The organism is Mesorhizobium sp. L103C131B0 (assembly GCF_000502275.1).
In the GTDB taxonomy this organism is placed as follows: Bacteria; Pseudomonadota; Alphaproteobacteria; order Rhizobiales; family Rhizobiaceae; genus Mesorhizobium.
This window is the reverse complement of sequence record NZ_AYXC01000016.1, coordinates 167082-264488: the sequence shown is the minus strand read 5'-3', so window position 1 is coordinate 264488 and position 97407 is coordinate 167082. Positions and strand designations below refer to the sequence as shown.

At 63.7% G+C, this 97407-nt stretch carries 83 protein-coding genes, 1 tRNA gene and 3 pseudogenes (1 of these 87 cut by a window edge); 50 read left to right on the top strand and 37 right to left on the bottom strand.

Annotated features, from left to right (window positions below):
• From X730_RS141680 to X730_RS141725, 10 genes are all read left to right on the top strand, one after another.
• A partial coding sequence (locus X730_RS141680) for an energy transducer TonB (RefSeq protein WP_023827122.1) occupies positions 1-696 on the top strand: 696 nt, incomplete at its 5' end.
• A gap of 171 nt (positions 697-867) precedes the next feature.
• Positions 868-1962, top strand: a complete 1095-nt coding sequence (locus X730_RS141685) for a transporter substrate-binding protein (RefSeq protein ID WP_023732923.1) — start codon at positions 868-870, stop codon at positions 1960-1962.
• On the top strand, positions 1959-2558 hold the full coding sequence (locus tag X730_RS141690) for an ANTAR domain-containing protein (protein ID WP_023715884.1): 600 nt from the start codon (positions 1959-1961) through the stop codon (positions 2556-2558). The genes X730_RS141685 and X730_RS141690 overlap by 4 nt, the downstream gene beginning before the upstream one ends.
• Positions 2536-3438 (top strand): ABC transporter permease, encoded by a 903-nt coding sequence (locus X730_RS141695; protein WP_023693235.1) that lies wholly within the window; start codon positions 2536-2538, stop codon positions 3436-3438. Before X730_RS141690 ends, X730_RS141695 begins: the two co-directional genes overlap by 23 nt.
• A gap of 13 nt (positions 3439-3451) precedes the next feature.
• Complete coding sequence (locus tag X730_RS141700) at positions 3452-4372, top strand: ABC transporter permease (RefSeq protein ID WP_023698726.1); 921 nt, start codon at positions 3452-3454, stop codon at positions 4370-4372.
• A 28-nt stretch (positions 4373-4400) separates the two neighbouring features.
• The gene (locus tag X730_RS141705) at positions 4401-6044 is read left to right on the top strand and encodes an ABC transporter substrate-binding protein (RefSeq protein WP_023681456.1); all 1644 of its coding nucleotides are present in this window, start codon (positions 4401-4403) and stop codon (positions 6042-6044) included.
• Positions 6034-6978 (top strand): acetamidase/formamidase family protein, encoded by a 945-nt coding sequence (locus X730_RS141710; protein WP_023747348.1) that lies wholly within the window; start codon positions 6034-6036, stop codon positions 6976-6978. The genes X730_RS141705 and X730_RS141710 overlap by 11 nt, the downstream gene beginning before the upstream one ends.
• 187 nt (positions 6979-7165) lie before the next feature.
• Positions 7166-8947, top strand: coding sequence for an ABC transporter ATP-binding protein (locus tag X730_RS141715; protein ID WP_023698727.1), 1782 nt, complete (start codon positions 7166-7168; stop codon positions 8945-8947).
• A 128-nt stretch (positions 8948-9075) separates the two neighbouring features.
• Entirely contained in the window at positions 9076-10026 is a 951-nt protein-coding gene (locus X730_RS141720) for a hypothetical protein (protein WP_031197190.1), read from the top strand.
• Between the two features lie 52 nt (positions 10027-10078).
• Positions 10079-11293 carry a hypothetical protein gene (locus X730_RS141725; protein ID WP_023827120.1) on the top strand — a complete coding sequence of 405 codons (1215 nt, stop codon included), beginning with the start codon at positions 10079-10081 and terminating at the stop codon, positions 11291-11293.
• 47 nt (positions 11294-11340) lie between these two features.
• On the opposite strand, the gene X730_RS141730 is transcribed toward X730_RS141725, so the two are convergent.
• The 3 genes from X730_RS141730 to X730_RS141740 form a co-directional block, all read right to left on the bottom strand.
• Complete coding sequence (locus tag X730_RS141730) at positions 11341-14727, bottom strand: acyl-[ACP]--phospholipid O-acyltransferase (RefSeq protein ID WP_032910236.1); 3387 nt, start codon at positions 14725-14727, stop codon at positions 11341-11343.
• 130 nt (positions 14728-14857) lie between these two features.
• Positions 14858-15145 (bottom strand): YiaA/YiaB family inner membrane protein, encoded by a 288-nt coding sequence (locus X730_RS141735; protein WP_023668598.1) that lies wholly within the window; start codon positions 15143-15145, stop codon positions 14858-14860.
• A 110-nt stretch (positions 15146-15255) separates the two neighbouring features.
• Positions 15256-15942: a PspA/IM30 family protein gene (locus tag X730_RS141740; RefSeq protein ID WP_023827118.1), complete on the bottom strand. Its 687-nt coding sequence runs from the start codon at positions 15940-15942 to the stop codon at positions 15256-15258.
• Between the two features lie 107 nt (positions 15943-16049).
• On the opposite strand from X730_RS141740, the gene X730_RS141745 reads away from it, so the two are divergent.
• Together X730_RS141745 and X730_RS141750 are read left to right on the top strand one after the other, a co-directional pair.
• A complete protein-coding gene (locus X730_RS141745) occupies positions 16050-16658 on the top strand; it encodes a TetR/AcrR family transcriptional regulator (RefSeq protein ID WP_023827117.1) in 609 nt (202 codons plus the stop codon).
• 102 nt (positions 16659-16760) lie between these two features.
• Positions 16761-18722 (top strand): acyltransferase family protein, encoded by a 1962-nt coding sequence (locus tag X730_RS141750; protein WP_081726890.1) that lies wholly within the window; start codon positions 16761-16763, stop codon positions 18720-18722.
• Positions 18723-18769: 47 nt separating this feature from the next.
• Here X730_RS141750 and X730_RS141755 read toward each other — a convergent pair.
• Positions 18770-18845: transfer RNA gene (locus X730_RS141755), tRNA-Ala, on the bottom strand.
• Positions 18846-18993: 148 nt separating this feature from the next.
• Between X730_RS141755 and X730_RS141760 the strand changes: the two genes are divergently transcribed.
• Entirely contained in the window at positions 18994-19284 is a 291-nt protein-coding gene (locus X730_RS141760) for a YggT family protein (protein WP_023668602.1), read from the top strand.
• Positions 19285-19297: 13 nt separating this feature from the next.
• Positions 19298-19609, top strand: a complete 312-nt coding sequence (locus X730_RS141765) for a DUF167 family protein (RefSeq protein ID WP_023827116.1) — start codon at positions 19298-19300, stop codon at positions 19607-19609.
• Between the two features lie 116 nt (positions 19610-19725).
• Here X730_RS141765 and X730_RS141770 read toward each other — a convergent pair whose 3' ends face one another.
• The 3 genes from X730_RS141770 to X730_RS141780 are packed head-to-tail and all read right to left on the bottom strand — an operon-like array spanning position 19726 to position 22496.
• Positions 19726-20607 (bottom strand): MurR/RpiR family transcriptional regulator, encoded by an 882-nt coding sequence (locus X730_RS141770; RefSeq protein ID WP_023704979.1) that lies wholly within the window; start codon positions 20605-20607, stop codon positions 19726-19728.
• Positions 20608-20655: 48 nt separating this feature from the next.
• Positions 20656-21723 carry a sn-glycerol-3-phosphate ABC transporter ATP-binding protein UgpC gene (ugpC, locus tag X730_RS141775; protein ID WP_023824321.1) on the bottom strand — a complete coding sequence of 356 codons (1068 nt, stop codon included), beginning with the start codon at positions 21721-21723 and terminating at the stop codon, positions 20656-20658.
• 2 nt (positions 21724-21725) lie between these two features.
• Positions 21726-22496 carry an SDR family oxidoreductase gene (locus tag X730_RS141780; RefSeq protein ID WP_023688835.1) on the bottom strand — a complete coding sequence of 257 codons (771 nt, stop codon included), beginning with the start codon at positions 22494-22496 and terminating at the stop codon, positions 21726-21728.
• Positions 22497-22674: 178 nt separating this feature from the next.
• Here X730_RS141780 and X730_RS141785 point away from each other — a divergent pair, with 178 nt between their 5' ends.
• The 4 genes from X730_RS141785 (at position 22675) to X730_RS141800 (ending at position 27430) form a co-directional block, all read left to right on the top strand.
• A complete protein-coding gene (locus X730_RS141785; protein WP_023736814.1) occupies positions 22675-23907 on the top strand; it encodes a sugar ABC transporter substrate-binding protein in 1233 nt (410 codons plus the stop codon).
• 331 nt (positions 23908-24238) lie between these two features.
• On the top strand, positions 24239-25108 hold the full coding sequence (locus X730_RS141790; RefSeq protein WP_023681441.1) for a sugar ABC transporter permease: 870 nt from the start codon (positions 24239-24241) through the stop codon (positions 25106-25108).
• Positions 25105-25929 carry a carbohydrate ABC transporter permease gene (locus X730_RS141795; RefSeq protein WP_023668609.1) on the top strand — a complete coding sequence of 275 codons (825 nt, stop codon included), beginning with the start codon at positions 25105-25107 and terminating at the stop codon, positions 25927-25929. Before X730_RS141790 ends, X730_RS141795 begins: the two co-directional genes overlap by 4 nt.
• Positions 25930-25954: 25 nt before the next feature.
• On the top strand, positions 25955-27430 hold the full coding sequence (locus X730_RS141800; protein ID WP_023827115.1) for a M81 family metallopeptidase: 1476 nt from the start codon (positions 25955-25957) through the stop codon (positions 27428-27430).
• A 159-nt stretch (positions 27431-27589) separates the two neighbouring features.
• On the opposite strand, the pseudogene X730_RS01000000164725 reads toward X730_RS141800, so the two are convergent.
• From X730_RS01000000164725 to X730_RS141825, 6 genes and pseudogenes are all read right to left on the bottom strand, one after another.
• Positions 27590-29645: pseudogene (locus tag X730_RS01000000164725) on the bottom strand (M3 family metallopeptidase).
• Between the two features lie 89 nt (positions 29646-29734).
• Complete coding sequence (locus tag X730_RS141805) at positions 29735-30148, bottom strand: hypothetical protein (protein ID WP_023668612.1); 414 nt, start codon at positions 30146-30148, stop codon at positions 29735-29737.
• A gap of 67 nt (positions 30149-30215) precedes the next feature.
• On the bottom strand, positions 30216-30860 hold the full coding sequence (locus X730_RS141810) for a carbonic anhydrase (protein WP_023668613.1): 645 nt from the start codon (positions 30858-30860) through the stop codon (positions 30216-30218).
• A 149-nt stretch (positions 30861-31009) separates the two neighbouring features.
• Positions 31010-31774 carry a DUF429 domain-containing protein gene (locus tag X730_RS141815; RefSeq protein ID WP_023827114.1) on the bottom strand — a complete coding sequence of 255 codons (765 nt, stop codon included), beginning with the start codon at positions 31772-31774 and terminating at the stop codon, positions 31010-31012.
• Positions 31771-32655 carry a pyridoxal kinase PdxY gene (gene pdxY, locus X730_RS141820; RefSeq protein WP_023668615.1) on the bottom strand — a complete coding sequence of 295 codons (885 nt, stop codon included), beginning with the start codon at positions 32653-32655 and terminating at the stop codon, positions 31771-31773. Before pdxY ends, X730_RS141815 begins: the two co-directional genes overlap by 4 nt.
• A 133-nt stretch (positions 32656-32788) precedes the next feature.
• Positions 32789-33040 (bottom strand): hypothetical protein, encoded by a 252-nt coding sequence (locus X730_RS141825; RefSeq protein ID WP_023668616.1) that lies wholly within the window; start codon positions 33038-33040, stop codon positions 32789-32791.
• A 163-nt stretch (positions 33041-33203) separates the two neighbouring features.
• Here X730_RS141825 and X730_RS141830 point away from each other — a divergent pair, with 163 nt between their 5' ends.
• The 7 genes and pseudogenes from X730_RS141830 (at position 33204) to ppa (ending at position 38226) form a co-directional block, all read left to right on the top strand.
• Positions 33204-33836, top strand: coding sequence for a LemA family protein (locus X730_RS141830; protein WP_023681434.1), 633 nt, complete (start codon positions 33204-33206; stop codon positions 33834-33836).
• A gap of 239 nt (positions 33837-34075) precedes the next feature.
• Positions 34076-34846 (top strand): YgcG family protein, encoded by a 771-nt coding sequence (locus X730_RS141835; protein WP_196813610.1) that lies wholly within the window; start codon positions 34076-34078, stop codon positions 34844-34846.
• Between the two features lie 49 nt (positions 34847-34895).
• Positions 34896-35351 (top strand): annotated as a pseudogene (locus X730_RS141840) (TPM domain-containing protein); the annotation flags it as partial.
• A gap of 35 nt (positions 35352-35386) precedes the next feature.
• Positions 35387-36250 carry a YgcG family protein gene (locus X730_RS141845; protein WP_023827113.1) on the top strand — a complete coding sequence of 288 codons (864 nt, stop codon included), beginning with the start codon at positions 35387-35389 and terminating at the stop codon, positions 36248-36250.
• 6 nt (positions 36251-36256) lie between these two features.
• On the top strand, positions 36257-36895 hold the full coding sequence (locus X730_RS141850) for a TPM domain-containing protein (protein ID WP_023700186.1): 639 nt from the start codon (positions 36257-36259) through the stop codon (positions 36893-36895).
• Positions 36896-37063: 168 nt separating this feature from the next.
• Positions 37064-37570 (top strand): GNAT family N-acetyltransferase, encoded by a 507-nt coding sequence (locus X730_RS141855; RefSeq protein ID WP_023668622.1) that lies wholly within the window; start codon positions 37064-37066, stop codon positions 37568-37570.
• Between the two features lie 122 nt (positions 37571-37692).
• Positions 37693-38226, top strand: coding sequence for an inorganic diphosphatase (gene ppa / locus X730_RS141860; RefSeq protein WP_023668623.1), 534 nt, complete (start codon positions 37693-37695; stop codon positions 38224-38226).
• Positions 38227-38445: 219 nt separating this feature from the next.
• On the opposite strand, the gene X730_RS141865 is transcribed toward ppa, so the two are convergent.
• Together X730_RS141865 and X730_RS141870 are read right to left on the bottom strand one after the other, a co-directional pair.
• Positions 38446-39042: a hypothetical protein gene (locus X730_RS141865; RefSeq protein ID WP_023700187.1), complete on the bottom strand. Its 597-nt coding sequence runs from the start codon at positions 39040-39042 to the stop codon at positions 38446-38448.
• Between the two features lie 255 nt (positions 39043-39297).
• Positions 39298-39915, bottom strand: a complete 618-nt coding sequence (locus X730_RS141870; protein WP_023668625.1) for a TetR/AcrR family transcriptional regulator — start codon at positions 39913-39915, stop codon at positions 39298-39300.
• Between the two features lie 73 nt (positions 39916-39988).
• Between X730_RS141870 and X730_RS141875 the strand changes: the two genes are divergently transcribed.
• The gene (locus X730_RS141875; RefSeq protein ID WP_027050546.1) at positions 39989-41272 is read left to right on the top strand and encodes an MFS transporter; all 1284 of its coding nucleotides are present in this window, start codon (positions 39989-39991) and stop codon (positions 41270-41272) included.
• Between the two features lie 263 nt (positions 41273-41535).
• The gene (locus X730_RS141880) at positions 41536-43110 is read left to right on the top strand and encodes an alkaline phosphatase (protein WP_023700189.1); all 1575 of its coding nucleotides are present in this window, start codon (positions 41536-41538) and stop codon (positions 43108-43110) included.
• A gap of 47 nt (positions 43111-43157) precedes the next feature.
• On the opposite strand, the gene X730_RS141885 is transcribed toward X730_RS141880, so the two are convergent.
• Entirely contained in the window at positions 43158-43436 is a 279-nt protein-coding gene (locus tag X730_RS141885; RefSeq protein WP_023753187.1) for a hypothetical protein, read from the bottom strand.
• Between the two features lie 197 nt (positions 43437-43633).
• On the opposite strand from X730_RS141885, the gene typA reads away from it, so the two are divergent.
• A complete protein-coding gene (typA, locus tag X730_RS141890; RefSeq protein ID WP_023827112.1) occupies positions 43634-45463 on the top strand; it encodes a translational GTPase TypA in 1830 nt (609 codons plus the stop codon).
• Positions 45464-45518: 55 nt separating this feature from the next.
• Here the strand turns inward: typA and X730_RS141895 are convergent, their stop codons facing one another.
• Both X730_RS141895 and X730_RS141900 read right to left on the bottom strand, forming a co-directional pair.
• Complete coding sequence (locus tag X730_RS141895; RefSeq protein WP_023700190.1) at positions 45519-46148, bottom strand: DUF1062 domain-containing protein; 630 nt, start codon at positions 46146-46148, stop codon at positions 45519-45521.
• 339 nt (positions 46149-46487) lie between these two features.
• Complete coding sequence (locus X730_RS141900; RefSeq protein ID WP_023827111.1) at positions 46488-47522, bottom strand: L-idonate 5-dehydrogenase; 1035 nt, start codon at positions 47520-47522, stop codon at positions 46488-46490.
• A gap of 141 nt (positions 47523-47663) precedes the next feature.
• On the opposite strand from X730_RS141900, the gene X730_RS141905 reads away from it, so the two are divergent.
• Positions 47664-48278, top strand: coding sequence for a LysE family translocator (locus X730_RS141905; RefSeq protein WP_023712044.1), 615 nt, complete (start codon positions 47664-47666; stop codon positions 48276-48278).
• Between the two features lie 530 nt (positions 48279-48808).
• Here the strand turns inward: X730_RS141905 and X730_RS141910 are convergent.
• Both X730_RS141910 and X730_RS141915 read right to left on the bottom strand, forming a co-directional pair.
• Positions 48809-49759: a hypothetical protein gene (locus X730_RS141910; RefSeq protein WP_155922497.1), complete on the bottom strand. Its 951-nt coding sequence runs from the start codon at positions 49757-49759 to the stop codon at positions 48809-48811.
• A 7-nt stretch (positions 49760-49766) separates the two neighbouring features.
• Positions 49767-50330, bottom strand: coding sequence for a peroxidase-related enzyme (locus X730_RS141915; RefSeq protein WP_023681420.1), 564 nt, complete (start codon positions 50328-50330; stop codon positions 49767-49769).
• Between the two features lie 131 nt (positions 50331-50461).
• Here X730_RS141915 and X730_RS141920 point away from each other — a divergent pair, with 131 nt between their 5' ends.
• Together X730_RS141920 and X730_RS141925 are read left to right on the top strand one after the other, a co-directional pair.
• A complete protein-coding gene (locus X730_RS141920) occupies positions 50462-55252 on the top strand; it encodes an NAD-glutamate dehydrogenase (protein ID WP_023827110.1) in 4791 nt (1596 codons plus the stop codon).
• Positions 55253-55527: 275 nt separating this feature from the next.
• Positions 55528-56907, top strand: coding sequence for an MFS transporter (locus X730_RS141925; protein ID WP_023750353.1), 1380 nt, complete (start codon positions 55528-55530; stop codon positions 56905-56907).
• Between the two features lie 44 nt (positions 56908-56951).
• Here X730_RS141925 and purH read toward each other — a convergent pair whose 3' ends face one another.
• The 3 genes from purH to X730_RS141940 form a co-directional block, all read right to left on the bottom strand.
• Complete coding sequence (gene purH, locus X730_RS141930) at positions 56952-58568, bottom strand: bifunctional phosphoribosylaminoimidazolecarboxamide formyltransferase/IMP cyclohydrolase (RefSeq protein ID WP_023752666.1); 1617 nt, start codon at positions 58566-58568, stop codon at positions 56952-56954.
• A 106-nt stretch (positions 58569-58674) separates the two neighbouring features.
• Entirely contained in the window at positions 58675-60399 is a 1725-nt protein-coding gene (locus tag X730_RS141935; protein ID WP_023693200.1) for a heparinase II/III family protein, read from the bottom strand.
• 217 nt (positions 60400-60616) lie between these two features.
• Positions 60617-61456 carry an AraC family transcriptional regulator gene (locus X730_RS141940; RefSeq protein ID WP_023693199.1) on the bottom strand — a complete coding sequence of 280 codons (840 nt, stop codon included), beginning with the start codon at positions 61454-61456 and terminating at the stop codon, positions 60617-60619.
• 93 nt (positions 61457-61549) lie between these two features.
• Here X730_RS141940 and X730_RS141945 point away from each other — a divergent pair, with 93 nt between their 5' ends.
• Positions 61550-62482, top strand: coding sequence for a phytanoyl-CoA dioxygenase family protein (locus X730_RS141945; protein WP_023827109.1), 933 nt, complete (start codon positions 61550-61552; stop codon positions 62480-62482).
• A 19-nt stretch (positions 62483-62501) separates the two neighbouring features.
• Here the strand turns inward: X730_RS141945 and X730_RS141950 are convergent, their stop codons facing one another.
• Positions 62502-63887 (bottom strand): RsmB/NOP family class I SAM-dependent RNA methyltransferase, encoded by a 1386-nt coding sequence (locus X730_RS141950; protein ID WP_023827108.1) that lies wholly within the window; start codon positions 63885-63887, stop codon positions 62502-62504.
• Entirely contained in the window at positions 63878-64903 is a 1026-nt protein-coding gene (gene htpX / locus X730_RS141955; protein WP_023827107.1) for a zinc metalloprotease HtpX, read from the bottom strand. The genes X730_RS141950 and htpX overlap by 10 nt, the downstream gene beginning before the upstream one ends.
• Before the next feature lie 105 nt (positions 64904-65008).
• Here htpX and X730_RS141960 point away from each other — a divergent pair, with 105 nt between their 5' ends.
• Positions 65009-65215, top strand: a complete 207-nt coding sequence (locus tag X730_RS141960; RefSeq protein WP_023827106.1) for a DUF1674 domain-containing protein — start codon at positions 65009-65011, stop codon at positions 65213-65215.
• A gap of 159 nt (positions 65216-65374) precedes the next feature.
• On the opposite strand, the gene X730_RS141965 is transcribed toward X730_RS141960, so the two are convergent.
• Complete coding sequence (locus X730_RS141965; protein WP_023827105.1) at positions 65375-66040, bottom strand: HAD-IA family hydrolase; 666 nt, start codon at positions 66038-66040, stop codon at positions 65375-65377.
• Positions 66041-66220: 180 nt separating this feature from the next.
• Here X730_RS141965 and X730_RS141970 point away from each other — a divergent pair, with 180 nt between their 5' ends.
• Both X730_RS141970 and X730_RS141975 read left to right on the top strand, forming a co-directional pair.
• A complete protein-coding gene (locus tag X730_RS141970) occupies positions 66221-67090 on the top strand; it encodes a transglutaminase family protein (RefSeq protein ID WP_023827104.1) in 870 nt (289 codons plus the stop codon).
• Positions 67091-67477: 387 nt separating this feature from the next.
• The gene (locus tag X730_RS141975) at positions 67478-68746 is read left to right on the top strand and encodes a cyclopropane-fatty-acyl-phospholipid synthase family protein (RefSeq protein ID WP_023747329.1); all 1269 of its coding nucleotides are present in this window, start codon (positions 67478-67480) and stop codon (positions 68744-68746) included.
• A gap of 66 nt (positions 68747-68812) precedes the next feature.
• Here the strand turns inward: X730_RS141975 and X730_RS141980 are convergent, their stop codons facing one another.
• On the bottom strand, positions 68813-69550 hold the full coding sequence (locus X730_RS141980; RefSeq protein ID WP_023827103.1) for an MOSC domain-containing protein: 738 nt from the start codon (positions 69548-69550) through the stop codon (positions 68813-68815).
• 9 nt (positions 69551-69559) lie between these two features.
• Positions 69560-71515, bottom strand: coding sequence for an acetate--CoA ligase (gene acs / locus X730_RS141985; protein WP_023827102.1), 1956 nt, complete (start codon positions 71513-71515; stop codon positions 69560-69562).
• Between the two features lie 305 nt (positions 71516-71820).
• Here acs and X730_RS141990 point away from each other — a divergent pair, with 305 nt between their 5' ends.
• Entirely contained in the window at positions 71821-72093 is a 273-nt protein-coding gene (locus tag X730_RS141990) for an usg protein (protein ID WP_023668649.1), read from the top strand.
• A gap of 60 nt (positions 72094-72153) precedes the next feature.
• Here the strand turns inward: X730_RS141990 and X730_RS141995 are convergent, their stop codons facing one another.
• Together X730_RS141995 and X730_RS01000000164720 are read right to left on the bottom strand one after the other, a co-directional pair.
• Positions 72154-73188 carry an aldo/keto reductase gene (locus X730_RS141995; protein WP_023688867.1) on the bottom strand — a complete coding sequence of 345 codons (1035 nt, stop codon included), beginning with the start codon at positions 73186-73188 and terminating at the stop codon, positions 72154-72156.
• Between the two features lie 43 nt (positions 73189-73231).
• A pseudogene (locus tag X730_RS01000000164720) lies at positions 73232-74375 on the bottom strand (MFS transporter).
• 123 nt (positions 74376-74498) lie between these two features.
• Here X730_RS01000000164720 and X730_RS142000 point away from each other — a divergent pair.
• Complete coding sequence (locus X730_RS142000) at positions 74499-75407, top strand: LysR family transcriptional regulator (protein ID WP_023827101.1); 909 nt, start codon at positions 74499-74501, stop codon at positions 75405-75407.
• Between the two features lie 51 nt (positions 75408-75458).
• On the opposite strand, the gene X730_RS142005 is transcribed toward X730_RS142000, so the two are convergent.
• From X730_RS142005 to X730_RS142020, 4 genes are all read right to left on the bottom strand, one after another.
• Positions 75459-76508, bottom strand: a complete 1050-nt coding sequence (locus tag X730_RS142005; protein WP_023827100.1) for an aldo/keto reductase — start codon at positions 76506-76508, stop codon at positions 75459-75461.
• Between the two features lie 132 nt (positions 76509-76640).
• Positions 76641-77042, bottom strand: coding sequence for a type II toxin-antitoxin system VapC family toxin (locus X730_RS142010; RefSeq protein WP_023827099.1), 402 nt, complete (start codon positions 77040-77042; stop codon positions 76641-76643).
• The gene (locus tag X730_RS142015; RefSeq protein WP_023684084.1) at positions 77042-77296 is read right to left on the bottom strand and encodes a type II toxin-antitoxin system Phd/YefM family antitoxin; all 255 of its coding nucleotides are present in this window, start codon (positions 77294-77296) and stop codon (positions 77042-77044) included. The genes X730_RS142010 and X730_RS142015 overlap by 1 nt, the downstream gene beginning before the upstream one ends.
• Positions 77297-77386: 90 nt before the next feature.
• Positions 77387-78049 (bottom strand): YggS family pyridoxal phosphate-dependent enzyme, encoded by a 663-nt coding sequence (locus X730_RS142020; RefSeq protein WP_023827098.1) that lies wholly within the window; start codon positions 78047-78049, stop codon positions 77387-77389.
• Between the two features lie 148 nt (positions 78050-78197).
• Here X730_RS142020 and leuS point away from each other — a divergent pair, with 148 nt between their 5' ends.
• Both leuS and lptE read left to right on the top strand, forming a co-directional pair.
• Positions 78198-80825 carry a leucine--tRNA ligase gene (gene leuS, locus X730_RS142025; RefSeq protein ID WP_023827097.1) on the top strand — a complete coding sequence of 876 codons (2628 nt, stop codon included), beginning with the start codon at positions 78198-78200 and terminating at the stop codon, positions 80823-80825.
• Positions 80812-81408, top strand: coding sequence for an LPS assembly lipoprotein LptE (gene lptE, locus X730_RS142030; protein ID WP_023698237.1), 597 nt, complete (start codon positions 80812-80814; stop codon positions 81406-81408). The genes leuS and lptE overlap by 14 nt, the downstream gene beginning before the upstream one ends.
• Positions 81409-81491: 83 nt before the next feature.
• Here lptE and fsa read toward each other — a convergent pair whose 3' ends face one another.
• A complete protein-coding gene (gene fsa, locus X730_RS142035; RefSeq protein WP_023688874.1) occupies positions 81492-82148 on the bottom strand; it encodes a fructose-6-phosphate aldolase in 657 nt (218 codons plus the stop codon).
• Between the two features lie 90 nt (positions 82149-82238).
• Between fsa and X730_RS142040 the strand changes: the two genes are divergently transcribed.
• The 4 genes from X730_RS142040 (at position 82239) to X730_RS142055 (ending at position 88580) form a co-directional block, all read left to right on the top strand.
• On the top strand, positions 82239-84422 hold the full coding sequence (locus X730_RS142040; protein ID WP_023827096.1) for a primosomal protein N': 2184 nt from the start codon (positions 82239-82241) through the stop codon (positions 84420-84422).
• Positions 84423-84702: 280 nt separating this feature from the next.
• Positions 84703-86907: a TonB-dependent receptor gene (locus X730_RS142045; protein ID WP_023827095.1), complete on the top strand. Its 2205-nt coding sequence runs from the start codon at positions 84703-84705 to the stop codon at positions 86905-86907.
• A 15-nt stretch (positions 86908-86922) separates the two neighbouring features.
• Positions 86923-87297, top strand: a complete 375-nt coding sequence (locus X730_RS142050) for a hypothetical protein (RefSeq protein WP_155922495.1) — start codon at positions 86923-86925, stop codon at positions 87295-87297.
• The gene (locus X730_RS142055; protein WP_023827094.1) at positions 87294-88580 is read left to right on the top strand and encodes a RhtX/FptX family siderophore transporter; all 1287 of its coding nucleotides are present in this window, start codon (positions 87294-87296) and stop codon (positions 88578-88580) included. The genes X730_RS142050 and X730_RS142055 overlap by 4 nt, the downstream gene beginning before the upstream one ends.
• Before the next feature lie 11 nt (positions 88581-88591).
• On the opposite strand, the gene X730_RS142060 is transcribed toward X730_RS142055, so the two are convergent.
• Positions 88592-89758 carry an MFS transporter gene (locus X730_RS142060; RefSeq protein ID WP_031197182.1) on the bottom strand — a complete coding sequence of 389 codons (1167 nt, stop codon included), beginning with the start codon at positions 89756-89758 and terminating at the stop codon, positions 88592-88594.
• A 121-nt stretch (positions 89759-89879) separates the two neighbouring features.
• Here X730_RS142060 and X730_RS1000000167670 point away from each other — a divergent pair, with 121 nt between their 5' ends.
• From X730_RS1000000167670 to X730_RS142075, 6 genes are all read left to right on the top strand, one after another.
• Complete coding sequence (locus X730_RS1000000167670; protein ID WP_196814839.1) at positions 89880-90947, top strand: IucA/IucC family protein; 1068 nt, start codon at positions 89880-89882, stop codon at positions 90945-90947.
• Positions 90947-91675 (top strand): IucA/IucC family C-terminal-domain containing protein, encoded by a 729-nt coding sequence (locus X730_RS1000000167665; RefSeq protein ID WP_155922493.1) that lies wholly within the window; start codon positions 90947-90949, stop codon positions 91673-91675. The genes X730_RS1000000167670 and X730_RS1000000167665 overlap by 1 nt, the downstream gene beginning before the upstream one ends.
• Complete coding sequence (locus X730_RS0134320) at positions 91672-92736, top strand: GNAT family N-acetyltransferase (RefSeq protein ID WP_023835221.1); 1065 nt, start codon at positions 91672-91674, stop codon at positions 92734-92736. Before X730_RS1000000167665 ends, X730_RS0134320 begins: the two co-directional genes overlap by 4 nt.
• Positions 92733-94553, top strand: coding sequence for an IucA/IucC family siderophore biosynthesis protein (locus X730_RS142065; protein WP_050588147.1), 1821 nt, complete (start codon positions 92733-92735; stop codon positions 94551-94553). Before X730_RS0134320 ends, X730_RS142065 begins: the two co-directional genes overlap by 4 nt.
• Positions 94550-95884, top strand: a complete 1335-nt coding sequence (locus X730_RS142070; RefSeq protein WP_023827091.1) for a SidA/IucD/PvdA family monooxygenase — start codon at positions 94550-94552, stop codon at positions 95882-95884. The genes X730_RS142065 and X730_RS142070 overlap by 4 nt, the downstream gene beginning before the upstream one ends.
• Positions 95885-95994: 110 nt before the next feature.
• The gene (locus tag X730_RS142075) at positions 95995-96690 is read left to right on the top strand and encodes an aspartate/glutamate racemase family protein (protein ID WP_023712022.1); all 696 of its coding nucleotides are present in this window, start codon (positions 95995-95997) and stop codon (positions 96688-96690) included.
• A 16-nt stretch (positions 96691-96706) separates the two neighbouring features.
• Here the strand turns inward: X730_RS142075 and X730_RS142080 are convergent, their stop codons facing one another.
• The gene (locus X730_RS142080) at positions 96707-96895 is read right to left on the bottom strand and encodes a hypothetical protein (protein WP_023668668.1); all 189 of its coding nucleotides are present in this window, start codon (positions 96893-96895) and stop codon (positions 96707-96709) included.
• Between the two features lie 138 nt (positions 96896-97033).
• Here X730_RS142080 and X730_RS142085 point away from each other — a divergent pair, with 138 nt between their 5' ends.
• Positions 97034-97407 carry the 5' portion of a DUF4345 family protein gene (locus X730_RS142085; protein ID WP_023712021.1) on the top strand. Its footprint extends 22 nt past the window's final position, so 374 of the gene's 396 nt are visible here — the first part of the coding sequence; the start codon lies at positions 97034-97036; its stop codon lies off the right edge, out of view.

Genomic DNA, 97407 nt, shown 5'->3' with positions numbered 1-97407 from the left:
GTTGCCGAACTGAAGCCCGTCGTAGAGCCCGAGCCCGGTCAGCCGGAGCCGGTCACCGAGAAGACGGAAGCGGTTCAACCCGCCGCTCCGATCGAGACGGCAGCGGCCGAGCAGCCCGATCAATCGCCGCCGCTGGATGAGGTGGTGCCCGACATCGTCCCGACCATAGCGCCGGATGTGGTCATTCCGCTGCAGACCAGGCCGGTGGAGACCAAGCCGACGGAGGACAAGCCGGTGGAGGACAAGCCGATCGAGAAGGCGAAGAAGGCTGCCGAAAAACCCAAGCCGAAAGCAAAGAAAGAGAAGAAGGAAAAGGCCGCGCCGGCGAAAGCGGTCGTGACCGCCAGTGTCGATCAAAAGGCAGCGGCGAAGGCGTCGGCGCCGAAGGCTTCGCAATCGAGTGGATCATCAGTCAATGCAAGCAAATGGAACTCCCAGCTGATCGGATGGATCAATCGGCACAAGCGCTACCCGAGCGCGGCAAGGTCGCGGCGCGCCGTGGGTACCGCAAATGTGACCTTCGTCGTCAGCGCTTCGGGCAAGGTGACCTCCGTCCGGCTGACACGATCTTCGGGGGACGCCGATCTCGATCGCGCCGCGCTCGGCATTCTGCAGGGTGCGACGGTGCCCGCGCCACCGCCTGAGAAGGCCGGTACGGCTGTCGTGGCGCCTTTGATGTTCACGCTGCGGAACTAGAAGCAGCCGGACAAGGCCGATCCCATGACCACGTACTTTCCCGCTTGACTGACCCGCCGGACCGAATACGCTAGCGCAAAATACCGGCCTTGGTCGCCGGGCGGCAAATATGCCTCGCATGCCTCGCCCTCCGGCGCTGGCTGCGGGGCATTGTCATTTCTGAGGATCGGTTTGAAACGGCGTATCGAGATCGGCATCCTGTATTCCCGCTCGGGCAGCTACCAGCTGGTCTCCGATGCGTGCCGGATGGGCGCCATGCGCGCCATCGCCGACATCAATGCCGATCGGAGCTATGGCATCGAAGTGGTTCCGGTCGAGCGCGATCCGCAAAGTAATGCCGATCGCTACGCGACTTTATGCGAGGACATTTTCAGGACCAGCAGCGCGCGCCATGTCGTCGGTTGCGTCACCTCGTGGAGCCGCAAGGAAACCATCCCAGTGCTGGAGAAGGCCGGCGGCATGCTCTGGTATGCCTGCCCCTATGAAGGGTTCGAGGCCAACGAGCATGTCGTCTACATGCACGCCTGCCCCAACCAGCATCTGGTTCCGCTGATGGCGCATGTCGTGCCGCGTTTCGGCGCCAACGGCTTCCTGCTCGGCTCGAACTACATTTGGGGCTGGGAGATGAACCGCGTGGCGCGCGACCTGATCGCGGATGCCGGCGGCAAAGTGCTGGGCGAGCGCTATCTGCGCATCGGCGAGACCGACGTGTCGCGGCTGATCGCCGAGGTCCGGGCGACGCGGCCGAGCTTCATCCTCAACAATCTGATCGGCACCTCATCCTACGCCTTCCTGGCGGCTTACCGCGAGCTGGGCGATGAGGATGCGGCATTCAGGCCGGAAAACTGCCCCGTCATCTCCTGCAACCTCACCGAAGGCGAGTTGCCGGCGATCGGCGAGACAGGGAAAGGGCATCTGTCGGTCGGGCCCTATTTCGCGCCCCGGCCGGCTGCCTTCGCTTCGTCCTTCGAGGCCTCCGCCTATGCCTCGGTGCAGGTGATGGCCGACGTGCTGTCGCGCGACACTGATGCCGGCCCGGCGGAATTTTCCAAAGCCTTCGCCGAGCGACGCTTCTCCACCCGGCTCGGGCCGATCGCCATCGACGCCCACTCCCAGCACGCGACGCTGCCGGTGATCATCGGCCGGATCGCCGATGGCTTCTTCGAGGTCGTCAGCCAGGAGGATGAGGTCGCGCCGGATCCCTATCTGTCGCGCTACGACCCCGCCAAGACATTCGGCCGTCCGCGCCTGAGGGTGGTGTCATGACCCGGACGCGCATCCCCAATCTCGGCGGCGCGCGGGCTTTCATCCTGCATCGCCCGCATCCGACGGTGCAGGCCATCACCAGGCAATTGTCGGCCATCGGCCTGGCTACGATCGACTGCTGGCCGGAATTGCCGCCGGAAGCTCTCGCGGCCGATTTCGTTTTCTTCGATGCCGATCTCGGCTTTGACGAGCAATTCCCGTGGAAGCCGGGCGAGGCGCCGATGCCGCTGGTGGCGCTGATCGGTTCCGAGGCGCCGGGGCGTATCGAATGGGCGCTGTCGCACAAGGCCGATGCGCAGCTGCTGAAGCCGGTCGGCAATGCCGGTGTGTACAGCGCATTGCTGATCGCAAGGCAGAGCTTCGAGGCACGCAAGCATTTAGCCGGCGAGATAGCGTCGCTGCGCCAGCGCGTCGCCGAGCGCCAGACCATTGTGCGCGCGGTGACGGCGCTGTCGAAAGGCAGCGATGACGAGCGTGCCTATGCACAACTGCGATCGCTGGCGATGAGCTGGCAGATCAGCGTCGAGGATGCCGCGCGCAGGATCGTGGCAATGACGGATGAGGAAGGCGGCGATGACCAGTCCCATCGCGCCTGATCTCCCGGTACGCATGCCGGCAAAACCGCGCGCCGGCGTCTGGCGTCGGCTGGTCAAACGCCGCCTGGCGCTGCTCGGGCTGGTCATCGTCGCCATTGTTGTCGCCGGCGCTGTGCTGGCGCCCCGGCTGACCGGCTACGATCCCAACGAGCAGATGTTCGACGGCCTGACCATCGAGGGCTCGCCGCTGCCGCCCAGCGCCCAGTATTGGCTCGGCACCGACCTGCTCGGACGTGACCTCTTGACCCGCATCCTCTACGGCGCCCGCACCTCGCTGATCATCGGCATCGTCGCCAATGGCGTGGCGCTTTTGATCGGCACTTTGGTGGGCGTCACCGCAGGCTATTTCCGCGGCTGGATCGGCAGTGCGCTGATGCGCTTCACCGATCTGATGATGGCGTTCCCGGCGCTGCTGCTCGCCATCTGCCTGGCGGCAGTGTTTCAGCCGAGTCTGTGGATCGTCGCCATGGTCATCGCGCTGGTCAACTGGGTGCAGACGGCGCGTGTCATCTACACCGAGACCTCATCGCTGGCCGAGCGCGAGTTCATCGATGCCGAGCGCAGCATCGGGGCGAGTGCGCCGCGCATCCTATTTCGCCACATCCTGCCGCATCTGCTGCCGACCATCATCGTCTGGGGCACGCTCGGCATCTCGACCACGGTTCTGCTCGAGGCGACGCTTTCCTTCCTCGGCATCGGTGTGCAGCCGCCGACCGCGTCGTGGGGCAACATCATTTTCGAGAACCAGACCTATTTCCAGGCCGCGCCCTGGCTGGTGTTCTTCCCCGGCGCCGCAATCCTCGCGTTGGCGCTGGCCTTCAATCTGATCGGCGACGCGTTGCGCGACATCCTCGATCCGACGCAAAGGGGCCGGGAATAATGGGGGGCCGGTCATGATCGCCTATCTCGGCCGCCGGCTGATCCAGTCGCTGCTCATCCTGCTTGGCGTCTCGCTGATCACTTTTGCGCTGCTCTACCTCTTGCCGGCCGACCCGGTGCGGCAGATCGCCGGCCGCAGTGCCACGCCGCAGACGGTGGAAAACATCCGCCAGCAACTCGGCCTCGACCAGCCTTTCGTGGTCCAGTACTGGCACTATCTGACGAAGCTACTCAGCGGCGATCTCGGCCGCTCCTACATCCAGCGCTCGGAGGTCACCGAACTCATCGTCTCGCGGCTGCCGGCCAGCCTGCTTTTGATGGTCGGCGCCATCCTTTGCGAATTGCTGATCGGGCTCTCGATGGGCCTGATCGCGGCCGTCAAGCGCGGCACCGCCACCGACCAGACGCTGATGGTCGCCTCCTTCGTCGGCGTCTCGGCGCCGCAATTCGTGGTTGGCCTGTTGCTGCTCTACGTCTTTGCCGTGCGGCTAAGCTGGTTTCCGATCGGCGGCTACGGCACATGGCGCCATCTGGTGCTGCCGTCGTTGACCATGGGCGTACTCGGCGCCGGCTGGTATGCGCGCATGATGCGCTCGTCGATGATAGACGTCCTGCGCCAGGATTATGTCCGCACGGCGCGGGCCAAGGGCCTGGCGCGCAGCGCCATCATATTCCGCCACGCACTGCCGAATGCCATCCTGCCGGTCATCGCCATGATCGGCATCGACATCGGCATCTTCATGGGCGGCATCGTCGTCGTCGAAAGCGTGTTCGGCTGGCCCGGCATCGGTCAGCTGGCGTGGCAGGCGATCCAGCGCGTCGACATTCCGATCATCATGGGCGTCACGCTGGTGTCGGCCTTCGCCATCGTGCTCGGCAATCTGCTCGCCGACATCATCGCGCCGTTCATCGATCCCCGCATCAAGCTCAGATGAAAATGAAACAGAGAAAGGGAACACAACAATGAAAAAGTTTCTCGCATCCACAGTCGCGGCATCCGCCTTGGCCCTCATGCTCGGCATGACAAGCGTCCGCGCCGAAGACACGGTCGATCCCAACGCCAAGCAAGGCGGCGCCATCACCATCACCTACAAGGACGATGTTGCGACCCTCGATCCGGCGATCGGCTATGACTGGCAGAACTGGTCGATGATCAAGAGCCTGTTCGATGGGCTGATGGATTACGAGCCGGGCACCACCAATTTGAAGCCCGACCTCGCCGAAAGCTACGAGATTTCGCCCGACGGCCAGACCTTCACCTTCAAGCTGCGCCATGGCGTGAAATTCCACAATGGCCGCGAGATGACGGCCGACGACGTGAAATATTCGCTTGACCGCGTCACCAATCCGAAGACGCAGAGCCCCGGCGCTGGCTTCTTCGGCTCGATCAAGGGCTATGACGATGTCGCCGCCGGCAAGGCCGAAGGCCTTTCCGGCGTCACCGTCGTCGATCCCTACACGGTGAAGTTCGAGCTGACCCGGCCCGACGCCACCTTCCTGCATGTCATGGCCATCAATTTCGCCCATGTCGTGCCGAAGGAAGAGGTCGAGAAATATGGCGCCGATTTCGGCAAGCATCCGGTGGGCACCGGCGCCTTCAAGCTCGCCGAGTGGACACTCGGCCAACGCATCGTCTTCGAGCGCAATGCGGATTACTGGCACAAGGGCCTGCCGCATCTCGACAAGATCACCTTCGAGATCGGCCAGGAACCGATCGTGGCGCTGCTGCGCTTGCAGAAGGGCGAGATCGATGTGCCCGGCGACGGCATTCCGCCGGCAAAATTCCAGGAGGTGATGGCCGATCCCGAGCAGAAGGCGCGCGTCGTCGAAGGCGGTCAGCTGCACACCGGCTACGTCACCATGAACACTACCATGGCGCCGTTCGACAATGTGAAGGTGCGTCAGGCCGTCAACATGGCGCTCAACAAGGCGCGCATCATCCAGATTATCAACGGCCGCGCCGTGCCGGCCAACCAGCCGCTGCCGCCGTCGATGCCGGGCTACGACAAGGAATACAAAGGTTATCCCTATGACGTAGCCAAGGCCAAGGCGCTGCTGGCCGAGGCCGGTCATCCCGATGGTTTCGACACGCAGCTGTTCGCCATGAACACCGATCCCAACCCGCGCATTGCCCAGGCGATCCAGCAGGACCTGGCGGCCATCGGCATCAAGGCCAGCATCCAGTCGCTGGCGCAGGCCAATGTCATCGCCGCCGGCGGTGACAAGGCCGGCGCGCCGATGATCTGGTCGGGCGGCATGGCCTGGATCGCCGACTTCCCCGATCCGTCGAATTTCTACGGCCCGATCCTCGGCTGCGCCGGCGCGGTGCCGGGCGGCTGGAACTGGTCGTGGTACTGCAATAAGGACCTCGACGCCAAGGCGGCCGAGGCGGATTCTGTGGTCGACCCGGCAAAGGCCGGCGAACGCGACAAGATGTGGAGCGCCATCTACGACAAGGTGATGGAAGACGCGCCCTGGGCGCCGGTCTTCAACGAACAGCGCTTCACCATGAAATCCGCCCGAATGGGCGGCGCCGACAACCTCTATGTCGACCCGGTCCATATCCCGATCAACTATGACAATGTGTACGTAAAAGATGTGCAATAGCTGCGACTACACCATCCATGGGCGCCATCACCATTTCGGCTGGGACAATTCCTTTATCCCGGCCGAGCGGGTGGCGCCCGGCGCGACCATCGAGTTCCAGTGCCTCGATGCCGCCGGCGGCCAGCTGAACGCCGACAGCACGGTCGCCGAAATCGTCAAGCTCGACTTCGCCGGGGTCAACCCGGTGACCGGGCCGATCTTCGTCGAGGGCGCCGAGCCGGGTGACGCGCTCAAGGTGACGATCGAGATGTTCAAACCGTCCGGCTTCGGTTGGACGGCGAACATTCCCGGTTTCGGCCTGCTCGCCGACGACTTCACGGAACCGGCGCTGAACATCTGGAAATACGATGCAGCCGCGCTCGAACCGGCGCTGTTCGGGAAAAACGCGCGCGTGCCACTGAAGCCGTTCGCCGGCACCATCGGCAATGCGCCGGCTGAGATGGGGCTTCACTCGGTGGTGCCGCCACGGCGGGTCGGCGGCAATCTCGACATCCGCGATCTCGCTGCCGGCACGACGCTCTATCTGCCGGTTGAGGTGGCCGGCGCGCTGTTCTCGGTCGGCGATACGCACGCCGCACAAGGCGATGGCGAGGTCTGCGGCACGGCGATCGAGAGCCCGATGGACGTCGTGCTCAAGCTCGACCTTGTCAAGGACGCCAGGCTGAAGACGCCGCGCTTCACCACGCCGGGCCCGGTGACGCGCCATCTCGACGCCAAGGGTTACGAGGTGACGACGGGGATTGGGCCGGATCTGATGGCGGGCGCGAAGGAGGCGGTGGCGCAGATGGTCGATCTGCTCGCTGGGCGTTACCAGATCGATCCGGTCGAGGCCTATATGCTGGCCTCGGTGTGCGGGGACCTGCGCATCAGCGAGATCGTCGACATGCCGAACTGGGTGGTGTCGTTCTATTTTCCGCGTTGCGTGTTTGAATGACGGTACGTCGGCGCCGCACCCCCACCCCGCTGCTTCGCAGCGACCCTCCCCACAAGGGGGAGGGTAAAGCGCTGCCACCCTACCCCCCCCTTGTGGGGAGGTCGGACCGGAGGTCCGGGTGGGGGGCAGCGCCAAGGTTTGTGCGAATGGTGCGACGGAACCAATCCGTCGCAGGGCTCCACCCACAATGACCCTCGCCGACACCCCCGTCCTCTCCATCGCCAACCTCTCCGTCAGCGTGCGCGGCGAGGACGGCGAGCGCAATGTAGTCTCCAACCTGTCGCTGACGCTGGCGCGCGGTGAGACGCTTTGCATTGCCGGCGAATCCGGCTCCGGCAAGTCGATGACCGCGCTGGCGATCATGCAGCTTTTGCCGCAGCCGGCGGCGCGCATATCGTCAGGCATGATCCGTCTTCGGGATGGGAATCGGGGCGACACCGACCTAGCAACCCTCGACGAACGCCAGATGCGGCGCATTCGCGGCGACCGCATCGCCATGATCTTCCAGGAGCCGATGACCTCGCTCAATCCGGTGCTGTCGATCGGCCGGCAACTGACCGAATCCATCGAAGCGCATACCAGCCTGTCGTCGGCGCAAGCCCGCCAGCGCGCGATCGAGGCGTTGAAGGCGGTGCGCATTTCGGAGGCGGAAAGCCGGCTAAAGCAGTTTCCGCACGAACTCTCCGGCGGCATGCGCCAGCGGGTGATGATCGCCATGGCGCTGGCGCTCGAGCCCGACGTGCTGATCGCCGATGAGCCGACGACGGCGCTCGACGTCACCGTGCAAGGCGAAGTGCTGGAGCTGTTGCGCGACCTGCAGCGCCAGCATGGCACCAGCGTCATCCTGATCACCCACGATATGGGCGTGGTTGCCGAAATGGCCGACCGGGTCATCGTCATGCGCGACGGCCGCATGGTCGAAGAAGGCACGACATCGGATATTTTTGCCCGCCCGCAGGCCGACTATACGCGCGAACTGCTGGCTGCCGTGCCGCGCATCGGCAGTGGTGTCGGTCGACAGAAATCCAGGGATGCGATTGACGTCTTGAAACCGGCCAATGTCGCCGAGGTCAACGACCTGCATGTCCGCTTCGATCTGCGTGGCGGCATCTTTGGCCGGGTCACCCGCCGCGTCCACGCCGTCGAGGGCGTCAGCTTCTCGATCGCGCCCAACGAAACGCTTGCTCTGGTCGGCGAATCCGGCTGCGGCAAGTCGACGACCGCCAAGGCGCTGGCCGGACTGGCGCCGTATAGCGGCGACATCGTCATTGGCGGGCGCAATCTCTCCGGTCTTGGCCGCGACGAGCGCAAGGCGGTGCGCCGTGACGTCCAGATGATTTTCCAGGATCCCTTCGCTTCGCTCGATCCGCGCATGCGCGTCGGCGAGCTCGTCGCCGAGCCGCTGGTGATCCATGGCATCGCCTCCAAGGACGAGCGCCGCGAACGGGTGGGGGCGCTGTTCGAGCGCGTCGGCCTGTCGGCCGACCAGATGGAGCTTTACCCGCACGAATTCTCCGGTGGCCAGCGCCAGCGCGTCTGCATCGCCCGAGCGCTGGCGCTACGACCAAAACTGATCATCGCTGACGAAAGCGTCTCCGCGCTCGACGTCTCGGTGCAGGCGCGTGTGCTCGATTTGCTGAAGGAATTGCAGCGCGAATTCGGCGTCGCCTATCTCTTCATCTCGCACGACATGGCGGTGGTCGAGAACATTTCCGACCGCGTTGCCGTCATGTATCTCGGCCAGATCGTCGAGATGGGCACGCGCGACCAGGTGTTTTCCAACCCGCGCCATCCCTACACCAGGCGGCTGATCGACGCCGTGCCGGTGCCCGATCCGGCGCAGCGCAGAACGCGCTTCGCGCGCCTCGACCAGGAAATCCCGAGCGCCACCCGCAGGATCGGGGAGGCGCCGCTGAAGCTGGCGCTGAACGATGTCGGCGGCGGCCATCTGGTTGCTGCGGAAAGCTGAGCCCGCACTGGCTGGCAGCTGTTCTTTTACTTTGTTGAGTACAACCAAGAACTGCCGTCTCGGGTTTACCGCGTCTTAGGTGGACGGCGGCCACTATACGGTCGGAGTTCTTGCCAAGGGGAAAAATAGTGCTCAAGGCGGTTCTGCAGCTGCTGCCGGGTCGGTTCATGGATGTGCGCATGCGCGTATCCGCCGACTACGAGACGCGCGTCGTGGAGCGGCCCGGGCGCTGGATGAAGGCTGCCGAACTGGAGCAGCTGAGCAGCGATCTGCGGCTGGTAGCGTCCAAGACACTGAAGTTCGGCAGCCTGACCTATGGCGTGTTTTCCGGCGACCGCAGCCGGCTGGAACATTCCATCATCACCATTGTCTACCGGCGCAGCGACCGGCAGCCGATCGCCTTCAACTCGCTGGCGCTGATGGAGATATCGCTCGCCGGCAAGCCCTATGAAGTCTTGCACCTCGGTCTGGTCATGATCGATCCCGACGAGCGCAGCCGCGGGCTGAGCTGGATCCTCTACGGCCTGACCTGCTTCCTGATGTTTTTGCGCAATCAACTGCGGCCGATCTGGATTTCCAATGTCACCCAGGTACCCGCTGTCGTCGGCATGGTCGCGGAGGCGTTCAGCAATGTGTTCCCAGGACCGCATGCCGGCGCGCGCCGCTCGCTTACCCATGTGCTTCTGGCGCGGCAGATCATGGCGCGCCATCGCCATGTCTTCGGTGTCGGCCCCGAAGCTGGTTTCGACGAAGAGCGCTTCGTCATCACCAACGCCTATACGGGCGGCTCGGACGATCTGAAGAAGACCTTCGACGAGGCGGCCAAGCACCGCGTCGAGACCTTTAACGAGTTCTGCCGCAAGGAACTCGACTACACGCGCGGCGATGATGTGCTGCAGATCGGACAGATGAGCTTTCAGTCGGCGCGCACCTATCTCGCCGACGCGGTTCCGCGCGGCTCGCTTGCCGCCCTTGCGGTAGCAGGTGCGGCGGCCACGCTGCAGCGGCTGGTTTTGCCGGTGGTACACTGGGCCGATAGCACCCGCCAATGGAATGTGCTGAGACCATGGACACGCTGATGGCTTCATTCGTGGCGTCTCGGTTTATCCGCAAGCTGATGGCAGCCGGCCGATGATGAACCTCGACGGCACGCTCGTCGCCGACACCATCACCTCGCTAGCGGCGCTGGTTGGCCTGCTTGTCGTGATATCGATCATAGGCGGGCGCGACACGGGCGATCCGCTGTCGCGGCGCTTTCTATTCGGCCTCAAGGTGCTGGCAGTGCTGCTTGCCTGCCGCATCCTCGACTGGACCACGGGTCTTGCCTTTTTCCGGTTCGTCACCATCACGGCGGCGGGTCTGCTGCCGCTGGCCGCACTGCTGCTGACCGAAGGCCTGCTGCGCCGGCACGCGCCGTTCGGTCTCAAATTGTTCGCCGCCGGCGGTGCCCTGCTGTTCTTCCTTCTGGCGCCGATCCCGGCACGTTTCGCTGAACCATGGCGAATGGCGGTACTACTTGCCTTCCAGTTCGGAGGTTTTCTCGCCATCGGCTGGCTGGTGATGACGCGCGATCGCGACAGCCTGTCGGCGGCCGAAAACCGCACGGTCGAGCGCATGGCGCTGTCGCTGCTGTTGATCATTCCGTTCATGGTCACCGACTACCGGCCCGGCCTGTTCGAAGTGCCGGTTCGGCTTGGCGGCATCGCCATCCTGTTCCTGTGCTGGCTGACGATCGGCCTTGGACGCGCCAGCCTCGGCCATCGCGACACGATCGGCGCCTTTACCGTGATTACGCTGAGCTCGGTTTTCGCCGGGCTGGCGCTGGGCGGCATCGACGATCTCGGCTGGCGCGGCAGTGTGCAGGGCGTGGTGATCGTGCTGTCGGCGACGCTGCTGGCAGTCATCTACAATGACAGCGTCAGCCTCACCGCGGAGAAGCGCCGCGACTCGTTGCTGAAGCACATGGCCGAGGGTGATCTCACCGACTCGGCGCGCTTCCTGCGCGGCCTGCAGAGCCATATCCTTGTCGACGGCGCGCTGATCCTGCCGGCAGGGGACCTCGGCGACTTCGACCTGAAGGTGCTGGCCCGTGCACTGGAGCAGGAGCCCGTGCGCTCGCTCGCCGATACGCAGCCGGGGGCGCCAGTCGACCAGGATATACGCGAGCAGCTGGCATGGCTGTTCGAGAAATTTGAGGCGACCCATGTGCTGCTGGCGACGCTCGAGCCGTTGACCGTGGTGGCGCTCAACATGCCGGCGCTGGCATCGTCGCCGGGCGTGGAAATGGAGCTGCGGGCAGTCCAGCGCATGGCGATGCTGATCTCGCAGCGGCATGCGAAGGGTTGATCATCTGAACGGGCCGGCTCTTGCGTCGGCCCGTTGCCGTAGCCGGGTCAGGCGGCCTTGGTCTTCAAGGCCTCTTCGTCGCGCACCATTTTTGTCACGGCGGCGAAGTCGAGCTTGCCGGAGCCAAGGACCGGTACCTTTGAGACCACCCGCACTTCGGCCGGGACCATCAGGTCCATGGCGCCGTTGGCCTTGGCGTAGGCGAGGAATTCCGCTCGTGTGGCGCCGGATGCCTCAGTGATGAGGATCAGCTTTTCGCCCTTGCGCGCGTCGGGCACCGTGGCGACCGCCGACAGCGAGCCCTTCCACAATTCGCCGGCCAGCGCTTCGACAGCGGCGAGCGAGATCATCTCGCCGCCGATCTTGGCGAAGCGCTTGGCGCGGCCGCGAATGGTGATGAAGCCGCCTTCGTCGATAGCGACGACGTCGCCCGTATCATGCCAGCCGTCCTCCAGCGGTTCGAGCACGCCGGGCTTCTCGGCCCGGAGATAACCGGCCATGACATTGGGGCCGCGCACGAACAGCCGGCCGCCTTCGTCGACGCCGGGGACCGGATCGAGGCGGTATTCCATGCCGGGCATGATCTTGCCGACGGTTCCGGAGCGATTGTACATCGGCGTGTTGATGGAGATCACCGGCGCCGTCTCGGTGACGCCGTAGCCCTCGAGGATGCGTAGGCCGAACTTCTCCATATAGGTCATGCGCGTCGCTGTCTTGACCGGCTCTGCGCCGGCAAAACAATAGCGTATCGAGCGGAAGTCGTAGGGGTGCGCGGTGCGGGCATAGCCGGAGAGGAAGGTGTCGGTGCCGAAGATGATCGTCGCGTTCGAGCCGTAGATCAGTTCCGGCACGAGGCGGTAGTGCAGCGGCGAGGGGTAGAAATAGACCGGCACGCCGGAGATCAACGGCAGCACCGTGCCCGCGGTCATGCCGAAGGAGTGGAAGATCGGCAGCACGTTGAACACCTTGTCGCCCGAATGGAAGTCGATACGCGACGCCGCCTGGGCGGCGTTGGCCAGGATGTTGCGGTGGGTCAGAACGACGCCCTTCGGCGTGCCTTCCGAACCCGAGGTGAACAGGATCACCGCCGCATCGCCGGGCTTGCGTTTCGCGCGTGGCGTCGACTTGCGCAGCAAGCCGAGCAGCTTATCCTTGAGACTGATGGTCTTTCTGAGATCGTCGAGCCACACGATGTCGACCGAGCGACCGAGTTCCTCGACTACAGCGCCGAGCTTTGCCTGTTCGACGAACGCGCGGGACGTCAGCACGGTGCGGACTTCGGCGGCCTTGCAGGCGGACAGAATATTGGCAGCACCTGCGGTGAAGTTCATCATCGCCGGAACCTTGCCGGCGGACATGACGCCGAGCAGCGTCGCGCAAGAGCCGTTGGCGTTGGGCAGCATGATGCCCAGCGTCTGCTGGTCGGCATAAAGGGTCTGGAACTTCTCACCAAGCACGGCGGCAGCCGTGAGCAGCTTGCTGTAGCTGAGAGAACCGGTGACCGGATCCTGAACTGCGAGCTGTTTCATGCCGCGTTCGTTCGCCGTCTCGATGATCTTTTCCAGTACGGTCTTGTCGATGTCCTGGGTGCGGAAAACGAGATCCGACATCACCTGGTAGAGCGCGGAACCCGCCGCGGCGCGGCGCTTGCGGCCCTTCAGCTCCTGCGGCACCTCGAGCTTGACCGGTTCCAGAATAGTCACCTTGACCTTCGGGAACAGGCGGCGGCGCACATGCTGCGAGCTCAGCCGCGAGAAGTAGGTCTTCTCCAGCCCGTCGATGCGCACCGGCACAACCATCGAGCCGGTCTTGTCGGCAACCATGGCGGCGCCGTCATAGACTTTCATCAGGCCGCCGGTCACGGTGATGCGTCCCTCCGGGAAGATCACCAGCGGGTCGCCGCCCTGCACGATCTTGATCAGCGTGCGGGTCGACATCGGCTTGGCCGGGTTGAGCGGCAAGGCGCGGGCAAGTTTCATGAACGGCTTCATCCACCAAGCCTGGGCAATGGTGTAGTCGATGGCGAAGACCGGTTCCTCATCGGTCAGCGTCAAGGCGAGCGGACCGTCGAGGAAGCTGACATGGTTGAGCGCCAGGATCGGCGCCTTGCCGGCCGCCTTGAGGTTTTCCATGCCCTCGACTTCGAGGCGCAGGAAAGCGCGGAACAGGATGGAGACGAAGTCACGGAAGGGGTTCGTCGGCAAATATTTCAGCATCAGCCAGGCGGCAATCGCATTGGCCGCGACGAGGCCGAACAGGATGCCGCCGGTCGAGACCTTCGTCTGGATCAGGGCCATGATGATGCCGCCGCCAGTCATGAAACCGGCATTGACGATACTGACGGCGGCGACGACCCGGGCGCGCCGCGCTTCGGGCGACCAGGCCTGCACGGCGGCGAAGGTCGGCACCACCAGGAAAGCGGCTGAAATGGCCATGCCGGCGAGGTCGATGGCGACGCGGATCGTGTTTGGGCCGGCGAAGAATGCGCCAAGGGTTTCCGCCTGGGGCGACGGCGTCATGCCGGAGATGGTCCAGGCGAGATGCAGGCCGAACAGGGCGAGCAGCGCCGTGCCGACCGGTGCCGGCAACAGCACGATGCGGCCCTGCGACATCCAGGCGGCGATGGCCGAACCGATGGCGATCGAGACGGCGAACACGGCGAGGTAGACGGTGACGGCCATTTCGTTGCCGCCGAGCGAATCCTTGATCAGGACCGGCAGGAGCGAGAGCACGATGGCGCCGATCAGCCAGAACCACGACGTCATCAGGCCGGCGCGCCAGATGCGCGTGTCGGTGCGCAATTCGGCGACCTGGCGCCAGGTCGAGCGGAAGATGTTCTTGTCGATGACAAGGTCGGGCGCCGCCGAACCGGTGGACGGGATGTAGCGGCTGACGAGCCAGCAACCGACGGCGAGCGCCATCATGATCGGTCCGAACACCGCGACGCCGATGCCATCGGCGGAAACGACGCCGCCGGCTATGGTGCCGCCGAGAATCGCGGCAAACGTGGCTGACTCGATCCAGGCGTTGGCCTTGGGCAGTTCCTTGCGTTCGAGGTGATCGGGCAGGATTCCGTATTTGATCGGTCCGAACAGCGCCGAGATAACGCCGAACATCAACAGCGCCGTCATCAGCACGGGAATGGACGACAGGGCGATGCCGACGACGGAGACACCCGCCGCGGCGATCTCGGCGAATTTCAGACGCTTGGCTATGAGAGCCTTGTCGAAGCGGTCGGCGAGCTCGCCGCCGAGCGCCGACAGGAGCAGGAAGGGGGCCATGAAGACGGCGCCCGCCAAGGTGACCAGTGATGCCGCCTGGTCCGCCGCCAGCGTGAACAGAATAAGGAACACCAGCGTGTTCTTGAGGAAATTATCGTTGAAGGCGGACAGGAACTGCGTCCAGAACAAGGGCGCAAAGCGCCTGGACGTCATCAGATGAGCTGTCGGTCGGTTGATCGGGGCGATTTCCATAGCGGCGACTTCCATTGGGCATGACCGATTAAAATCCTGGCTGGATTGATCAGCGGTCTTGCGCGTTGAGCCTTGTTTAGCGGGAACCCGGTTACACTTCGTTACTGCGGCTGACTTCCATCAGCAACTTCTCGGTCTTGGCGTCTTCCAGCCGGTTGATGAAGCGGCTTGCCTCTTCCGAGTCGCGCAGCGTCTTGGTGATGGTGATCGAGGTGTGCACGAGCATGATGGCGGCCATCGCATAAAACCCCTTGGCGGCGAAGCTCGCCTCCATGAAGTAGATGCCGCCGGCCATCATCGTGGCGGCAACGGCGAAACTGGCCATGGTGAAGGTCTTCCAGGCGCTTGAGTCCTTGGGGGAATAGGTGTTCGGGGTCATCGATATGGTCCTTTCGTTTCAAGGTTAGGTTGGTTGGGCGTGGGTCTGTTTCAGGCTGGATACAATCAGGCCGGATACAATCAGACTGGATACAATCAGGCCGGGTACGATCAGGCCGGCTTGGTCATGGTCTTCGTGAGCCGTTCGAGCACGGCGTCGGCGCTGCTTCTCAGCGGCGCGCCGCAGCCGGCGGCCGCAAGCTTCTCTGAGACCGCGGCAGGATCGCCCGACTGTTCCATCTCGGCCATGGCGGCCGCGGTGGCGTCGATCTGCTTTTGCCTGGTGCGCAGGCGCAGCAGCGTCTCCTCGGCGTCCCTGAGCGCCGACAGGCTGGAGCCGGGCGCGCTTTCTCGCAGGCGCTGGGTCGAGTCGACCGCGGCAACGATGCGCTGGCCGCGCTGCAATTCGCGCAGGCGCATTTCGGAGACGCGGATAATCCGCTTGAGACGCTCGATCTCGGTGCCGAAGCTTTTCTGCGCCTCGGCGGAGGCGTCGCGTTCGGCTTCCAGCATGGCGATGGTTTCGGCGGCTTCGCGGGCCAGTTCATTCTGTCCCTGCTCGATCGCGGCGATCGTGCGCTTCTCCAAATCGTCGATGCGGAGGACAAGCTTCTTGAACTGCGCGAGTTCCTGTTCGTTCTGGGCGATGGCAATTGCAACCGCCCGGCGGGCGGCCGCGATAGCGTCGGCGCAATCGCGGATCTGCTGGCGCAGGATTATCAGCGCGTTGCGGTCGACGACCGCCTCGGTGGCTTCGTAGCTTCGGCCGCGAACGAGAGCAAAAAACTGTTTCAACATTTCCGTTTCTCCTCTATGAACATTGTTCACGAGGCAAAGTAGCACATTGTGAACGGCGTTCAAGGAGAAAATGAACAGTGTTCATGATTGCGCATAAGAGAAGGTTAATGGCCGCAAAACGGGACGCCAAACGCGAGGACCTCAAAGGCAGGCTGATTGAGGCCGCGCAAGCGCGCATCCAGTCCTCGGGGCTCGCCGGTCTGCGTGCGCGCGACATCACGGCCGATGCCGGCTGCGCGCTGGGCGCGCTCTACACCGCCTTCGCCGACCTGGACGAGCTCATCCTGCACGTCAATTCGATCACACTGGCCAGGCTGGGGGCGGCCCTGCAGCAAGAGGCGACCGGCGTCGCCGAGCCTAGGGCAAGGCTGAAGGCGCTGGCCAAGGCCTATCTCGGCTTCGCCCGCGACAACCGCATGGCGTGGAAGGCGCTGTTCGAGCACCGTATGGCGCCAGGCGTGGCGGTGCCCGAATGGCATCTGGCCGAACATGCGGTGCTGGTCCAGCATCTGGTTGAGCCGCTGGCCCAGCTGCTCCCGGCGGCGGCAACGCCGGAGCTTTTGGCCTGCGCGCGCACGCTGTTCTCCGCCGTGCATGGGATCGTCGCCATCTCGCTCGAAGACCGTTTCATTGGCCTGGCGTCCACCGACCTCGAAAGTGAGCTGCTGGGTTTCGTCGACACGCTGGTGAGCGGACTGGAGACGGAAAGGGAATGAACTGCTGCGATCGGCTCTTGCCTCACGGCACTCTGCCCTTATGAAGATCGTGGCGCGGACTGCCGGTTGATCCAGGCCGGCTGAGACTGTTGGGGATATCCGGTGACAATCGATCAGAACCGTCGGTTTCGACCCGAAATACAGGGGCTGCGCGGCTTGGCGGTCGCGCTTGTCGTGGTCTATCACATATGGCCGGATGTGCTGCCTGGCGGATATGTCGGCGTCGACGTCTTTTTCGTCATCTCTGGCTATCTGATCACGGGCCTGCTGGCGCAGATGGCGCTGCGCGGCGGCCGGATTTCACTGATCGAATTCTACTCGCGACGGGTGCGACGGTTGTTGCCGGCAGCAACCCTGGTGCTGCTGGTGGCATTGCTGGGCACGCTGCTTTTCATCTCAAAGGCGCGCTGGGAGGAAATGGGCAACCAGATCGTGGCGAGCGCTCTTTATGTCGAGAACTGGCGGCTGGCCTCGATTGCGGTCAGCTATCTCGAGGCCGACACCTTGCCGAGCCCGGTGCAACACTACTGGTCGCTTTCCATCGAAGAGCAGTTCTACATCGCCTGGCCGTTGGTGATGATCGGCGTGATCTGGCTGGCGCGCCGCCGTGACCTTCCGCTGAGGGCCTGCTTGATCGGGGCGTTGTCGCTCATTTTCGCGGCATCACTTGTTGCCTCTGTCGTTTTGACGGCGACGGATCCGGCCCAGGCCTATTTCGTCAGCCATACCCGCCTGTGGGAATTGGCGCTGGGTGGTCTGCTGGTGCTGACCGAACACCAGTTTCGACTGGCGGCACTCACTAGACAGTGGCTGGCGATCGCCGGCATCCTGGGCATCGTTGCGTCCGCCTTGCTGTTTTCCGCTGCAACTCCATTTCCCGGCGTCAGTGCGTTGTTGCCGACCTTGGCCACAGTGCTGGTCATCCTGGCTGGCGAGGTTGAAGTCGGCCGGTTTCGTGGGCTCGATTCGTTGCCACTTCGTTTCATCGGCGATCGCTCCTACTCGGTCTATCTATGGCATTGGCCGCTGATCACCATCTCCCAGGCGCAGGGTCATTCGCTGACCCTTGCCGGCGGTTTCGGCCTGATTGCGGCGACCCTGCTTCTATCGGATCTGTCCTATCGATATGTTGAGCAGCGCTACCGGCAAGCTCGGGGCGGCGCCTGGTGGAAGCCGCTGGGATACGGCACCGCGGCGGTTCTCACATGCGTGGCCGCATCCGGCAGCCTGCTGCTCTTTCTGAAGACCGAACGCATCGACACCGCGCTGATCGGCACGCCTTCCTACCCTGGGCCCGCCGCTCTCGTCTCCGGCGCCGTGGTCCCGGACGGTGTGAACCTTCTGCCGCCGCTGGCCCGGCTGAGGCGGGACGTGCCGGTCGTGTATGCAAGGAAGTGCCACCAGGAGGAAAGCTCGGAGCCCAAACGATGCTCTCTAGGCGATCCCACGGGTGCGAAAACAATGGTTCTGGTGGGAGATTCTCATGCAGCCCAGTGGGTGCCGGCACTGGACAAGATCGCAAAGGACCGCAACTTCAAACTGGTTACCTTTACAAAATCCGCCTGCCCATTCACCCGCGTGGCCATCACGGCGGATGGCAAACCCAACGTCTTATGCGCGCAGTGGCACGAAAAGGTGCTGGCCGAGATCCTAAAGCTGAAACCGGATCTGATCTTCACCAGCCAGTCCAATTACGGAGCGGTTCAGCAAGACGTGATGATCGAGGGGCTGCGAAGTCTCTGGGGCGGGCTGACGGACGCCGGCTCGCAAATCGTTGCCATCCGCAACACGCCCTATATGAAATTCGACCCGGGCGAATGCCTGAGTTCGACCCCAACGAAATGCGTCACCAAACTGAGCGATATTGAGCGGAGCAACGTGTTGGCGCTGGCCGCGGAAGGACAGAAAAATGTGCGCGCCATCGATATGCTCGATGCCATTTGCGGGCCGCAACTATGCCCGGCAGTTGTCGGCAACATCATCGTCTGGCGGGACAGTCATCATCTGACCGCCAGCTACTCGCTTGCCCTGGCGCCCTATCTCGCAGCGAAGGCGGGGCTTTGACGAGACGTCTCGGAAGTTAGATGTGTCGACAGGCAGGAAAATTCCGCTGGTGGAGCTGAGGAGGATCGAACTCCTGACCTCGTCATTGCGAACGACGCGCTCTCCCAGCTGAGCTACAGCCCCGTCCAGCGGATGGCGCATTTATCGAAGGCTGCGGTTTCCTGTCAAGGCGGGGTTTTGCCGAATTCCCTTGTGCCCGGTGCTTGCAGGCGACCGGCCCTTGCCGGTTTCGCGCGCAATGGCTACATGTCGGCAACAATCGGAGACCGGCATGCTCGCCCTCATTCAAACAATCGTCATGGCGCTGGACCTGTACTGGTGGGTCATCATCGCCTCGGCGATCTTTTCCTGGCTCTATGCGTTCAACGTCGTCAACTCGCGCAATCAGTTTGTCGGCAGCATCGGCAACATGCTCTACCGGCTGACCGAGCCGGCGCTGCGGCCGATCCGTCGGTTCATGCCCGACCTCGGCGGCGTCGACATTTCGCCGATCATCCTGCTTCTGCTCCTGTTCTTTCTCAGGCAGCTCATTCTCACCACGATAGCGCCGCTGGTCCTGTGAACCTGACGATGGCATGAGCGCGCCATTCCGCTTGCGCGCTGACGGCATCGACCTGTTTATCCGGCTGACGCCGAAGTCTTCCGTGGACAGGCTCGGAGGCGCCGAAACATCGGCCGACGGGCGCAGCCATTTGAAGGCGCGCGTGCGCGCCGTGCCGGAGAATGGCGCGGCCAATGCGGCGCTGGAACGGCTGGTGGCCAAGGCGCTGGGCGTTCCGGCATCGGTCGTGTCGGTCATTGCAGGCGGCACGGCGCGGCTGAAGACCGTGCGTGTCGGGGGTGATCCGGCGGTGCTGGCGCAGCGTATCGGGGCGCTCAGCGGCTGATCGAAGATCCAGCGTTGCGGCATGCAGCCCCTTGATCTGTCGGCGGAACAGCGCCCCCTCTGTCCTGCCGGACATCTCCCCCACGAGGGGGGAGATTGGCAGTTTCCGCCCCACTCTCAATCCCCCAGCGGCAACTTCGGATCGTCGACCTTCAGCGTGTTCACGCTCTGCTTGATGCGGCGCAGGTTTTCGAGAACCCTGGGTCCGCGCGTTTCGGCCACGGAGGTGACGATCATGTCGATGATCGACAGCAGAGCATAGCGCGACGAGGTCGGCTTGTAGATGTTGCCGTCCTCCAGCGACTGGAACTGGATGACGGTATCGGCGGCCTTGGCGAGCGCTGATTCCGGCGGGGTTACGGCGATGGTGGTGGCGCCATATTGCTGGGCGACCTGCACGGCGTCGATCACCGAGCGCGCATAGCCGGACACCGAGAACGCGATCAGCGTCGTCTCCGATGTGGCGACCGCGGCATACATGCGCTGCAATTGCCCGTCGATCTGCGCCAGCACCGGCACGCCGAGCCGAAACAGCCGGTTCTGCATCTCGGTCGCCATCATCGAGGAAATGCCGCCGGAGCCGATGCACAGCACATTGCCCGAACTGACGATGCGCGCGGCCACGCCCACCAGCGTCTTCATGTCGAGGTTTTCGCTGGCGCGCTGGATGGCGGCGATTGCCGCTTCGGTGATGGCCGACGCAATGCGCTGCTCGCGCGCGTCGCGGTTCAGCGGTTCGGGCGACAGATACTGGCCGCCAATGGCGATCGCCTGCGCCAGGTAGAATTTGAAATCGCGCAGACCCTCGCAGCCGAGATTGCGGCAGAAACGGGTGACCGTCGGCTCGCTGACGCCGACGCGCGCGGCAATTTCCGAGATTGCCGCCTTGGAGGCAAAGTCGAGATCGGTGAGCACGAGACCGGCCAGGCGGCGGTCCGATTTGGTGCCGTCCTGCGACATCAGCTGCAGGCGCGTGATGATGTCGGCCGGCGTTTTCATTTCTGGGTTGTCGTCTTCATCGTGGTATTTTCGTTTTCATGCCGGCGCTCATAGCGGCAGGCCTGTCGCCGTGTCGAACAGATGGATGTTGCCCGGCGCTACCGAGACCGGCAGCAGTTCACCCGGCTTGACCTGGATCCGGTCGCGGAACACGGCGCGCACCGTGTCGGCACCGATCGCACCATAGACATGGGTTTCCGAGCCGGTCGGCTCGACGACATCGACCTTGATCGCCAGGGCGTCGACAGCCTCGCCGATGACGAAGTGTTCGGGCCGTATGCCGGCCTCGACCGTGCTGCCAGCCGGCACCGTCTTGCTGCCGAGCGCCAGTCGCCCTCCGCCGGCCGATTCGAACCAGCTTTTCTCGGGCGTCGTCTTCAGGGCGCCGGAGACAAAACTCATCGACGGCGAGCCGATAAAGGAGGCGACGAATTTGTTGGCGGGACGGTCGTAGAGCTCCAGCGGTGCGCCGACCTGCTGGATCTTGCCGCGGTCCATCACCACGATGCGGTCGGCCATGGTCATGGCCTCGATCTGGTCGTGGGTGACATAGACGATGGTCGATTTCAGCCGCTGGTGCAGCGCCTTGATCTCGGTGCGCATCTGCACGCGCAATTGCGCGTCGAGATTGCTGAGCGGCTCGTCGAACAGGAACACCGAGGGTTCGCGCACGATGGCGCGGCCCATGGCGACGCGCTGGCGCTGGCCGCCCGACAGTTCCCGGGGATAGCGGTCGAGATAGGAGAACAGGTTGAGGACGCCGGAGGCCTTTTTCACCTTGGCGTCGATTGCCGTGCGGCTTTCGCCGCGGATCTTTGGGCCAAAGCCGATATTGTCGGCCGCTTTCAGGTGCGGAAACAGCGCATAGGACTGGAAGACCATCGCGATGTTACGCTGCTGTGGCGGCAAATCGTTGGCGCGCACGCCGCCGATCAAGAGGTCGCCTGCGGTGATCGGCTCCAGCCCGGCCAGCATGCGCAGCAAGGTCGACTTGCCGCAGCCGGAAGGGCCGACCAGCACGACGAACTCGCCGCTCTTGATGTCGAGGCTGATGTTTTCGAGGATCTTGTGGCGTCCGAAAGATTTCGACAGGTCGCGGAACTCGACATCGGTCATGGTCAGGCTCCCAATATGTCGTCGATGAAGGGCAGGAAGCCGGCGGTCAGTCCGGCGTCGACCGGCACCACCGCGCCGGTTATCCCCGATGCGCGATCCGAAACAAGGAAGGCCACCGCTTCGGCCACTTCCGTGGCGTCGACGATGCGGCCGAGCGGATAGAGCCGCTTGAGCTTGCCGAGAACATCCGGGTTCTTGGCCAGCCGATGGTCCCATGCGGCGGTGCGGATCGAGCCGGGGCAGACGACATTGGCGCGCAGCCCGTTGCGGCCGAGTTCCACAGCGACCGCTTTGGCATAGGCATTGATGCCGGCCTTGGCCGCGGCATAGGCCGGGTTGCCGAAGTGGGCGATGGCGTTGACGGAAGAGATGAAGACGACGCTGCCCGAACCGCGCGCGGCCATTGCCTTGATCAGCGGATCGGCGAACAGCATCACCCCGGTCAGATTGAGGTCGAGTTCATGCGTGATCTTGTCGGGGGTCAGCGCTGCAAGAGTCTCGGCGCGCGTCCAGCCGGCATTGTTGATCAGGATGTCGGGCACGCCGTCTTTCTCGAGGATCGCCGTGATCGCGGCATCGGTGGAGATCCGGTCGAGAAGGTCGAAGACGTGGCGCGACGCCAGATGCGGACTGCCGAGCTGGTCTTGCGACTGGTCGCAGCCGACGACGCGCGCGCCTCGTTCGGCCAGCAGCGCCACAATAGCCGAGCCGAGCCCGCCGCCGGCGCCGGTCACCAGCACGGTCTTGCCTGCGAATTCGGCCGTTGAAACCACGCTGCGCGCCTCCCTGGGATCTACGATAATCGGAAAACGCTATTTTAAGAAATGTAATTAAGCAACAGGATAATCCGCTTGCACAGCGCGAAATCATGGATAATGTAGGAAAGTCACATAAAGCCGTGGCCGCCTCAAAGCCGCAAGAGTGCAGACGCAATCAAATGGGAGAGATCGAATGAAGCTTGCAAAATGGACTGTCGGCGTGATGGCCGGAATGAGCCTGCTCGCCCTAGCCGCGCAGGCAGATGCCGGCGAGGTGCGCGTAACCGTCGCCGAATACAGCGCCAAGACCGGCCCGTATTTCGAAGCGGTGAAAAAGGAATTCGAGGCAGCCAACCCGGGTATCACCGTCAAGTTCGAAGTTGTGCCGTGGGACGTGCTGCTGCAGAAGCTGACCACCGACATCACGGCCGGTACCAATGCCGACCTGTCGATCATCGGCACCCGCTGGCTGATCGATTTCGTCCAGCAGGATGTCGCCGAGCCGCTCGACGCCTACATCAAGCCAGACTTCAAGGACCGCTTCATCGACACCTTCCTGTCGCCGTCGATCATGGAGGGCAAGACCTATGGCCTGCCGATCGCGGCCTCGGCGCGCGCCATGTACTACAACAAGGAATTGTTCGAGAAGGCCGGAATCGCCAACCCGCCGGCAACCTGGACCGAGTTGCAGGAGGATGCGCGCAAGATCAAGGCACTGGGCACCGGCACGTTCGGCTTCGGCCTGCAGGGCAAGGAGATCGAGACCGACGTCTATTATTATTATGCGATGTGGTCGCAAGGCACCGAGATTCTCAACAAGGATGGCACGTCGGGCCTCGGCACGCCGGGCGCGCTCGAAGCCGCCAAGCTCTACAAGTCGATGATCGACGAAGGCCTGACGGAACCCGGCGTCACCTCCAACAACCGCGAGGACGTCCAGAACCTGTTCAAGCAGGGCAAGGTCGGCATGATGATCACCGCGCCCTTCCTGTCCAACCAGATCAAGGACGAGGCGCCGAACCTGAAATACGGCGTGGCCGCTATCCCCGCCGGACCGACCGGCGCGCGCGGCACGTACGGCGTCACCGATTCCATCATCATGTTCAAGAATTCCAAGAACAAGGATGAGGCCTGGAAGCTGCTCGACTTCCTGTTCACCACCGAACAGCGCGCCAAGTTCACGCAAGGGGAAGGCTTCCTGCCGGTGAACAAGGAAGAGGCCAAGATGGACTATTACGTCAACAATGCCGATCTGGCAGCGTTCACCGCGCTGCTGCCCGACGCCCGCTTTGCGCCGGTCATCCCCGGCTGGGAAGAAGTCGCCCAGATCACCTCGGATGCCATGCAGAAGATCTATCTCGGCGGCGACCCCGAGGCAGGCTTGAAGGAAGCGGCTGCCAAGGCCAACGCCGTGATCAAGAAATAGGGCGTATCTCCCTGCGCCCGGCGCGCCCCTGAGATCGGGGCGCGCCACACTTTCCTCTCCCTCCGGAGGGGGAGAGGTGGCTCGGCGAAGCCGAGACGGAGTGGGGGAACCACCTGGCAACCGCCGCGAACGGACATAGGAAGGGCAATAGGGGCAAACATCACCTCGCCTTGCGCCCCAAGGGTCGACCCCCCGAGCTTCGCTCGACACCTCTCCCCTGATCGACGGGGGAGAGGAAAGGCATTCTTCTGAAGCGCTGCTAAAGACCGATATGCAAGATTGATCCGAGCTGGCGTGCCAGCGCCACAGAACCACGGTACAAAACCGGCCGATGCAAAATCGCTTCTTGCCCTATCTGCTGACCTTGCCCAGCCTGTTGCTGGCGGCGGTAGTCATCTTCTGGCCGGTCTGGGACCTGATCCAGATCTCGACGCATGACGTCAGCCGCTTCGGCCAGCTACGCGACTTCAACGATTTCGCCAATTATTCAGCCTTCCTCGCCGATCCCGATTTCCTGGCGGCACTCTGGCGCACCGGCCTGTGGACGTTGCTGGTGGTCGGCGGCGCGCTGCTGTTGTCGGTGCCGGTGGCGATGATCCTCAACACCGATTTCTACGGCCGCGGCATTGCCCGCGTCATCATCATGCTGCCCTGGGCGGTGTCGCTGACGATGACGGCGGTGGTCTGGCGCTGGGCGCTCAACGGTGAAAGCGGCATGCTGAACTCGGCGCTGATCGGGCTCGGCCTGATCCATGAAAACATCCAGTGGCTGGCGCGCGCCGAGACGGCATTCCCGATGCAGGTGCTGATCGGCATATTGGTGACGGTACCGTTCACCACGACCATCTTCCTCGGCGGCCTGTCGTCGATCCCCGACGACCTCTACGAGGCGGCGGCCCTGGAGGGGGCGACGCCGCTGCAGCAGTTCCGCGAGATCACCTTTCCGCTGCTGAAGCCGTTCATCAACATCGCCATCGTGCTCAACACCATCTACGTCTTCAATTCCTTCCCGATCATCTGGGTGATGACGCAGGGCGGGCCGGCCAACTCGACCGACATATTGGTCACCCATCTCTACAAGCTGGCCTTCCGCATCGGCAAGCTGGGCGAAGCATCGGCGGTGTCGCTGCTGATGTTCGCCATCCTTTTGATCTTCACCATGATCTATGTGCGGCTTGCCATGCGGGAGCAGCGCACATGACGCCCAAGCTGAAGCGTACGATCATCGCCTGGCTGCTGCTTTCGCCGCTGCTCGTGGTGACGATCTTCCCCTTCGCGGTAATGTTTTTGACCGCGGTCAAGCCGCGGCAGGAGGTGCTGTCGCCGACCTGGTGGCCAAGCGAATTCCACTGGTCGAATTTTGCCGACATGTGGGTGGCGACCGGCTTTGGCCAGGCGCTGGCCAATTCGCTCTATGTCTCTGTTATCGCCACCGTCGGCGCCATCCTGATCTCGGTGCCGGCCGCCTATGCCATGTCGCGGTTTCGCTTTGCCGGCTATGGCGCCTTCCGCCAGTTCCTGCTGATCTCGCAGATGATCTCGCCGATCGTGCTGGTGCTCGGCCTGTTCCGGCTGATGGCGGCCTGGGGTCTGATCGAATCCACGACCGCGCTCGGCGTCATCTACATGGCTTTCAACGTCGCCTTCACCGTGTGGATGCTGCAAAGCTATTTCGACACCATCCCGCGCGATCTCGAGGAAGCAGCGTGGATGGAAGGCGCCGGCCGATGGCTGACCTTGCGAAAAGTGTTTCTGCCGCTTTGCCTGCCGGCAATAGCGGTGACCGCCATCTTCACCTTCATCAACGCATGGAATGAGTTCGTCGTTGCGCTCACAATGCTGCGCAGCCAGGAAAGTTACACGCTGCCTATCCAGGTGTTCTCGCTGGTCGCCGGCCGCTACACGATCGAATGGCACCATGTAATGGCGGCGACGCTGCTGGCGACGCTGCCGGTGGCAATCCTGTTCATCTGGCTGCAGCGCTATCTCGTCCGCGGGCTGGCGCTCGGGGCGGTCAAATAACGGCGCCATTCACAACGGAGCTTTCATGCGCATCTTCACCGCCTCGCTGGCGACCGAAACCAACACCTTCTCGCCGGTGCCGACCGACCGGGCGTCGTTCGAGATGGCGTTCTATGCCGGGCCGGGCAAGCATCCAGACACGCCGACCTTGTGCTCCTCGCCGATGGTCGCGCTGCGCCGGCGTGCGGCTGCCGAAGGGCTGACCGTCATCGAAGGCACCGCCACCTGGGCGGAGCCGGGCGGGCTGGTGCAGCGGCAGACCTATGAGTCGTTGCGCGACGAGATTCTCGGCCAGTTGAAGGCAGCCTTGCCGGTCGACGCCGTCATCCTCGGCCTGCACGGCGCCATGGTGGCGCAAGGCTATGACGATTGCGAAGGCGATCTGCTGGAACGGGTTCGCGCAATCGTCGGGCCCGACGTGGTGATCGCGGTCGAGCTCGACCCGCACAGTCATCTGACCCCAAAGCGCGTCGCGGCATGCAATGTCATGGCCTATTTCCTCGAATTCCCGCACACCGACTTCTATGAGCGCGGCGAACATGTCGTCGAGCTTGGATTGGCGGCGGCGCGCGACGAGATCAAGCCGGTGATCTCGACGTTCGACTGCCGCATGATCCAGGTGCTGCCGACCAGCCGCGAGCCGATGCGCTCCTTCGTCGACCGCATCAAGGCGCTGCACGGCAAGGACGGCGTGCTGTCGGTCTCGGTCATCCATGGCTTCATGGCCGCGGACGTGCCGGAAATGGGCACGCGCATCCTGGTCGTCACTGACAATGACAAGGCCAAGGGCGATGCGCTGGCGGAGAGGCTAGGGCACGAGCTTTACGCCATCCGCGAAAGGACGGCGATGACGATGCTGAACACCGAGGACGGCATCGCGCGGGCACTGGCCGTGCGCAAGGAAAATCCCGGCAAGCCGGTTGTGATTGCCGACATCTGGGACAATCCCGGCGGTGGCGTCGCCGGCGACGGTACGGTCGTGCTGCGCGCCATGCTGGAACAGGGCGTGGACAATTTTGGCGTGGCGACGATCTGGGACCCGATCGCTGTCACCTTTTGCCAGGCGGCAGGCGAAGGCGCCGTCATCGACCTGCGCTTCGGCGGCAAGGCCGGGCCGCTGGCCGGCGAACCGATCGATGCGCGCGTCAAGGTGTTGAAAGCCGTCCCCGAGGGCTGGCAGAGCTTCGGGCCGAGCCGGGTGACGCTCGGACCGACGGCGCTGGTGCGGCTCGAAGGCACCGAAATCGACATCATCCTCAACACCAACCGCACGCAGACCTTCGAGCCGGATGTCTTCTCCAACATCGGTGTCGATCCGTTGTCGAAGGACATATTGCTGATCAAGTCGACCAACCATTTCTACGCCGGCTTTGAACCGATCGCGGCGGAGATCATCTATGTCTCGGCGCCGAGCTCGTATCCGAGCAATCCGGCGGTGACGGATTACAGGAAGCTGACGCGGCCGGTGTGGCCACGGGTGGCGGATCCTTGGGCAGTATAGGCTCACCTTCTCCCCTTGTGGGAGAAGGTGTCGCCGCAGGCGACGGATGAGGGGTGTTCCAGCGGAGTGAGGCGTCGGCGTTCCCTGGAACACCCCTCATCCGTCTCGGCGCTTCGCGCCGATCCACCTTCTCCCACAGGGGGAGAAGGGAAAGCCGCGCTACACCAATCCCCGCTTCACCATCATCGCTTCCGGCGAAGGCATCTTGCCGCGGAACGCCGTGTACAGCTCCTCCGGATCCTTCGACCCGCCAGCGGCATAGATATTCTTCCGAAGCCGTTCCGCCAGCGCCGGGTTGAAGGGATCGCCGGTCTCCTCGAAGGCGGCGAAGGCGTCGGCGTCGAGCACTTCCGACCACATGTAGGAATAGTAGCCGGCTGAATAACCGTCGCCGGAGAAGATATGGCCGAAATGCGGGGTGCGATGACGCATGGCGATGGTGTCGGGCATATCAAGCTTTTCCAGCGTTTCGGCTTCGAAACGCAGCGGTTCCGCCGGCGCATCCGGCCGCGCGTGATACGCCATGTCGATCAGCGCCGACGCTGTGAACTCGACCGTGGCGAAACCGGCGCCGAACGTGCGGGCGGCCAGCATCTTGTCGAGCAGCGACTTCGGCATCGGCTTGCCGGTCTTAACATGCAGCGCATGCTTTTCCAGCACTGCGGGCACCGTCAGCCAGTGCTCGTAAAGCTGCGAAGGCAGTTCGACGAAATCGCGGGAAACCGAGGTGCCCGCCACCGACGGCCAGGTGACGTCGGTCAGCATGCCGTGCAAAGCATGGCCGAACTCGTGGAACAGGGTCTTGGCCTCATCGACCGACAACAGCGCCGCTTCCCCCGCCGGTCGGCTTGGCGAAGTTCATGATGTTGTAGATCACCGGCTTGGAGCCATCCCCAAGCTTGTAGCCAGACTTCAGCGCGCTCATCCAGGCGCCAGAACGCTTCGAGGATCGGGCGAAATAGTCGGCGAGGAACAGGCCGCGCTCGCTGCCATCGGCGTTCTTCACCACGAAGACGCGCGCGTCGGGATGCCAGGCGGCGATGCCCTTCTTCTCCTCGAAAGTGATGCCGAACAGTTTTGTGGCGACGTCGAAGCAGGCGTCGATGACCCGGTCGAGTTGCAGATAGGGTTTCAGTTCCGCCTCGTCGAAGTCGAATTTTTCGGCGCGCAATTTCTCCTGGTAGAAGCGCCAGTCCCAGGCGGCGAATTTTTCGTTGCTGCCTGCCTTGGTCGCAAGCCGCTCCAGCTCCTTCTGGTCGGCGGCGGCCTTCTCCAGCGCTTTCTCCCAGACCGGGTCGAGGAGGTCGTGCACAGCCTTCGGCGTCTTGGCCATGGTGTCGTCGAGTTTCAGCGCGGCGAACGAGGCATAGCCGAGCAGCCTGGCCTTTTCGGCGCGCAGTTTCAGCATGTCGCGCACCACTGCGGTGTTGTCGCTGGCGCCGCCATTCTGGCCGCGCATGGTGAAGGCGCGGAAAGCGGTCTCGCGCAGATCGCGGCGTTCAGAAAAGGTCGTGAACGGCTCATAGATTGAGCGCGACAAAGTGACGGCGTAGCGGCCCTTCTGGCCGCGCGTCTCGGCGGCTTCGGCCATCGAACTCTTCACGAAGTCCGGAAGGCCGGCAAGATCAGCCTCGTCGAGGAACAGCGCCCAGTCGCGCTCGTCGGCCAGCACGTTCTGGCCGAAAGTGGTGCCGAGCGAGGACAGCTCCTCGCTGATGTTGGCCAGCCGCTTCTTGCCGTCGGCGTCGAGTTTTGCGCCCGATCGCACAAAGCCTTTCCAGGTCTTCTCCAGCACCCGCAGCGTCTCGACGTCGAGTTTTAGCGTCTCCCGGCGCTGGTAGAGGTCGTCGATGCGGGCAAACAGTTTCTCGTTCATCGAGATCGCCGAGAAATGCCGCGACATCTTCGGCGAGATCTCACGCTCCAGCGCCTGGATCGCATCGTTGGTGTGGGCGCCGGCCCGGCACCCGAAGATCGACGAGACATGGTCGAGCGGCTCACCGGCGAGTTCGAGGGCTGCCAGCGTATTCTCGATGGTCGGCGCATCCTTGTTGCCGGCGATCGCATCGATTTCGGCCTCATGTGCCTTCAGCGCCGCGTCGAACACCGAGGAGAAATCGTCGTCGCCGATGCTGGCAAAATCCGGCAGGCCGAGCGGCCCTTGCCATTTGGTCAGCGGATGGGCGGCGAGATCGACGGTTTTCGTGGACGGCATGGGGGATCTTTCGATGATTGGCGGAGCTTGCTGGACCGATGTAGGGCGATGACTGGCGCGGCGCAACAGCGCGGCCGTTCAAGCCCGCGTCAGAAGCCGTCGCAATTTTCCGCGATCGCCGCTTGCGAACTGGCGGTGATGCGGTTGCCGGTGACGGCGAACGTTTCCTGCATCAGCATGTCATTGTTGGGGAAATCATAGCAGGCGATGACAGTGGTGACGCCGGCCTCGCTCTTTTCGACGCGATGCCGGATTGCGGCGCCGGCGACCGCGCCCTTCCATTCGTCGATCGACGCGATGAACTCCTGCTTCGACTGCACGACGCCGAGATCGTCGAGCTTGATGCGGACATCGTCGGCGAGCAGGTCCGACAATTCGGTGCGATCGGCGACCAGCAGCGCCGAATACCAGCGGTCGATAATGGCGCCGTCATCGGAGCGGGCAGGGACGAGCGAAATCAGCAGTGCCGCTACGGCGAAAGCGATCGCACGCCAAACCCGCATTCTTCCCTCCTCTTATTTGACCATGCCCTTATCCGAAAACCGGTTCCCACTTTTCGGGATCATGGGTCTACGTCAAATCCGGCCGCTCGAAGTCGCCAGTGTCCTTGTTCATCACCCAGAGCTCGCCTGTCGAGATGTCGAACCAGGCGCCATGCAGCGACAGCCGCCCCTTGCCTTCGAGGATGGAGACGCAAGGGAAGGTCCTGAGATTGGCGATCGAATAGCGGATGGAAATCCGCTCGAGCGCCGTCTGCCGTTCGGTTGTCGTCATGAACGTGCTGGACGAAACGGTTTCGGCCGCCGGCGCGATCAGGCTCATCCATTTGCCGATGAAGTCGCCGGGCGACAGCGGCGCCGAATTGGTGTCGAGCGCGGCGCGGATGCCGCCGCAGCGGCCATGGCCCATCACTACGATGTTTTTCACCTTCAGGCTCTGCACGGCGAATTCGAGCGCGGCCGAGGTCGAGTGGAACTCGCCGTCCGGCGCATAGGGCGGCACCAGATTGCCGACATTGCGCAGGACGAACAGTTCGCCCGGACCGGCGTCGAAGATCGCCTCGGGGGCAGAGCGGGAATCGCAGCAGGCAACGATCATGGTTTCGGGCGCCTGCCCTTCGCGGGCGAGCTCGCGATAGCGTCCGCTCTCGGTGAGATAGCGGCCATTCATGAAGTTGCGGTAGCCGGTCCAAAGATGTTCGGGGAGATGGGGCATGGGCTAGGGATGAAGCCTTTCGGGGTTAGCGACGGCAGCTCATTTCAAGTTAGAAAGGCTCTAACGGCAAATGCCCGTCGCGGGCAATGCCGAATTGCGGATGGCTTCGTCGCAAATCGCCATGCCGCACGCATGGCTCGCCGCTTGCCTCACGCCCAGATCGCCAGGGGAATGCCCAAACGGTCGGCAAGCGGCGGGTCGGGAAACGGCTTTGCCTCGCCGCCGGCAATGCGTCCGGCAATCAGCATCATCGCTGCGGCGTCGAGGAAATCGTCGGCGGCAGCACCGCGTGGCGGCGGCTGGTCGAGGAAAGCTCTGGTATAGCCGTGCCGGCACAGCAGCGCCTTGCGTTCTTCCATCCCGGCCGGATTGACGGCGCCCTTGATCTTCTTCGGCAGTGTCATCGGTTTTTCGCCGTTCAGCCGGCAGAAGGCCACTTCGGGATGCGATTCGAAGACGCGGCGGCGCAGTTGCGGACGTGCGATCAGCAGCGCGTCGATCTCGCGTATCTTGGCAAAGATGCCGAAGGCCTGGATCGAGACGCCGCGTGGCGGATCGGAGGTCGCCTTGGCCACCTCGCTGGCGCGCCGATGTGCCTCATACCAGGCCTCGACCGTGGTGAAGCCGCTGGTGTCGGCGTAGAGGGCCGGGCGGGACGGGATAGAGAAGACGCTGGATTGCCGTGCTCCGAGCATTGGCCGTACCAAGGTCTCCGGCCCGCGCCCGCCTCTTTGCGAGACGTCCGGCAGGCCGATCGGCATGTCGACGACCACTGTCGTATCGGCGGGCAAGGCGTCGAGCAGGGTCGCAAAGCTGGGAAAGACGCGGACTGACGGCGCGGCATCCAGATCGCGGCGGACGGCGATCCAGCCGGCCTTGCAGCCGTCGACGCCGACGACCACGGTCGAGGTCACGCCCGGCGGTCCCGCCCCGGATGCGTGAGGTGGCGCAGTTGCACCATCGCCATCGGATGCGACAGGCTCTGGGCATCGGTTTCAAGCTGCAACTCGTCGCCGCCACGCTTGGCGGTTCGCGCCAGGATTTCGTAGACGGCGGCGGTGGTCGATTGCAGCGCCTTGATCGGCGGCTGCCCCGACAGGATGCGGGCGAGGTAGACGGCCGCAGTCAGGTCACCGAGGCCATTCGGCGGCTTGTCGATGAGGCGGTGTTCGGCCAGCAGCGCCTGGGTGCCGTCAAGCAGCAGATTGCCGGTGCCGCCGGTCATCATCGACTGTGCCGACGTCACCAGCATTGTTGACGGTCCGGCATGGAGGGCGGCCGAGATCACCGATTTCAGATCGGGCAAAGGCGCGCCGGCCATCCACTCCAGCTCATAGCGGTTGGGGGTGGCGATGTCGGCGATCGGCATCAGCCGGTCGCGCATCGCGGCGGCCGTCGGCTCGGGCACATAGAGCCCGCCGGAATCGCCCATCACCGGATCGCATATATAAATCGCGTCCGGCGTCTTGGCCTTGACCGCCGCAACCAGCGAGGCGACGGCCTCGGCCTGGCCGGCCTCGCCAAGATAGCCCGACAGCACCGCGCCGACTTCACCCAGCCAGGGCGCGCGCTCGAGATCGGCCATCAGCGCCTTGAACTGGTCGAGCGGCGGCACGATGCGCGTGGCGCGGCCATGGCCCGGATGCCAGGGCAAGATGACCGTCGGTACCGCCCACACGGGAAAGCCCAGCGTCTCCAGCGCAAACACGGCGGCGCGGTTGCCGACCGAGCCGCGGGCGACATGGCTGGAAATGACGATGACCGCGCGCGGCGCGTCGGCTTTTTCGCTGTTCATGGAAAATCCTAGATACGGATAATTTTTCGTTGAATCGTCATCCTGATCTATCTTTTTGGTTGGAGCATGATCTCCGGACAAAACGGTTCCCGCTTGTCCGAGAAAACCGGTTCCCACTTTTCAGGATCATGCTCTAGCTGCCCCGGGAGACGTGGTACACGAGCCAGATCAAAAGGCCGAGGGCGACGATGAGCCCAAGTGCGCGACCGATGCGGGTGCCCCAGACCTCGATCGGATCGGATCGGTCGGCCTCCGCTGCGGTAACATGATCGCGCGCGCCTTTCGCTGCCCGTGACACCAGCGATGCGCCGCCAAGGCCGCCCTCGTTCGCCACGCGCTCGATAATGCGGCGCGATTCGCTGTCATCGTCGTGGCGTTCCGCCATGATCCTGTCCTGTTTGCCGGCAACCATACCGTGTTCGCGCGATCAATCACAGGGCCTCGCCGGCGCATGAATGCGCGCCAGGAATGCGCGCCAGCGGCAGACATTTTCTTGAGCGCGGATTGTGCTAATGCTTCGCATGCAACTTCTGTCGAGGGACCTCACCATGTTTGCCCAGCGCCTTGCCTTCCCTTTTCGCAGTCTGCCGGCCGTGCTGATGATGGCCGTCGTGCTGCCTCTGCTCGCCGGCTGCGGCTTCAACACCATCCCGACGGCGGAGGAAAACGCTAAGGCGGCATGGAGCGAGGTGCTGAACCAGTATCAGCGTCGGTCCGACCTCATTCCCAATTTGGTCGAGACGGTGAAGGGCTATGCCTCGCATGAAAAGGACACGCTCGATGCGGTGGTCGAGGCGCGCGCCAAGGCGACGCAGATCACGGTGACGCCGGAAACGCTGAAGGACCCCGAAGCGCTCAAGAAGTTCCAGGATGCGCAATCAGGGCTGACCAGCGCGCTATCGCGGCTGATCGCGGTGTCGGAGGCCTATCCCGACCTCAAGGCCAACCAGAATTTCCTGGCGCTGCAGGCGCAACTCGAAGGCACCGAGAACCGTATCGCCGTGGCGCGGCGCGACTACATCCTGGCGGTCAAGGATTACAATCTGACGCTGAGGACCTTTCCGTCGGTGCTATGGGCAACCTTCTGGTTCCGCAGCAACGAGCCCTTCGCCAACTTCACCGTCGAAGAAGACAAGATGCAGCCGCCGAAGGTCGATTTCGGCACGAAGCAGGGCGGGTGATGACGTCTGGGTGAGCTTGGCCTTTGCCAGCCTTGCGTTCCTTCACACCCCCCTCTGTCCTGCCGGACATCTCCCCCTCAAGGGGGGAGATCAGCTGTCTTCTGTCCTTGCGCCAAATATCAGCATTGCCGGCTGAGCGTCGGCAGCGAGATTGCCAATCTCCCCCCTCGAGGGGGAGATGTCCGGCAGGACAGAGGGGGACGCGAAGGAACGCCAACCTTGGTGTTCTTCTCGCCTTTCTGGCCGTCTTCCTGCCCCTCACCGCCTTCGCCGCCGACCTCCCCGCGCTGACCGGCCGCGTCGTCGATAACGCCGGGATCATCGATGCAGGCACCAAAGCCGCGCTCACCCAGAAACTCGCCGACTTCGAGACAAAAGGCTCCGACCAGATCGTCGTCGCCACCATCCCCAGCCTCGACGGCGAGGAGATCGAGCCTTACGCCAACCGGCTGTTTCGCTTCTGGAAGCTTGGCCAGGCCAAGGAAAATAACGGCGTGCTGCTGCTGGTGGCGCCGAACGACCGCAAGATGCGCATCGAGGTCGGCTATGGGCTGGAAGGCACGCTGACCGATTTGCACACCAAGCTGATCATCGAAAACGACATGGTGCCGGCGTTCCGCGCCGGCGATTTCTCCGGGGGCATTTCCAAGGCCGTCGACGACATGGTGATGGTGCTGGAAGGCAATCCGGAGGAATTGGAGGCGCGCGGCGAGCGCAACCAGAAGCCGCCCATCAATACCGACAATCTGTTCTTCGGCGTCTTCATCAGCATCTGGGCAATCATCTTCTTCGGCAGCATGGCCGCCTCCATCCTGCCGCCGATCTTCGGCCAAAAACTCGGTCCCGGCCGCTATCGCTGGCTCGGCATGACATTCGAGCCGGGCCGGCGGTCGTCCAGCGGCGGCTGGTCTTCGGGCGGGGGCGGCTGGTCGTCGGGTTCAAGCGGTGGTGGCGGCTTTTCCGGCGGCGGCGGTTCGTCCGGCGGCGGCGGCTCCTCGGGAAGCTGGTGACGAGATGACAACACGCATCGCCAATCCCTGGCATGGCCGCTTCGCCACGATGACCGGCGCTGCCTTGCTGGTCTTGCTCGTCAGCTTCGCGGCGCTGGCGGCGGAACTGCCCGCCCTCACCGGTCGTGTCGTCGACAATGCAGGCATCATCGATGCCGCGACCGAGGCGGCGCTCACCCAAAGACTGGCCGATTTCGAGACCAAAGGCTCCGACCAGATCGTCGTCGCGACGGTTCCCAGCCTCGACGGCGAGGAGATCGAGCCTTACGCCACCCGGCTGTTCAACGCCTGGAAGCTCGGCCAGAAGGCCAAGAACAATGGCGTGCTTCTGCTGGTGGCCGTGAACGACCGCAAGATGCGCATCGAGGTCGGCTACGGGCTGGAAGCCACGCTCACCAACCAGCACGCCACACGGATCATTGAAGGCATGGTGCCGGCCTTCCGCGCCGGGGATTTCTCCGGCGGTATTTCCAAAGCGGTCGACGACATGATCATGGTGATTGAGGACAGTCATGGTGGTTGAGGGGAACTGGTGACGGCATGACAGTACGCGTCTTCAATCCGCCAAGACCTGGCCGCGCAGCCGCGACGATCGGCATCGCCCTGTTGACGATGCTCACCATGCTGTTTGTAGCCTTGGCGGCAGACCTGCCGGCACTCACCGGGCGGGTGGTCGACAATGCCGGTATTATCGACGCCGCGACCAAGGCGGCACTGACGCAGAAGCTCGCGGATTTCGAGACCAAAGGCTCCGACCAGATCGTCGTCGCCACGATCAACAGCCTCGACGGCGAGGAGATCGAACCCTACGCCAACCGGCTGTTCCGCTTCTGGAAACTCGGGCAGGCCGGCGAAAACAACGGCGTGCTTCTGCTGGTGGCCAAGAACGACCACAAGATGCGCATCGAGGTCGGCTACGGGCTGGAAGGCACGCTGACCGACCTGCACACCAAACTGATCATCGAAAACGACATGGTGCCGGCGTTCCGCGCCGGTGATTTCTCCGGCGGCATTTCCAAGGCCGTCGACGACATGGTCATGGTGCTGGAAGGCAACCCGGAAGAGCTGGAGGCGCGCGGCAAGCGCAACCCGGCCGACCGCAGCACGCCCATCGATCCCGTCGTCGCGGTCTTCCTGATCCTGTGGGCGGCGATGTTCTTCGGCGGCCTGGCGATGGCCTTCCTGCCGCCGATCTTCGGCACCAAGCTGTCGCCGGGCGTGTATAAATGGCTGGGCATGACCTTTCGCTACGGCCAGGGGCCGAGCGGATCGTCCTCGGGCTCCAGCAGCTGGACAACAAGTTCGTCGTCGGGCAGCAGCTGGTCTTCGGGCTCAAGCAGCGGCGGCGGGTTTTCAGGCGGCGGCGGTTCGTCTGGCGGTGGCGGGTCTTCAGGGAGCTGGTGAGAGAAGATGGCAACACGACCGATCAGCCCACAGGACCATGAGCGCATCGCCACCGCGATCCGCGCGGCCGAGGCCAAAACCGACGGCGAGATCTACTGCGTCGTTGCGCATGCCAGCGACGGCTATTTCTTTCCCGCCGCCTTCATGGCGACATCAGGCATGCTGATTGCCAGCCTCGCCGTCGCTTATGGGCTGGAAGCCTGGTGGCTGTCGATCCGGCTGCCGCATTTCGTCATTGTCCAACTGCTGGCACTGGCCTCGGTGTTGGTGCTTTTGTGGGCGCTGCCGGGCTTGCGCATCCATCTGGTGCCGCGCCGGCAGCGTTATCAGGCGGCACATGACAATGCGCTCAGGCAGTTCCTCGCCCGCAATGTCCACCGCACCACGGCGCGCACCGGCGTGTTGGTCTTCGTGTCGATCGCCGAGCGTTATGCCGAAGTGGTCGCCGATTCGGGCATCGACAGCAAGGTCGGCCAGCATGTCTGGGACGGCGTGGTGCGCGATCTCCTGCAGCATGCCGGTGACGACCGGCTCGCCGACGGCTTCGTCAAGGCGATCGGGCAGGTCGGCGCGGTGCTGGCCGAGCATTTCCCGGTGACGTCGGGCGATGCCAATGAACTGGACGATCATCTCGTCGAGATCTGAAAAGCCAGCACGCGCTACCCGGACGGACGCCTGACCGCGCCGGCTGGGTGCGTTTTCCAGGCAGGCTTTGCCCATTGTCAGCAGTGTCGCGATCGGCTGTGAGAAAGCGGTCGGCGGGCTGACCTCGACTCTTGCAAATGGCCGATGCGGGTTTATGGTTAACAAATCATGAATACGCTGAGCATCGACATCAGGAAAGCCGAACCGCGCGACGCCGGCGCCATTGCGGACGTGCACCAGCAGGCTTGGGAGGGCGCCTATTCCGGCATCATCCCGCATCGCTCGCTGACCTCGATGATCAACCGCCGCGGCGCCGACTGGTGGGCCAACGCCATCCGCCGCGCCGCCACCGTTCTGGTGGTCGAGATCGGCGGCACCATCGCCGGCTATGCCACGATCGGCAAGAACCGCGCCCGCGAGCTGAAGCAACAGGGCGAAATCTACGAACTTTACCTGCGTCCGGAATATCAGGGCATCGGGCTCGGCAGCCGGCTGTTCAAGGCGGCGCGGGCGCGGCTTGCCGACCACGGGCTGAAGGGAATGGTGGTGTGGGCGCTGGAAGACAACCAGAACGCACTTTCCTTCTATGCCGGCGCGGGTGGCCGTGACGTCGCCGAAGGCGTCGAGATTTTCGAGCAGAGGGCGCTCAAGAAGGTCGCCTTCGTCTGGGAATGACCGGCCTCGGTTACAAATCATCATAAACCGTGCGCTTCCGTTAGCGCTTCGCACCAATCGCCGCATTGCACCATGCCGCGCCGCCCGCTATCGATCTTGGAGATCGAGAGAGGGATTTAAGCATGCGTATCGAAGCCATTGCCATCGGAAAGAACCCGCCCGAGGACATCAACGTCATCATCGAGGTGCCGATCGGTGGCGAGCCGATCAAGTACGAGATGGACAAGGAGGCCGGCACGCTGTTCGTCGACCGTTTCCTGCATACGTCGATGCGCTACCCCGGCAATTACGGTTTCGTGCCGCACACGCTGTCGGGCGACGGCGACCCGATCGACGTGCTGGTCTGCAACACGCGCGCGCTGGTGCCGGGCTGCGTCATCAATGTGCGACCGATCGGCGTGCTGGTGATGGAAGACAATGCCGGCCAGGACGAGAAGGTCATTGCCGTGCCGTCGCCGAAGCTGACGCTGCGCTACGAAAACGTCACCGAATACACGCAGCTGCCCGAGATCACCCGCGACCAGGTCCAGCACTTCTTCGAGCACTACAAGGATCTCGAGCCCGGCAAATGGGTCAAGATCGAAGGCTGGCACGATTCCAAATACGCCAAGAAGATGATCGTCGACGCGATCGCACGGGCGAAGGCGGCAAAGTAGCGCCGAGAGAGGCCTGCGTCTCGTTCAAGTAAGCGGCAAACGCCAGCGCGAGGCACCCCCCTCTGGCCTGCCGGCCATCTCCCCCTCAAGGGGGGAGTCGCAACGGCTTTCGTCAATTTTCAGCGCCGAAAGAAAAGCGCCGCCAGCGAAGCTGCCAATCTCCCCCCTTGAGGGGGAGATGCCCGGCAGGGCAGAGGGGGGTGCCTTGCACCCACGTGACTAGTTATCCACCCGACCAAACGCCGGCACGTTGCCGATGACGGTGTGCTTGTCCTTGCCACAGGCGAAACTCTTCGCCTTTTCGTCGGCCAACTTGCGCGCCTGGTCATTGGCCTGCGGGTTGCCGGTGGCCAGCACGAGGCCGATGGTGCAGCCGTCGCGGGCTTCCATCTGGGCGACCTTGGCGACGAGCAGCACTTCGGTCGGCTTGTTCTCGTCCTCGGGATTGCTGATCGAGCGGCGGTGGATGACGGCAAAGGGAACGGCAACGTCGCCCTTGGTCTCGATGCGCCACTCGACCTTGGCGCCGGACGAGTTGAAGCCGGAAAAGCTCTCCCAGACCGAGGTCATGTCGCCGCCGGGCGGAAATCCGTAGAACAGCGATTCACGGGCGTCGTCATAGGCGATCAGCACGGGATAGCCACGATAGCCGGAGCAGGCGAGTTCGGCCCATTCGCCGTCGCCTTCCTGCGCCTGCGCATAGGTGACGCAGTCCTTTTGCGAGTCGAGGTCGGTGTAGACGCTGGATATTCCGTCGGCATGGGCGGTTTGGGATAGGGCGGCGAGGGCGAATGGAACAAGCAGCAGGGTTCGCATGCGGACGTCTCCCGTGAAGTTCGCCCCAGCCTATCGCCAAATCTGCGGCCGGCCTAGCGTGCCAATCTCAACGTTGGCGCCGCCCAAATCGCCCTGCCGGGCAATTCTCCCCCTGAACGGGAGAAAGTGGCCGGCTGCGCCGCTGGCGACAACCTTGCAACGCTGGCAATTGGCGAAATCGTGATGAGAGCGTTCCTCGCCCCATTTCCGGGAAAGGATGCCGGCAGGTGAGGGGCGGCGCCAACGTTCGAAATGTTATTTCTTCAAGCTCGCCTCGATCAGCAGGTCGGCGTTGTGGGCGACCGCTGCCGCCGGGCCTCCGAGGCCGAAGAGCTGGCCACTGATATAGGCGCCTTCGATCAACAGCAGCAGGCCGTCGCCGAGCGTGTCAGGGTCTTTAGCGCCCATCGCTGCGGCCATCGCGCGCAGGCGGTGGCGCAACTCCTGCTTGTTGGCCTCGCTGACGACGCGCGCCGGATGGCCATGTTCGGGATATTCCACCGCCGCGTTGGTCATGCCGCAGCCGCGATAGTCCGGCCTTTGCGTGCGCTTGCCGACGCGAGTCAGGAAAGCCCTGAGCTGTGCCCGCGGGTCGCCGGGATGGGCAGCCACGGCTTCGTCGAAACGCTCCCAATACTCACGGTCATATTGCCTGAGATAGGAAGCGGCGAGCTCGTCCTTGGAGGGAAAGCTGCGGTAGAGGCTGGGCTTGGTGACGCCGGCGCGCTTGACGATCTCGTCGACGCCGATCGCCCGGATGCCGCGGCGGTAGAACAGGTCGTACGCCACGTCGAGGATTTTCTTGGCAGCCTTGGGCGGTGCGGCTGCATGACCGTCCTTGATGGTCAGTTCAATATTTTTGTCCGTTGGCATGGTATGACTCGATTGACGTGTTACCGATCGGTACGTATACATGTCCTCACCCTGCAACGTACCGGTCAGTAACATGATAGCTCAATCCCGTCCCTTTGGCCAGCGCTACGCTTTCGTCGTGGTTGGCGTCATCTTCCTCTGCTTGTTGATCGCGGCCGGGCTTCGTTCCGCACCCTCGGTGATGATGCTGCCGTTGGATAAAAGCTTCGGCTGGGGGCGCGATACGGTTTCGATTGCCGCCGCGATCGGCATCTTCCTTTACGGCCTGACCGGGCCGTTTGCCGCCGCATTGATGGAGCGTATCGGCTTGCGCCGCACGCTGCTTGCCTCGCTTGTGATCATGTCGGGCTCGACCGCGCTCAGCCTGCTGATGACCGAGCCATGGCATCTGTTCCTCACCTGGGGCGTGTTTTCAGGTATCGGCTCCGGCGCGGTCGCCACCGTGCTCGGCGCCACCATCGTCAACCGCTGGTTCAAGACCAATCGCGGCTTGGTGATGGGGCTGATGTCGGCCTCCAGCGCCACCGGCCTCTTGGTGTTCCTGCCGCTGCTGGCATCGCTCGCCCAGTCGGGCGGCTGGCAGCCCGTCGCTACCGCCGTCTCGATCGCCACCGCCTGTCTTCTGCCGCTGGTCTGGCTGTTGGTTCCGGAGCGTCCCGCTTCGATCGGCATGGTGCGCTATGGCGCCGGGACCGATGACGTGCCGCCGGTATCGCCGGCATCGCAAGGCAATTTCCTGGCGCATACGCTGAACACGCTACGCCGCGCTGCCGGCACCCGCGTCTTCTGGTATCTGTTCGCCACCTTCTTCATCTGCGGCTTCACCACCAACGGGCTGGTCGGCACGCATCTGATCTCTTTCTGCGGCGACATGGGCATCCCCGAGGTACAGGCCGCGGGCCTGCTGTCGCTAATGGGCATTTTCGACCTGATCGGGACGACGCTCTCGGGCTGGCTCACCGACCGTTTCGACCCGCGCAAGCTGCTCGGCGTCTACTACGGCATTCGCGGCCTGGCGCTGATCTATCTGCCCTATTCCGGCTTCTCGGCGACCAGCCTGATCATCTTCGCCGTGCTCTACGGTCTCGACTGGATCGCCACCGTGCCGCCGACGCTCAGGCTCGCCAACGAGGCCTTCGGTGACCGCAGCGGCCCGATCGTGTTCGGCTGGATCGTAGCCGGCCACCAGGTCGGCGCCGCCACCGCCGCCGCCTTCGGCGGCACCATGCGCGAACTGCAGGGCAATTACGAACTGGCTTTCCTGATCGCCGGCATGACGGCGATCGTGGCTGCGTGTCTGTCGCTGCTGATCAATACGAGCAGGCCGGCTTTCGATCCGGAGCCGCAAGCGGCGTAAGGCGCGGTACTAATCTCCCCCCTCAGGGGGGAGATGGCCGCGAAGCGGCCAGAGGGGGTCCGTGCGACCGGACTCAGCCTCTTGCGCATAGGAGGTCGGCGCTCCAAGCGAGGCGACCCCCTTCTGTCGCCTTCGGCGACATCTCCCCCCTCAAGGGCGGAGATCACCTGTCGGTTGTTATCAAAGTTTCATCTTCCCGAGATGTGGCTGAAACATTGAAGCTGGAGCTTGCTGGCACCGTTCGAAGCCATCAGGAGACAGCCATGAACAAGATCTCGTTGACCCGCCGCGCTTTCGTCACCTCTGCCAGCGCCGCCGGTCTGCTCGGCGCATCGGGGCTCGCTTTGCCCTATTATTCGCGCGCCAGCCAGCGCCCGGCCTTCACCCATGGCGTCCAGTCCGGCGATGTCGATGCCTCGAGCGGCATGGTGTGGACGCGCACCGACCGGCCTTCGCGCGTCATGTTCGAAGTGTCGTCGACGGAAAACTTCGCCAATGCGACGCGGCTGGCGCCGCTCGATACCTCGCCGGCCAGCGACTTCACGGTCAAGCGCCTGCTTACCGACCTCGCCTCCGACCAGGATATCTTCTACCGGATGACTGCCGCCGACCTGTCGGATATCAACGCCGTTTCCGAACCGATCGTCGGCCGTTTCCGCACAGCACCCGCCTCGAAGCGCGACATAAAATTCGCCTGGTCGGGCGACACGGCCGGCCAGGGCTGGGGAATCGATGAGACCGGCATGAAAACCTACGCCACCATCGCCAGGCACACGCCGGATTTCTTCCTGCATTCCGGCGACACCATCTATGCCGATGGCGCCATGAAGGACGAGGTAGACCTGCCTGGCGGCGGCAAGTGGAAAAACGTCGTCCTGATCGACGGCAAGCGCAAGGTGGCCGAGACGCTGGATGAGTACCGCGACCAGTGGAAATACAACATGATGGACAAAAACGTTCTGGCCTTGAGCGCCATCTGCCCGACCTTCTACCAGTGGGACGATCACGAGGTGCTGAACAACTGGTCGGATTCGAAGAATCTCGGCGCCGACAGCCGCTACACCGAAAAATCCATCCATGTGCTCGCGGCGCGTGCGGCGCGCGCCTTCCATGAGATGACGACGATCCGCTACGAGCCGTCCGAGCCCGGCCGCGTCTACCGCAAGATCGCGCATGGGCCGCTGCTCGACGTGTTCTTCCTCGACATGCGCTCCTATCGCGGCCCGAACGGCCCCGACATGCAGGAGGACATGACGCCGCAGTCACGCATGCTGGGCGAACAGCAGACGAAATGGCTGAAGCGCGAGCTGACGAATTCCAGGGCGACCTGGAAGATCATTGCCGCCGACATGCCGCTCGGCCTCGTCGTCTGGGACGACGGCGCCAAGAAGGTCGGCGCGGAAGCCATCAGCAATGGCGACAATGGCCTGCCCAAAGGCCGCGAGCTCGAGATCGCCGACCTGTTGCGCTACATCAAGACTGCCGGCATCACCAACACGGTCTGGTTGACCGCCGATGTCCACTACACGGCGGCGCACTATTACAACCCCGACAAGGCGCGGTTCCAGGATTTCAATCCTTTCTGGGAATTCGTCTCGGGCCCGATCCACGCCGGTACCTTCGGTCCCAATGATTTCGACATGACCTTCGGCCCGGAGCTGAAATTCATCAAGGCGCCGACCACCGAACAGGGCCAGAACCTGCCACCCTCGGCCGGCCTGCAGTTCTTTGGCCTGGTGGACATTTCAGGGGCGACAGAGCAGCTGACCGTGCGGCTGATGGATCGCGACGACATCGAGCTTTACAAGGTGACGCTCGATCCGGTGCGGTCGGCGTAAGCCTTTGGGTCGGTGCGAAGGATCGCTATGCCTGGAATGGGCAACTGTCAGTCCGGGTAGCAAACCGTCGGAATCTTCGGCCACACCGCGCTGTCGCAGCCTGCAACCTGCTGCCTCTGCTTGAAAGAGGCGCTGACCGGGCCGGTGACCACGGGGTCGACGCCATCAGGGGCGTCGGCAAACATCTGCTCGGCCGTCCGGTCGGACGACGAAGCCGGATTGGCTTCCTTCACCGTGGCGGCCGATTGAGCGGCATTGGCCGCCAGCACGGCAGCGAATGCGACCGAAGCGATGAGGGGCCAAAATCGGTTGAGTTTGTCGGTCATGAATTTCGAACTACCCGGGCCCAGAAAGGTTCCCGCCTTGGTTAACAAAACCATCTCACACCGAGATGCTTAAGATTTGATGAGTATTTGGTGGTGCGCCTCCTCTTTCGCAATTGCGAAAAACCCTGTATGAGCCGCGCAACCGAAAGAGGCGGCGCCTTTTGGCCTGCTGCCTGCAACGCTCCCGAGACCACAAAATGAAAATTCGTAATATCGCGATCATCGCGCACGTCGACCATGGAAAAACCACCCTCGTCGACCAATTGCTGCGGCAATCCGGTTCCTTCCGCGACAATCAGCGCGTCGCCGAGCGCGCCATGGATTCCAACGACCTCGAAAAGGAACGCGGCATCACCATCCTGGCCAAGGCGACCTCGGTCGACTGGAAGGACACCCGCATTAACATCGTCGACACACCCGGCCACGCCGATTTCGGCGGTGAGGTCGAGCGCATCCTGTCGATGGTGGATTCGGCGATCGTGCTGGTCGACGCCGCCGAAGGCCCCATGCCGCAGACCAAGTTCGTCGTCGGCAAGGCGCTCAAGGTCGGCCTGAAGCCGATCGTCGTCATCAACAAGATCGACCGTCCGGACGCCCGCCACGTCGAGGTGGTCAACGAGGTGTTCGACCTGTTTGCAGCGCTTGACGCGACCGACGAGCAGCTCGACTTCCCGATCCTCTACGGTTCTGGCCGCGATGGCTGGGTCTCGGAAAATCCGGAAGGCCCGAAGGACCAGGGCCTGGCGCCGCTGTTCGACCTCGTCATCAAGCATGTGCCGGAGCCGACCGTTCATCCCGGCCCGTTCCGCATGATCGGCACCATCCTGGAAGCCAATCCATTCCTCGGCCGCATCATTACCGGCCGCATCGAGAGCGGCACGCTGAAGTCCAACCAGGCGGTCAAGGTGCTCCACCATGACGGCACCCAGATCGAAACCGGGCGCATCTCCAAGATCCTCGCGTTCCGTGGCCTCGAGCGCCAACCGATCGAAGAGGCGCAGGCGGGTGACATCGTCGCCATTGCCGGCCTGTCCAAAGGCACCGTCGCCGACACGTTCTGCGACCTGGCGGTGACCGAGGCGTTGCATGCGCAACCGATCGATCCGCCGACCGTGACCATGTCTTTCCTGGTCAACGATTCGCCGCTCGCCGGCACTGAAGGCGACAAGGTGACCAGCCGCGTCATCCGCGACCGCCTGCTGCGCGAAGCCGAAGGCAATGTCGCGCTCAAGATCGAGGAATCGCCTGACAAGGATTCGTTTTTCGTTTCCGGCCGTGGCGAATTGCAGCTGGCCGTGCTGATCGAGACGATGCGCCGCGAAGGCTTTGAAATCGCCGTGTCGCGTCCGCGCGTCGTCATGCAGAAGGGCGAAAGTGGCGAATTGCTGGAGCCGGTCGAGGAAGTCGTCATCGACGTCGACGAGGAGCACGCCGGCATCGTCGTGCAGAAGATGTCGGAGCGCAAGGCCGAGATGGTCGAGCTGCGGCCTTCGGGCGGCAACCGTCAGCGCATCGTCTTCCACGCGCCGACGCGCGGACTGATCGGCTACCAGTCGGAACTGTTGACCGACACGCGCGGCACCGCCGTGATGAACCGGCTGTTCCACGCCTACCAGCCCTACAAGGGCGAACTGCCGGGCCGCACCAACGGCGTGCTGATCTCCAACGAACAGGGCGAGGCAGTGGCCTATGCCATGTGGAACCTCGAAGACCGCGGCCCGATGGTCATCGACCCGGGCGTCAAGGTCTATCAGGGCATGATCATCGGCATCCATAGCCGTGACAACGACCTCGAAGTGAACGTGCTGAAGGGCAAGAAGCTGACCAACATCCGCGCCGCCGGCAAGGACGAGGCGGTGAAACTGACGCCGCCGATCCGCATGACGCTGGAGCGCGCGCTGGCCTGGATCCAGGACGACGAGCTGGTCGAGGTGACGCCGAAGACCATCCGCCTGCGCAAGCTCTATCTCGACCCGAACGAGCGCAAGCGCTTCGAGAAGTCGGCCAAGGTTGTGGGCGCGGCGTAATCGTCTGATTGTCTAAATTCGAGAGGGGCGAAGCACCGGTGCTTCGCCCCTCTTGTCATTCACCCACGGCAGCCGAAATGATGGCTTCACGATCCGGCTCGTCGGCCAGGTCAATGCGAATCGCCGTGCCGTCGCGGGCTGGCTTGCGCAAAGCTCTGGCGCCTTCGGGAACAACAACCAGCAATCGTTTCTCCTCCAGCGCCTGAAGCCTTGATCGGGAGATGCCGAGTTCGCCGGCGAGCAGACGGTTGAGCCGCAGCGATGTCGGCATTTCCAGCCCAAGCCTGATTTCAAGCGCGGCTGCGGGTCGGCCTTCGCCGCCGAGCCGGTGTTTGTGAACGGCGACATCGGGAAACTCCTCGACGCGGCCGACCCGGTTTCGCAAAGCCACGACATCGAAGGCATGGCGGCGGGCGAGGGCCGGATCGTTGCTTTCGAGCGCTGCCAGCAGCGCGGGTTCGATGTCGCGGCGGTTGCAGCGTTCGAAAATGCCGAAATTCCACGAATTGTCGCAGTCGATGCAGCGATAGATCAGCCAGACATCAATGCGTTTGCCATTGGCGTTGACGCGGAATTTGTCGCTGCAGCGATAGGCTTTCACGGCGCCGCAGCGGTTGCAGTGGATCAGGGGTCGAGGTGCGATTTCGGGCGCGATTGCCCAGCGGATAGCGAGATGTTGGGACAAGCCGGAAGACCTTCCAGTGTGGAAGTTCTTCAGGTCGGCAATGGCGAGATGCCCATGCGGGCACGGCGTGGCGAGAGCTAGCTATGTCGGAAATCAGCTGTCACGGGCGGCAAAGCGCGCGACAACGGTTCAGCAGTGCCAAACCGGTCTCGAACCGCCGCCTGAGGAACACGTGAAATGGAGCAGGCACCGCTTAATGCGGCGCCCTGCCAAGTGTGATCAGGGAGTTGGCGAGACCGGCGGTTACTGAGGCAAAATGAAGCTCGAAATGAATGTCGGGACGGTTCTTCTAGCGGCAAGATGCCGAGCGGGCAAGGTTCATAGGGTGTCTCGCCCTGCTCAGGCGAAGGCGATCTGTACCTTCATCGATTTGTTGCGGTCGCCGGCGATCTCGAAAGCCGCAACCGCCTCGTCCATCGGATAGATGCCGGTCAGCAGCGGCTTGACGTCGACGCGACGGTTGTTGATCAGATCGACGGCCAGCGCGAACTCGTCGTGGAAACGGAAGGAGCCGCGCATTTCGATCTCCTTGGCGACGATGAGATTCTGAGGCAGCGACATGTCGCCGCCTAGGCCGAGCTGCACGAGCACCCCGCGCGGCTTCAGCACATCGAGCCCGGCTCGCACCGCGCGCTCATTGCCGGAGCATTCGAACATGACGTTGAAACTGCCCTTCTCGACATTGTAGCCAGCGAGCTTGTCGGCATCTGTGGCGACATTGATGGTGCGGTCGGCGCCGATCTCGTTGGCCTTGGCCAGAACCGCGTCCATGACATCGGTGACGACGATCTCACGCGCGCCGTGGACACGTGCGGCAAGGATGCTGAGCGCACCGATCGGCCCGCAGCCGGTGACCAAGACCCGCTTGCCGAGCAGCGAGCCGGCGCGGTTGACGGCATGCAGCGTTACCGCGAACGGCTCGGCAAAGGCGGCTTCGTTGATGGAGACATAATCGGCGATCTTGTGGCACTGCCAGGCCTCGGCGACGAGGCGCTGGCGGAAGGCCCCCTGTATGTGCGGCATCGGCATGGCGCTGCCGTAGAATCGCATGTCGAGGCATTGGTTCTGCACGCCCTGCAGGCAGTATCGGCACGCATTGCAGGGCCGGCTGGGCGAAATAGCGACGCGGTCGCCGACGGCGAGGCTGGAGACGCCGGCGCCAAGCGCCTTCACCGTGCCGGCGACCTCATGTCCGAGGATCATAGGCTCGCGCAGGCGCACCACGCCGAAGCCGCCATGATTGTAGTAGTGCAGGTCCGAGCCGCAGATGCCGCCGGCCTCGACCGATATTTCGACCTGTCCGGCGCCAGGCGCGCCCGAATCGGTCTCTTCGATGCGCAGGTCTTTTGCGGCGTGGATGACGATTGATTTCACGGCCGCGATCCTTTCTCAAACCGCTGGCACGGGCAAGTCCGATCTCCGAAATGTGTCGCGTTCGTTGGCCCATCAGGCAGAGGGGTGCCAAATTGACGCCGATCGGATATTCTTCGCCATCCAACGCTCGAAGGCTCCGTCATGCACCTCACCTCGCTCCTGATCTTCGCCGCCGCTTTGTTCGTCGCCGCCGGTTCGCCCGGACCGTCGATCGCAGCCCTTGTCGCCCGCGTCATCTCGAAGGGCTTTCGCGACGTGTTCCCGTTCCTGCTTGCCATGTGGATCGGCGAGGGCATCTGGTTGTCGCTGGCGGTGTTCGGGCTGGCGGTCGTGGCGCAGACGTTTCATTTCGCCTTCGTCGTCGTGAAATGGGTGGGCGTCGCCTACCTCGCTTACCTCGCCTGGAAGATGTGGACGGCGCCGGTCGAGGCCAGGGAAGGCGAGATGCCGCGTGAGGATTCGCCGCTCAAGCTCTTCTTTGCCGGCATGGCGGTGACGCTCGGCAACCCCAAGATCATGATGTTTTATCTGGCCCTGCTGCCGACGATCATCGACCTTGCTTCGGTCAGCGTCATCGGCTGGGTCGAACTGACGGCGACGATGGCGGTTGTGCTCATCGCCATCGATCTCGCCTGGGTGATCGCGGCGTCACAGGCGCGCAAGCTGTTGAAAAGCAAGCGCGCCATGAAGATCGCCAACCGCGTCAGCGCCACGACGATGGCCGGCGCCGCCGCGGCCATCGCGGCGCGATCCTGATCGCCTTTCTATGGCACCTCAAAACTAGACTTTGTCCAACAGGTCCATGCTGTCGCCGGTGCCCACTTTCCAGCCGGCGAAGCATCCCAAAACGCCACAGGCGCGCATCGTTCGCCAACATAAAGCCAGCGAACGCCGCCACGTCCCGGGTAGATGGAAAACCCGACGCCGATGTTTGCAGCTTCGGAGCCGCACTCGGTGCACGCCCATCGTTCCGGCTGGGCTTCGTCCCAAAATTCCTCGCTGTCGCAGATAAGATGCTCGGAGCCACAGGCTGTGCATGTTCGTCGCGCCACACCCTCGTCATCGTCGGCATCGAGGAGAAACGAGATGGAACCGCACTTGCAGCGGGCGAGCCTGAAGTCGTGAACCTCATATCCTTCGGAGGCATACCCCTCCAGGTATTCTGCGATGTCCGTGGGTTCCCTCCAACCCACCATTTGCCTGAGGTGTCTATGGTCATGAGTTATCTCGTCTATGGCGTGATATCGTTCGTTCGGCCGCATATCGATGGCCGCCGTTACGACTCTCTATTTAGCTGTCGGCATAACAGTTATGTTCCATATGTCGCCGAACACCTTTGTCCTGTTCTGCCCAATTGCCTCAAGCTTTTCCTCGTACAAAACATGTCTGGTCACGCCGCTATCGATGTCGACCGTGCAGTCAGCTGTGTTTGATTTGTGAACCGCAGCATCGGTACGGACGATCTGCTTCTCCGTTTTACCCGTTTCTGGATTCAGTTTCTCGACCGTGTCGACAAGAACCCCGGAGAGTTTCTCGGCATCCGAGGTCATGTGGAATTTCAACGTTGCCGTCCGCGCAATCTGATCGACGCCAACGAGCAGACTCGAGCGCGAATTGGCGAAGGGGTCACCGGCTTCATTTAGCGTCGTGTCGGTCGACGCTGTTTCCCTGCCTATGGGTAAATCGCTGTTCTGGCAGGTCGCTATGATATCAAGTTCCTGTAGGAAGTAAGGAACAGCCGTCTCGGGAGTTAGACCCGCGAAAAACTTACGAATCGTATTTTGAGCTGCTTCGTGATTGGCGTATTTGGGCAGTGCGAACAGCTCCTTCTCGACGACGTCTCGAACAGCTGGCCAACTCTTCAGGGCAACAGGCGCTCCCCGAATGTCGGTATCGAACTCGATGCGCATTCCGCGAGGCGCCGAGACGGTAGCCCAATTGTAAAGCGGGACTGGCCCGCTGCTAAGTTCTGTAATGGTCCAGGCAGAGGAATAGCCGCCTTCGCGGCTTTCTATCACTTCATATCGACCGCTGATCCTGCCTCTTTCCGTTGAGGTGACGCCGCGATCGGCAATCGTCTTCGTCCGCTCTATTTCGACAAGCCAGACTTGTCCCGCGGTTGGTTGGTAGGGAAGGGAAATGGATGCGCCGGCGGGGGCGGTTGTCTCACCATGCGTTTCATGGCCTACCAGCAAAACCGATACGATGGCGGCTGCAAAGATAGAAGCTCGAACCACTTAACCCTCACCTCGCCATGGCGTGGTATTCGTCGTTCGGCCGCATGTCGATGGCCGCCGCCACGCGGTTCGACATGTTGAAGAAGGCGGCGGTCGAGGCGATGTCCCAGATGTCGCGGTTGGTGAAGCCGGCGTTGCGCAGTGCTTCCCTGTCCGCCTCGACGATCTTTGCCGGCTCTTCCGTCAGCTTGACGGCGAATTCGAGCATCGCCGTCTGTTTCGGTGAAAGATTGGCAGCGCGGAAGTTCATCACCATCATCTCGCCGAGAGCCGGATCGCCGGAGAGCTGGCGCACCGCCGCGCCATGCGCGGTCAGGCAATAATAGCAATGGTTGATCGAGGAGACGACGACCGCGATCATCTCCCGCTCCAGCTTCGACAGGCCGGATTCACCCAGCATCAGATCATTGTAGGTGTCGGTAAAGGCGCGCAGCTTCTTCTCGTCGAAGGCATAGGCAAGAAGCACGTTGGGAACCAGGCCGAGCTTTTCCTCGCATTTGGCGAAATAGGCTTTTGTCGCCTCGCTCAGCTCCGCGATACCGAGGTCAAGTGCGCTGATTTTGCCGGACATTGGGTCTTCCTCCTGGTTCACCGCCGCCTGACCGTCGAATTCCTGTAATTCTTATCGAGCCGTCAAACCTTTGTCGCCAAACAGCGGTCATCTGCTACCATAGTCGTAAAAGCATGTGACGGGAGGACAACATGGCGAGCGTGAAATCCGCAGCTAAGCCGAGGAAAACAGCCACTGCCGGGGTGAAACCCGACGGGAAGCCGGCCAGGCTCGCCGACTATTTGCTGGCCCGCGCGCCGGCCGAAGACATCGCCGCCTATGACGCCGCCGACCTGGAGCGCGCCTCCGACCTGGCAGGACGTGCGGTCGCCGCCCACAAAAAGGGCCAAAGTGTCGTCGCCGTCGATGCCGAGTCGGGCGTATCCCGCGAGGGCCGCCCGATGACGATCATCACCGTCGTCAACGACAACATGCCGTTCCTGTTCGATTCGATCCTCGGCGAGATCACAGAAACTGCCGGCGAACCGACTTTGGTCACCCATCCGGTCATCGTCGTGCGCCACGGCAAGGCCGGCGTCGACGAGATCCTCGGCGACGGCAGCGCCCTCAAGGACGATGGCAATCACGACCGGCTGAGCGTCGTCCATGTCCATATTCCGCGCCTGACGGCGGAGCAGGCCGACGCGCTGGCCGACCGCCTGCGCAAGATGCTCAACCAGGTGCGCGCCGCCGTCAGCGACTGGAAGCCGATGCTCGCCCGTCTCGACCAGGCGATTTCCGAATTCCGCTATTCCGCCGTGCCGCTCGACAAGAAGAGCGTTGCCGAGGCCATCGCCTTCCTTGAATGGCTGCGCGACGACAATTTCACTTTCCTTGGCATGCGCGAGTTCAAATATTCCGGCGGCGCGGAGAGCGGCAATCTGGAGCGCGCCGACAAACCCGGTCTCGGCATCCTCGCCGACCCGGATGTGCTGGTGCTCCGGCGCGGCACCGAGGCGGTGACGACGACGCCCGAAATCCGCGCCTTCCTGCATGGGCCGGAGCCGCTGATCGTCACCAAGGCCAACGCCAAGTCGCTGGTGCACCGCCGCATTTATCTCGATTATATCGGCGTCAAAACCTACACCGCCAAGGGCACGCTTGCCGGCGAGTTGCGCATGGTCGGCCTGTTCACCTCGACTGCCTACACGCGCTCGGTGATGAAAATCCCGTATCTGAGGTCAAAGGCCGAGACCATCATCGCCAAGTCCGGCTTTGACCGGCACGACCATTCCGGCAAGGCACTGATCAACGTTCTGGAGAGCTATCCGCGCGACGAACTGTTCCAGGTGCCGGTGCCGATCCTGAAGAAGCACGCCGCGGCCATTCTCGGCCTGGTCGAGCGGCCGCGGGTGCGGGCGCTGGTGCGCGCCGACCAGTTCGACCGCTTCGTCTCGATCCTCGTCTTCGTGCCGCGCGACCGCTATGACAGCGTCGTGCGCGAGAAGATCGGCACCTATCTCAAGACCGTCTTCGAGGGCCGTTTGTCGGCTTACTATCCGGCTTTCCCCGAGGGCGGGCTGGCGCGTGTGCATTTCATCATCGGCCGCTCCGGCGGCAAGACGCCGAAGGTCGAGCAGGCGGTGATCGAAGCGGCGATCCGCGACATCGTGCGAACCTGGGACGACGCGCTGGCCGAAGCCGCGGAAGCCGTCGGCGGCGATCCATCGCTGAAGGCGATCGCCGCGCGTCTGCCTGAGAGCTATCGCGATTCCTTCAGCGCGGCCGTCGCGCTGAAGGATGCGGGGCGCATCGCCGGCATCAGCACCGCCAACCCGATCGCCATCGACTATTACCGCCATGCCGAGCAGAAACCGCATCAGGCAGCGCTGAAGATCTACCACCACGGCAGCCCGGTAGCGCTGTCGCGTCGCGTGCCGGTGCTGGAAAACATCGGCTTCCGCGTCATCAGCGAGCGCACCTTCGAAGTTGGCGAGGACGGCGGCGACACCGTCTTCGTCCACGACATGGAACTGGAGAACAGCTACGGCAAGCCGATCGACCTCAGCGATGGCGGCGCGCTGTTCGAGGACGCGTTCCTGTCGGTCTGGCGCGGCGACATCGACAATGACAGCTATAACGGGCTTGCCCAGACCGCCGGCCTGTGGTCGGGCGAAGTCAGCATTCTGCGCGCCTATGGCCGCTACCTGCAGCAAGCCGGTATCCCGCAGAGCCAGGATTTCATCGCGGCCGCGCTCAACCGCTATCCCGACATTGCGCGCGGCCTGCATGCGCTGTTCGTCGCTCGTCTCGGCCCGACCGCCGAGACGGAAGGCGTGATCGCCGCCAAGCACCTCAAGGCCAAGATCAAGGACGCGCTGGAGGAAGTCCCTAACATTGATGACGACACGATCATCCGCCGCTATCTCAACCTGATCGAAGCCTCGTTGCGCACCAACCATTTCGTTGCGGGAACGAAGGCGCGGGGCCAGTCGCTGGCGATCAAGCTGGACTCGCAGGCGGTCGAAGGATTGCCAGCGCCGCGGCCGTGGCGCGAGATCTTCGTCTATGGTTCCGAGGTCGAAGGCGTGCATCTGCGCTTCGGCCCGGTTGCGCGCGGCGGCCTGCGCTGGTCGGACCGCGCCCAGGATTATCGCACCGAGGTGCTCGGCCTGGTCAAGGCGCAGCAGGTCAAGAACGCCGTCATCGTGCCGGTCGGCGCCAAGGGCGGCTTCTATCCGAAGAAGCTGCCGATGAGCGCCGGCCGCGACGCCATCTTCGAGGCCGGCACCTCGGCCTACAAGAATTTCGTTTCCAGCCTGTTGTCGATTACCGACAATATCGGGCTGGACGGTGTCATCCCGCCGGCCGGCGTTGTCAGGCGCGACCCCGACGATCCCTATTTCGTCGTCGCCGCCGACAAGGGCACGGCAACCTTCTCCGACACCGCCAATGCCATTTCGGAGAAACACGGTTTCTGGCTCGACGATGCCTTCGCCAGCGGCGGCTCGGCCGGTTACGACCACAAGAAGATGGGCATCACCGCCAAAGGCGCCTGGGAAGCGGTCAAGCGGCATTTCCGCGAGATCAACCGCGACATCCAGGCCACCCCCTTCACCGTCGTCGGCGTCGGCGACATGTCGGGCGACGTGTTCGGCAACGGCATGCTGCTGTCGCCGCAGACCAGGCTGATCGCCGCCTTCGACCATCGCGACATCTTCATCGATCCCGATCCAGACAGAGTGGCGTCGATGGCCGAGCGCGAGCGCATGTTCGCGCTGCCGCGTTCGTCTTGGCAGGACTATGACGAGACCAAACTGTCGGAAGGCGGCGTCATCGTCTCGCGCAGCCAGAAGTCGATCACGCTGCCTGCGGCAGCGGCGGCGGCGATTGGCCTCGCCAAGACCACCGCGACACCGGCCGAGATCATGACCGCCATCCTCAAGGCGAACGTCGACCTTCTGTGGTTCGGCGGCATCGGCACGTATTTACGGGCCTCGGGCGAAACCAATGCCGAAGTCGGCGACCGCGCCAATGACGCCATCCGCATCACCGCGCTCGATGTGCGGGCCAAAGTGATCGGTGAGGGCGCCAATCTCGGCGTCACGCAGCGTGCCCGCATCGAATTCGGCATGAATGGCGGTCGCTGCAACTCCGATGCCATCGACAATTCCGGCGGCGTCAACTGCTCCGACATCGAGGTCAACATCAAGATCGCGCTGGCGTCCGCCATGCGCAAGGGATCGCTGACCCGGCCGGCGCGCAACAAGCTGCTGGCCGAGATGACCGACGAGGTCGCCGGCCTCGTGCTGTCCAACAATTACGAACAGACGCTGGCGCTTTCCATCGCCCGCAAGCGCGGCCTTGCCGACATCGCGCACCAGAGCCGGTTCATGGCGGCGCTGGAGGCTCGGGGCCTGCTCGACCGCGCTGTCGAGACGCTGCCGTCGCCGGCCGCCCTTGCCGAGCGCGAGGCGCGTGGCGAGCCGCTGACCCGGGCGGAGCTTGGCGTGCTGCTCGCCTATGCCAAGATCGTGCTGTTTTCCGACATCGTCGCCAGCGACGTGCCTGACGACGCGCATTTCGACCGCGACCTGATGGGCTATTTCCCTGACCGGATGGCGAAGAAATATGCGGCCGAGATCCATGGCCACCGGCTGCGCCGCGAAATCATCGCCCGCGTCGTCGCCAACGATCTCGTCAATCGCGGCGGACCGTCATTCGTCAACCGGCTGCAGGAAGCCACGGGGCGCAGCGCGGCCGACGTGGTGCGCACCTTCGCCGTGGTGCGCGACGGCTTCGCGTTGCCGGCGCTCTATCAGGAGATCGATGCGCTGGACAGCCACATCGACGGCCAGGCGCAGCTCGATCTCTACCAGTCCGTCAGCCGGCTTATCTTCGTGACCAGCGGCTGGTATCTGAAGAACGATGCCGGCACCGCAGCGCTCGGCCAGCGCATTGCCGAACTGCAAGAGGCGCGCATGGCGCTGGAGCCGAAGCTGCTCTCGCTGCTACCGGCCTTCTCGCGCGAGCGGGTCGAGGAGAGGCGGTATGGCCTGTTCAAGGCCGGCGCCCCCGAAAAGCTCGCCGGGCAGCTGGCAATGGCCGATGTGGCGGGACTGATCCCCGACATCGCACTGACGGCGCGCACGGCCAATGCCGACGTCGTCGCCTCGGCCAAGGCGTTCTTCGCCGTCAGCGATGCCTTCCGCATTCCGCGCGTCGAAGAGGCGGCGCGTTCAATCACGCCGTCGGACTATTACGACCAGCTGGCGCTGTCGCGCGCCACCGACACGATCGGCGCGGCGCGGCGCGGCATTGCGGTGGCGGCTCTCGCCGGCCATGCCGGGACGGCGGATCCTGTGGCGGCCTGGCTGGAAGCCGGAGGCGAGCGCGTGGCGCGCATCCGCGAGCGGCTGCAGGCGCTGACCGAAGGCGGGGATATCACCGTGTCCAGGCTGTCGGTGGCTTCGGGGCTGATGAGCGATCTGACGGGGATGTGAACATCTCCGAAACGCCGGCGCCGCCCTCATTGCCCTGCCTGGCATTTCTCTCCGTATAGTGACGAGGAGAAAGGGCGGGCCGTAGCCTTGGCGCCCTTGTTGCAACGCTGGCGACTAGCGAAATCATCGATGAGAGCAACCCTCTCCCCGTCACTATTCGGGGAGAGGATGCTGGCAGGCAGGTGAGGGGCAGCGCGAATCTTTGGCGGTTTGCATGAGCATTCGAAACATGCAGACATGGCATCCGACAAGCGCGGTGTCCCGGGGGAATCATCATGGCGGCGGTAGAAACAGTGCAGCGGGCATCCGGGCACGGCATCTGGGGATGGATGTTCTTCGACTGGGCGGCGCAGCCGTTTTTCACCGTCGTCACCACCTTCATCTTCGGGCCTTATTTCGTCTCGCGCATGGCGAGCGATCCGGTCTCAGGCCAGGCGGCCTGGGGCTACGGCATCGCTGTTGCGGGCCTGGTCATTGCCGTGCTGTCTCCCATCCTCGGCTCGATTGCCGACCAGACCGGGCCGCGCAAGCCGTGGATTGCGTTCTTCGCCTCGATCAAGATCATCAGCCTTTGCCTGCTATGGTTCGCCGCTCCCGGCTCGAACCTTTTCCTGGTGGTGCTGTTCTTTTCTCTCGCTTCGGTCGCGGCGGAATTCTCGACCGTGTTCAACGATTCGATGATGCCGCGCCTGGTGCCGAAGAGCGAGATCGGCCACGTCTCCAACATTGCCTGGGGACTTGGTTATCTTGGCGGCATGATCGCGCTGATCTTTGTTGTCGCCTGTCTTGCGGGTTCGCCGGAGACCGGCAAGACGATCATCGGCATCGACCCGCTCTTTGGGCTCGACCCGAAACTCGGCGAGGACGCGCGCGCCACCGGGCCGCTGTCGGCCGGCTGGTATTTCCTGTTCATCCTGCCGATGTTCTTCTTTACGCCGGACGCCATCAAGGGGATTCCGATCGGGCCCGCGGTGCGCGAGGGGCTGTCGGAACTGAAGTCGACGCTGACTGAAGTGCGCCGGCGCAAAGGCATCTTCCGCTTCCTTGTCGCCCGCATGATTTATCAGGACGGCGTCAATGCGCTGCTCGCTTTGGGCGGCACCTTTGCGGCAGCGATGTTCCACTGGTCGATCACTGAGATCGGCATGTTCGGCATTATCCTCAACGTCGTCGCCATCGTCGGCTGCCTGGTTGCCGCATGGCTGGACACCGCGCTTGGCTCCAAGACCATCGTGATGATTTCGCTCGTCCTGCTCAGCATCGCCACCATCGGCATCGTTTCGACCGGGCCAGGCTACACATTGTTCGGCGCCTGGATGATGCCGGGAGCCGATAGTGGCGGCCTGTTCGGCACGGCGGCGGAAAAGGCCTACATTTTCTATGGCCTGTTAATCGGGCTGGCGTTCGGACCGGTGCAGGCGTCGTCACGCTCCTACATGGCGCGCAGCGTGACCGCAGCCGAATCCGGCCGCTATTTCGGCATCTATGCGCTGGCCGGAAGGGCCACGAGTTTCCTGGCGCCGTTCATGGTGGCGTCGATCACGCTCGCCAGCGGCTCGGCGCGGCTCGGCATGGCGGCCATCGTGCTGTTCCTGGGCGTTGGGATCGCGATATTGATCTGGACGCCGTACCCGGCGGATCAGCCGGTGGAATAGCGCCGCACTTTTCCTTCTCCCCTTGTGGGAAAAGGCAGAGGCGCTCAATGCCTGAAATGCCTCACGCCGGTAAACACCATAGCAATGCCATGCGCGTCGGCAGCGGCGATAACGTCGTCGTCGCGCATCGAGCCGCCGGGCTGGATCACCGCCGTGGCGCCGGCTTCGATGGCTGAGATCAGCCCGTCGGCGAAAGGGAAGAAAGCGTCGGAGGCGACCACCGAGCCCTTGGTCAACGGCTCCGCGAGGCCAGCTGCTTCCGCCGCGTCGAGGGCCTTGCGGGCGGCGATGCGCGAGGAATCGACGCGGCTCATCTGGCCGGCGCCGATGCCGACGGTAGCGCCGTCTTTTGCATAGACGATGGCGTTCGACTTGACGTGCTTGGCGATGCGGAAAGCGAATTTGAGGTCGGCCATCTCGGCCGCACTCGGTGCGCGCTTGGTCACCACCTTGAGCTCGAGATCGTCGACCACCGCGTTGTCGCGGCCCTGGACGAGCATGCCGCCGGCGACGGATTTCACAGTGATGCCGCCGGCGTGCGGATCGGGCAGACCGCCGGTGACCAGCAGTCGCAAATTCTTTTTGGCGGCGATGATGCGGACAGCGTCCTCCGACGCGTTCGGCGCGATGATCACCTCGGTGAAGGTTTTTACGATCTCCTGCGCCGCTTCCGCATCGAGGATGCGGTTCATGGCGACGATACCGCCAAAGGCCGAAACCGGGTCGCAGGCCAGCGCTCTCGCATAGGCAGCAGCCAGCGAAGCGTCCTCGGCGACGCCGCACGGGTTGGCGTGCTTGATGATGGCAACGGCGGCGCAGCGGTTGGGGTCGAACTCGCCCACCAGCTCGAAGGCGGCATCGGTGTCGTTGATGTTGTTGTAGGACAGCTGCTTGCCCTGCAACTGGCGAGCCGTGGCGACCCCCGGCCGCTTGTCGCCATTGACATAGAAGCCGGCGCTCTGATGCGGGTTCTCGCCATAGCGCATGACACTTTCCAGCCTGCCCCCGAAGGCGCGCCAGGTCGGATGCTCGATCTCCAGCGTTTCGGCGAACCAGCCGGAGATCGCCGCATCGTAGCTGGCGGTGCGGGCAAAGGCCTTTGCCGCCAGCTTCTGGCGGAAATCCAGCGACAGCGAGCCGATGTTCATCTCTAGCGCGTTCAGCACCGAGGCATAATCGCCGGGATCGGTGACGATGGCGACATAGGCATGGTTCTTGGCCGAGGCGCGGATCATCGCCGGGCCGCCAATGTCGATGTTCTCGACAACAGCGGCATAGTCGGCGCCGGAGCGGCGGACCTCCTCGAACGGGTAGAGATTGGAGACGAGCAGATCGATCGGCTCGATGCCGTGATCGTGCATCGCCTTGGCGTGTTCGGGATCGTCGCGCACGCCGAGCAGTGCGCCATGCACCGACGGGTGCAGCGTCTTGACGCGGCCGTCCATGATCTCGGGAAAGCCTGTCAGTTCCGAGACGTCACGCACCGCCAGCCCCGCCTCGGCGATCGCCTTTGCCGTACCTCCGGTCGAGACCAGCTCGACGCCGGCCGCGACCAGCCCTTTGGCGAAGTCGGTCAGGCCGGTCTTGTCGAAGACGGAAAGCAGGGCGCGGCGGACCGGAAGGAGGTCGGGTGCCGGAATGTTCTTGGCGGCGACGGCCATGGGCTGGCGGCCTTTCAGGGCTGATTGGAGAGCGTTGCCGGGCCGTAGCACATGAGGTCAGGAAATCAAGCCGGAAGCTCGATCAAGCCGGCGCCGGCAACGACGCTCAGCTGTTCTCGGGATAGCCGGCGATGCCGGTGCGCGTGAGCTGCCAATGCACCTCGGCGATCTCCGAGGCCTTGAAGGCGAGCACGATCTGGCGGCTGCGGCGCGGGCCGCCAAGGCCGGCGAAATAGATCGATTCCTCGACCTCCGGCACCACTTCGGTGCAGGTGAACACCCATGTGTCGGCCTGGTCGGCGGTCAGCACCAGGCGGTCATGCTCGTCCTGCAAAAGGTTGATATCAGGGTGGATGTGGAAGCGCACCACGACGAAGTCGCGGCCATTGTTGCGGATCGCCGCACCGCCCGGGCGGAGGAAGCGATCCCTGCCGGCGAGCACATTGCCCTCGCTCGACAGTTTCAGCTCGCGCTCATGCAGGAAGCCAAAGCGCTGCATATAGCCGTCATGGCGGGCGATGAAGCCTTGCGTGCCCTTCTGGTCGATGCGCTTGCAAGGCACATGCTGCGGGCCGCCGAGCAAGGGTGAGCCGAGCAGGTCGTTGACGCGCAGCGAATGGGAAAACCGCGCCGACGAGGTGTCGTTGATGGTGGCGGTCGAATGCGCCGCGGTGGCACGGGCCAGCGGCCGGAACTCGGCAGCGCCATAGGTGTCGATGCCGGCATTGACGATATAATGCTGGCGACCGGACGAGAGTTCGAAGGCCAGGCACCCGGCATGCGCGGCGTTGGACACATCGACGGCCGGCGACGGGCCGGTATCGGCAATCACCGTCACGCCGCCCATCGACAGGCGCTCATAGCCGGAATGCGGCGCGTGCAGCAGCGGCGCGCCGGCGGTGTCGTCGTGGCGCAAGATGGTGGCTATACGGTCGTGGATGGTGGCGCCCATGCCGTTGAAGCGGGCGAGGCTGCCATCCTGATGGCGGAAGAAGCGCAGCGCCGGCAGCATGCGGTCGATGGCGCCCATCAGGGCGGCCGGTGGCGTTTCGGCCTGGTTGGCATAGGTCTGACGCAGCGGCAGGAGATCGGCGAGCAATTCGAGCACCGCCATCGGGTTGCGCGAAATATGGCCGCCATCGGGAAGGATCTGGCGGTCGAGTTCTTCCGCCAGGTTGCGGGTGGCGCCGCGCAGTGCCGAGGCCGGCGCCGGCAGCGACAGCGCGGCGAAGGCAAGCGCGATACGAGCGCGCAGCCTGTCCTTGCCGTCCGGCATCTCGCGCGCCATCGAGCGGAGATAGCGGATCTGCACGGCGAGCGATTTCAGGAAGGCGCGATAGAACGGAAATTCGGCCCCTTGTAGGACAACCGAGGAGTGTTGCAACCAGGCAATGACTCGCTTGGCGGTGGTGCCGGGCTCCCAGGCTATGCCGGAAATCTGGTTGCCATGCATGGCGATCCAGTCGGAGACAAGCGCGCGTGCATTGGCGGCGGCCAGCTCGGTGCCGGCGGCGCGCATATGGCGCAGCCAGCGAAAGCCGTGCAGCGTCTTCACCCAGCCGCGATTGGCGACATCGATCTGGAATGGCGATTTGCCGCCGGTCTCGACCAGATGTCCCGACAGCGGATAGCGGCCATAATAAATCTCGAGCGCGATCTGCGGATCGGCGAGCCTGAGGTCGGGCGGTGCGATCAGGACGCGTTCGGGCGTGCGCCCGGAATAGCGCCAGCGATAGACTGGCCCTGCGCGAAGGCGCCGGCGCGTCTTGCGCCAAAACTCCTTAGCGACAAGCGTCCACAGACGTGTCGTGCTGCCGGCAGCCAGTGCCAAAACCCCTCCTCGTCGCCTGGAGCTAGAGCATGCTGTCGTCCGAAAACCGCGTCGCAGGTTTCGGCATCATGTTCCGGTACCCCAGCACAAGCTTATATGATTCAAGAACTTATGCGAAGTCGAATTCCGCCGACGTGAAGCGCCTCACGCTGCCGGCCACCGACCCACCCCGAAAAAAGTCAAGCGCTTCGCGGGCTTAAGCCCGGCAATCCGGCACTCACTTGCGGTTGTGGCGAGACCGAAATTCGCTGGGCGAACAGTTTTCGCGGTCGCGAAACAGACGGGAGAAATAGAAGGCGTCGTGGATGCCGACGGCGGCCGCAATGGACTCGATGGGCGAATCGGAGGCGGCCAGCATCTGTTTGGCGCGGTCGAGCCTCGTGCGCAGTTGGAAGGCCTTGGGCGACATGCCGGCTGCCCGCGCAAATCTGCGCCGCAAGGTTGCCGGCGACATCGAGAATTTCGCGGCGAAGGCATCGAGATCCACCGGGTCGCACGCGCAGCGGCGCAATTCGTCGATGATGGGCTGCATGTCGGCATGCTGGAAGCCGGGATTTCGTTGACGGTTGTTCCAATCCATTGCCTGGCGGGCAGCACGCACGACGATGCGATGCATCGTGGCGGCGGCTTCTGCCTGGCTCAGCATCGTATCGAGCGACAGCTCACCGTGCAGCCTGTCGAACAGCCGCTGCATTTTGCCGAGGTCGCGCAAGGGGACGACAGGGGCGTCCTCGGCGATCAGCCGCAGCCGGGTGAAATCGCGTATCAAGGCCCCGTCGAAGAGCGCCCAGCGTTCGAGCCAGCCCGATGCGTCCGGCCCGTAGGAATGCATTCTCCCGGGAAGCAGCCAGAACAGGGCCGGCGCTTGGATCGTCTGCATGCCGGCAGTCCTGGTTTCAAGCCAGCCTTGACCGTTCTCAATCAGCACCACGGCGAATTCCGGCAATTTGCGCGCTTGGATCGCCTGAGTGACGCGATGCCGACCAATCCCTGTAACCGACAGGCCGCCGGCCGCGGCCGGTGCGGATCTGTAGAGTGCGTAAGAGAGATCGTTCATGAGCGAAAAGTCCATGGCTTCGTTCTGTCCATGGGCGAGTGTGCGAACAGTATGACATTTCCAGCTAAGGATAAAAAATCGCAGGTGGCTGAAATGTCAAGCTCAACAGGTGGCACGCAACGACAGATTCCTGTTGCGTCAATCGATCTGAACGCCAACGGCAAGACATTATCGATGGCGCCGAACCGGTTGGGTCATCTCGTGCCAACCGACGCCGGGGTCGGCATCGATGCCATTCGCGGCCTCCTTGCCGAGCAAGGCTATGTCTGGCTGAAAGGTATCCTGCCGCGCCGCGACGTCATGGATTTTCGCGGCTGGGTGTTTTCGTATCTGGCCGACACCGGCTTGCTGCAGCCCGGGTCCGATCCCGCGCTTGGCCTGGCGGCCGGCACGTTCGACCGTCAGCTCGCCGATCGCCGGTTGATGGCGCTGGTTCGCTCCACCGCCTATGAAGGGTTCTGCGCACAGCCCCGGATGGCCCGGCTGATGGATGCGTTCGTCGGCGGGCTGTCCTATTTGCACAAGCGCAAGATCATGCGTTTCACCCAACCGGGCACCACTGTGGCGACGCCGGCGCATTACGACCTCGTCTATCTGCGCGGCGGCACCAGCCGCATCGTCACTGCCTGGATCCCGATCGGCGACGTTCCCGTCGACATGGGCGGCCTCGTCTATCTCGAGGGATCGCACCCCATCGGCCTCGACATGGAGGCCCGGTTCGCCAGGGAAAATGCCGGGCTGAGCCCGCAGGAGCGCATCAGCGCCTACAACAGGAACATGAGCGAGGGCGGCTGGGTGTCGAAGGACCTGCCCGACATGGCGGAGCGGTTCGATACACGCTGGCTGATCGCGGATTTCGAGGCCGGCGATGTCGTCCTCCACTCGCCCTACATGATCCACGCCTCGACGACCAACCAGAGCGCGGAGGGGCGTATCCGGCTCTCCACCGATATCCGCTACCAGAATGTCGATGATGAGATCGATGCAAGGTGGGGGAAGCACTGGTCCTTGGACGACATGCTTTAGGCATGTCGTCGCGTCGGAGTCAGGCCAGTCGTCGCATGCGGGCGGCGAAGAAGCCGTCAAGGCCGGAAACCCCTGGCGAACCAAGGTCAAGATCGGCGGGTGTGGTGCGCAGCGTGCCTTGCGGGGTCAGGAAGGCGTCGATTCCAGCGATTTCGCCGGGCTGCAGCGGATCGTCGGCGACGGTCTTGTTGCCGGCCAGAAAGGCGCGATACAGATCCTCGCCTTCGATCGGGTCCAGCGAACAGTTGGAAAAAACAATCCGGCCGCCCGGTTTGACCAAAGTGACGGCGCGGGCGAGCAGCTTTGCTTGCAGATCGGCTAGCTTTTCGACGTCGGCTAACGTCTTGGTCCATTGCACGTCCGGGTGGCGCCGAACCGTGCCGGTGGAAGAGCAGGGCGCGTCGAGCAGGACGGCGTCGAAAAGCTCCGCCGGCTGGTATTTCAGCAGATCGGCCTGCACGATCTCGGCGGACAGCCCAAGCCGTTCGAGGTTCTGCGTCAGCCGCGCCAGCCGGTTCTTCGAGGTGTCCAAGGCGGTGACTTTGGCGCCGGCAAGGATAAGCTGAGCGGTCTTGCCGCCGGGGGCGGCGCAGAGGTCGGCGACGCGTAATCCTTTGACATCGCCGAACAGCCGCGCCGGAAAACTGGCGGCGGCGTCCTGGACCCACCATGCGCCTTCGCTGAAGCCCGGCAGTTCGGTGACGGAGGCGCTGAGCTTTTCCACTCGCACCGTGCCGGTCGGCAGCACGATGCCGCCGAACTTTTCGGCCCACAATTCGGGATCGGCCTTGACCGTGAAATCGACCGGCGCCTCAACGCGATGCGCCGCCAGGATCTGTCTGGTCATCTCGGCGCCATAGGCGGCCTTCAGCCGGTCGGAGAACCATTTTGGCGCCTCGTCGGTGGCGGCAAGAGCTGCCGGCAGTTCGGTCTCCTTGGCGCGCACCAAAGTGCGCAGCACGCCATTAACGAGGCCGGAAAAGCGCTGCGTGCGTGGGTCCGACTTGGCGTGGGTCACAGCCAAATCGACGGCGGCGCTGTCGGGGATGTCGAGGAACAGGATCTGCGCCGCCGCAACATGCAGGATGTGCGACAAAGCTGTGGCGTTGGGCGGCAGCGGCTTTTCAAGGCGGCGGGCGAGGAGCCCGGCAATGGTCATGCGGTAGCGCAGCGCGGTCACCAGTATGGCGCGCACCAGGCCGCGGTCGCGCAGGTCGAGCACCTTGTATTGCGGATGGCCGTTCTCGTGGTCCGTCAGCCCGTCGAGCGGCGTCTTGGCGTCGATAACGGCGGCCAGCAGCCGCGCCGCTGCCTTGCGCGCGGCGAGGCCGGCGACGAATTCGTCCGAGCTGTTTTCGCGATCGCCTGAATGTGCGGGCCGGGATCTGGCGCCGCTCACGACCACGGACCTTTGGGTCCGGTCGGATTGCGGCCCCACGGATTGGCTTTCGGCTTGGCCGGTCTGGTCGGCGGAGTGGGGCGTGCTGCCTTGCCCCACGGGCCTTGCACGGCATCGGCCGGGAATTCTTCTGTTTGCCCGGGCGTCGGCGCTTGGCGCGGCGCCGGCTGGCGGCCTGCCATGTCGCGCGCCATCGCCTGCAGCGCGGCGATGCGGTTGTCGGTATTCGGGTGGGTCGAAAACAGGCTGTCCATGCGCTCGCCGTGAAGGGGATTGATGATGAAGAGATGCGCGGTCGCGGGATTGCGTTCGGCATCCGGGTTGCGGATGCGTTCGGCGCCGCGGGCGATCTTGTCAAGCGCTGATGCCAGCCAAAGCGGATTTCCAACGATTTCGGCGCCGCGCCGGTCGGCTTCGTATTCGCGGGTGCGGCTGACCGCCATCTGCACGATCATGGCGGCGAAGGGCGCGACCAGCATCGCCACCAGCACGCCGACAAAGCCGAACGGGTTGTTGTTGTCGCGGCTACCGCCGAAGAAGAAGGCGAAATTGCCGAGCATCGAGATGGCGCCGGCGAGTGTCGCGACAATGGTCATGGTCAGCGTGTCTCGATGCTGGATGTGGGCCAGCTCATGCGCCATGACTGCCGCCACCTCCTCATGCGAAAGGCGCTCCAGCAGCCCGGTCGAGGCCGCGACCGCGGCGTTCTCGGGATTGCGGCCGGTGGCGAAGGCGTTCGGCTGCGGATTGTCGATCAGATAGGTCTTGGGCATCGGCAGGCCGGCCTGCTTGGCCAGCGCCTCGACGATGGCGTGGAATTCGGGCGCGTTCTTCGCGTTGACCTCGACGGCGTGGTTCATCGACAGCACCATCTTGTCGGCATTCCAGTAGCTGAACAGATTGGTGCCCGCGGCGACCAGGAAGGCGATCATCATGCCGCCGGTGCCGCCGATCAGAAAGCCGACGCCCATGAACAGCGCCGTCATCGCGGCCAGGAGCATGGTGGTGCGTAGCGTGCTCATTGTCTGCTCCCTGTGCGGCCGTGGCAAAAAAAGGTCGATCGGGGTGAACTCATGGCTATATGATGGGAAACGCCGCCCTTCGTTTCAATCCGCCCGGAATATCGCATGACCGACCAACCCAGCAAAGCCGATGCCGACCGGGAGACGGACCTGACGCCGGCGGCCAGCCGGGCGCTGGCTGAAGCCGAGGCGCGCCGTGAAGCGTATCGCCAGAAGGAAGCTGCGCTGCCGAAGGAAATCGGCGGCCGCGGCGGCAAGGAACCCGGCCGCTACGGCGACTGGGAAGTGAAGGGACTGGCTAGCGATTTCTAGGGGTTCAGGAACGGAAGAACTGGGGAACTGGTGAACTGAAGAGTTGAAGAAAAAGGCGCATTGCAGTCCTCCAGTCCTCCAGTCCTCCAGTCCTCCAGTCCTCCAGTCCTCCAGTCCTCCAGTCCTCCAGTCCTCCAGTTCCTCCAGTCCTCCAGTTCCTCAGGCCGCGCTGCGCTGTGCTCCCAGCGTCATCCAGCCGCTGTCATCGATGGCGATGGAGACGGTTTCGTAGCCGCTAATCGAGTTGTGCTGAGTCGTCATAGGATGCTGGTGAGTGGCGCTGATCACCATCACCGACGCGCCCGCTGCTTCCGCCGCCGCGATACCGGCCGGTGCGTCCTCGAAGACCAGACAGTCGCCGATATCGACGCCGAGCCGTTTTGCCGCCAGCAGGAAACAGTCGGGCGCCGGCTTGCCGTGCGACACATCCTCGGCCGCGACCACCAAGGCGGGAACCGGGATGCCGGCGGCCCGCATGCGCAGCAGCGCCAACGGGCGCGGCGCCGAGGTGACGATCGCCCAGCGCTCTGGCGGCAAAGCGTTGAGGAACGGCACGGCGCCGGCGATCGGCAGCACGCCTTCGACATCGTCCGACTCGGCCTGCAACAGCACAAACGCCTCATGAACAGGGTCGAGGCCGGGAAGCGCCAGCCTGGTGATGGTCTCGACCGCCCGCACGCCATGGATCGTCGGCAGGAAGGCTTCGACGTCGAGACCGTGCTTAAGCGCCCACGCCGCCCAGACGCGCTCGGCCGAGGCGATCGAATTGAGCACCGTGCCATCCATATCGAACAGGAACGCGGCGAATTTTCTGCCTGCAAACATCAGATTTTCCACGGGGTTAGGGATCGTTTCGGGAGGGTCGAAACATGTCGTGCGACCGTAACGTCGCCACGCCTGCCTGGGAAGCCGCGGGAGAGCCTTTTCGATAGTTCCAGGGAACCATGGTCCCGCCTCTGGCGTTTTGAGCATACTGTTTTCCACGGGATCGAAGGGGCAATCATTGTGCTGATCCGGCTCGGCTACGAAATCGCCATTGAATGCGTCGGCGCCACGCCGGTCATCTCGCTGCTTGATATCCACAGGGATCGTCAGGCCGACATCAAACGGCAGACGCGCGTGCTGACGTCGCCTTCAGTGCCGAGCAAGGTCTATCACGATCTGTTCGGCAATACCTGCCGCCGCTTCACCGCACCCGCCGGCAGTTTCCGCATTCTCTATGACGCAGTCGTCGAGGACAGCGGGGAGCCTGACGAGGTCAACACGCTGGCCAGGGAAGTGCCGGTGGCGGAACTGCCGGACGATGTGCTCGGCTACCTCCTCGGCAGCCGCTATTGCGAGACCGATCATCTGAGCAGTCTGGCCTGGCAGCTTTTCGGCCATGTTCCCTCCGGCTGGGCGCGGGTGCAGGCGATCGTCGACTATGTCCACAACCGGCTGTCCTTCGGCTATGGCTATGCGCGGTCGACGCGCACCGCAGCCCAAGCGCATGAGGAGCAGGTTGGTGTATGCCGCGACTTCGCCCATCTGGCGATCACGCTCTGCCGCTGCATGAACATCCCGGCCCGCTATGTGAACGGTTATCTCGGCGACATCGGCGTACCGGCCGACCCGGCGCCGATGGATTTTTCGGCCTGGATGGAAGTGTTCCTCGACGGCAAATGGTACACGTTCGACCCGCGTCATAATCGTCCGAGGATAGGCCGCGTCGTCATCGCGCGCGGTCGTGATGCCACGGATGTCCCGCTGCTGCACAGCTTCGGCCCGCACCAACTTTCGCTGTTCAAGGTCTGGACCTACGAGCAGGAAGGCAATCTGTTCAACCCGCCCTATCACGGCGTCGACAAGACGGTGAGCGCGCGGATGCTGGCGTGACCGGATTCTGATCCGCTTCGACACACAATCCGGAAATGGAAAAGGCCGCCGCTCCTTGACGAAGCCGGCGGCCTTCCGTGTTTCCGTCCGTGGCGCGGCCAATGGCGGCGACCGAGGTCACCCGCCGCGCTTATCGCGCCTTAACGGGAAGACTGCTTCCCGAAAGTGCAATCCGCTGAGGCCACGTTCTGGAAAACGAAATCACTCGACATCGGATCACCTCCTTTCGATTTGTTGAACACGTATAGATGATGGGGTGCGTTGCAGCAAAAAACAAGATGCCGATTTGAAATAGCTGGCGAGCCGCCTTTTGCGCCGGGTTGCGAAGAGCCGCCAGGGCGGGCAAAATCCATGCAAGGTGGATTGTCAGGACTCGGGAGGATGGCCATGGAGGCAGCCGAGAAGGCCGCGCGCATCGTGCGAACGGTGATCGAAACGCTGAAGCCGGGTTTTGCGGTCAAGCTGTGGACCGGCGAGCGGATCGGTCCCGCCACCGGGCCCGTGCTCACCATCAACGACCAGGACATCGTCTGGCAGGTGGTGAAGCGGCCATCGTTGTCGACGCTGATCGAGATGTGGATTTCCAAGACGATAGACATCGAAGACGGGACGATTTTCGATTTTTATGCACTGCCGTCGCAAGGCAAGCTCAGGACCAAGCTCAAGTCGCTGCCGAAGCTGGCGATCCTGCGCGACCTGCCGGCGGTGCTCCTGTCACGCAAGCAGATGAGTGCACGCACCGATCTGTCGGGTCGCAACCCCTATGTCAGCGGGTCGAGCCAGGAGGCGATCCAGCATCACTACGACATTTCGAATGCCTTTTACCGGCTCTTCCTCGACGAGCGCATGGTCTACAGCTGCGGCTACTTTACGGATTTCGCCAATGGCATCGACCAGGCGCAGGCCGACAAGCTCGACCATATCTGCCGCAAGCTCAGGCTGAAATCGGGCGAAAAGCTGCTCGACATCGGCTGCGGCTGGGGCGCCATGCTGATCCATGCGGCCAAAAATTACGGCGTCGTCGGCCATGGCGTGTCGCTGTCGCAGGCGCAGACCGATCTCGCCCGCGAGCGCATCCGCGCCGAAGGGCTGCAGGACCGCATCACCATCGAGATCAAATCCTATGCGGAACTCAAAGGCTCCTTCGACAAGATATCGTCGATCGGCATGTTCGAGCATCTCGGCCTCGCCAACCACGCCAGCTATTTCAAGACCATCCATCGCTTGCTGAAGCCCGGCGGCATCTATCTGCACCACGCCATCACCAGGCGCAGCAAGGGCGACTTGAAGAAAACCTTGCGCAAGGGGCCGGAGTTCAAGGCGCTGCTCAAATACATTTTCCCAGGCGGCGAACTCGACACGATCGGCATGACGCTGGGCAATCTGGAGGCGCATGGCTTCCTGGTCTACGACGTCGAGAATCTGCGCGAGCACTATGCGCGCACCTGCCGGCTGTGGGCCGAGCGGCTGCAGGCTCGCTTCGACGAGGCGGTCGCCGAAGTCGGCGATGCCAAGGCACGGCTGTGGCTGCTTTATCTCACCGGCTGCTCGATCACCTTCGAGCGCGCCTCGGCGCAGATTTTTCAGACCGTCGTCACCAAACGCGCACGCGGCCCGAGCGGGCTGCCGCCGACACGGGCGGATCTGTATCGGTAGAGATAGGATTCGGGGCCGAACCCCACGCTTTCCAAGGTCTGCGATTCGCTGCCTCGCGGTAGAGGCCTACACGAACCGCATCGGCGCGCCGATCTCGACGCGGGCAGGCCTGTCCACAGTGCAATAGACGCCGAGATTATGGGCGTTGTGGCGGACCAGATTGCGCAGGATGCCGGGATCGTGGTCGAAGCCGTCCTGGCTGATGATGGTGAAGCCGCAGCGGCGGCACGGCTCCGAGACGGTCACCAGCAGGTCGCCGATGGCAAGCTTGCGGCCAATCCATTCGGTCTCGGGAAACGAGCTCTCGACCGCCGCCATGTCGACGACAATGTTGGGGCGGAAGCGGCGCGGATCGGGAATGCCTTCGGGGTGCAGCGCCTTTAGCCGCGCCAGCGATGCGGTGGTCAAGAGATGGATCGGCGCTTTGCGGTAGCGCGCCGCGGTGAGCGGGCCGGTGTAGCCGGGGGCGTTGTCCTGGCTGAACGGCCGGATCGAGGCGGCGAAGCCGAGATAGGCCGAGACGGCGCTGTCGCATTCAGCGCCCGGCGCTATCAGCCAGTCGCCGTCGGGAACGGCGATCTCCAGCTTGCGGTCCTTGCTCAGCCGGGTGCGGATGCGCGGCACCTTGTGCCACTTGGCGTCGCGGTCCGGCCGCGCGATCTCATTATCCGAGACATCGACAAGGCCGAACAGCCGGTCGCCGTCGATGGTTTCAAGGCCGACCGAAATGGCGTCCTGGCGTTCGCCGGCAAGCGAACTTGCGGGGTAACGCCAGAGCTCCGTGACTGCGCCCAGTGCAGCCATCAAATCCCTTCAGCCCTTCTTGTTCTGGCGGTTGGCGATCAGATCATCGACCACGGCCGGATCAGCCAGTGTCGAGGTATCGCCGAGTGCGGAAAAATCGTCCTCGGCGATCTTGCGCAGGATACGGCGCATGATCTTGCCGGAGCGGGTTTTCGGCAGTCCGGGCGCGAACTGCAGCTTGTCGGGCGAGGCGATGGCGCCGATCTCCTTGCGGACATGGGCGACAAGCTCCTTGCGCAGTTCCTCGCTCGGCTCCACGCCTTTCATCAAGGTAACGTAGCTGTAGATGCCCTGGCCCTTGATGTCGTGGGGATAGCCGACGACAGCTGCTTCCGAAACCTTCTCATGGCTGACGAGCGCCGATTCGACCTCGGCCGTTCCCATGCGGTGGCCGGAAACGTTGATGACGTCGTCGACGCGGCCGGTGATCCAGTAATAGCCATCGGCGTCGCGGCGACAGCCGTCTCCGGTGAAGTATTTGCCCTTGTAGGTGGAGAAATAGGTCTGCACGAAGCGGTCGTGATCGCCATAGACCGTGCGCATCTGGCCGGGCCAGGAATCGGCGATGCAGAGATTGCCGTCGGCCGCCCCTTCCAGCACCTTGCCTTCGCCGTCGACCAGTTGCGGTTTGATGCCGAAGAAGGGCCGCGTCGCCGAACCGGCCTTGAGGTCAGTGGCGCCGGGCAGCGGCGTGATCAGAATGCCGCCGGTCTCGGTCTGCCACCATGTGTCGACGATCGGCACCTTGCCGTTGCCGACGATGTTGAAATACCACTCCCAAGCTTCCGGATTGATCGGTTCGCCGACCGAGCCCAGCACGCGCAGCGACTTGCGCGAGGTCTTCTTCACCGGTTCGTCGCCGGCGCCCATCAGCGCGCGCAGTGCCGTCGGCGCGGTGTAGAAGATGTTGACCTTGTGCTTGTCGATGACTTCCCAGAAGCGCGACTGCGAGGGGTAGTTCGGCACGCCCTCGAACATCAGCGTGGTGGCGCCGTTGGCGAGCGGGCCATAGACGATATAGCTGTGGCCGGTGACCCAACCGACATCGGCGGTGCACCAGTAGATATCGCCATCATGGTAGTCGAAGACATATTGGTGGGTCATCGAGACATAGACGAGATAGCCGGCGGTGGTGTGCAGCACGCCCTTCGGCTTGCCGGTCGAACCTGAGGTATAGAGGATGAACAGCGGATCCTCGGCCTTCATCTTCTCCGGCTTGCAGTCGCCTTTCACCGTGGCGATCTCGTCATGGTACCAGATGTCGCGTCCCTGGACCCAGCCGGTCTTGCCGCCGGTGCGGCGAACGACGACCACTTTTTCGACCTTGGTGCCGGCCTTGGCGGCGATTTCGATCGCTCTGTCGGTGTTTTCCTTCAGCGGGATCGGCTTGCCGCCGCGCAAGCCCTCGTCGGCCGTGATGACGAAGGTCGACTTGCAGTCATCGATGCGGCCGGCCAAGGCGTCCGGTGAAAAGCCGCCGAAGACGATCGAGTGAATGGCGCCGATGCGGGTGCAAGCCAGCATCGCGTAGGCGGCTTCCGGGATCATCGGCATGTAGATGGTGACGCGGTCGCCCTTCCTGACGCCGTGCTTCTTCATCACATTGGCGAGCCGGCAGACATGCTCGTAGAGCTCGTTATAGGTGATCTTCTTGTCGTCGTAGGGATTGTCGCCTTCCCAGATGATGGCTGTCTGGTTGCCGCGCTTCTTCAAATGGCGGTCGATGCAGTTGTAGGAGACGTTGGTTTCGCCGTCCTCGAACCATTTGATCGAGACCTTGCCCTCGAAGGAGGTGTTCTTGACCTTGCTGAACGGCTTGAACCAGTCGATGCGCTTGCCGTGCTTGCCCCAGAACTTGTCCGGATTCTTCACGCTGTCAGCATACCATTTGAGGTAGGTGTCATTGTCGATCAGCGCATTCTTCTTCCACGCCGGCTGGACGCGGTGGATCTTCACCTCGGACATGTCTTCACTTTCCTCCCAAACCACCCCGCCGGCTTGACCACAGCCAGGATCACGGCGACGCAGCCGCGAATTCGGCGGCATTATTAACAGTTCCGCGCTGACGGCAACATTAGACGTTGGATTCGCGTGGCGGGATGCCGCAGCTCCCGTCTCGGTTGTATCAGCACTCGGCAGCGGTCGCTGCTAACTGCATGTTTTCGTGCATAAAACCCGACTGGGATCAGGAAAATCATAGACAGTTAAGGAACGGCGCGCACAATTCGGTGTTGGGAGGAATGGAGAATCAACTAGGCCAAGGGGCTGTCATGCGCGATCATTCCGAAATGGACCTGATGCTCAAGGGGTATGGCCTGACCACGGCCAAGATTCTGTACCATTTTCCCGACCACCCGCATCTGCTGCAGAGCTTCATCTGGCAGGATTACGATCTGGCGCCGAAGTTTCCGGTGCTGATCAAGTTCATCGAGTTCTGGAAGGCCAGGCTCGACGGGCCGCTGCATTCGATCAGCTACACGCACCAGAAGCTGATCGCGCCGAACGAATGGCGGAAGGTGGATGGGGAGTTCGTGCTGCACTGAGCGGCAGTATAGCTGATCTCCCCCGCAAGGGGGGAGATTGGCAGCTTCAACGTCGTGCGATCACACCGCAGGCGGGTTCAGTCGGGCGAAACCTTCCTGGCGGCGATAAGGGAAGTACGGGTAGGGCGCGGTCACTTCGCTTGCGGCGTCGAGCTTTTTGACCTGCTCCGGCGTCAATGCCCAGCCGACGGCGCCGAGGTTCTGGCGCAGCTGTTCCTCGTTGCGGGCGCCGATGATGACCGAGGACACGGTCGGGCGCCGCAACAGCCAGTTGATGGCGATCTGCGGCACGGTCTTGCCGGTCTCTTCAGCCATCGCATCAAGCGCATCCATGACCCGGTAGAGATGTTGGTCCGCGACCGGCGGGCCGAAATCGGCGGTGTCGTGCAGCCGGCTCTTTTCCGGCAGGGGCTGGCCGCGGCGGATCTTGCCGGTCAGGCGGCCCCAGCCGAGCGGGCTCCACACCAGCGCGCCGATGCCCTGGTCGATACCGAGCGGCATCAGCTCCCATTCATAGTCGCGACCGACCAGCGAGTAGTAGACCTGATGCGCGGCGTAGCGCGGATAAGCATGCTTGTCAGCTTCCGCCAGCGATTTCATCACCTGCCAGCCGGAGAAGTTGGAGACGCCGACATAGCGCAGCTTGCCGGCGCGCACGAGGTCGTCCAGCGTCGACAACACCTCCTCGATCGGCGTGCCGGCATCGAAGGCGTGCAGCTGCAACAGGTCGATGTAATCGGTGCCCATGCGCTTCAGGGCGGCGTCGACGGCTTTGATCAGCCGCGAGCGCGACGAGCCGTAGTCGGCCGGTCTGTCGCCCATCGGCAGCGAAGTCTTGGTCGAGATCAGCACCGCGTCGCGGCGGCCTTTGATGGCTTCGCCAAGCACTTCCTCGGAGGCGCCGTTCGAATAGACATCGGCGGTGTCGAACAGATTGACGCCGGCCTCGAGGCAGATGTCGATCAGCCGCCGCGCTTCCTTGGCATCGCTGTTGCCCCAGGCCCCGAACAGCGGCCCGGAGCCGCCGAAAGTGCCGGCGCCGAAAGAGAGTGCGGGCACTTTCAGGCCCGATGCGCCGAGACGTCGATAATCCATTTTATGCTCCTTGATGATGTCGAAGAAGGATTGCGCGTGATGCTCATGACTGGGCGCAGACCGGCACCCCGATTGTGGGGGCGCGATCGAGGCGCAGCGCCAGGGCAGCGACGCCAAGAGCCGCGACCGGCAGCAAAGCGGCGATCCAGGTTAGTGAGCCGAGGCCGAGGTCATGGGCAATCACCGCGCCGCCAAGCCAAGCGCCGGCGGCATTGCCGAGGTTGAAGGCGGCGATGTTGAAGGACGAGGCGAGGCTCTGGCCCGCGCCTTGCGCCTTTTCCAGCACCCACATCTGCAGCGGCGCCACGGTGGCGAAGGCGGCGGCACCAAGCAGGCCGACATAGATGACGGCCAGGATTTGGCTGTGGACGGCGAAGGTCATTGTGGCCAGCACCAACGCCAGCACCACGAGGCTGCCGAGCACCGCCGGCACCAGCCAGCGGTCGGCGACCTTGCCGCCAAGCAGATTGCCGGCGATAAGACCGCCACCGAAGACGAGNCTCGGTGAGCAGCGGGGCGATGTAGGTGAAGACGGCGAAGACGCCGGCATAGCCGAGCACGGTGGTGGCGAGGCCGAGCAGCACCGGCGTGCGGCGCAGCACTGCGAGGTCGGCGCGCAGATTGGTCTTCTCGGGCGCTTCCTTGCTGCGCGGCACCAGAAGCAGGATGACGGCAAAGGCTGCCAAGCCGACCAGGGTTACGGCCCAGAAGGTGGCGCGCCAGCCGAAGGTCTGGCCGAGCCAAGTGCCGAAGGGCACGCCGAGGATGTTGGCGATAGTCAGGCCGGTGAACATCAGCGCGATCGCCGAGGCTTTCTTGTTGGGCGCGACCAGGCCGGTGGCGACCACCGAGCCGACGCCAAAGAAAGTGCCATGGGCAAAGGCGGTGATGATGCGGGCGCCCATCAGCGTCCAGTAGTCGGGGGCGATCGCACAGGCGAGGTTGCCGAGCGTGAAGATCGCCATAAGGGCCAGAAGGACGGTGTTGCGGGGCCAGTTGCCGGTGGCGATGGTCAAAAGCGGCGCGCCGATGACGACGCCCAACGCGTAGCCCGAAATCAACTGGCCGGCGGCCGAGATCGAGACTCCGAGATCTTTGCTGACATCGATCAGCAGCCCCATGATGACGAATTCGGTGACACCGATGCCGAAGGCGCCGGCAGCGAGGGCGTAGAGAGCAAGAGGCATGGCGGTTTCCAGTTCGAACTCGATGAACGCGACCAGACCCGCGCCCCGACCGCAGAGATCGTGTTGCCATGCCTTGTGAACCAGACTTGCCTTGGGCATATTTCCTGTGAAATAGATTCACAAATGGCCAGACCCGATATCAACCGTTCCGGCGAGATCGAAGTGTTCGTCCGCGTCGTCGAGGCGGGCAGTTTCTCGGCTGCGGCTCGTTCGCTGCGTATGACACCGTCGGCGGTGAGCAAGCTGATCGCGCGACTGGAGGCAAGGCTCGGCGCGCGGCTGGTCACGCGCTCGACGCGCAAGCTGCAGCTGACGCCGGAAGGGACGGCGTTCTATGACAGCGGGGTGCGCATCCTGGCCGATATGGCGGCGGCCGAGCGCGAGGCGGCCGTGGGTGCCGCGCCGCGCGGACGGCTGCGCGTCAACTCCTATGTGCCCTTCGGGGTGCATCGGCTGATCCCGCTGCTGCCTGATTTCCTCGAACGCTATCCCGAGATTTCGGTCGATCTGGTGCTGACCGACAGCGTCATCGATTTGATGGCTGAGCGTGCCGACGTCGCCATCCGCGCCGGGCCGCTCGGCGAGTCGCGGCTGGTGGCGCGCAAGCTCGGGCAAAGCCGGATGACAGTCGTTGCCGCACCGTCCTATCTCAAGACGCATGGCACGCCGCTGGTTCCAGCAGATCTCGACCGGCACAATCGCATGGCTTTCGGCTTTGTCCGGCATGTCGATGGCTGGTCGTTTGTCGATGCAACCGGGAACGCCGTCATGGTGCCGATCACCGGAAACACGCTGGTCGGCGATGGCGAGTCGATGCGGTTGATGGCGGTCGGCGGCGCCGGCATCGCCCGGCTGGCACACTGGCATGTGGCCGATGACATCGCGGCGGGGCGGCTGACGGCGCTGCTGGAGGATTTCAATCCGGGCGACGAGGAGCCTACCCACGCCGTCTATGTCGGCCAGGGCCGGCATTTGCCCGCACGGGTGCGGGCGTTTCTCGACTTTCTGGTCGAGAGCGTGCGGATGAGCTGAAAAGACGTTGGGGAGCCAGATGACCCCCCAAGCATCAGGCGACAGCGATGACTATTTCTTCGGGGTGAACGGCGCCGGGCGGCGACCGGCGCCCTGACGCTCCAGCATCCAGCCGGGATATTCGGCCGGCAGCGCGCTGACCTCGTCCAGTTTGGCCAGATCGTCGGCGTCGAGCTTCAGCTCAGTGGCGGCAAGGTTCTGCTCCAACTGCTCCATGCGGCTGGCGCCGATGATGACGCTCATGACGAAAGGTTTGGCCAGGACATAGCCGAGCGCCACCGTGGCGACGCTGACGCCGTGCTTCTGGGCGATGTCGCGCATGACGGTGACAGCCGCCCAGGCGCGGTCCTCATCGACCGGCGGGAAGTTGAAGCCAGCGCGGCGGCCTTCGCCATTGCCGGGCGCGCCGGGACCGTATTTGCCCGACAGCAGGCCGCCGGCCATCGGCGACCACACCATCAGGCCGAGCTTTTCCTCGTTGATGAGCGGCACGATCTCGCGTTCGAGGTCGCGACCGGCGATCGAATAGTAGGACTGGATGGTCTCGAAGCGGGAAAAGCCCTTGCGCTCGGTAATGCCCAGAGCCTTGGCGATACGCCAAGCCTGCCAGTTGGAGACGCCGACATAGCGGACCTTGCCGCTGGCGACGAGGTCGTCGAGCGCCCGCAGCGTCTCGTCGATCGGCGTCACCGTGTCGGTGCCGTGCAACTGGTAGAGATCAATATGGTCGAGCTGCAGCCGCTCCAGGCTGCCTTCGACCGAATCCATGATGTGGCCGCGCGAAGAGCCGCGCTCGTTCGGGCCCTGGCCCATGGCGCCATGCACCTTGGTGGCGATGACGACGTCCGAGCGCTTCACGCCGAGATCCCTGAGCGACTGGCCGAGCAGGCGTTCGGACTGGCCGAAGGAATAAACGTCGGCCGTGTCGAAGAAATTGACGCCGGCGGAGATGGAACGGCTGACGATGTCGTTGACGCCCTTCTGGTCGAGGCTGGCGATCAGGCCCCATTGGGCATTCTCGCCGGCGGCGCCGAAGGTCATGGTGCCGAGGCAGAGTTCGGAGACAAACATCCCCGTATTTCCGAGTTGATTGTAGCGCATGGTGGCTCCAGCAGATTGGTGATGACGCCAAGCAAATAGGAACGGCGCGTTTCGTTTCCAGTCGTGGCGCAATGATGGGCCGGCTCTGGCTCAACCTGCGGCCGACCCCAACACCGAATCAACACAGGCGGGTCAGGCTTCCCAAGGGTTGAACATTGTGACGCGAGTATCGTCGAAATCGGCGACGTTGCGTGTGACCAGTATGAGGTCGTGGAAGAGCGCCGTCGCGGCTATAAGCCCATCTGCGTCGCCGCGCGTGCGGATCGCGGAGATGCGACCCCATTGGGCAGCGATGCTCTCGTCTATGCCGAGAATTCGGTTTTCGTAGCTGTGGCGCAGACCGTGGAACCACGCTGCTAAATGGTTTGCAGTGTCGGGGTCGTTTCGCCGCTTCATTTCGATTCCGCGTGCGATTTCACCGAGCGTGATGACGCTTAGAAACAGAGACTGGCGCTCTTGCTTGATTATCCAATCCGCCACTGGCCCCTCTCGCTTTCGCGCACCCGACACGACGTTCGTGTCCAGAAGAAACATCAGAGGTCCACGTCTCTGCCGGGCCCCTTGGAGCGGCGATTGACCTCTTCGACGAAGTCGTCGTCCCACTCGGGACCGGAAAGAAGGTATTCCGCAAGTGAGGGCTTAGAGCCGACGAGCCTTTCGTATTCTTCAGCGGCCAACACGACAGCAGCGGGCTTTCCACGCAAGGTGATGGTCTGCGGGCCCTTTTCACGAGCCTGCTGAACCAGCTTCGAGAGATTGTTTTTTGCGTCCTGCAGATGCCAGTTCATGGAAGTATACCTAGCTAGCTTGGCTAGATATAGCATTGCTGCAGCGATGCAGCAACAAATGCTACTGTTAGGGCCGCGAGATCACCGAGGTTATCGGCCGCCAAAAATCGCCGAGCCGACGCGGACGCTGGTGGCGCCGAAGGCTATGGCGGTCTCGAAGTCGCCGGACATGCCCATCGACAGTTTTGCGACCCCGGCCTCTTTGCCGAGCTTTTCCAGCAAGGCGAAATGCGGGCCGGGGTTTTCGTCGGCCGGCGGGATGCACATCAGGCCTTCGATGGCGAGGCCATGGACATCGCGGCAGCGGGCGACGAAGGCGACGGCGTCGCGCGGCTCGATGCCGGCCTTTTGCGGCTCCGAACCGGTATTGACCTGGACATAAAGCTTTGGTGCGCGGCCCTGGCGCACGATCTCCTTGGCGAGCTCGGCGGCGATCTTCTCGCGGTCGACCGTCTCGATGACGTCGGCGAGCGCAACGGCTTCCTTCGCCTTGTTCGACTGCAGCGGGCCGATGAGATGAAGCTCGATGTCGGGGAATTCGGCTTTCAAGGCCGGCCATTTGCCTTGCGCTTCTTGGACGCGGTTTTCGCCGAAGACGCGCTGGCCAGCCTCGATGACCGGGCGGATGACGTCGGCCTCAAAAGTCTTCGACACCGCAACCAGCGTCACCGAACCGGCGTCGCGGCCGGCCTCGCGCTCGGCGGCAGCGATCCTCGTCTTGACGGCGAAAAACTGTTCGACGGCGCTGGCCATGTCCATATCCTGCCTGTCTTTAATCGTCTTGGCCGGCTCGCCGCAGTTGACGGGTCCGGCAATCCATGGTGAACACCGCGACGACATTTACCTTGGCCACCGGGCCTTGTCCGGCGGTCTGCGCCTGCTTTTAAGTGAAAATCATCCGATGGCAACCGAACGATACAATCCGCGCGCGTCAGAGCCCAAATGGCAGAAGGCCTGGGCCGAAAAGAAGCTGTTCGAAGCGCATAACAACGATCCAAAGCCGAAATACTACGTGCTGGAGATGTTCCCCTATCCCTCGGGGAAGATCCACATCGGCCACACCCGCAACTACACGATGGGTGATGTGGTGGCGCGCTACAAGCGGGCCAAGGGCTTCAACGTGCTGCACCCGATGGGCTGGGACGCTTTCGGCATGCCGGCTGAAAACGCGGCGATGCAGAACAAGGTCCATCCCAAGGAATGGACCTACGCCAACATCGCCGCCATGCGCGAGCAGCTCAAGATGATGGGCCTGTCGCTGGACTGGGCGCGTGAGTTCGCCACCTGCGACGTCGACTATTACCACCGCCAGCAGATGCTGTTCCTCGATTTCGTCGAAAAGGGGCTGGTGACGCGCAAATCCTCCAAGGTCAACTGGGACCCGGAGGACATGACGGTGCTCGCCAACGAGCAGGTCATCGACGGCCGTGGCTGGCGCTCGGGCGCGCTGGTCGAACAGCGCGAGCTGACGCAGTGGTTCTTCAAGATCACCGACTACGCGCAGGACCTGCTGGACTCGCTGAATGGTCTCGGCGAGTGGCCGGAAAAGGTCAAGCTGATGCAGCAGAACTGGATCGGCCGCTCGGAAGGGCTGCTGATCCGCTGGCCGCTGGCCGCTCCGGTTGGCGATGCGAAGGAACTGGAGGTCTACACGACCAGGCCCGACACCATTTTCGGCGCGTCGTTCATGGCGGTTGCCGCCGACCATCCGCTGGCCAGGAAGGCCGCCGAGACCAATCTCGATCTGGCCAAGTTCATCGACGAAATCAGGCATATGGGCACGTCGGTGGCCGCACTGGAGACGGCCGAGAAGAAAGGTTTCGACACCGGCATCCGCGTCGTGCATCCGTTCGACGACTCGTGGACCCTGCCGGTCTACGTCGCGAATTTCGTTTTGATGGAATACGGCACCGGCGCCATATTCGGCTGCCCGTCGGGCGACCAGCGCGACCTCGATTTCGCCAACAGATACGGCCTGCCGGTGATCCCGGTGGTGATGCCGGAAGATGCCGACGCCAAGACCTTCCATGTCACGGAAGAGGCCTATGTCGATGACGGCGTGATGATCAATTCGCGTTTCCTCGACGGCCTGAAGCCGGAGCAGGCGTTCGACGAGGTGGCAAAGCTCCTGGAGCAGAAGACCATAGGCGGGCGGCCAATGGCGGAGCGCAAGGTGAACTTCCGCTTGCGCGACTGGGGCATTTCGCGTCAGCGCTACTGGGGCTGCCCGATCCCGATGATCCATTGCGAGGATTGCGGCGTCGTGCCGGTGCCGAAGGCCGACCTGCCGGTCAAGCTGCCCGACGACATCGAGTTCGACCGTCCCGGCAATCCGCTCGACCGCCACCCGACCTGGCGGCATGTGAAGTGCCCGCAATGCGGCAAGGATGCGCGCCGCGAGACCGACACGATGGACACGTTCGTCGATTCGTCCTGGTATTTCGCGCGCTTCACCGCGCCCTGGGCCAATGAGCCGACGGAGCCCAAGGCTGCCGATGACTGGCTGGCCGTCGACCAGTATATTGGCGGCATCGAGCACGCGATCCTCCATCTGCTCTATTCGCGCTTCTTCACCCGCGCCATGCGTGCGACCGGGCATCTCGACCTGGCCGAGCCATTCAAGGGCCTGTTCACGCAAGGCATGGTGGTGCATGAGACCTACCGCGTCGGCGGTGCGTCGAACAATGGCCGCTGGCTGTCGCCGGCTGAGGTCAGGATCGAGGATGTCGGCGGCAAGCGCCGCGCCATCGAGATCGCCACCGGCGAAGAGGCGGCGATCGGCTCACTCGAAAAGATGTCGAAGTCGAAGAAGAATACGGTAAGCCCGGAAGACATCACCGACGGCTACGGCGCCGACACCGCACGCTGGTTCATGCTGTCGGATTCGCCGCCCGAGCGCGACGTCGAGTGGACGGACGATGGCGCCGCCGGCGCGCACCGTTTCATCCAGCGTGTCTGGCGCCTGGTGTCGATCGCCGCCGAGACGCTCGATGGCGTCAAGCCACAGGCGGCGCAGGATGGCGAGGCCGGTGCCGTTTCCAAGGCCGCACACAAGATCCTGAAAGCGATCGGCGAGGATATCGAGAAGCTCGGCTTCAACCGGGCCATCGCCCGCATCTACGAACTTGCCAATGCCTTGACCGCGCCGCTCAACGACGTTGCCGAGGGCAAGGCCGATGCGGCGCTGAAAGGCGCCTGCCGCGAGGCGGTGGAGATCCTTGTGCATGTGGTCGCGCCGGTCATGCCGCATCTGGCCGAAGAGTGCTGGCACACGCTCGGCGGCACCGATCTGGTCGCCGAACGGCCATGGCCGGTCTACGACCCGGCGCTGGTGGTCGACAACGAGATCGTGCTGCCGGTTCAGGTCAACGGCAAGAAGCGCGGCGATTTGACAATTGCCCGCGACGCGGACCAAGGTGCGGTCGAAAAAGCGGTTCTGGCTCTCGACTTCGTGCAGAAAGCGCTGGAAGGTAAGGCGCCCCGCAAGGTGATCATCGTGCCGCAGAGGATCGTCAATGTCGTTGCCTGATTTCAAAAAGACGGGGCTTGACTTCGGAAAGACGACGCATGTGCTGCGCCGCACCGCGCTCTGCGGGCTGGTGGCCTCGATGACGCTGGTTTCGGCCTGCACGGTCAGGCCGCTCTATTCGAGCGCGCCGCTGACGGCAGGCTCGACTGTCAGCGCGTCGGCGGAGCTCGCCTCGATCGCGGTCAAGCCGGTCAAGACCCGCTATGCCCAGCAGGTCCGCAACAATCTGATCTTCGCCTTCGGCCAGGGTGCCGGCGAGACGACGGCACCGGTCTACATGCTCGATCTCGGTGTCACCGAACTGGTCGAATCGGCCGCGGTGGTGCAGATTCAGACCGACGAAGACGAGCCGACGGCAGGCACGGTAACGCTGACCGCAAACTATGTGCTGACCGATGCCAGGACCGGCGTGGTGATCGCCACCGGCAAGCGGTCGATCCCATCATCTTTCGACAAGCCGACGCAGGAGTTCGCCTCCTACCGGGCGCAGCTCGACGCCGAGAACCGCGCCGCACGCGAACTGGCTGAAATGGTGAGCCTGTCGGTCGCCCAGGATTTGGTCAGGCACGGCAAGAAGGCCTGAGCGTTTCCTAGCCTTGCCAACTCGACTTTAGCAGTCCGCAATAAAAAGGCCGGTTTCCCGGCCTTTTTGTATCGAACCCGATCTCAGCCGATCTTCTGGCCGGTCTTGGCCCAGTCGGCAGCGAACTGATCCAGGCCCTTGTCGGTCAACGGGTGCTTGACCAGCGCCTTCAGCGTCGCGGCCGGCGCGGTAACGACATCGGCGCCGATCAGGGCTGCCTGCTTGACGTGGTTCACGGTGCGAACCGAAGCGACGAGGATCTCGGTGTCGAAATCGTAATTGTCGTAGATCTGCCGGATCTCCTGGATCAGTTCCATGCCGTCCGCGCCGGTATCGTCGACGCGGCCGACGAAGGGCGAGATGAACGAGGCGCCGGCCTTGGCCGCCAGCAGCGCCTGGTTGGCCGAGAAGCACAGCGTTACATTGACCATGCGGTTCATCTCGGTGCGGATCGTCTTGCAGGCGCGCAGGCCGTCGAGCGTCAGCGGCACCTTGATGCAGACATTGTCGGCGATCTTGGCCAGGATGTTGGCCTCGGCCATCATGTCCTTGTATTCGACCGCAACGACCTCGGCCGAAACCGGGCCCTTGACGATGTCGCAGATCTGCTTGGTGACCTCGGCGATCTTGCCGCCGGATTTCAGGATCAGCGAGGGATTGGTGGTCACGCCGTCGAGCAGCCCCAGGTCGTTCAGTTCCTTGATGTCCTTGATGTCAGCGGTGTCGACAAAAAATTTCATGGGGGTCTCCTGAAAGATTTCCATGTGCATGCCATGCACATTCGGGGTTGCCCTTTGATCTAGACCAAAGTCGGGGCAAGGTCACGCCCGATGATCGAAGATTCGCCCTTTGTCGCAGCCGCGCCGGTGCTGGTGCCGATGCCGGCCGAACGGCCCTACACCTACGCTGTGCCTGCCGGCGTGCGCGTGGTGCCGGGCTCGATCGTGCGCGTGCCGCTCGGTCCGCGCCAGGTTGCCGGCATCGTCTGGGATGGTGCGGTCGAGAATATCGACGCCAAAAAGCTGCGCCCGATCGAACAGGTCTTCGACTGCCCGCCGATCGACCGCGGCATGCGCCGCTTTGTCGACTGGCTGGCGCAGTACACGCTGTCGCCGCCCGGCATGGTGGCGCGCATGCTGTTGCGCGCGCCGGAGGCGTTCGATCCCGAACCATGGATCGAGGGCCTGCAGCGGACCCTCGTCATGCCCGACCGGATGACGGATGCCAGGTCGCGCGTGCTGGAGACGGCGGAAGAGGGGCTTGCCTGGACGCGATCCGGCCTGGCGCACGCGGCGGGCGTGTCGTCGACGGTGGTCGAGGGGCTCAAGGCGCAAGGCGTGTTCGAGACGGTGATGATCCCGCCTCGACCGGTGGTCGCGGCGCCCGATCCCTCCTACGCCATGCCGGAGCTGATGCCGGACCAGGCAGACGCGGCCGCCATGCTGCGCGCCAATGTCGCGGCCGCTGCCTTCAACGTCACGCTGCTCGACGGCGTCACCGGCTCGGGCAAGACGGAAGTTTATTTCGAGGCGGTGGCGGCAGCCCTCGATCAGGGCAGGCAGGTGTTGATCCTTTTGCCGGAGATCGCGCTGACGCATGCCTTCCTCGAACGCTTTCAGCAGCGCTTCGGCGCCAAGCCGGCGGAATGGCATTCCGACCTGCCGCCCCGGATGCGCGAAAAGGTCTGGCGACAGGTGGCGGAAGGCGGCGTGCGCGTCGTCGCCGGCGCACGCTCGGCGCTGTTCCTGCCGTTCCGCGAGCTCGGGCTGATCGTCGTCGACGAGGAGCACGACCCTGCCTACAAGCAGGAGGACCGTGTCTTCTACAATGCCCGCGACATGGCGGTGGTGCGCGGCCATATCAGCGGCTTCCCGGTGGTGCTGGCGTCGGCGACGCCATCGGTCGAAAGCCGGGTCAATGCGCAGCAGGGCCGCTACAGCAGGGCGGTGCTGTCGGCGCGCTTTGCCGAAGCCGCGCTTCCCGATCTCAAGACGATCGACATGCGGCGCGCGCCGCCGGCCCGCGGCGGCTTTCTGTCGCCGCTGCTGATCGACCAGATGCAACGTACGCTGGAGAAGAAGGAGCAGTCGCTGCTGTTCCTCAACCGGCGCGGCTATGCGCCGCTGACGCTGTGCCGTGTCTGCGGCCACCGCTTCGGCTGCCCGGTTTGTTCGGCCTGGCTGGTCGAGCACCGCTTTCGCGGCCAACTCGTCTGCCATCATTGCGGGCACAATGAGAAGCGGCCGGAGGCTTGCCCGGAATGCGGCACGCTCGACCATCTGGTCGCCTGCGGGCCTGGCGTCGAGCGGATAGCTGAAGAAGTCGTGGCGCATTTCCCCGACGCGCGCACGATCGTCCTGTCATCCGATTTGATGGGTGGAGTGCGCCGGCTGCGGCTGGAGCTCGAGGCCATTGCCAATGGCGAGGCCGACATCGTCATCGGCACGCAGCTGGTCGCCAAGGGCCATAACTTTCCCAACATGACGCTGGTCGGTGTCGTCGATGCCGATCTCGGCCTCGCCAATGGCGATCCCCGCGCCGCTGAGCGCACCTTCCAGTTGCTCAGCCAGGTGACCGGCCGCGCCGGCCGCACCGGCAAGAAGAGCCTCGGCCTGCTGCAGACTTTCCAGCCGGACCATCCGGTGATGCGGGCGATCGTCTCGGGCGATGCCGAGGCCTTTTACGAACGCGAGATCACTGAGCGCGAACGGGCAGCCCTGCCGCCCTTCGGCAGGCTTGCCGGCGTCATCGTCAGTGCGGTGACGCGGGCCGAGGCCGAAGGCCACGCGCGCGGCCTGCGCCGTGCAGCACCCCAGGCCAGCGACCTGTTCGTGCTCGGTCCGGCCGAGGCGCCGCTGTCGCTGCTCGGTGGGCGCCATCGTTTCCGTTTGCTGATCCAGGGTGAAAAGCGCGCCGACATCCAAGGCTTCATCCGCACCATGCTGGCCGAAGGGCCGAAGCAGCGCGGCTCGGTCCGCGTGCAGGTCGACATCGATCCGCAGAGCTTCTTGTAAGCACAAAGGCTGACGCCGCCGCCGGCCGCCCGTAAGCCGTTTGTCAAGAAAACTCAGCATCTTAGTGCCGGCTAAAATGCGCGCCGTTCATGTACCCGGCTCTCATCCGTTCGCTGACTAATCCTGATTTGAAAAGCCACAAAATAAATGTTGACTCGTTTTATCATGAATTATAACTGGGCCTTTCCGCTCTGGCGCTGGGGACCAGGGCATGGATGGGGACAGCATGCGCAGATTTTTCAGTACGCTTCTTTGGTCATCGGCTTTGGGTTCGTCGATTATGGCAGGCGCGGCATTTGCCCAGGAAGCCGCTCCGACGGACCAGCAGGGAGCCACCGTGCTCGATCAGATCCTGGTCACCGGCCGCAATGAAAGGTCGATTTCCAGCGTTGCCCAGTCCGTTCAGGTCGTGGAACGGCAACAGGTCGAGGAAGCAACGCAGGAAAATATCGACGCCGCGACCCTGATCAGCCGCATCGTCCCCGGCTACGCGCCACGCAACCAGACCATTTCCGGCGCTTCGGAAACCTTCCGCGGGCGCAGCGTTCTCATCATGGTCGACGGTGTGCCGCGCAACACACCGCTGCGGGACGTCTCACGCATCCTGTCGATGATCGACCTGAATTCGGTCGAGCGCATCGAAGTCATCAATGGCGCGTCCAGCCTTTATGGCGCCGGGGCCACCGGCGGCACGATCAACTTCATCACCAAGCGCGGCGATAGCGACAAGCCGAAGGTGACAGTGCGCACCGGCGTCACCGCCTTCACCGAAAACCCCGGCAAATCGGCCGGGCCCAGCACCAGCGTCTCGGTCGAGGGCAAGAAAGGCGATTTCGACTATTTCTTCTCGGCGTCCGGCGATCTGTCGCGTCGCACCTATGACGGCCACGGCAACGAGGTGGCTTCGGACGCCATGCTTGGCCAAGGCGGCGGCGACCGCACCGGCACGGGCAATCTGTTCGGCGTGGCCGGCTACCAGTTCGATTCCAGGCGCTTCGAGGCCAGCGTCGACTGGACCTATGCCAACCAGAAGCCGCACTGGTTCACCGATTACACGACCAATCCCGTCTCCCCGGATTTCGGCGATCCCTATGAAGGCAAGCCGCTGAAGGAAGATTCGAAATATCTGACCGCCAAATACACCGACAGCGACTTCGCGCTCGGAAACCTCGAGGTCAAGGCGTTCTACAACGACATCTTCAAGCAGTCGCCCTTTACCAAATTCTCGGCCGTCAACAGCCAGGTGTATTTACCGACGAACCCGACGCGGCCGGTGATCCTGCCGCCGGGTACCGACCCGACCGCCGACTTCAACCAGACGGCGCTGCAATCGCGGCGCAGCGGCGTCAACCTGACCGTCAACACGCCGATGGACTTTATCACTCAGGGCAGCACACTGACCTGGGGCGCCGACCACGTTTTCGATGCCACCGATCAGCAGCTGACCAACGGCCAGGACGCCATCTCGCCCACGACCCAGAACTCGGTCGCCTTGTTTGCGCAGGGTGAAATACCGGTGACGGATCGCTTTCGCATCAGCGGCGGGGCGCGCTACGACCAGTTTTATCTCAATGTCGAGGACTTCACCCGGCCTGCCGCTGCCGTTCTGCTTGGCCGCAACATTATCGGCCTGCCGGCGATCCAGGTGACCGGCGGCTCGTTCGACTACGACGCCGTCACCTTCAACGCCGGCGCCGTCTACGATCTGACCGAAAGGATGCAGCTTTTCGGCAATTTCTCGCAAGGCTACAGCCTGACCGACATTGGCGGCTTCACCCGCCGCGCCGGGTTGAACTCCAACGCCGAGACCTGCGACGCCTATGGCACCGCCATCAGGCCGCTGCTGCCCTGCACCAACGCGCCGGATTATGCGATCAGCTATGCCGATATCGCGCCCGAGCCCCAGCTGGTGAACACCTGGGAAGCCGGCCTGCGCGGCGACTGGGGCAACTATCGCGGCGGCGTCAGCACCTATCTGTCGACCTCGGACAACGGCGTCAGCTACGACATCGTCAACAACCGGGTATCGCAGCAGAAGGAACGCATCTGGGGCGTCGAAGCCAATCTCGAGGCAGACCTCAGCGGCATGTTCACGCTGGGCGGATCGGTCGGCTATGTCGAAGGCAAATACGACGCGGATCGCGACGGCCACATCGAAGCGAACGAGTATCTGCCGAACAACCGTGTCCCCTCGACCTACAAGGGCCTGGTCTATCTCACCACCCGTTTCGAGAACGAGCTGACCCTGCGCAGCGAGTTGGAGCTGTTTTCCGGACGCGACCGCATCGCCACCCAGGAACTGGACGGTGCAGCACTGGTCAATCTCGCCGTCTCGAAGACGTTCGGCAATGAAAGCGTGCTGAACCTTGCCGTGCGCAATGTGTTCGACACCTACTACATCAACCCTTCCGCATCGGCGACCCGCGGCGCCGACGTTCCGGGTCTGGGACGTTCGGTTGCGTTGTCCTACCAGATCACATTCTGAGGGGCGGCGGTGGCGGTGTCTCTCCAACGAAACGGTGCATTGGTCTCGCTGCTGGCAGAAGCGCCAGCCGATCCGGCGGATGGCGCGCGCTATATCGAGGCGCTCGGCCGCCTTTCGCAGGAACGGGAGCCGTTCGTGCTCCTGGTCGATATCCGCATCGAGATCGCGCTGAGCGACGCCCAGCGCAAGGCGCAAAACCTCTGGTACAAGGCGGAACGCGAGCAGCTCGAAAAAGGCTGCCGCGCCTGTGCGCTGGTGCGCCCCGCCGCCGACGAGAACATGCAGCGCGTCTGGCAAAGCCTGTTCGGCTTTCCAGTGCTCGTCACCCGCAGCCGGGCGGAGGCCGGCGCCTTCCTGAACGGTTACGCACCGAAGGACTATGTCAAATGAGCGCCGACGCAGACCGGCCGGCGCCAGCCGGGCTTTCGCGCCTGCGGCTTTTCGTCGTTCTCGCCTGCCTTTATCTGGCGCAGGCCATCCCGAGCTATCTGTTTGCCGCGGCGATCCCGCCGATCCTGCGCGAGCAAGGCGTGTCGCGCACCGCCATCGGCATGATGGCGCTGCTGATGCTGCCGCTGGTGCTGAAATTCCTGTGGGCGCCGCTGGTCGATCGCTTTCGGCCAGTGGCCCGCGCCCATCGCGCCGGCTGGGTCATCATCACCCAGATCGGCGTCATCGCCGGCATCGCCGCCATGCTTTGGATCGAGCCGACCGATGTCGCCGGTATCTTTGCCGTCGGCCTTGTCGTGAGCCTGTTGATGTCGACCCAGGACATCGCCACCGACGGCTACGCGGCCAAATATCTCGACCCGAAGGACAGGCCGATCGGCAATGCGATCCAGGGCGGCGCCGTCGCGCTCGGCGTCGTTCTCGGCGGCACGCTCGGCCTGTTGGCTTATCATCATGCCGGCTGGCAAACCATGGTGGCCATGGTGGCCGCGCTGTCCATCATCCCGCTGGTCGCCGCCTTCGCCATGCGCGAGACCGATCCCGTCGCCAGCGCGCCGCAGGCGTCCATGGACCGCCCCTCGATCCTGCGTTTCCTGCGCCGGCCGGAGGCGCGCCAGATCCTGTGGATCGCGCTCATCTACCGCGCCAGCGAGGGGCTGGTGAAGTCGATGGAAGGCTCCTATCTCGTCGATGCCGGCGTGCCGCTCGACATCATCGGTTATCTCTCGGGGGGTGCCGCGCTCACCGTCGGGCTCGGCGGCTCGGCGCTGGCGGCGTGGCTGCTGCACAAAAGGGGCGCCGCCTCGGTGCTCGGCCTGCTCGGCGCGCTGCGAACCATCTGCTTCCTGATCTTCGCGCTGCACGCTTTCGGCGCTATCGCCGGCTTCTGGCCGATCTTCGGCGCCTCGTTCCTGCAGACGCTGGTGCGCTACATGGAGATCGTGGCGCTCTACAGCCTGTTCATGTCCGTCACGTCGTCGGACCAACCCGGCACCGATTTCACCATCCTGTCCTGCGCCCAGCTTATCGTCTATCTCGTCGGCTCCATGCTGGCCGGCCGCCTCGCCGACATGCTCGGCTACTCCGCGCTGTTCACCCTGGCGACAGTGCTGTCGGGCGTCGCCGTGGTGGCGACCTATCGCATGCTGAATGCCCATTTCGCCGATGCCGCAAAAGCCCAGCCGGGTACTCCGATGCAGCCGCTGCCGGAGGTCGCCGAATGAGCGCGGTTTGGCTAGTGCTTGCGAACCATGGCAGCGAGACAGGCAGCGGCCAGCGCCAGCGCCGCGCAGTCGGCCAGCGGCGCAAAGGGCCAGAGCGTGAAGGCAAAGCCGCCGGCCAATGCGCCGATGCTCTGGCCGAGTACATGGGTGCTGGTGAGCCAGCCGGCCGCCGCGCCCTGCTCGCCGGGCTCCAGGCGCTTCATCAGCCAGGCGGTGTAGCCGGGTGTCGCCAGGGCAATGCCGGCCGCCGCCACCACCAGAGACGCTGCCGAGGCAACATGGCTGGCCGTGACGGCCAGCGCCGTCATGCCGACGCAAACCATGAGACAGCCGACGACGACGCTGTTGCGCTCCGCCAGCCGCAGGCGCGCCATGAGCAGTCCCTGGACCAAAACCATGACGATGGCGACCAGCATCAGGGCCAGGCCGGTCACCGTCGTGGCCTGCGTCGCACCAAGGCCAAAACGCTGCTGGGCCATCGGGCCGAGCATCATCTGCACCTGTCCGAAGCCGAGCGTCAGGCACAAGCCCATCGCCAGGCAAGGCAGAGCGCGGCGATCGAAGGGCGATATTCCACGGCCGACGTCGGCTGCCTTGCCGTCGCTCCGTCCGCCGGCTTCCCCTTTGCCCGGCGCGAGCCACAGCAACAGCGGGCTGAACAGGAACAGGATGGGCGGCAGCAGCGGCGACAGGACGGCAGCCGTTGCCGCCAGCGCGCCGGCCAGCCGCCCCATGCTGACGCCGGCTCCAAGCAGTCCCAGCGCCGCCTGTCGCCTGTCATTGGCAACCGAGCGGCTGGCCCAGACCTGCGCCGTCGGCATGACGCCGGACGCGGCAAAACCGTACACGGTTCGCGAAAGCATCAGCAAAGCGATGCCGAGCGCGGCTCCCATGCCGGCTATCAGCAGAATGGCGAACACCGTCTGGCCGGCCAGCATGGCGAGGCCGAGCAAGCGCAGCAGCCTGGCATGGCCAAGCCGCTCGCCCATGCGACCCCACAGCGGCGAGCCGACCAGAAAGGCCGCCGCGCCGACAGCAGTTGCCGCGCCGATAGCAAACGTGTCGAGCCTCAGCCGCTCCATCACCAGGGGAACGAGCGATACGAAGGCCGACTGGCCGAAGCCGATTGCCGAGACCGCGATCGCCAGGCGGCGCAGAAGCGAAGATCGATTTTTCATACCGGTCGTCATAAGACCAAGCTTATTTCTTGTTTAGAACAGATAATCAACACAAATGTTTAAAGACGACAATGTATAAACGTAAATGCATTCAGTATTATTAGGATTTATGGGGATGCACATGGAACAAGTAAAACCTGAATCTTCCTCAGCATTAAGCCCGTTACTCAACGCGTTGCTGCGTGAATGGGATGGCTGGGAATTCGTCAACGCCAGGCAAACCGGGCTGTTTCGGCCGCAGGCAGCCGTGCTGCGTCTGAATTTCCCTGCCTCGCGCGCGGCGGTGCTCGTCGAGGCGCGGCATCGCTCGAAGGTTGGTTACCACGATTTAGCGATGCCGCTCTGGCGCCTCGATATTAGTAACGAGGGGGCCGATGGCGAAGCGACCGAGATCGACCTTTTCAGCCTTTTGGCGCTGATCCTGGCGGATCCCGACATTGCCGGCCGGGCGACAGCGAAAAGCCGACTGACCTTCCTGCGCCGCAGCCTGGCCAGCATCGCCGCAATCGCTGACGCGACTGCGGCGCGTGGATCGTCGCGGCCCTTCTCCGAAGGCGATCCTGATTTCATCGATGCCGAAAGCGCCCTGCGCTTCGGCCATGCCGTGCATCCGGCGCCGATGAGTCGCGAAGAGTTCACGCACACGGATTCCGCGCGCTTCGGGCATGAATACTGCAATGCGTTCAAACTGCGCTGGTGGGCCGTCGACCCGACCATCCTCACTGGAGGCAGCGTCGAGCCGCTAGATGTCACCGAGATGGTCCGCGGGCTTGCCGCCAGCGATCCGCAGCTGCTTGCTCGGGCTGGCAAGCAACAGGGCAAGGTTCTCGTTCCGATGCATCCGTGGCAGGCCGTACGGCTCATGCTGGAAGACCGCGTCGAGCGCCTGTTTCGCGCCGGTCGTATCGTCGATGTTGGGCTCGGCGGACCAGCGTGGCGGGCCACGACCTCGCTGCGCACGGTTCATTCGTCTGAAGCCGAGTGGATGCTGAAATTCTCGCTCAGCCTGCGCCTGACCAATTCCAGGCGCATCGTCGAGGAGCATGAGTGCCGGCGCGGCCTTTCGGTGCACCGGCTGGTCAAGGGCAAGCTCGGCTATGCCTTGCAGCGGCGCTGCCCGACCATGACGGTGCTGGGTGAGCCCGCCTGGTTCGGCCTNTCGGCCTGCGTGACGAAGACGGCCGGCTGATGACGGATACCATCGTCTCGTTTCGCGAAAATCCGTTTCGCGGCACGGGCAATCCGCCGGCTGCCGTTCTCGGCGCGCTTTGCGAGCGCCATCCCGGCCGTACCGAAAGCCATCTGTCCGACCTGGTCCACCGTATCGCCCGCGACGAGAAGCGACCTGTCGAGGAAACGGCGCGTTTGTGGTTCGAGCGTTTCCTTCATGCCGCCATCGAGCCGTTTATCGTTGCCTTCTCGGAATTCGGCCTGCTGTTCGGCGCCCATCAGCAGAACCTCGTCGTCGGCCTCGCCGGCGGCTGGCCGAATGCGCTCTATTTTCGCGACTGCCAGGGCACCGGGTATGTCGAGGAATTCCTGCCCAGGCTGCGCGAATTCGTGCCCGAGGCTGGTCAGGCGGGCGATCATGTCTTCCCAGCGGAAGCGGCTGCGAAGCTGTTCGGCTACTATCTGGTCGTCAATGGCGCTTTCGCCGCCGTCGCAGCCCTTGCCGCCGCTGGCCTCACCAACGAAGACGATCTGCTGGCGATATTCCGCCGCTCGCTCGAGCGGCTGGCCGCCACGCCGATGGCTGACCGGTCCTGCGTCGACTATTTGCTCAACGCGCCGACGCTGGCTGCCAAGGGCAATTTCCTGATCGCGCTGCGCGACATCAATGAGAACACCGAGGTGACCGATCCGCTGGCAGGTTACGTCGAGCTTCCCAACCCCCTGCATGTGAGAGAATACGCATGAACATCGAGGCTGCGAAGAACTGGTCACCCGCCACCGTCGCCGGCAACGAAGGATGGCAGCATCTGGCCTCGGCCGCGGAGCCGCTCGCCATCCGTGCCGGCGATGGCCATGTCAGCCTGGTCAACGCTGAGGGAACAGCGGTGGGACAGGCCCGCATCTCCATCGCGGATGGCCGCCTGCTCATCGACGATGTCGCGTTCACTGGCGGCCGCCTCGACCAACCGCAAATCCTTGCAGGTCTCGTCGACGCCGCGCTGCGCCTGCATCCTTCCTTCGACCGCGCCTTCCTGCCGGCGGCCAAGACGCTGTGGCCGGTTTCGGCGCTGGCCACCGAGACGGTTCCGGGTGAACCGGAACGCGCCGTCATCCATCGCTCGGTCCTCCGCCAGCTGCCGCTGCTGTGGCGCAGCCAGGCCTCGCATGTCACCTATCCGGCATTGACGACCGCTATCGGCCCGCAAGACCGGCTGCCGCCATTGCGCCAACCGCGCCCCTGCGGCCCGATGTACGAACGCTGGATTGCCGAGATCGGTCTCACCGTGTCGTTGCGGCCGATCGACCGCCGGACCGATCTCGACCTCTTCCATCGCTGGATGAACGATGGCCGTATCGCCTTCTTCTGGGAGCTTGCCCGGGGCCATGAGGAGCTCGACAAATATCTCGCCGAGCAGGAGAGCGATCCGCATATTTTCGGCGTCATCGCCAGCTTCGACGGCGAGCCGACCGGCTATTTCGAGTTCTACTGGGCCAAGGAGGACCGGCTCGGGCCCTATTACGAGCCGCTCGACTGGGACCGCGGCTGGCATGGGCTGATCGGCAATACGCGCCATCTCGGCCGGCCGAAGACGCTGGCTCTGTTCCGTTCCGTCACCCACTATCTGTTCCTCGACGAGCCGCGCACGCAGCGCGTCGTCGGCGAGCCACGCGCAGCGCACCAGAAGATGCTGAGCTATTGCGCCGGCGCCGCCTACGACAAAGTCAAGGAGTTCGACTTCCCGCACAAGCGCGCGGCACTGGTCTGCTGCGAGCGGGAACGCTTCTTCCGCGAGGTGCCGATGTGACGGTGCAGCAACCGATTGCCAAAGCGGGCGAGGCGACACGCTGGGCCGCGATCAACCGCGATGCCGTCGCCAAGGCCATTTCCGAACTGACCTTCGAGGAGTGCCTGTCGCCCCGCGAGCTTTCGCCCGGCCGATGGAAACTGACGCTCGGCCCCGGCTTGACCTATCGCTTTGCCGCGACGCGGCGCCTGTGGGGTCAGATCGCCGTCCGTCCGGAGACGCTGACCCGCGATGCCGGCATCGAGCTGCCGGTCGACGATGCGGTCGCCTTCTTCGCCGACGCGCGCGAGACGCTCGGCATGCCGCCGGCAACATTCTGCACCTATGCGAAGGAGCTTTACAACACGCTGATGGCCGACATGCGGATCGCCAAAGCCCGCGGCAATCGACCAGCCGCCGAACTAGCCGCGCTGCCGGATACCGAGTTGCAGGCATTGCTCGACGGCCATCCGAAGGCGCCCGCCAACAAGGGCCGGCTCGGCTGGGGACGGGACGACTTCGAGCGCTACGCGCCAGAATCGGCCACCGCATTCCAGCTCTTCTGGCTTGCCGCCGCCAGCGATCGCTGCCTGCTGGCGCTTGACTGCGGGCTCGACGAAGAGGCGCTGCTGCAGGCCGCACTCGGCGACTACGAGCGCGCAAGGCTCGAAGCGGCTTTCAGCGCCGCCGGGATCTCGCGATCGACGCATAGGCTGCTGCCGGTCCACCCCTGGCAGTGGCAGGCGATGATCGCCTCGCAATATGGTAGCGAGATCGCTGCCGGCCGGCTGGTGCCGCTTGGCCAGTTCGGCGACGCGTTCCTGCCCTTGCAGTCGCTGCGCACGCTTGCCAATGTGGCACGGCCCGAGGCGCTGCATGTCAAGCTGCCGCTGACCATCCTCAACACCTCAGCGTGGCGCGGCGTGCCGGGCAAATACATGGCGATCGGCGCCGATCTGTCGCGCTGGCTGGCCACGGTGGCGGCCGCGGACCCGGTGCTCAAGGACGTCAAGGTGCTGAAGGAAGTCGCCGGCGCCTTCTATCCGCATCCGCACTATACCGGCGTTGAAGGCGCGCCCTATCAGTTTTGCGAGATGCTGGGCGCCATATGGCGCGAAAGCCCCGAAAAGGATCTGACAGCGGGCCAGCGGCCGATGATGATGGGCGCCCTGCCGCAGCGCGACGCGCATGGCAGGCCGATCGCCAGCGCCCTGATCGAGCAGTCCGGCCTTGGTCCGGAGGCATGGCTCGATCGCCTGTTCTCCACGGCCTTCGTGCCGCTCTACCACTTCATGTGCCGTTACGGCGTCGGCTTCATCGCCCATGGCCAGAACGTCACCATCATCCTCGACGGAGCGACGCCTCTCGGCGTGGCGGTCAAGGACTTTCAGGGCGACCTCGACCTCGTCGACCAGCCGTTTCCCGAACTGGCCGGCCTCGACCCCAAAATCCTGTCGACGCTGAAGCGCCGGCCGCCGGCACATCTTCTCCAGCATTTGCAGACGGGACACATCGTCAGCGTTCTGCGCTTCCTTTCCGAGGCGCTGGCCGCCTATGACCGCTTCGACGAGAGGACTTTCTACGCCATCCTGGCCGCCGCCATCCGGCGCTACCAGGCGCAGAACCCGGAGCTGTCGGAACGGTTCGCGCTCTTCGATCTGTTTGCTCCGAAGATCCCACGCATCGCCATCAACAAGGTGCGCTTCGCCATCGGCTACGGCGACAGCGGCGAACGCCCTCTGCCCGACCTTGGCACACCGCTCGACAATCCGCTTAACCCCGAGTCAGCCCGGCGATCTCCCATCAGCCCAGCCAGCTCCATAAGGAGTTCGCCATGACCGATACGCTTGACCTCGCAGGCATCGGCATCGGGCCGTTCAATCTCAGCCTCGCCGCCCATCTCGATGCGGTGGACGGCGTCGAAGCGCGCTTCTTCGATCGGGCGACGCGGCTCGAATGGCACCCGGGCATGATGCTGCCGGGCGTCGAACTGCAGACATCCTTCCTCAAGGATCTCGTCACCGCGACGCATCCGACCAGCCCATGGTCGTTCATGTCCTATCTGGTCGCGCAGAAGCGGTTCTATGAATTCCTCAACGCGGATTTCTCAGCCATCCCGCGGCCGGAATTCGCCCGCTATCTCGGATGGGTCGGCGAGAACTTGTCTTCGCTGCGCTTCGCCAGCGCCGTCGACCGGATCGACTTCGACGGAACGAATTTCAGGCTGCGTATCGGCTGCGAGCAGGTGAACGCGCGCAATCTCGCCATTGCCGTCGGGCTGGTGCCCAACATCCCCGCCTGGGCGCGGGCGGCGGCCTCCGATCAATGCTTCCACAACGCCCAGGCCGCCAACCGCCTCGATCGCCTGAGCGGACAGCGTGTCGCCGTGATCGGCGGTGGCCAGAGCGGCGCCGAAGTGCTTCTGCATCTGATCTCCTCCGACCGCTTCGCCGGCCGCGAAATCGAGTGGATCTCGATGCGGCCGAATTTCCTGCCACTGGACGACTCGCCTTTCACCGACGAACTCTTCACGCCGGGCTATGTCGAAAACTTCCATCGGCTGCCGCAAGGGCGGCGCGAGACGATCCTGGAACAGCAGCTGCTTGCCGGTGACGGCGCATCGACGAGCACGCTGAAGGCGATCTATCGCCAGCTTTACACGCTGCGGCACCTCTCGGAGGAAACGACGGCGGTCAACATGACGCCGCACCGCGAAGTGCTGAACGTGACGCGGGAAGGCAGCGAATACCGGCTGATCATGCGCAACGGCTTCGACGGCGCCATCGAGACGCGCACCGTCGATGCGGTGGTTCTGGCCACCGGCTATGCCTTTGCCATTCCTGATTGCATGGCACCGCTCACGAACAGGATCGCGCTGGACGAGCGCGGTCATTACAGGCTCAACGCCAGCTTCGAGGTCGAATGGGACGGGCCTGACGACCGCCGGATCTACGCACTCAATGCCGGCCGGCTCAGCCATGGCATAGCCGAGCCGCAGCTCAGCCTGATGGCTTGGCGCAGCGCCAAGATCGTCAATTCGCTGCTCGGGCGGGCACAGTTCGATCTCGATCTGCCCGATCCGCCGGTTGCCTGGAGTTCAAGGCACACGACACAAAGCCTGCATCATCTCGGCGCCAATGCGAGGATGACCGAATCGGGCGCGCGGTGATGTTTGTGGAGGCGGGCCGAAGAGCGTGGTACGGCGCGCGTTAAGATTGACATCGACCCGTAAAGCTTTTCTGTGAGAGAGATCGTTCGGTCCTGCTGGAGGCTCAGCGCATGAAAACCCTTGGCCTTATCGGCGGCATGAGCTGGGAATCGACGGCGATCTATTATCGCCTGCTCAACGAGATCGTGCGCGTGCGGCTGAGCGGGCTGCATTCGGCAAAGCTGTTGCTCTATTCCTTCGACTTCGCCGAAATCGCCGACCGGCAGCATCATGGCGACTGGGACAGTGCGGGCGTGCTGCTGGCGGATGCGGCGCGCAAGCTGGAGGCGGGCGGCGCCGAGGGTCTGCTGATCTGCACCAACACCATGCACAAGCTCGCCGACCGGGTGCAGGCGGCGGTGTCGATCCCGCTTATCCACATTGCCGACGCCACGGCCGTCGCGGTCAAGGGCGCCGGCGTCAAGCGGCCGGCGCTGCTGGCGACCCGCTTCACCATGGAGCAGGATTTCTACAAAGGCCGGCTGACGGAGAAATACGGGCTGCAGCCCGTGGTGCCGAACCAGGCCGGGCGCGACATGGTGCACCAGGTAATCTACGACGAGCTCTGCCAGGGCATCGTCAGCGCGGCATCGAAGGCGGCCTATATCGACGAGGTGGCCCGTCTGCGACGCGATGAGAAGATCGATGGCGTCATCATGGGCTGCACCGAGATCACCATGTTGATTGGCGAGCGCGATTTCGACATTCCGGTGTTCGACACCACGCGCATCCATGCTGAGGCGGCGGTCGCATTCATGCTGCCCTGAAGGGCCAAAACAGAGATCAGGGCTGGGCGGCCACGGCGACATTGCCGCTGCCGACCACTTTCAGCTTCCATCGATCTGCTTCCGTGCCGGCCAGATTGAGGTGCCCGGTCAGGAAATAAAGGCGATCGGTGTCGGGGCCTTTGGCTGTGCAAAACCGGTCCTGCAGATAGGAGGGAGGCGTCGCCTGATAATACAGGTTGGCCACGATGCTGGCCGGACGCGCGCGCGGCCTAAACAGCCTTCCGCTCCTTCACGAATTGCGTGCCAAAACTGCCGCGCGCTTGACTTCTTTTTGCAGCGACATTCAATGCATCCGGCATTGCTGTGAGGGGATGAAAGCAAGATGGAATTTGCGTTTCCGTGGCCGACCAGCGAAGGCGAATGGCTGGCTTGGTCCAGCGCCGTGGTCACCTTGGCGCTCGGTCTGCTGTTTTTCCTCGCGCCAGGGCTGGCATTTCGGATTCTGCGGCTGCAGGTCCGGCCCGAAAGGGCAGCGGCAATCGCGGAAGGGCGCGGCCGGATGTCGGGCTTCTATCTCGGCGTCAGCCTGTGCTGCATTCTGTTGGCGCAGCCGTGGCTCTATATGGCACTCGGCTTTTCCTGGCTGTTCACCGCTTTTGGCCGTTTGCTGTCGATGATGTCGGACGGCGCCAACACGCCTTTCAACTGGGCGTCGATCGTCGTCGAACTCGTCCTGGCCGCGTTGCCGCTCGCCTT

Coding starts and splice junctions, on each gene's coding strand:
- X730_RS141795 (WP_023668609.1), top strand. CDS start 25,105: ATGACGCCCAAGCTGAAGCGTACGATCATCGCCTGGCTGCTGCTTTCG.
- X730_RS141980 (WP_023827103.1), bottom strand. CDS start 69,550: ATGGCTGCACTGGGCGCAGTCACGGAGCTCTGGCGTTACCCCGCAAGT.
- X730_RS141730 (WP_032910236.1), bottom strand. CDS start 14,727: ATGACGTCCAGGCGCTTTGCGCCCTTGTTCTGGACGCAGTTCCTGTCC.
- X730_RS141975 (WP_023747329.1), top strand. CDS start 67,478: ATGGAGGCAGCCGAGAAGGCCGCGCGCATCGTGCGAACGGTGATCGAA.
- X730_RS141960 (WP_023827106.1), top strand. CDS start 65,009: ATGACCGACCAACCCAGCAAAGCCGATGCCGACCGGGAGACGGACCTG.
- X730_RS141865 (WP_023700187.1), bottom strand. CDS start 39,042: ATGCGAACCCTGCTGCTTGTTCCATTCGCCCTCGCCGCCCTATCCCAA.
- leuS (WP_023827097.1), top strand. CDS start 78,198: ATGGCAACCGAACGATACAATCCGCGCGCGTCAGAGCCCAAATGGCAG.
- X730_RS141715 (WP_023698727.1), top strand. CDS start 7,166: ATGACCCTCGCCGACACCCCCGTCCTCTCCATCGCCAACCTCTCCGTC.
- X730_RS142075 (WP_023712022.1), top strand. CDS start 95,995: ATGAAAACCCTTGGCCTTATCGGCGGCATGAGCTGGGAATCGACGGCG.
- typA (WP_023827112.1), top strand. CDS start 43,634: ATGAAAATTCGTAATATCGCGATCATCGCGCACGTCGACCATGGAAAA.
- X730_RS141810 (WP_023668613.1), bottom strand. CDS start 30,860: ATGCCCCATCTCCCCGAACATCTTTGGACCGGCTACCGCAACTTCATG.
- X730_RS141940 (WP_023693199.1), bottom strand. CDS start 61,456: ATGAACGATCTCTCTTACGCACTCTACAGATCCGCACCGGCCGCGGCC.
- X730_RS141770 (WP_023704979.1), bottom strand. CDS start 20,607: ATGAAAACGCCGGCCGACATCATCACGCGCCTGCAGCTGATGTCGCAG.
- X730_RS141905 (WP_023712044.1), top strand. CDS start 47,664: ATGCACCTCACCTCGCTCCTGATCTTCGCCGCCGCTTTGTTCGTCGCC.
- lptE (WP_023698237.1), top strand. CDS start 80,812: ATGTCGTTGCCTGATTTCAAAAAGACGGGGCTTGACTTCGGAAAGACG.
- X730_RS141915 (WP_023681420.1), bottom strand. CDS start 50,330: ATGTCCGGCAAAATCAGCGCACTTGACCTCGGTATCGCGGAGCTGAGC.
- X730_RS0134320 (WP_023835221.1), top strand. CDS start 91,672: ATGAACATCGAGGCTGCGAAGAACTGGTCACCCGCCACCGTCGCCGGC.
- X730_RS141845 (WP_023827113.1), top strand. CDS start 35,387: ATGACAGTACGCGTCTTCAATCCGCCAAGACCTGGCCGCGCAGCCGCG.
- X730_RS141790 (WP_023681441.1), top strand. CDS start 24,239: ATGCAAAATCGCTTCTTGCCCTATCTGCTGACCTTGCCCAGCCTGTTG.
- X730_RS141870 (WP_023668625.1), bottom strand. CDS start 39,915: ATGCCAACGGACAAAAATATTGAACTGACCATCAAGGACGGTCATGCA.
- X730_RS141805 (WP_023668612.1), bottom strand. CDS start 30,148: ATGCGGGTTTGGCGTGCGATCGCTTTCGCCGTAGCGGCACTGCTGATT.
- X730_RS141765 (WP_023827116.1), top strand. CDS start 19,298: ATGAGCGCGCCATTCCGCTTGCGCGCTGACGGCATCGACCTGTTTATC.
- purH (WP_023752666.1), bottom strand. CDS start 58,568: ATGGCCGTCGCCGCCAAGAACATTCCGGCACCCGACCTCCTTCCGGTC.
- X730_RS141725 (WP_023827120.1), top strand. CDS start 10,079: ATGATGAACCTCGACGGCACGCTCGTCGCCGACACCATCACCTCGCTA.
- ugpC (WP_023824321.1), bottom strand. CDS start 21,723: ATGACCGATGTCGAGTTCCGCGACCTGTCGAAATCTTTCGGACGCCAC.
- X730_RS141745 (WP_023827117.1), top strand. CDS start 16,050: ATGGCCGCAAAACGGGACGCCAAACGCGAGGACCTCAAAGGCAGGCTG.
- X730_RS141740 (WP_023827118.1), bottom strand. CDS start 15,942: ATGTTGAAACAGTTTTTTGCTCTCGTTCGCGGCCGAAGCTACGAAGCC.
- X730_RS141735 (WP_023668598.1), bottom strand. CDS start 15,145: ATGACCCCGAACACCTATTCCCCCAAGGACTCAAGCGCCTGGAAGACC.
- X730_RS141920 (WP_023827110.1), top strand. CDS start 50,462: ATGGCGAGCGTGAAATCCGCAGCTAAGCCGAGGAAAACAGCCACTGCC.
- X730_RS1000000167665 (WP_155922493.1), top strand. CDS start 90,947: ATGACGGATACCATCGTCTCGTTTCGCGAAAATCCGTTTCGCGGCACG.
- X730_RS142070 (WP_023827091.1), top strand. CDS start 94,550: ATGACCGATACGCTTGACCTCGCAGGCATCGGCATCGGGCCGTTCAAT.
- htpX (WP_023827107.1), bottom strand. CDS start 64,903: ATGAGCACGCTACGCACCACCATGCTCCTGGCCGCGATGACGGCGCTG.
- X730_RS141760 (WP_023668602.1), top strand. CDS start 18,994: ATGCTCGCCCTCATTCAAACAATCGTCATGGCGCTGGACCTGTACTGG.
- X730_RS141825 (WP_023668616.1), bottom strand. CDS start 33,040: ATGGCGGAACGCCACGACGATGACAGCGAATCGCGCCGCATTATCGAG.
- X730_RS142000 (WP_023827101.1), top strand. CDS start 74,499: ATGGCCAGACCCGATATCAACCGTTCCGGCGAGATCGAAGTGTTCGTC.
- X730_RS142020 (WP_023827098.1), bottom strand. CDS start 78,049: ATGGCCAGCGCCGTCGAACAGTTTTTCGCCGTCAAGACGAGGATCGCT.
- X730_RS141695 (WP_023693235.1), top strand. CDS start 2,536: ATGACCAGTCCCATCGCGCCTGATCTCCCGGTACGCATGCCGGCAAAA.
- X730_RS141700 (WP_023698726.1), top strand. CDS start 3,452: ATGATCGCCTATCTCGGCCGCCGGCTGATCCAGTCGCTGCTCATCCTG.
- X730_RS141880 (WP_023700189.1), top strand. CDS start 41,536: ATGAACAAGATCTCGTTGACCCGCCGCGCTTTCGTCACCTCTGCCAGC.
- X730_RS141800 (WP_023827115.1), top strand. CDS start 25,955: ATGCGCATCTTCACCGCCTCGCTGGCGACCGAAACCAACACCTTCTCG.
- fsa (WP_023688874.1), bottom strand. CDS start 82,148: ATGAAATTTTTTGTCGACACCGCTGACATCAAGGACATCAAGGAACTG.
- acs (WP_023827102.1), bottom strand. CDS start 71,515: ATGTCCGAGGTGAAGATCCACCGCGTCCAGCCGGCGTGGAAGAAGAAT.
- X730_RS141855 (WP_023668622.1), top strand. CDS start 37,064: ATGAATACGCTGAGCATCGACATCAGGAAAGCCGAACCGCGCGACGCC.
- X730_RS141885 (WP_023753187.1), bottom strand. CDS start 43,436: ATGACCGACAAACTCAACCGATTTTGGCCCCTCATCGCTTCGGTCGCA.
- X730_RS141850 (WP_023700186.1), top strand. CDS start 36,257: ATGGCAACACGACCGATCAGCCCACAGGACCATGAGCGCATCGCCACC.
- X730_RS142055 (WP_023827094.1), top strand. CDS start 87,294: ATGAGCGCCGACGCAGACCGGCCGGCGCCAGCCGGGCTTTCGCGCCTG.
- X730_RS141925 (WP_023750353.1), top strand. CDS start 55,528: ATGGCGGCGGTAGAAACAGTGCAGCGGGCATCCGGGCACGGCATCTGG.
- X730_RS141995 (WP_023688867.1), bottom strand. CDS start 73,188: ATGGATTATCGACGTCTCGGCGCATCGGGCCTGAAAGTGCCCGCACTC.
- X730_RS142015 (WP_023684084.1), bottom strand. CDS start 77,296: ATGAACTGGCATCTGCAGGACGCAAAAAACAATCTCTCGAAGCTGGTT.
- X730_RS141945 (WP_023827109.1), top strand. CDS start 61,550: ATGTCAAGCTCAACAGGTGGCACGCAACGACAGATTCCTGTTGCGTCA.
- pdxY (WP_023668615.1), bottom strand. CDS start 32,655: ATGAACAGCGAAAAAGCCGACGCGCCGCGCGCGGTCATCGTCATTTCC.
- X730_RS141690 (WP_023715884.1), top strand. CDS start 1,959: ATGACCCGGACGCGCATCCCCAATCTCGGCGGCGCGCGGGCTTTCATC.
- X730_RS142010 (WP_023827099.1), bottom strand. CDS start 77,042: ATGTTTCTTCTGGACACGAACGTCGTGTCGGGTGCGCGAAAGCGAGAG.
- X730_RS141875 (WP_027050546.1), top strand. CDS start 39,989: ATGATAGCTCAATCCCGTCCCTTTGGCCAGCGCTACGCTTTCGTCGTG.
- X730_RS141830 (WP_023681434.1), top strand. CDS start 33,204: ATGTTTGCCCAGCGCCTTGCCTTCCCTTTTCGCAGTCTGCCGGCCGTG.
- X730_RS141990 (WP_023668649.1), top strand. CDS start 71,821: ATGCGCGATCATTCCGAAATGGACCTGATGCTCAAGGGGTATGGCCTG.
- X730_RS142005 (WP_023827100.1), bottom strand. CDS start 76,508: ATGCGCTACAATCAACTCGGAAATACGGGGATGTTTGTCTCCGAACTC.
- ppa (WP_023668623.1), top strand. CDS start 37,693: ATGCGTATCGAAGCCATTGCCATCGGAAAGAACCCGCCCGAGGACATC.
- X730_RS142045 (WP_023827095.1), top strand. CDS start 84,703: ATGGCAGGCGCGGCATTTGCCCAGGAAGCCGCTCCGACGGACCAGCAG.
- X730_RS141785 (WP_023736814.1), top strand. CDS start 22,675: ATGAAGCTTGCAAAATGGACTGTCGGCGTGATGGCCGGAATGAGCCTG.
- X730_RS141705 (WP_023681456.1), top strand. CDS start 4,401: ATGAAAAAGTTTCTCGCATCCACAGTCGCGGCATCCGCCTTGGCCCTC.
- X730_RS142060 (WP_031197182.1), bottom strand. CDS start 89,758: ATGAAAAATCGATCTTCGCTTCTGCGCCGCCTGGCGATCGCGGTCTCG.
- X730_RS142040 (WP_023827096.1), top strand. CDS start 82,239: ATGATCGAAGATTCGCCCTTTGTCGCAGCCGCGCCGGTGCTGGTGCCG.
- X730_RS141710 (WP_023747348.1), top strand. CDS start 6,034: ATGTGCAATAGCTGCGACTACACCATCCATGGGCGCCATCACCATTTC.
- X730_RS141965 (WP_023827105.1), bottom strand. CDS start 66,040: ATGTTTGCAGGCAGAAAATTCGCCGCGTTCCTGTTCGATATGGATGGC.